Source organism: Telluria sp. LT2P34, from assembly GCF_059685915.1.
This window is the reverse complement of the sequence record NZ_JCASIN010000006.1, coordinates 169661-281300: the sequence shown is the minus strand read 5'-3', so window position 1 is coordinate 281300 and position 111640 is coordinate 169661. Positions and strand designations below refer to the sequence as shown.

The following is a 111640-nucleotide window of genomic DNA, read 5'->3' as shown; positions in this document are numbered from 1 at the left end:
GCGCAAGCTCAAGCGCTATTCGGGCAACTACTCGTCCTTCGAGCGCCAGCGCGCCGCCGCCCTGGTGCTGGCTGCCAGCGCCCAGGAAAAGCAGGCGCGCACCCGCGCCCACCTCGAATCCTTCATCAACCGCTTCAAGGCGCAGGCCACCAAGGCGCGCCAGGCCCAGAGCCGCATGAAGGCGCTGGCCAAGATGGAAGAGCTGGCGCCGCTGCGCGCGGCCGCCGAATTCTCCTTCGAATTCCGCGAGCCGCTGGCCGCGCCCAATCCCCTGCTGGTGATGGAAGACGTCGACGCCGGCTATCCGATCCTCGACCACCACGGCGACAAGGTCGGCGCCAAGACCATCGTCAACCGCATCAACTTCTCGCTCCAGATCGGCCAGCGCATCGGCCTCCTTGGCGTGAACGGCGCCGGCAAATCGACGCTGATCAAGACCATCGCCGGCGAACTGGCGCCGCTCACCGGCGACGCCACGCTCGGCAAGGGCCTGTCGATCGGTTATTTTGCCCAGCACCAGGTCGAAATGCTGCGCCACGACGAGTCGCCGCTGTGGCACCTGGCGAAGATCGCGCCGACCGTGCGCGAACAGGAACTGCGCAACTTCCTCGGCAGCTTCAACTTCCCCGGCACCATGGTCACCAGTTCGATCGCACCCTTCTCGGGCGGCGAAAAGGCGCGCCTGGCACTGGCCCTGATCGTCTGGCAGCGTCCGAATTTGCTGCTGCTGGACGAGCCGACCAACCACCTGGACCTCGAAACGCGCGAAGCCCTGACCATGGCGCTGGCCCAGTTCGAGGGTACCCTGGTGGTCGTGTCGCACGATCGCCACCTGCTGCGCGCCACGACCGACCAGTTCATCATCGTCGCCGACGGCCGCCTCCAGCCTTTCGACGGCGACCTCGACGACTACAAGGACTGGCTGTTCAAGACCAAGCTGGGCAAGGGGACCGAGGTGTTGCCGGGCGCGGCGGCGGCCGCCAAGGCCGCGGCGGCCGCGCCAATGCCGGTGCCGGTAGCGGTGACGGCGGCCCCGGTCTCCACGAGCGAACGCAAGGAACAGAAAAAGCTCGACGCCGGCGAACGCCAGCGCGTCGCGGCGCTCAGGAAGCCCCTGGAAAACCGCCTGAAACGGGTGGACGAGCAGATGGCCAAGCTGAACGCGAAAAAGGCCGACATCGACGCCCGCCTGCTCGACCCCGGCGTGTACGACGCCGGCCGCAAGGACGAGTTGAAGACCCTGGTCGCGGACCAGGCCTTCTGCGTGCGCGACCTGGCGACGCTGGAGAACGAGTGGCTGGAGTTGCAGGAGCAGCTGGAGGGCCTGGCGGCGTAAGGGTTACGCCAACCCTTACGCCACCTGCCGCGTGCCCGTCCCTCGGTCGATCGACATCAGCCTGTCGATATCGACCAGGATCAGGCGCCGGCCCTTGGCCACGCCCAGGCCCAGCAGGTAGTCGATGGCGCCGCCGTCGGCGCCGGGAATCGGGGTGATCTGATCGGGACGCAGGCTGACCACGTCGGTGATGCCGTCCACCACCATCCCCATCACGCAGGTCGACAGTTTCAGGATGATCACGTCGGTCATCGGCGTGACCACCACCGGGTGGCCGCAGAAGGCGGCGCGCATGTCGACGATCGGCATGATGACGCCGCGCGACACGGCCACGCCTTCGACCAGTTCGCCGTCGGAGGCGAAACGCTCCAGCGATTTCAACACGCGCAGCTCCTGCACCTTGCCGAAATCGAGTCCGTATTCGAGACCGCCCAGTTGGAAGCTCAGGAAGTCCTGGCTGGCCGGGCGCAGTGCCGCAGTGTCCTTGTGCATGATGCTCCTTTCGGTAACAGCCACCATGCTAGGCCAGCGCGCACCCGCCTTCGTTGCGAGCAGTCAATATTTCCTTAGAACATTACCCCGGTCCTGCAATCGCACCGCTTTCCCAGCCATAGCTGCCGTGGGCGCCGCCATACAGCGGCGTGCCTTCGTTGCTGCGCAGGCGCCCTTTCAGCTCGCGTGGCGAGACCTGGTGCAAGGGCGGGCCGTCGGGGTCGAAAGCGAGCATGCGCACCTGGGTGTCGCCGGCCAGCTGGCCGAGCGTCACGCTGCTGCCGGCGGCACGCGCGGCCCGCTGGGCGCCGTAGCGCAGCAGCAGCGCCTGTCCTTCGGCCAGATCCGCCTCGGCGGTCTTGCGGGCGGCCGACACTTCGCCGATGCGCTGCAGCTCGGGACCGATTGCCTGCGCCATCTGGCGGAACTGCTGCGTCTGGACCGCGTTCAGCACCGTATCGCCGCTGCGCACGCGCGCCGCGACCTCGAGGTAGTTGCGTACCTCGCTCCTGGCGCACAGCTGCCCCAGTTCGCCCTTGTGCTGGGCGATGCTTGCCGCGAGCTGGGCCAGGCGCTCGCCCACCTGCCCGATGACGTCGTCGATCCGGCCGCAATCGGCGCATAGGACATACACCAGCATTTCGCTGTCGTGCCAGGTCGTGGCATGGTCGATGCTGACGCGCCGGCCGGCAAGCGCGCAGCCTTCGGCCTGGCCGATCGACACCTCGTTGCCGATGATGTCGCAATTGATGGCGTGCTCGATACGGATCCGGGTGCCGGAAACGACGCAGTTTTCGGCCCGGGCCAGCACCACCGCGCCATCGCAGGCCTGGACCACGGCGTTCGATGTGGTGCCGTCGATCCGGATATCGCCGTGCTTGTTGTGGGAGCTGCCGCCGATCAGGTTGGCGCGCAGGTGAACCAGGCCGCCGCGCGAGAGGATGTCGCCATGGACGTCGCCGTGCACGGTGATGCCCATGCCTTCGATGACGCGCTTTTCCTGGACCTCGCCGAACTCCTCGTAGTCGCCGGTCAGCTGCAGGTTGCCGGTGGTCCGGGCGCTGACGCCGTCGCGGCTGACGATCTTGTCGCCCACCGCAATCCGCCCGCTCTTGTCGACGTCGAGATAGCCGGTGCGCGCGGCGACCAGGTATTCGCCGCCGCCGGTGCGCTCGATGCTGGTGCCCTCGCCCGCATACGGAGCGAAATCGAGCTCGTTCGGTGCGGCGGGCGCGATGCGCAAACCGGACATCTCGAATCCCGCCTGGCCGACGCGCGGCGGCAGCTTTTGCAGCAGGCGCGTGCCCGCCTCGACCTGCGGGAAACGGTTCTGGAAGCTCATCAGGTCGAACTTGCCGTTGGCGAGCTCGCGCGGCGCGTCGCTGCGGTGGATGTCCTCCGACACCTCGACCACGGCGGCGTCGATGCCCGGCGCCGGCTCGAGGCGGCGCGCCACCACCATCCGCCCGACACCCGGATTGGCGACGCCGGCCTGCACGGCATCCATGTCGATCCCGAAACGGATGCCCTTGCCCCACAGGTCGGCCACGAATTCGTCGGCGTCGAGCTGGGCAGGAAGCTCGTTGTCCTCCTCGTCGGCGAGCCAGACCGGCTCGAAACAGTATTCGGCTTCGCCGTCGTCGATCCGCACCGAGCGGTAGAGGGTGCGGCGCGCCTCGTCGAAGGGCAGGATCTCGCGCGCCACGCGCACCAGGGGCTGGCCGTCGGGGCCGACAGGCAGCGCAGGGCCGCTGCCGTAGATGGCCTTGATCAGGACCGGATAGTCGACGCCGGCCAGGAAATGACCGGCGCTCAGGATGCTGTCGACCGCCGCCAGCACGGTCGTGCCCAGTACGGCAGGGTCGACATACACGCCGTCGGCGCGCTGCTCCAGGCAATGCTCGGGGCCGCCGCCATCGAAGCGCGCATCCGGCGCGCTTGCAGGGGGAGGCATGGCAGGAATGGCGGCGGGCGCCGCGGTTTCGGACACGTTCTTGCTCCAGAGTGTAGGCAGCACCCAGCGTAACATGTTGACGAAGATAAATAAATAATAGTCAACGACAACGCGCGGGCATTCGCGTCGGCCAAAGAAAAAGCCGGGACGCGCCCGGCTTGTGTGGATGCTGCGCCAGCGCTCAGCGGCGCTCGCGGCCCGGATAGATATCCATTCCGGCCTCGTTGACCTGGCGCCGCAGTTCGCGCCGCTCGTCCGGGGTCAGGCGCCCGCCGCGGCGGCCGCCGTCGCGCGCACCTTCCTGCTGCATTTGCTGGACGGCATGGCGGCGCTCTTCGCGTTGCTGCTCCGCCATGCGCTGATCATATCCCCGCTCGCGCTGCCCCTCGAGCTGCGGCGGCAGCGCCAGGCGCTCGCCACGCGCCGCCGGCGGAGGCTGGAGCTGGGCGTCGTCGCGGCGACCATGGTATTGTGCCTGGGCGGCGCCGATACCGGCGCAAGCCAGCAGGACGACCGCGACAGCACGGCGCGCCAGGCGGGCACGCAGGCAGCCTGAGGCCCCGGATGCTGCAGTGGTTTCGATGTGCGCGTTTGTCATGGTGTTCCTCTTCCGTGATGCCGGATAAACAGATAAGCTGTACTTCATTGGTCCCCAGTGTATGTGGAACGGTCCAGGGGTATAAGGCTAAATGGGTAAAGTTTGTAACACGATGTAATGCCTTACCGGTATTCGGAATGTTCTGCGCGCAGAGAAGTTACCATACCGACATGATTCTAACAACACAGAGCACATGAATACATCTTCCTCCTCGAATTCAGGCACAAACTTGGGTAATAACACAACAGTTCCAGGCGCGGGTCACAGCGCCAGGATCATGGTCGTCGACGACGACGTGCGCCTGCGCGACCTGCTGCGGCGCTACCTCACCGAGCAGGGCTTCCAGGTCGTCACGGCCGAAAGCGCGCCGGCGATGAACAAGCTGTGGCTGCGCGAGCGCTACGACCTGCTGGTGCTCGACCTGATGCTGCCGGGCGAAGACGGCCTCTCGATCTGCCGCCGCCTGCGCGGCGCCGGCGACCAGACCCCGATCATCATGCTGACCGCGAAAGGCGAAGACGTCGACCGCATCGTCGGCCTCGAGATGGGCGCCGACGACTACCTGCCGAAGCCCTTCAACCCGCGCGAACTCGTCGCCCGCATCGGCGCCGTCCTGCGCCGCAAGGGCCCGGACGAAATCCCGGGCGCGCCGTCGGAAACCCCGCAGACCTTCGAATTCGGCCAGTTCGTGCTCGACCTGGGCACGCGCACGCTGAAAAAGAACGGCGACACCGTACCGCTGACCACCGGCGAATTCTCCGTGTTGAAAGTGTTCGCGCGCCATGCGCGCCAGCCGCTGTCGCGCGAAAAGCTGATGGAACTGGCCCGTGGCCGCGAATACGAAGTCTTCGACCGTTCGCTCGACGTGCAGATTTCGCGCCTGCGCAAACTGATCGAACCCGACCCATCGAGCCCGCTCTACATCCAGACGGTCTGGGGCCTGGGCTATGTGTTCATTCCTGAAGGACAGCCGCGCTAGTGCTAGGGTCAAGCTCAATGCGGGGCCCGGGGCGCATGAACTGGATGCGCAGCGGCCTGTTCTGGCGCACCTTCTTCCTGTTGTCGCTCCTCACCGCGCTCTCGACCGGTTCGTGGATCGGCATGCTCAACGTGTTCCAGCGCGACCGGCAAGTCCAGCAGACGGCCTCGCTGGTGGTGTCGGTCGTCACGATCACCAAGGCCGCCCTCACGCACGCGGCTCCGGACCTGCGCATCGAGCTGCTGCTCGACCTGGTTTCGAACGAAGGCATCCGTGTCTACGCGCTGGAAGACAGCGACGCGGTCGACCCGCCGCCGGACAATCCCCTGATGCCCGAAATCGCCGCCGCCGTGCGCGAAAAACTCGGTCCGCAGACCCGCTTTTCCAGCCGTGTAAATGGCATGTCCGGCTTTTATATCAGCTTCAACATCGAGGACGACCAGTACTGGCTGATGCTCGAACGCGAACGCCTGGCGGGCCTGACACGCGTGCAGTGGCTGGGCTGGGCCGGCGTGGTCGGCCTGCTGTCGCTGCTCGGCGCGGCCTTTATCTCGAGCCTGATCAACCTGCCGCTGGCGCGCCTGACGGCCGCCGCACGCGTGATCGCCAAGGGCGAGCGCCCCGCTCCCCTGCCCGAAAAAGGCTCGCAGGAGATCATCGAGGCGAACCGCAGTTTCAACCAGATGGTCGACGACCTGGCGCAGGTGGAAAAGGACCGCGCCGTGATCCTGGCCGGCATCTCGCACGATCTGCGCACGCCGCTGGCGCGCATGCAGCTCGAACTCGAGATGGCCAAACTGTCCGACGATGCGCGCGAGGGCATGCAGTCCGACATCGCCCAGATGGACGCGATCATCGGCCAGTTCCTGGACTACGCAAAACCGACCGAAGCGGCCACCTTCGTCCCGGTCGACGTGTCAAGCCTGCTGCAGGATTGCGCCATGCACGCGATGCGCCTGCCGAACGTGCGCGTGACCTACGACCTCGACGAGGACGTGCTGGTCTCGGGTAACGAGACCGACCTGCGCCGCGTGATCAACAACGTCGTCGAGAACGCGCGCCGCTATGCGCGCAAACCTGGTTCGGACATCGTCGAGATCGATTTCTCCTGCCACGTGCGCAGCATGCCGCAGGGCCGGCGCGCGGTGGTGGAGATCGCCGACCGCGGCCCGGGCGTGCCGGAAGACCAGATCAACCAGCTCCTGAAACCCTTCACGCGCCTGGACACGGCGCGCGGCCAGGCCAACGGCGCCGGCCTGGGCCTGGCGATCGTCGAGCGCGTGGTCAGCCGCCACAATGCCGAGCTGGTCGTGCGCAACCGCGAAGGCGGCGGCTTGCTGGTGCAGCTGGCGATACCGCTGGCGCCATAAACTTCTTTTTTCCTTCTTCCGATGAACGATACCGCCACCCTGCAGTACATTGACGTCGAACAAGCAGCTGCGCGCATCCTCGGCGCCGCCCACCGCACGCCGACCCTGACGTCCAGCACCGCCAACGCAGCCACCGGCGCCGAGCTGTTCTTCAAGTGCGAGAACTACCAGCGCATGGGCGCCTTCAAGTTCCGCGGCGCTTTCAACGCCATTGCCCGCTTCACCGAAGCCCAGCGCGCCGCAGGCGTGCTGACTTTCTCGTCCGGCAACCATGCCCAGGCCATCGCGCTGTCGGCGCGCCTGGCGGGCATCCGCGCCACCATCATCATGCCGCAGGACGCCCCCGCCCTGAAGGTAGCGGCAACCATCGAATACGGCGGCGAAGTGATCTTCTACGACCGCTACACCGAGAACCGCGAAGAGATCGCCGCGCGCCTGGCAACGGAGCGCGGCATGACCCTGATTCCCCCTTACGACCACCCGGACGTCATCTGCGGCCAGGGCACGGCGGCGATGGAATTGTTCCAGGACGTGGGCCCGCTCGACCTGCTGCTGGTGCCGCTCGGCGGCGGCGGCCTGCTGGCCGGGAGCGCCCTGGCCGCGAGCGGCGTGTCGCCCGCTTGCCAGGTGATCGGCGTCGAACCGGAAGCGGGCGACGACGGCCGCCAGTCGCTGCGCAAGGGCGAGATCGTCCACATCGGCGTGCCGAAAACGATTGCCGACGGCGCCATGGTCACCCATGTCGGCCAGCATAATTTCGAGGTCATCCGGCGCCGCGTCGACGACATCGTCACCGTCAGCGATGCCCAGCTGGTGGAGACGATGAAGTTCTTCGCCGAGCGCATGAAGATGGTGGTCGAGCCGACCGGCTGCCTGGGCGCCGCCGCGGCCCTGCACGGCGCCTGGCCGGTCGCCGGCAAGCGCGTCGGCATCGTGATCAGCGGTGGCAATGTCGACCTGTCGCGCTTCGCGGCGCTGGTGGCGTGATGGAGTTCATCCAGTCGAACGAACTGCCGGCCCCGGCCGGGCATTACTCGCAGGCAGTGGCAAGCGGTTCGCTGGTGTTCCTGTCCGGGATCCTGCCGGCGCAAGCGAGCCTGGAAGCTGGCGCCGGCGCGGACGCCAACTTCGAGGCGCAATGCGCGTCGGTCTTCGAGCAGTGCGAACAAGTCTTGCGCGCGGCAGGCTGCGGCTTTTCCGACGTGGTGCAGTGCACGGCCTATATCGCCGGCGTCGAGCACTGGCCGGCCTTCAACGGCGTGTATGCCGGCGTCTTCGGCAGCCACAAGCCGGCGCGCGCCGTCGTGCCGGTGCCGGGCTTGCACCACGGTTTCCTGGTCGAGGTGCAACTGGTGGCGGAACGGGCTGCAGAACGGCCCGGTTGAGCTAACTCGTCCGTGGTATTTTTAATAATACTTGTTGTTCGTGTGGCACCGAACAGAGTGAGGCGGCCTCGGGCGGGAGAATGGCTCCATTGAATTGATGGAGCTGACCATGAAGCGCCTCGCCTCCCGACTGAGCCTGATGTTGGCAGCCCTTGCCGTGATGCCCGCCGCACTGGCGGGTTCTGAAATCTTGAAATGCGTCGACAGCAGCGGCCACGTGACGCTGACCGACCGCCCCTGCGCCGACGGCGCCCAGGTGACGCGGCTGGCGGCCAGCACCACGCCTGAGGCCGATGCGCAAGAAGTGTCCAGCCCTGCATCAGGCACCGCGGTTCAGCCCCAGCCAGCAAGCGTGCAGCGCTACGCGCCGCCGCAGGCCATGCAGCGTTACCAGGAATGGCGTCCGCGCGTGGCGAACCGTGCCCGGCCACTGGCCGCCGACGTCGCCACGCTCAAGGCCGCGCGCGCCAACTTGCTGCTGAGCGATGGGTATCGCCAGCCACGGACGCGACTGGCATTCAAATAAAAGCCGTGGCGCCGGCCTAGTGCAGGCGCACCATCCCGCGCAAATCGAGCGCCGCGCCATTGCCGAGGTTCGGCAGCAGCTCGAGCAGCGTCGGGTCCTGGATGAAGCTGGCCGACGATGCCGCCGTCAGCATGCGCTCCGGCGGCAGCGAACGCGACACCGCCCAGCCCTGCACATAATCGACGCCGATCTCGGCCAAGGTCTGCACGGTGGCGGCATCTTCGGCCCATTCGGCGATCGTCTTCATGCCCAGGTTCACCGCCAGGCTGACGATGGCCTCGACGATCGCCACATTCGCCGGATGCGCATTGATGTTGACGATGAAGTTGCCGTCGATCTTGAGCACGTCAGCCGGCAATTCCTTCAAATACGAGAACGAGGTATAGCCGGCGCCGAAATCGTCGAGCGCCACTTTCACGCCGAAATTGCGGACCTGGTCGATGAAACGGCGCGTGTTGTCGAGGTCGTGCAGGGCGACGCTCTCCGTGATTTCCATGCACAGGCGGCTGGTCACGTGCACGTGGCGCCCCAAAATCTCGAGCGTGTCGGCGACAAAACGCTCGTCGTTGAGCGAGGCGCCCGACAGGTTCATGCACACGAAGCGGGTGTTCGGCAGGCGCGTGATGTTCTCCGCGATCCAGCCCAGGGTCGTGGAGAGCACCCAGCGGTCGATCACCCCTGCCCGCCCGCTCTTCTCGGCCGCGCCGATCAGTGGGCCGGCCGGCATGATGCGCCCGTCCGGGCCTCGCATGCGCAGCAGCACCTCGAAGTTGAGCGACTCGTGCGGGGTCTTCAGCGACATGATCGGCTGCATTTCGATGAACAGCCCGTCGGTGGCGTTCGGCCCCTGCAGCTTGGCCACCAGGTTCAGTTCGGCTTCGCGCTCGTGGAAGGCCGAGGCGTTGCGCTCGTAGATCACCAGGCCGTCGCTCGACTCCTTGGCTTCGCGGCAGGCGCGGTCCGCGGTCGAGATGACGTCGCGCATCGGCATGCCGGCCGAGACTTCGATCAGGCCGACCGAGCCGCGCACATGGAAGGCCTTGTCGCCGACACGGTAGGCGACGCCGCCGATGCGCTCGACGATGCCGCGGCAGATCAGCGAGGCCAGCGGCACCGAGGTGTCCGGCATCACGATGACGAATTCGTCGCCGCCGACGCGGCCCAGCTGCTGGCCGCTGGTGAGCGTCAGGGAAATGCGTTCGCAGACCTGCTTGAGCACCTCGTCGCCGGCGGCGTGGCCGAACAGGTCGTTGATCAGTTTGAACCGGTCGAGGTCGATATACGCCAGCGCCATCGGCTTGCCCATCGCCAGCGACACGGCTGCCTCCTCGAACCTCTTTTCGATGCCGCGCCGGTTGTAGACCTTGGTCAGCGGGTCGTTGTCTGCCATGAAGCGCAGCTGCTCGTTGGCTTTGCACTTCTCCGTGATGTCCTGCAGCACGCCTTCAATGCGTCCACGCGCCAGGGTTGCGCTGACCAGGAAGCGCCGGGTGCCGTCGCGATTCGCGATTTCAAGTTCGGCGTCGCAACGGCCGTGCACCTGCTCATGCAGTTCGGCCCAGACGGTTTCGCTGAAGAAGTCGCGCCAGGCAGTGCGGCCGGGGGTAAAGCTGGCTGCCCCGAGCATCTTGCGCAGTGAGGGATTGGCGCTCTCGAAGTAGCCGAACATGTCCAGCGTGAACAGGCCGACCGGCATCGCCTCATAGGCATGCTCGAGCTTGCGCTGGGCTTCCTCGCGCTTTTCGGTCTCGGCGCGCATCTGCTCGGCGACCGCGAGCGCGGCCAGCAGGCTCGACGCGAGCGCCGCCGTCACGCTGTTGATGAAACCGACCACTTCGCGCATGCCGAGTGCCGCCGAAACGATCTCGACCAGCGTCGCGACGACGGTCAGCGCGAAGGACGCGGCGAACCAGGCGGCGACGCGGTTGCGCGATTCGACCACCACCTTGAACAGGCCGACCGTCATGACGGGCAGGCAGAGCGCGCAGATGACCCACACGATGGGCAGGTAGATGTGATACGGCAGCAGCACCGCGGCGGCGGCCGGCACGCACAGCCATTGCATGACCCGCATCGGCGCGGCGTAACGCAAGCCCTCGAGGCTGTCGCGCAACAGATTCTGGTACAGGATCAGGGTGACGATGCCGAACAGGGTGAAGGTCACCGACCGCGAGAGCAGCAGCCAGTCGGCGGGAACCGTCTGTCCCAGCCACTGGGTGTCCCAGCCGGCCGACAGCGCAGCGACGCGCAGGTTCAGGATCAGCCAGCCTGCGAACAGCACGTACAGCGGCTGGCGATTGATCAGGGCGGTCAGCAGGACGAACAGCGCCAGGACGATCATGCCGCCGTCGAGCAGGCCGGATTTGCGATGATGGTGTTCGACCGACAAGGCATACTGCTGCGAAGGCCATTGCTGCACGCTCATGCGCGCCGGGCCGGCGAAGGTCCCGCTGCACAGCAGCTGCGCCGGCATGCGGTCCGGGCGCAACGCGAAGCCGGCCTTGGAGGCTTGCAGCGCACCGGTGGCATTGCTGCGGCTGGCCTCTCCCAGCGGACGCAGGCTGGCCGCGTCCCAGCAGCGCATCGCCAGTGCGTGGCGCGATGGGAATTCAATCACGTCCTGCGGGGATGAGGCGGCCTTCGGCGCGAAGCTGAACCAGATGAGATGGGTGTCGAGGCTGGTGTCATAGCTGGGGACGACCGGTTGCGTAGCCAGTCGCGCCAGCGCATCGGCCGGATCGGGCGATGCGCCCGGGCCGCTTTCCGTATCCACGAGGACGCGCAAGGACAGCGCCACCGGCTCGCTCACCTTGTAATGATTGTGCCAGAACAACAACGCGACAATCGAGAAAAGGCCGATGCCGATCGGCACCAGGTAATAAGCGAACACCCGCAGCACGCGTTCGAGGGCCAGGTTGGCCGTCGACGACAGAAAACGATGCTGGTGAACGGGAGTATTTGGCATAAGCGTTATCAAGCAAACCACAAAGGCCGCGATTCACAATCGCGGCCTGATCAGGCGCAAGGATACAGCTTTACCGTGATGCCGTCATGCAATATCTATTCAGGCAAGGGCAAGTTCGCGCACAGGGACCGCGGCGGCGCCCGCCGGTGCACGCCGGACGACGCGCGGCGCCTGGATATACGGCTCCGACTTTGGTCCGACCTGGATGTCCGGATGGTGGGTGTGGCGGAAGAACTTGAGCAGCGGATGGGCTGCTGCGGTCCAGCGCGCTTCGCCGGTAGCGATCTCGAAGGCCATGATGCGGTGCGGAATGTCGCCGATGTGGCGCATCGGCAGCATTTCCTTTTCGCCGAACACATCGACGAACATCAGCTGTTCATACTGGCGGTCGACCGGGGCGCGGCCCGAGAGAACGGCATAGTCGAAGCCATGGTTCTCGAAGTACTCGAAAAATGCCTTGACCAGCGCAACCTTGACCACGTGGCCGATCCGACCCTGGCTGACGCCGAGCCGCTCGACTTCGCCCAGCCGGCGTCCCTGCAGCCACTGCGGCAGGATGACCGATTCTTCGATGTGCAGCGGGTGGTTGATGTTCGTGCGGATGCGGGCCGTACCCAGTGGCGTGCCGTCGAGCTTCGATTCGGCCAGCAGGACGATGGTATCGCTCTCGTAGTCGGCGGCTTCCGGCAGGGCCAGCGAGCGGGCAAATTCAGGAATATGGCGTGCATACGCATCGTAACGGACTTGCACAGCCTTGCGCAGGTCGTCCTCGCTCTCGACGCGGCGGATGGTGAAGGGCAGGCGCTCGATTGCCTTTTGCGTGCCATGGACAGCGCCTGAGCTACTCATTGGCGCGGCAGTTCCCTGGGTGACGACGTTTGCTTGGCACAGCTCCATGACCGGTTACTCCTGAAATTGTTAATTACGGAAAGATGTTTCCTGATAATTATCAATCTTTGGAGAAATTCTTATTCGAAGATCAAGAGGGTTATTCCCCCTCTAATTACAATTTGACATGAACACTGTAAAGCAATACAAGTTTATTTTGCTCAATCCTCAGAGAGGCCTGGCGGTGCCGGAAACGCGGATCGATCCGCCCTTGTCAGGACCGATGGCGGCATGCAGGCGCGAGCGCATGCCCATGTCCTCACCCTGGATGACATCGATCGCACCGCCGTGCGGCCAGCCCAGGTCGCGCAGGTAGCCGGCCAGCGCCGCCGTCCCGGCGCCGGTGGCCGGATCTTCATAGACGCCGCCGGCAGCGAAGGGATTGCGCGTATGGAACAGGGTGTCGCTTTCGGCCCAGGCCAGCACCACCGTCACGATCCCGAGCGCACGCATGAAGGCGCGCCCGGCGCCCAGTTCGTAGTGCATCTCCTGCAGCAGCGCCCGGCTGCGCAGGGCCAGCACCAGGTGCGGCGCACCGCCGTGGGCCAGCGCCGGCGGGATGCGCGGGTCGAGATCCTTGTCGCGGTAGCCGAACAGCGCCAGGGCATCTTCCAGCGCAGGCGCCGGGACCACGCCGCTGTGCGTGGGGGGCGACTGCAGCGCGGCGGAAAACAGCGGCCTGCCATCCGCGCCCGCCGTGCGCTGTCCCTCGACCGTGATGCAGGCGTCGTTCAGCGCCAGCTGATAGGTGCCGTCGCCATGGATGGCCGCCAGCGCGGCGCCGAGCGCGATGGTGGCATGGCCGCAGAACGGCACCTCGGACTCCGGCGAAAAATAGCGTACCCGCCAGCCATCGCCGCGCGGCGCGGCAAAGGCGGTCTCGGAATAGCCGACCTCAAGCGCCACGCGCTGCATCGCGTCCTCTTGCGGCAGCGTCGCGCCGATCCAGACACCGGCCGGGTTACCCCCTTGCAGCCCATCCGAAAAGGCGGCGATGCGCTTGACCTCGTGCAAATTCACGGCTGCACCATGTCGGTCATGCAGCGGAAAAGTGTTTCCATGTGGAAATGAAAAGCTTGGTTTGACGACATCGGTCGGACTCGAATCATGTTGTTATCGAATAAAGCTCAGGGATAGTGCACCGGCCTGCCCTGTTGCTCGGGCAGGGGAATGAATTCGGTTTCGCCCGGCACCTGGGGAAAGGCGCCGGCCTGCCAGTCGCGGCGTGCCTGCTCGATCCGCTCTTCGGAACTGGCAACGAAATTCCACGACAGGTAGCGCGGGCCGTCCATCGGTTCCCCGCCCAGCAGCATGACCCGCGTTTCGCCGGGCCCCGGCGCGGCCAGCACCAGTTCGGCGCCGGGTTTCAGGACGACCAGCTGACCCGCTTCGAACACGCCATCGGGCCCGAGGTCGAGGCGGCCGGCGACGATGTACAGCGCCTGCTCCGGGTATTCCGGCGGCATGGCGATACGCGCGCCAGGGGCGAGGCGCAGATCGACGTAGAACATGCTTGACAGCGTGGCGACCGGCGAACGCTTGCCCCAGAAACTGCCGGCAACGATCCGCGCGCTCACACCCTCGCCTTCGATGAGCGGCAGCGCGCCGGCCTCGAGATGGGCGAATGCGGGATCGGTTTCCTCATGGCGGCTCGGCAGCGCCACCCAGCACTGCAGGCCGAACAGGTTCGACGCGCCCTGGCGCAAGACGCTGTCGGTGCGTTCGGAGTGGACGATGCCCTTGCCTGCCGTCATCCAGTTGACTTCGCCGGGCCGGATCGCCTGCACGCTGCCCAGGCTGTCGCGATGCAGGATCTCGCCGTCGAACAGGTAAGTGACGGTGGCCAGGCAGACGTGCGGATGGGGCCGCACGTCGAGCCCCTGCCCGGGCTGGAACAGGTGCGGGCCCATCTGGTCGAGAAAGACGAAGGGGCCCACCATGCGGCGCTGGCGGCTGGGCAGCGCGCGCCTGACCTTGAAGCCGTCGCCCAGGTCGTGCGTCGGCGGCACGATTACGATGTCGAGTGCACTGAAGCCTTCAGGTTCCACGCTGTTCTCCTCCGGTTGCCGCTTGCTGGCCAAGCGTTGCCCTGCAGTACAATATGGGATGCAAGTCAGGACTTGCCTCGCCTGATAAGAAACAATCCATGAATTTCGTCGCCACCGCTTCCCTGGCCCTTGCCATGTCCACCGACGCCTTCGCCGCCGCCGTCGGCAAGGGCGCCGCCCTGCAACGGCCGCACTGGCGCGAAGCCCTGCGCACCGGCGCGATTTTCGGCGCCATCGAAGGCATCACGCCGCTCCTCGGCTGGGCGCTCGGGAATGCCGCCGCCCCGTATGTCCAGGCCTGGGACCACTGGATCGCCTTCGTGCTGCTCGGCCTGCTCGGCCTGCGCATGATCCGCGAAGGCTGCACTGCCCCCGAGCCTGGCGAAGACCGGCCCAACAGCCATTCCTTCCTGCGCCTGGCGCTGACCGGCATGGCAACGAGCATCGATGCCCTGATTGTCGGCGCAGGCCTGGCCTTCATCGATGCCGACATCGTCGTCACCGCCGCCGCCATCGGCTTTGCCACCTTCGTCATGGTCACGCTCGGCGTCATGCTGGGACGCGGACTCGGCGCGCTGGTGGGCAAGCGCGCCGAGGTGATCGGGGGCATCGTGCTGATCACGATCGGCAGCCTGATCCTCTACGACCATCTGCAGTAACTGCCCCTCAGTTGAAAATCAGGCGCATCCGGCCGTCGCATCCTTCTTCATCGCTTCGTCCATCTCTTCCGGCGTGACGTCGCGGATGTGGGTCGCGAGCGACCAGCGGTGGCCGAAAGGATCGTCGAGCTGGCCATAACGGTCGCCCCAGAACTGGTCGGCCAGCGCCATGCGCACCGTGGCGCCGGCAGCGACCGCGCTGTCCCAGACCGCGTCCACGTTCGGCAGGGACAGATGGATCGTGACGGGCGAGCCCTTCAGCGCCAGCGGCCCGAAGGAACCGTAGTCCGGATATTCGTCGGCGAGGAACAGGGGCGAGTCGCCGATGCGCAGCATCGCATGGCCGACTTTACCGTCGGGCATCGGCATGCGCATGACTTCGACGGCGCCGAAGGCCTTCTTGTAGAACTCGATCGCTTCGTGGCAATTTGCGCACACCAGGTGCGGGGTAATCGTTTGCATGCCCTCTTCGACCGGCTTGACCTCTGAACTCATGACGCTCTCCTTGTTGGATGTGTTGGACGGCTTGTTATCTTTATGACCTGCTTTAGGAGCCTAGCGCCCGCCCGAAGTTCACGCAACCATTAACGATGCTGCGATGCGCCAATATGCTAACCCAGGCCCGCTCATGGTATCTTCCAGGAAACGAACGTAAACGTTCGACACTAAAACAGACAGCTTGAGGGAAGAACGATGCTGCCAGAGCGCACGCGGGAGAAGTCTCGGCCTGAAGAATATTGCCTTGAAGAATTTGTTTCTCTTGAGCAATCTCACCGCCCGAGGCCGTCAGGTAGGACACCATGAACTTGTCCGCAACCCGACGTCTCCAAAGGATGCCCCCATGATCCTCGCTCACCTCGCCCGCCACTGCCTGACCCATCGCAGCCGGCTGCGGTTTTCCAGCTGGGTGCTGTCGACCCTGCGCAGCGCGCGCGTCATGCTGTTTTACCGCGACCACGCCGCCCTCTGCCAGCTCGATGTGTACCGCAATTATGTGCTGGCCTCCCCGAACGACGATCCCTTCCACCACCTGAGCCACCGCGGCTACCTGGTCCAGGGCCTGAGCGCGCGCCAGCGGGTGCAGTGCGTGCTGTCGCACTACCGCTTCGAGGAAACCACCTTCAACGCCGCTTACAAGCAGGCCGTGTACGCCGCCGGCGGTCTGACGCTGTGGCGGCAGGAAGTGGGCAAGAACGAATTCCTGATCCGGCTCGAGATGGCCTCGCGCATGAATGCCGAAGGCGACCTGACCCTGGCCCTGGTTGTCGATGGCAAGGTATTGCATCGGCTCTCCTTCTCCTGGGTCGACGGCAGGATTGCCGGCGTGCCGGCGCCGGTGGTCCCCTTCGTCGCACGCAACCAGGGGCGCTGGGCCGAATCGAACGACGCCTTCGAAGCCTTCGAGCACTGCTTCCCGAACAATTCGCCGAGCTTTTTCTGTTTTGCCGCGATGCAGGGCGTGGCGCAGGCGGTCGGCATGGAACAGGTACTGGCCGTGAAGTGCACCTCGCACATCGCCTACGACCCGGCGGATGAAAAACACTTCAGCAACGCCTATGACGGCTTCTGGAAAATTTTGGGCGGCATCGACATGCCGGGCAATGCCTGGCTGATCGCCCTGCCCTTCTACCTCAAGCCGCTGGCCGACATGCCGTCCAAGCACCGCAAGCGCGCGGCCCAGCGGCGCGACTACTGGCGCGCGATCGGCGACGGCGCCCGTAGCACGCTGCAGCGCCACCTGCTGCATGCACGCTCGCACCACGAGCATGCAGCGCCGCTGCGCGAGACAGCGGAAGTCTGATCGGCCACGCCGGCAGTTGACACAAGCACCACGGCCCGCGCGGGCCGTGCTACACTTGCGCCTCGCTAGGGGTCCTGGGATTTATTTTCCGGGTGAGAGATACCCTTCGTACCTGATCTGGATAATGCCAGCGAAGGAAAGCGCAACGCAGTCCCCATCTTTGTTTGCCCTTCCCCCACGTTGGCTCCGGCTTTTTGTTTAAAAGCGCCGCACGCCCACGTGCGCGGCGCTCAAATCCTGAGCACACAATGAAACCAGTGTTAAAGCAGTCCCTACTCGCCTGCGCCCTTGCGCAGGCCTTCGCCCTCGTTGCGGCCACCAATGCCTGCGCCCAGGGCGCCGAGCCGATCGCCTCGGTCCATGTCACCGGCAGCAAGTGGACCGTCAGCGACCGCGCCAGCGTCGCCGGCTTCGCCGAGATGCCGGTGATGGATATCCCGGCCTCGGTCGTCGCCATCGACCTGGGCCAGATGCAGGCCCTGTCGATCCGCAGCGCCACCGATGCGGCCCGTTACGACGCTTCGGTCGGCGACGCCTACAACGCCGTCGGCTATGCCGAGCAGTTCTCGGTGCGCGGCTTCAAGTTGAACAACAACACCGATTACCGCAAGGACGGCTTCGCCATCAGCGGCGACGCCCAGATCCCGCTCGAGAACAAGCAACGCTTCGAGCTGCTCAAGGGCGTGGCCGGCATGCAGGCCGGGCTGACGGCGCCGGGCGGCATCCTGAATTTCGTGACCAAGCGCCCGACGGACCAGGCATTGCGCTCGGTGACGATCGAGGCGCGCGAGCGCGGCACGCTGCATGGCGCGGCCGACATCGGCGGGCGCTTCGACGACCGCCGCTTCGGCTACCGCATCAATGCCGCGGCCGAGCGCCTGCGCTCGTATGTGCGCGGCGCCGACGGCGAGCGCCAGTTTGCCTCCGCCGCCTTCGACTGGCAGGTAACGCCCGATGCGCTGCTGCAGCTCGACCTCGACTACCAGCACAAGGAACAGATTACGGCGCCCGGCTACCAGCTGGTGCGCGGTATCGAGCTGCCGCGCGGCGTTTCGCCAGGCACCCTGCTCAACGCGCAGCCATGGACCAAGCCGGTGGAGACCGATAGCGCCAACCTTGGCCTGCGTTTCGACTACCGCCTCAGCGAATCGTGGCGCGCCACGCTCAGCGCCAACAAGCACTGGTTCAAGCGTGACGATTTCACCGCATTCCCCTATGGCTGCAGCAACGAGGGCGAGGGCTTTTACCCGGGCTACTGTTCGAACGGCGACTACGACGTGTACGACTACCAGAGCACCGGCGAGCGCAAGACCCCGTTTGGCGTCCAGGCCCAGTTGCAAGGCCGCCTGCAGACCGGCGCAGTGCGCCACCTGCTGACCCTCGGCGGCAGCTTCGCCGAGCGCCGCAACAGCTACGGCGACTATGTCTACGACTACGCCGGCTCGAGCAATATCTACAACAACCAGGTCGTCGCACCGGCGCCGGGCAATCCGCGCACCGGCCCGGTCACCGAGCGTTACCGCGACCGCGAGCGCGCCCTGTTCGTCCAGGATATCGTGACCCTGAGCCCCGAGTTCGCCCTGCATGCCGGCCTGCGCTACGTAAAGGTGGACAGCGCGCAGCAGCCGGAGTCAAGTGCCGGCTGGGCCGCCAGCCGCGCCAGCTTCGCACTGCCGAACGTGGCGCTCGTGTACAGCCCCAAACGCAACCTGAACGTGTACGTCAGCATCGGCCACGGCCTGCAGGGCGGCGGCGTGGCGCCGATCGAAACGACCAATGCCAACGCGGACCTCGGCCCGAGCCGCTCGAAGCAGGTCGAGCTGGGGATCAAGGGCGTCCTCGCGGGGGACGTGTCGGTCAGCGCGGCCCTGTTCCAGATCAGGTCCGGCCTGGAGTACACGGACGAGGCGAATACGTTCGTGCGCAACGGCCGCCAGAACCACCGCGGCGTCGAGCTGTCTGCACAGCGGGCCAGCGGCGCCCTCGCCTACGGCGCGTCGCTGATGGCGCTGCGCGCGCGCCAGGAAGATACCGGCGTCGCCGCGCTCGACGGACGCCGCGTGACCAACGTGCCGGAACTGCGCAGCAGCGCCTGGGCCGAATACAGCGTCGGCGCCGTGCCGGGCCTGAAGCTCAACGGCCAGTGGCAGTATTCGGGCGACAAGGCCTTCGATCCGGACAACAGCGTCATCGTGCCGGGCTATCACGTGCTGGGCCTGGGCGCGGCTTACGGGATGAAGATGGGCGCCACGAATGTCACCCTGCGCGCGCGCATCGACAACCTGGCGGACAAGTTCTACTGGCGCGACGTCACGCAAGACCTGGGCGGCTACCTGCTGCCGGGTGCGCCGCGCACCGTGCGCCTGTCGGCCCAGTTCGATTTTTAGGTCAAGCCGTCAACCCACGCCGATAATCGTCAAGGCCCGCTCCACCTGCCGCATCCGCTGCGGCAGGTCTCCCTGCAGCAGGACGAAGGGGATGCCGCGCGCATCGAGTTCGTCCACCACCATCGCATAGACCCGCGCCCTCACGGCTTCCGACTCGCGCATCAGGCCATCGGCGATCCACGGCGTGTCGGGCGCCGTCACCAGCGTCAGCGCGTAGTCGTGGGTCGCGGCGAGCTCGCCCAGCGGCGCATCGACGCGGCCCCAGTAGACGCGGCTGTAGAGCGCCGTCATGAGGGGCGTGGTATCGCAGAACAGCACCCGGTTGGCGCGCGCGGCCGCCGCATCCTCGCGCGCGCGCTGGGTCAGCGCGATCCCGAACTGATCGGCCTCGGAGGGCACGCGGCCCTGCGTGTCGACGAATTCGCGCAGGTATTCGGGCACCCACACCGTGTCGTAACGCCGCGCAAGCGCCTCGCACAGCGTCGACTTGCCGGACGATTCGGCGCCGAGGACGGCAACGCGGCGCACGGGATTCATCGTGCCGCCACCGCGATATTGCTCCACGCCCGAAGCCCGCGCGCCGCCAGCACCACGAACACCGCGTACAGCACAGCCGTCACGTGCAGGTCCTTGAAGATGTACAGCCCGACGTAGAGCACGTCCACCACCAGCCACACCTGCCAGTTCTCGACTTTTTTACGCGCCAGCAGCAGCTGGCCCACCAGGCTGCCGGCGGTCAGAAAGCCGTCGGTGTGCGGCACGTCGGTATTCGTGTAGTTGGACAAAAACCAGGCCAGCGCCAGGTAGGCCGCGCCCCAGGCGGCAAGCGCCCACGCCCAGCCAGAACGATCGAGACGCGTGACGACCAGACGCGTCTCGGTCGTCCCGCGCAGCCACTGGCTCCAGCCCCAGATGGAAGCGGCGATGAAGACCAGTTGCAGGCCGCTGTCGCCGTACAGGCGGGCGTCGAAAAACACCACGGCATAGGTCGCGGACGAGGCGATCGAGAACAGCCAGGCCCAGTGGTTCTGGCGGATGTTGAGCAGCACCGTCGTCACCGCGAGGGCGAACGACACCAGTTCGAGCGGGGTGGTCGTGAGACCGAAAAAGGGGAGCGACTCGTTCACGTAAGCGCTTATTTTTTCGGGTACTTGATCGTCATTTCCTTGAGCAGGTTATCGGCCCCGTCGACTTCCTTCATCACCCACAGCATGTAGCGGATGTCGACGTGGATCGCGCGCGTGATCGCCGTGTCGAAGTACCAGTCCTTGGTGATCGATTCATAGGTCGAATCGAAGTTCAGGCCCACCAGTTCGCCACGTTTGTTGAGGACGGCCGAACCGGAATTGCCGCCGGTCGTGTCCGCGCTCGACAGGAAGTTCACCGGCACTGTGCCCAGCACCGGGTCCTTGAAGGCGCCATAGCGCTTTTCCAGCACGGCCTTCTTCAGCCCGGCCGGCACCAGGAAGGGGTCCTTGTTCGTTTCCTTTTCGAGGATGCCCTCCACCGTCGTGAACGGCCCCTTGACCAGGCCATCGCGCGGCGAATACGGCGCCACGGTGCCGTAGGTCACGCGCAGCGTCGAGTTGGCGTCCGGGTAGACCGGCTTGCCCTGCGACTTGCGGTAGGCGATCACGGCCGACATGTACTGCGGAATCGTACGGTCGAGGTTGCCGTCGACTTCCTTGCGCCGCTCCTCGAGTTTGCTCGCGACATCCTGCAGGCCTACGGCCAGAGCGATGAACGGGTCTTTCGAGGCGCGGAAGGCGTTCGCGTCCTGCCCGATCCAGGCCAGGCGCTTGGCGGTGTCGGCCAGCTCGGTGCTCGTGTAGAAACCATCGAGCTTGCCGGCGTTCGGCAATAGCGCATCGAGCCCCTGCGGACGCAGCTTCTGGTCGATTCTGGCGTAGCGGGTCAGCGCCGCGGCCCAGCGCGCGCGGTCGACATTCGGCACGAAGGACTGTTCGAGGCGGCTCAGGCGCGCCTTGATGAAGGAGAGGTCGCGTTCCTGGTAGCCCGACTCGCGCTGGGCGTCCGGCTTCTGGCGTTCCAGCGCCAGGCGGTACAGGGTGCGCGCGCTTTTCAGGAGGTCGCTATGCGTGGCTTCGCCGTAGGCGCCTTCTTCGCGCGAGAGCGCCATGTCGGCGGCGATCACGGCATCGAGCTCGCCCAGCAGGGTCTTGCCATTGCCATTTTTTGCATACCAGCCGCGGAATTCGGCGTCCTGCACGTCCTTGATCGAAGCGATGTCCTTGCGCGCGAAACCGTCGAGCAGGCCCTTGCTCTTCTTCATGACATTATTCAGGCTCTTGCCGACGCTGGCATAGCGCACGTCCCAGGCGGCATTGCCTTTGGTGGCGGCCGCAATCACGTCGAGGTCGGCCTGGATGGTGGCGACCTTGCCCGGCAGGTCGACGTCGCGCGCGAAGCGGATTTCCGAGGGCAGCTTGTAGCGGCTGGTGCGGCCGGGGTAGCCGGCCAGCAGGATCGGGTCGCCATTCTTCAGGCCTTCGGCGGAGACGACCAGGAAGTCCTTCGATTTGTACGGCACGTTGTTCGGCGACGGGTCGGCCGGGCGGCCGTCCGGGCCGACGTAGGCGCGCAGGAAAGTGTAGTCGCCGGTCTGGCGCGGCCACTCGTAGTTGTCGACGTCGCCGCCGAAATTGCCGATCTTGTCGGACGGCGCGTAGACCAGTCGCACGTCGCGGATCATCAGCTGTCGGATGCGGTAGTACTCGAGGCCACGGTGGAAGGCCGGCACCGAGCAGCGGTAGGCCTTGTCGCTCTCGCATTCGGCAATCAAGGCTTTTACACGCGAGGAAATCGCCTCGTTGCGCTCGCGGCCCGACATGGATGCGCCCAAGCCCTTGAGCACGCGGTCGGTGACGTTTTCCACTTTCTCGGTCACGTACACCAGCGCATTCGGGCCGCCCGGCAGTTCCTCGGCGCGTGTCCTGGCCAGGAAGCCGTCGACGATGTAGTTCTTTTCCGGGGTCGAGTTACGCTGGATCGAACCGTAGCCGCAGTGGTGATTCGTGACCACCAGGCCGTCGGGCGAGACAAAGGCGGCCGAGCAGCCGGTCAGCGCGACCATGGCGCTCATCGGGTGCTTCGACAGGTCGGCCAGCTTCTCGGCCGGCATGGTGATGCCGATGCGTTTGAGCTCGGCTTTGAGCTGCGGCAGCTGGTGCGGCTGCCACTGGCCTTCGTCGGCAAGAGCCGAAAACGAAACGCCCAGGAGAGCGACGGGAAGAACGATCGATTTGAACAAGGCTGACCCCGGATGAGTAAAAACAAACGGCGAGTATAGCCTTGATGGAAAGCGGCTGGAATCAGATTTTATTGGGTAAGGACGCGGGCGCCGGCGGCTTCTCGACGATCAGCAAGGTGCGCGAGACCGCACCCGTCGCCTTTTGCTGCACCACCAGCGTGGCGACCGCACGCGGGTCGACGACGGGTTTCGGATGACGGATGTAGAACATGCGTGCCCTGAAGATGATTAACTAATACTGCAAGCTGAAGACGAATCTTGAAATATCAAGGCGCGGCGCCCGCCTGCCATCCCCCACCGAGCGACTGGATCAAGGCCACCGCCACCGTCTGCCGGTCCGACTGCACCTGCACCAGCGCGCGGCGGGCGTTCTGCGCCGTGACCTGGGCCTGCACGACTTCGGTGAAGCCCACCTGCCCTGCCCGGTAACGGTTCATGACCTGCTGTTCGACCAGGTCCGCTGCTTCGGAGGCCTGGCGGCGCAGTTCCTGCTGCTGGGCCAGCACGCGGGTGGCGCTCAACTGGTCTTCGACGTCGGCGAAAGCCGTCAGCACGGTCTGCCGGTAGCGCGCCACCGCCGCCTGGTGGCGCGCTTCGGCCCCGGCGACGCTCGCGCGGGTGGCGCCGGCGTTGAAGATGGACTGCGCGGCCGACAGGCCGAAGGACCAGGCCGCGTTCGAGACCGAGAACAGGTCGCCGACCCGGCTGCCGCCGGTGCCGAGCGCGCCGGACAAGCCGATATTCGGGAAGTAGGCGGCGCGCGCGATGCCGATCTCGGCGTTGGCGGCGGCCACGTCGCGCTCGGCGGCGGCGATGTCGGGACGGCGCTGCAGCAGCGTCGACGGCACGCCGACCGGCACGTCCGGCACGGTGATGGTCCATTCGGGGCGCGCGGCCAGGGTGAATTCGCCGGGGGCCTTGCCGACCAGGACCGCGATCGCATGCTCGAACTGGGCGCGCTGGCGGGCAAGACCGAGTTCGTCGCCTCTAGCGCTGGCGAGCTGGGTCTCGGCCTGCAGCACGTCGGTGCGGGCGACAATGCCGACATTGAAGCGGTTCTGGGTAATTTGCAGTTCGCGCTCGTAGCCGACGATGGTGCGCAGCAGGAGCGCGCGCTGGGCGTCGAGCGCGCGCAGGGTGAAATAGTTCGCCGCCAGTTCCCCCTGGCTCGACAGGCGGGCGTTGGCCAGGTCGGCGGCACTCGCCTGCAGCCCCGCCTGCGCGCCCGTCACGCCGGCGCGCAGCCGGCCCCAGACATCGGGCTCCCAGCTGCCGCCGAGGTTCAGGCGGTAAGCGCTTTCCGCTCCCTGGGAGCGCACGCCCGAACGGTCGGCGGACACGCCCAGCGACAGGGTCGGGAACAGCGAGGCGCGCGCCGCCGCCACTTGCGCCCGCGCCGCCGCGTAATTGGCAACCGCCAGCGCCACGTTCTGGTTCGAGACTTCGACGCTGGCGGCCAGGTCGTTCAGCACCGGGTCCTGAAACAGCTGCCACCACGGTCCGCGCTCGAGCGCGTCGGCCGGGGCGGCCGGCGCCCAGCCTTCGAGTTCCTTGTACGCCACCGGCTCGGGCGTGGCCGGGCGCTGGTAGGCGGGGCCCACCGCGCAGCCGGCAAGGCCGAGGGCGAAGGCAAGCAAGGTCAATCTGGATCCGGTGGTTCTCTGCATAGGGCTCGTCATCGTTTATTTGGATAGCATGGGAGTGGCGTCCTCCAGGGGGTGACGCGCCAGTTCGCGCTCGCCCGGCGTCTTGCTGCGCAGGCGGTCGAGCAGCACGTAGACGACCGGCGTGGTGAGCAGGGTCAGCACCTGGCTGGCGAGCAGGCCGCCGATAATGGCAATGCCCAGCGGCTGGCGCAATTCCGATCCTTCGCCGAAACCGATCGCCAGCGGCAGCGCGCCCAGGGCGGCGGCGAGGGTCGTCATCAGGATCGGGCGGAAGCGCAGCAGGCAGGCTTCGCGCACCGCTTCCAGGGCCGGAACGCCTTTCGAGCGTTCCAGTTCGAGCGCGAAGTCGATGATCAGGATCGCGTTCTTCTTGACGATGCCGATCAGGAGGAAGACCCCGATCAGCGCGATGATCGAAAACTCCATGTTAAACAGCAGCAGCGCCAGCACCGCGCCGACGCCGGCCGACGGCAGGGTCGACAGCACCGTGATCGGGTGGATCAGGCTTTCGTACAGGATGCCGAGCACGATGTAGATGACGACGATCGCCGCCAGGATCAGCATCGGCTGCTCCTTGTTCGATTCCTCGGCCGCGCGCGCCGTGCCCTCGAAGCTGCCGCGCACGTTCGAGGGCATGGCGATGTCCGCTTCGGCCTGGCGCACCGCCGCCTGGCCGTCCTGCAGGTTGGCGCCCTCGGCCAGGTTGAACGAGACGGTGGTGGCAAGTTCGCCGTCCTGGTGGTTGACCGAGGTCGCGGTCGCGCTTTCGGCGAAACTGGCGAGCGTCGAAAGCGGCACCATGGTGCTGGCGCTGTTCGACAGCGCCGAGCCGCTCGAGGCGTCACGCGTGGCCGTCAGGTTCGAGGCCGGCGCCGGCGCGCCGTTGGTAGTAGAAGCAGTCTGCGCAGCAGCGCCGCCGCCGGCAGGCGCGCGTGAGGGCACGTAGACGTCGTTCAAGGCTTGCGGCGACTGCGCGTACTCGGGGGCCACGCCCATGATCACGTTGTACTGATTCAGTTCATCGTAGATCTTGGCGACCTGGCGCTGGCCGAAGTTGTTGTACAGCGCATTGTCGACGTCGCGCGCGCTGATGCCCAGGCGCCCCGCCGTGTCCTTGTCGATCGAGACGAACATCTCGACGCCGTTCTCGGCCTGGTCGGTGTCGACGTCGAGCAGGGTCGGCTGGCGCTTCATGGCCTCGGCCAGTTTGGCGGCCCATTCCTTCAGGTCTTCGCTGCTGTCGCTTTTCAGGGTGTACTGGTAAGTGGAATTGCTGGAGCGCCCGCCCATGCGCAAGTCCTGCACGGGATTGAGGAACATGCGCACGCCGGTCACGCGCTCGAGCTGAGGGCGCAGGCGCGCAATCACGGCCTGCCCCTTGTCGGTGCGCTCGGACACCGGTTTCAGGTTGATGAACATGAAGCCGCCGCCGGCGCGCCCGCCGCCCGTAAACCCGACCACGGTATCGACCGCTGGGTCGCGCTTGATGATGTTGACGATCTGGCGCATCTTTTCCTGCATCGCCTGGAAGGAGATGCTCTGGTCGGCGCGGATGCCGCCGCTGATCTGGCCGGTGTCCTGCTGCGGGAAGAAGCCTTTCGGGATGGCCGTGAACAGGTAGTAGTTCAGGCCGATCACGAACACCAGCATGACCATTACCAGCCCCATGCTGCCCAGCGCCCAGTCCAGCGCACGCTCGTAGCCGCGCAGCATGCGGTTGAAACCACCTTCGGCCCAACGCGCGAGGCGTCCCGGCGGGCGTTCGATCGTATGGCCCTTTTTCAGCAGCCAGGCGCACATCATCGGCGTGGTGGTCAGCGAGATCACCAGCGAAATCATGACCGCGGCGGACAAGGTCACGGCAAACTCGCGGAACAGCCGGCCCACCTGCCCGCCCATGAACAGCAGCGGGATGAACACCGCCACCAGCGACAGGCTGATCGACAGCACGGTAAAACCCACTTCGCGCGCGCCCAGCAAGGCGGCCTGCATCCGGTCCATGCCGGACTCGATGTGGCGCGCCGTGTTTTCCAGCACCACGATGGCGTCGTCGACGACGAAGCCGGTGGCCACCGTCAAGGCCATCAGCGACAGGTTGTTCAAACTAAAACCGAGCATCCACATCACCCCGAAGGTGCCGAGCAGCGACACCACGGTCGCCACCGCCGGGATGATCGTGGCGCGCACGCTGCGCAGGAATACGGAGACCACCAGCACCACCAGCAGGATCGACAGCAGCAGCGTGAATTCGACTTCGTGCAGTGAGGAGCGGATCGAGCTGGTGCGGTCCGAGGCCACCTGCAGCTTGATGTCGCCCGGCAGCTGCGCCTGCAGCGAGGGCAGCAGCGCGCGCACGCCGTCGACCGTCTCGATGACGTTCGCCGCCGGCTGGCGCGTGATCAGCACCACCACCGCCGGTTCGCCATTGAACAGGCCCAGGGTATTGATGTTTTCGGGGCCGTCGACCACCTGGGCCACGTCCTGCAGGCGGATCGCGGCGCCATCGCGCCAGGCCACGACCAGGCCGCGGTAATCGGCCGCGGTGCGGCCATTGGTGGGCGTGTCGGCCTGCGAATAAATCTGCAGGCGGTTGCCGTTGCCTTCGATCGCGCCTTTCGGGCGGTTCGGGTTACTCGACTGAATGGCGGCGCGCACGTCTTCGGCCGAAACGCCGTAGCCGTTCAGCGCATAGGGCAGCAGTTCGACGCGCACCGCCGGCAGCGAGCCGCCGCCGATTTCCACTTCGCCCACGCCCGGCACCTGGGCCAGGCGCTGCTGGATCACGTTCGAGACGGCGTTATAGATCTGGCTCGGGCTGCGCGTCGGCGAGGTCAGCGCGAGGATGATCACCGGCGCGTCCGAGGGGTTGGCCTTGCGGTAGGTCGGATTGCTGCGCAGGGTCGCCGGCAGGTCGGCGCGCGCGGCGTTGATCGCGGCCTGCACTTCGCGCGCGGCCGAATCGATCTTGCGGTTCAGCTCGAACTGCAGGCTGATGCGGGTCGAGCCGCTGCCGGAATTCGAGGTCATTTCGTTGACGCCGGCAATGGTGCCCAGGCGCCGTTCCAGTGGGGTTGCCACGCTGCTGGCCATGGTTTCCGGGCTCGCTCCCGGCACCGAGGCCGAGACCGAGATCGTCGGGAAATCCACTTGCGGCAGCGGCGACACCGGCAGCACGAAGAAGGCCGCGATGCCGGCCAGCGCCAGCCCGAGCGTCAGCAGGACGGTCGCGATCGGGCGCTGGACGAACGGTTTGCTGAGGTTCATGCGCCGGCCCCGTGCGCTTTGACTGGCCGGGCCGGCGCCTTGCCGCCCCAGCGCCGCGCCAGACGGTCGAAGGACAGATAGATCACCGGCGTCGTGAACAGGGTCAGCAGCTGGCTGACGATCAGGCCGCCGAAAATGGCCAGGCCCAGCGGACGCCGCAGTTCGGCGCCCTCGCCCCAGCCGAGCATCAGCGGCACGGCGGCGAACAGCGCGGCCAGGGTCGTCATCAGGATCGGGCGGAAGCGCAGCAGCGCGGCCTGGCGGATGGCCTCCAGGGGCGACTTGCCGCCGTCGCGTTCGGCCTCGATGGCGAAGTCGATCATCATGATCGCGTTCTTTTTCACGATGCCGATCAGGAGGATGATGCCGATGATGCCGATCACGCCCAGCCCCTGCCCTGTGATCCACAGCGCCAGCAGCGCGCCCACGCCCGCCGAAGGCAGCGTCGAGAGGATGGTCAGCGGGTGGATATAGCTCTCGTAGAGCACGCCGAGCACGATGTAGACGCAGACCACGGCGGCCAGGATCAGCCACAGCTGGCTCGAGAGCGAGTTTTCGTAGGCGCCGGAAGCGCCGAGGAAGCTCAGCGTGACCGACGGCGGCAGCTTGATGTCCACCGCCGCGGCGCGGATCGCATCGACGGCCTGGCCGAGCGAGGTGCCGACGCCGGTATCGAAACCGATGGTGGTGGCCGGATACTGCGCCACGTGGGTCACCTGCAGCGGCGCCTGTTCCTCGCGGATGGTGGCCACGGCGGACAGCGGTGTGTAGCCGCCCGAACTCGTGCGCAGCTGCAGGCGGCCGAGGGCGGCCAGCGACATGGCTCCGTCTTCTCCGTCACCCTTCTGCTGCGCTTCCAGGATCACGCGGTACTGGTTGGTTTCGGTGAAGATGGTCGAGACGATGCGCTGGCCGAAGGCACTGTACAGGGCGTCGTCGATGTTGGCGGCGCTGATGCCCAGGCGCGAGGCGGTGTCGCGGTCGATGTGGACCACGGCGGCGGCACCCACGGCGCCGGCATCGGTCGTCACGTTGCGCAACTGCTTCTGCTCGGCCATGCGCGCCACCAGCTTTTTCGCCCAGGCCACCACGGTGGCGTTGTCGGCGCCCTCGAGCGAGACGCGGTACTGGGTCGGGCCGCTTTCGGCGTCGATCGTCAGGTCTTGCGTCGGCTGCAGGTAGAGCGTGAGGCCGGCCACGCCGGCCACGCGCTGCTTCAGGCGCGTCATGATCTCATCCGGGTCGCCCTCGCGGTCGCCCTTCAGGTTGATCAGCATGGTGCCGGTATGGAGCATCGTGTTGTTGGCGGCGTCGACGCCGACATTCGAGGCCAGCGACTCGACCGCCGGATCCTGCAGGATGGCGCGCGCAGCCGCCTGCTGCATTTCGGCCATGGCCGCATACGAAATCGCCTGGCGCGCTTCGACGCGTGCCTGCAGCTGGCCCGTGTCCTGAGTCGGGAACAGGCCTTTCGGGATCACCATCCAGAGCAGCACGGTGAGCGCCATCGTGCCCAGCGCCACGATCAGGGTCAGACCCTGGCGCGCCAACACCCAGTCCAGGCCACGGTCGTATTTGCGGATCACGCGGTCGAAAAAGGCCTGGGTCTTCTGCGCCCACTTGCCCGGTTTTTCGTCTTCATGGCTGCGCAGCCAGCGCCCCGCCATCATCGGCACCAGGGTCAGCGACACCAGGCCGGAAATCAGGATCGTGATCGCCAGGGTCATCGCGAATTCGCGGAACAGGCGGCCGACCACGTCGCCCATGAACAGCAGCGGAATCAGCACCGCGATCAGGGAAACGGTCAGCGAAATGATGGTGAAACCGATCTGCGCCGCGCCCTTGATGGCGGCGGCCATCGGCTGCTCTCCCTCTTCGATATAGCGCGCGATGTTCTCGATCATGACGATGGCATCGTCGACCACAAAGCCGGTGGCGATCGTCAGCGCCATCAAGGACAGGTTGTTCAGGCTGTAGCCGAGCAGGTACATGATGCCGAAGCTGCCGATCAGCGAGATCGGCACCGCCATGCTGGCGATGACGGTCGCGCGCACGCTGTGCAGGAAGGCGAAGATCACCAGCACCACCAGCACCACGGCCAGCAGCAGTTCCAGCTGCACGTGGTGGACCGAGGCGCGGATGCCGGTGGTGCGGTCGCTCAGCACGTCCAGGCGCAGCGCGGCCGGCAGACCGGCCTGCAGCTCGGGCAGGCGTTCCTTGATGGCGTCGACGGTGGCGATCACGTTGGCGCCCGGCTGGCGCTGCACATTCAGGATGATGGCCGGTTTCAGGTTGGCCCAGGCGCCCAGGCGCACGTTCTCGGCGCTGTCGACCACGCGCGCCACGTTCTCCAGGCGCACCGGGGCCCCATTCCGATAGGCGACGATCAGGTTTTTATAGTCTTCGACCGTCACCAGCTGGTCGTTGGCGTTGATCGCATAGGCCCGGGTCGGGCCGTCGAAGCTGCCCTTGGCGCTGTTGGCGTTAGCGGCGGTAATCGCGCTACGCAGCGTGTCGAGCCCGAGGCCGTTCGAGGCCAGCGCCTCGGTATCGGCCTGGATCCGCACCGCGGGGCGCTGGCCGCCCGAGAGCGAGACCAGGCCCACGCCCGAGACCTGGCTGATTTTCAGCGCCAGGCGGGTGTTCACCAGATTCTGCACCTCGGTCAGCGGGATCGTGTCCGAAGTGATCGCCAGGGTCAGCACCGGCGCGTCGGCCGGGTTGACCTTGGCATAGACCGGCGGCGCCGGCAGGTCGGCCGGCAGCAGCGAGCCGCCGGCGTTGATCGCGGCCTGCACCTCCTGCTCGGCCACGTCCAGGGTCTGGCCCAGGCCGAACTGCAGGGTGATGACCGAGACCCCGGCGGCGCTGGTCGAACTCATGCGCGACAGGCCCGACATCTGGCCGAACTGGCGCTCCAGCGGCGCCGTGACCGTGCGCGACATGACTTCGGGACTCGCGCCCGGGTACAGGGTCTGGACCTGGATGGTCGGGAAGTCGACCTGCGGCAGCGCGGACAGCGGCAGGAATTTATAGCCGACCAGGCCGGCCAGCACGATGGCCAGCATCAGCAGGGCGGTGGCGACCGGGCGCGCGATGAAGGGGCCGGAGGGGCTCATGGGCGCACCCCGTTCCCGGCGATGCACATCATTGCCCCGCTCCCTCGCGCTGGCGGCGCGGACGCTCGCCCTGTGCCGCGGCGCCGCCACGGCCGCCCTGGCGTCCACCCGCCGCGCCCTGCGGACGCTCGCCCGGCAAGCTCACCTTGGCGCCATCCTTCAGGCGGTCGGCGCCTTCGGTGATCACGCGCTCGCCCGCCTTCAGGCCGGTCTTGACCTCGACCCGGTCGGCGGTCGCCTGGCCGCGCGTGACGGGACGCAGCGACACCGTGCGCGCCTCTTCGTTGAGCACATAGACAAAGGCGCCGTTCGCGCCATTGCGCAGCGCATTCACCGGGACCACGACGGCGTCCTCGATGGTGCGTACCTGCAGGCGCAGGTTGACGAACTGGCTCGGGAACAGCTTGTTGTCCAGGTTCTCGAAGCGCGCCTTGGCGCGCACGGTGCCGGTCTGCACGTCGACCTGGTTATCGAGCGCCTTGAAGCGGCCGCTGGCCAGGGTGGTGCTGCGGGTGCGGTCGAGGGCCGTGGCCGGCAGCGTCGCGTTCTCGGCGATGCGGCCCTGCAGTTCCGGCACCTGATCTTGCGGCACCGCGAATTCGACGTCGATCGGGGAGAACTGGGTGATCACGGCGATGCCGGTGGCGTCGTTGGCGCCGACCAGGTTGCCGATGTCGACCGTGCGCAGGCCGACGCGGCCGGAGATCGGCGCTTTCACCTGGTTGTAGCTCAGGTTCAGGCGCGCCAGGTTTTCGGCGGCGGTATCGGTCTTGACGGTGGCCGCCAGCTGTTTGACGAGCGCGGCCTGGGTGTCGACTTCCTGGCGCGCGATCGAGTCCTGCGACAAGAGCGTCTGGTAGCGCGACAGCAGCAGGCGCGCATTCTCGAGCTGGGCTTCGTCGCGCTGGCGCTGGCCGGTCGCTTGCAGCAGCGCGATTTCCGACTGGCGCGGATCGATCGTCGCCAGCACCTGTCCGGCGCGCACGACCTGGCCTTCGGTGAAGTTGATCTTTTGCAGCACGCCCGAGACCTGCGGCCGCACCGTCGCCACCGCAGCCGGCGTCACCGTGCCGAGCGCTTCGAGCGTGACCGGGATATCGACCTGTTCGGCGACGGCCACGCCAACCGTGGTGGCGGGCCCGCCACGGCCGCCACGACCACCGCCGCCGGGACCACCGCCACCGCCGCCGCCTCCCCCGCCGCCGCCCTGCCTGGCACCGGCGGCAGCGCCCGCGGCACCTGGCCCGCCCGCGCCTTCCGGCGTGCGGTGAGTCAGGTACCAGGCCAGCGCGGCAAGCGCCGCCATGGCCAGCACGGCGATGACGCTGCCGAGCCACTTGCGGCGGCGCGGCTTTTCATTGACTGGGGGTTTTTCGGGGGTGACGATCGAATCCATGCTCATCCTTGTTGTTCTGACTGCTGACCATTGAATGGTGCTACCCACACGGCATCAGCTCGGAAATGTAGCATGGACGTCAAGGCCGATATGTTTCGTAACGTACATAAGGCTGGGCTCGCATGACCCGGCCGCGGCAGGCAACTCGCCCTCTCCTGCACCGCCCTCGTCCTATGACAAGGAGCGTCAAACCAACGTAAAAAAGGGGCGCCGGAAGAATCCGACGCCCCACAATATTGTTTCAATTATTGTAACAACCGATACAAACTCGCTACATGCCCGTGTTTGTCCCGGTAATTTTTACGGCAGCTCGCACAGGCAGTGGGTCACCGCGGCAAACGGCTTCTTGCCATCGGCCAGCTCCGACAGCCAGCCGAGCTCCCTGGCTGCCGTGGCCACGGCGCCCGCAGGCAAGGCGCCCTGCAGCGCGTCCGGCAAGATGCCGAGCTTGACCTGGATGTTGACGGCTGCAAGGCTCGAGACGCCCAGCATCGACAGGAAGCGCTCGAAGGCGGTGCCCGGACGCTCGACATACGACACGCGGAAATCGTCGCCCAGTTTCGCGCGCTTGGCGGCCGAACGCAACGCGTCGCCATAGCTGCCGAGGCGGTCGACCAGGCCGCGTTCCTTGGCCTGGGTGCCGGTCCAGACCCGGCCCTGGCCGACTTCGTCGATCTTCGCCTGGGTGGTCTTGCGCGCGGCGGCCGCCTTGGTGGTGAACTCGCGGTAGACGTTGTTGATGCTCGACTGGATCAGCTGGGTGAAACGCGGATCCAGCGGGCGCAGCGGATTGTAGGCGTCGGCCAGCCAGGTGGTGGTGACGCCGGCCGTATTCACGCCCAGCTTGTCGGCCACGCGCTCGGCGGTCGGAATGATCGCGAACACGCCGATCGACCCGGTGATGGTGGATGGGTCGGCAATCACTTCGTCGGCCGCCATCGCGATCCAGTAGCCGCCCGAGGCCGCCACGCTGCCCATCGACACGACGACCGGCTTGCCGGCCGCGCGCGTGAGTTCCAGTTCGCGGCGGATGAGTTCGGAGCCGTAGGCGCTGCCGCCAGGCGAATCGACGCGCAGCACCAGCGCCTTGACCTTGTCGTCTTCGCGCGCGCGGCGGATCATGTTGGCGGTCGAGACGCCGCCGACGACGCCCGGGCCGCCCTGGCCGTCGGTGATTTCGCCGGCGGCGACGATCACGCCGACCGCGTCGCCGAAGGCTTTTTCGGGATTGCGCGCGAGGTAGTCGCCAAAGGGCACCTGGCGGAAGGTCTTGATCGACTCGTCGTACTCGCCGCGCTTGATCATCATGGCGCGCACTTCATCCTTGGTTTTGATGCCGTCGACCAGTTTCGCACCCAGCGCAACCTGGGCCGCGTTGCCGCCGGCCGCTTCCATCAGCTGCGGCAGCTGTTCGATGCTGCGCGCGACCGCACCGGCGGGCAGCTTGCGGTTCTTCTCGACCAGGGCCGTGTAGTCCTGCCACAGCGCGCCGTACAGGAAAGCGTCGGCTTCGGTGGCGGCCTGCGAGGGACCGTTGCTGATGTAGGGCTCGGCAAAGCTTTTATAGGTGCCGACCTTGACCAGGTTGACCGTCACGCCCAGTTTGTCGAGCGCGTCGCGGTAGTAATTGCGGCGACGGCCGAAGCCTTCGATCATCACCATGCCCATCGGGTGGACATAGACTTCGCTCGCATGCGAGGCGAGCAGGTAGCGCTTCTGGTCGAAGCTGCCGCCCCAGGCCACGACCGGCTTGCCGGCCGCTTTCACGCGGTCGATCGCGGCGCCGACTTCGTGCAGCATGGCCAGCCCGCCGCCGTCGAGTTCGTCGAGCAGGAGCACGACGCTGCTGATGTTCTTGTCTTTCGCCGCCGCGTCGAGCACGACCAGCAGGTCGCGCAGCTCCACGGCGCGGCGGGTTTCGCCACCAACATTGGCCAGCAGAGAATCGCGCAGCCCGCTGCTATGCTCTTCGACCAGGTCCCCGCGCAATTCCAGCACCAGCGACGTCTTCGAGGCAAGCGGCTTGGCGCCGCCAGAAAACATCGCGAACAGCAAGGCAATCACGATGACCAGGAACAGCATGTTGAGCACGAAACGCCGGGTGGCGTCCAGCCCGCGCCAGAACATGCCGAAACCGCGGCGCAGGGAAGTAAAGGGCTTGAAGGACATTGAAACTCCGCTAAGGAAGAAAAGCCAGGGATAAAGTCACGAATAAGCTCAAGGATAAGTTCAAGCCAGGACGGTCGATTTGTCGACGCTCTCTTTGTGGGAGATCGCAAACAGGCCGGCGAATACGAGTATGCCATTGACCATCAGCAGTTCAAGTCCCAATCGATAGCTCCCGAGCAAATATTGCTGATTGTACTCAAGGAGAGCGCAAAGAATCGGCGCCCCGATCGTCACGTAAGGCACCAGCTTGTCGGTCAAGCTGCGCCGCGTCAGCATGCCAAAGGCGAACAGGCCCAGCAGCGGCCCATAGGTGTAAGCGGCCAGCTTCAGGATCACGACGATCATGCTTGGCTCGTCGACCCATTTGAAGCCCAGCACCAGCAGCAGGAACAGGGCCGCGAACCCGAGGTGCACACGGCGCCGCAGGCGCTCTTTTTGCGCCTGGCTCAGGTCAGTGCGGCGCTGCATGCCGAGCAGGTCGATACAGAAGGTGGCGGTGAGCGCGGTGATCGCGCCATCGGCGCTTGGGAACAGCGCCGAGACTAGTGCGATCAGGAAGATGATCTGCACCGCAGCCGGCAAGTGACCCATCACCACGGCCGGGAAGATCTTGTCGCCGGTATCCAGCACGCCGGCCACCGGCGCGTACAGATACAGCAGGCCGCCGAGGAACAGGAAGGACGACAGCACCACCACCAGCACCGCCGTCAGCGTCAGCAGGTTTTTCTGCGAATCGCCCAGGGTTTTGACCGAGATCGTCTTCTGCATCATTTCCTGGTCCATGCCCGTCATCGTCAGCACGATGAAAATACCGGCGATAAATTGCTTCCAGAAGAAATTGGGGCTGTCGAAGTCCCAGGTGAAGATGCGCGCCAGGCCAGTCGATTGCATCCGGTTCAGGCTTTCCAGCAGCGACATATCGAGCGCGTTCAGCAGGAACCAGACGCAGGCGAACAGGCCGAACAGCATGCAGCTCGTCTGCAGGGTGTCGGTCCAGACGATGGTTTTCACGCCGCCCTGGTAGGTATAGGCCAGGATCATGGCCAGGATCACGAGCGTGGTGGCCCAGAAGGGAATCCCGAGGCTGTCGAGGATGATCGCCTGCAAGATATTAACCACCAGATACAGCCGCGCGGTCGAGCCAAGCAGGCGCGAAATGATGAAAAAGCCGGCGCCGCTCTGGTAGGCGCAGCGGCCCAGGCGCACGTCGAGGTAATGGTAAATCGAGGTCAGTTTCAGGCGGTAATACAGCGGCAGCAGGATATAGGCCACTGCGATGTAGCCGAAGACATAGCCGATCAGGATCTGGCCGTAGCCGAAGGCGTCCTTGCCGACCGCGCCCGGCACGCTGATGAAGGTCGCGCCCGACAGCGTGGTGCCGACCATGCCAAAGGCGACCAGCATCCAGTTGCTGCTCTTGTTACCGATGAAGAAGCTGTCGTTGGTGGCGTTGCGGGACGTGGCCCAGGCAACACCGAGCAGCAGTGCGAAATAGGCGATCAGGATGCAGAACAGGAGGACGGGAGACATGGTTTTTTTGGGGGATGATGAGTCGCCCAGCAATATACACGGAGAAACCATGGCAAGCCACCGGGGTGAGCGCTTGCCCTTCCTGGAGCGCCTGACCGCGCCCTCGGGACAAGGCGCATCGTCGAAGCCCGAGGGCGAGGACAGTACGCTAGTACGGCGAGACGGTGCAACGCAGTCATGAGGGCGTGCTTAGGCGCTCTACGCCTCTTCGCCTTCGACGCGCTCGAACGGTCCTATGCACGTTTGCATCGTTTCATCGCTGCACATCAGGAACAGGGTGCCGGACGGATGGAAGCGCAGGAAGTTGATGACCTTCGTGCCCACCTTCATGATCTCGCCCGCGCAATCCTTCTTGCCGTTGTCCTTGACGATACGGTCCTCTAACTTGTAGAAGCCCTTTGCGCTCGGCTTGTCGGGGATGCGGTATTCGCTCTCCGAGACTTCCTCGGCACTGGTGACGAGCGTGGTGCCGTCGCCGCGGAAGCGGTAGGTTTCGGAGCAGCCCAGGTCCGGCAGGCTGAGTTTCCAGATACCGAGGATGGGATGGTTGGCGGCCGGCGCCGGAGGCGCGGCCTGGACCGTCGATGAAGCGGCAAGCTGGAGCGCGAGGAGGATGGACAATCCGGCAGGCAGGCGCATGGCAGTTCCTTTCACTACGGTTGAGTTACCGTTCGTTTAGACCGCCAGGCACCGGCAGGGTTGCCCGCCGGGTGCCTGCTTTTCGATATTACTCCTTGCCCGTCGCTTTCGGCTTGGCCGGACGGCGTCCGCGTGCCGCAGGTTCCCGCGCGCCCGGCTGGCGTCCGGGAACCTGGCGTTCGGCCGGCTTGCGCGAGGCCGACTGGCGCTCTCCCGATTTGCGCGCCGGTCCGTTCGGCTTGCGCACGCCCGGCATCACATTGCCGTTGACGTCGTCTTCTTCCTCGTAGGCGTCATCCGGCTCGTCTGCAGGCACGGCCTGGGCCGGCGGCGACACCGTCAAGGCCACCGGTGGAGCGACCGCTGCGGGAGCGACCGGTGCTGGAGCGACCGGAACCGCATCGACCGGCATCGCGTCCGCAAGGGCAGCGTCGACGGCAGCCTTGCCTTTCTTTGCCGCAGGTTTGCGTGCCGCGCCGCGGCGTTCCTTCTTGGCCGGTGCCGGCTGCGCTTCTTCGGCATCTTGCGCCTGCGCGGCCGCCACTGCCAGCCCGGCATCCTCCGCCAGCGCCGGCCATGGCGCGCTGGCCGCGACCTCGTCGACGTCGAACGGCTCGGTCGGCGCTTCGGCCCGGGTGTCGGCCTGATCGTCGGCCTGCCCCGCTTCGTCCGGCGTCACCGGCACGAAGGGCGTCGCGGTGCGGTAGGAGCTCTTGCGCCGGGTGCCACGGCCACGGCCGCGGCCGTCATCCTGGTCTTCCTGCGGTTCCTGGACGTCCTGGATATCCTGGACATGCTCCAGCACTTCCGGCGCGTCCTGGGCGGCGGCATCGATTTCCTCGACGGCCACCGGCGCGGCCTGCTGCCCGCGTCCACCACGGCCACGGCCGCGGCCACGGCCTTCGCCGCGGCCCGCCTCACGTGGCTCCCGTGGCTCCCGTGGCTCGCGTGGCGCTGCCGGGGTGTCGTCGCCGGCCTCGCCCGCCAGCGGTGCGCTGCCAAGGTCGGCGCCTGGCTGCTCGGCAAGCGCCGACGCTGCGCCACTGCTGCGGTAGACATAGGTGCCGGATTTTTCGTCGCGGCCGAACTCGAACAGGCCGCGCGCCTGCGCTTCCTCGAGCAGGTTGCCGAAGGTACGGAAGCCGTAATACACCTCGGAGAACTCGGGACGGCGGCGCTTGAGGGTGTCCTTCAGCAGCGAGGCCCAGATCTTGCCGGTGTCGCCGCGTTCGGAAATGAGCGCATCGAAGGTCTCGGCGACCATTTCCAGTGCCTGGGTCTTGCGTGCTTCCAGGCCTTCGCGGCCACGGTCGTCGCCGGGACGCTTGCTGGCCTGCGGCGTGGACTTGCGCGCGTCCTGCACTTCCTTGCGTTTGGCCGCGGCGCGCGTGACTTCGCGTACCAGGTCGTCGTAGAAAATGAATTCGTCGCAGTTGGCCACCAGCAGGTCGGAGGTCGACTGCTTGACGCCAACGCCGATCACCTGCTTGGCGTTCTCGCGCAGCTTCGACACCAGCGGCGAAAAGTCGGAGTCGCCGCTGATGATGACGAAGGTGTTGACGTGCGATTTGGTGTAGCACAGGTCGAGTGCGTCGACCACGAGGCGAATGTCGGCAGAGTTCTTGCCCGACTGGCGCACGTGCGGGATTTCGATCAGTTCGAAGTTCGCTTCGTGCATCGTGGACTTGAACCCTTTGTAGCGGTCCCAGTCGCAATAGGCTTTCTTGACGACGATGCTGCCCTTGAGCAGGAGGCGCTCGAGCACGGGCTTGATATCGAATTTCTCGTAGTTCGCATCACGCACGCCGAGCGCGACGTTCTCGAAATCGCAGAACACGGCCATGCTGATGTTGTCGGAATTTGAAGCCATGGGTTGTTATTTTCTAGTGGTAGAGACAGATACTTGCGGATTATACGCACAAGTCGATTCCGGCCAGCGCAAGCGCAGGCTCATGCGGGCCTGGAGGCCCTCGCCCGCTACAGCCGCGCCATGGTGGCGGGATCGGCCTGGCCATCGAAAAACTGGTCGAGGCAGGTCTGGAACACGGCTTCGTCGGGCGCCACGTCGGCGAACAGCGTCATCGAGGAGTGGAATTTGCGGTCGTCCGGGCTGTCGAAGATCTCGCCGATATCGCGCTCGCGGTGCAGGGCGACCAGGCGCGCGCATTCGCGCAGGCGCGGCCCGAGCACCGGATGGGCAAGGTAGGCGGCGGCCTCGTCGCTGGAGCGGATCGCATAGCGGCGCGCCATCTCGCTCGATCCGAGTCCCTCGATTTGCGGGAACACGTACCACATCCAGTGACTGCGTTTGCGGCCGGTGCGCAATTCGCCCAGCACGGTGGAATACACGAGGTCCTGGGCGGCAACGAAGCGCTCGAGGTCGAATTCAGTGTCCATGGCAATCTCCCATTGCGACAATGCTACCCCTTTCACCCGGTTTGCTAAAGTGGCGCCACGATGAAACCAGAACACCTGCAACTGCTCCTGACCCGCGAGATGCCCTACGGTAAATACCAGGGGCGAAAAATCGCCGACCTGCCCGGCCACTACCTCGGCTGGTTCGCGCGCGAAGGTTTTCCACGCGGCGAACTGGGCGAGCTGCTGGCCCTGATGTACGAGCTCGACCACAACGACTTGCGCGGCCTGCTCGACCCGTTGCGGCGCGGCGCCAGACCGCCCGGGAGCTGAGCGGACCGCCACGGCCGCACGGCCGCGACCGATTTCTCTTATACTTGGCGGCTACAATCATCCGTCGCAAGACCACAGCATGTCCGATATCACCACGCCTGCCGCCCCTTTTGCCGCCGCTCCCCTGCTCGACTACGTCACCTCGTGCGCACTGCCCACGCCCTGGGCCCAGTTCACGCTGCACGCATTCGTCGAACATTCGACCGGCAAGGAGCACCTGGCAATGGCGCTGGGCGACATCGGCAGCGGCGAACCGGTGCTGGCGCGCGTGCATTCGGAATGCCTGACGGGCGACGTGCTGTTTTCGCAGCGCTGCGACTGCGGCGCCCAGCTCGAGGGCGCCCTGAAGCGCATTGCCGCCGAGGGCCGCGGCGTGCTGCTTTATCTGCGCCAGGAAGGCCGCGGGATCGGCCTGGTCAACAAGATCCGCGCCTACCGCCTGCAGGAAGCCGGCGCCGATACGGTCGAAGCGAATTTGCAGCTGGGCTTTCATGCCGACGCCCGCAACTACGAGCTGTGCCGTCCGATGCTCGAACAATTCGGCATCACCCAGGTCAAGCTGATGACCAACAACCCGCGCAAGATCGACGCCCTGGCGCGCCTGGGCATCGAAGTCGTCGAGCGCGTGCCGCTGCTGGTCAACCGCAACGTTTTCAACCAGGGCTACCTCGATACCAAGCAGGCCAAGCTCGGCCACATGATGACGCAGCCGGCCACCGTGGCTGAAGACGGCGCACTGTAAGGTACTGCAGACAAGTCAGTGTGCTGGCAAGATAGCGTCAATCCGACCGATCCCTGCCAACCCATGAAACGCATCGCCAGCCTGCTCCTGTTGTTCTGCCTGGGCGCCTCCGTGGGGGTTCCCCTGGCTGCGCCCCCGCCACTCAAGCCGCCCGTCCCCGCCGGCCCGCCGACGGTGGTGCCCCCCAACGCGCCTCCCGCCATCACGCCGCCCGCGCCCGGCCCCGGCGAAACCGATACCACCGCCGCCCTGCCCCCGCCTTCTTCGGCCGCTCAGGAACTGTATTCGGCCGCGCAGGCAGACCTGCTGCAGATCCGCATGCTGCTGCGGAACGGCCGCACCCAGTCGACCGTCGGCTCCGGCTTCCTGGTGGGCGAAAGCCGCCTGGTCGTCACCAACTACCACGTGGTGTCGCAGATGGCGCTCGACCCCGACGTGTATGTCGGCGAATACGTCGATACCGACGGCAGGCACGGTCCGGTCGAGCTGATGGCGGTCGACGTGCTGCACGACCTGGCGGTGCTGCGCGTAAACCGCAGCGGCACGGGCTTTTTCAAGGTGCCCGAGCAAGCGGTGCGGCTGACCCAGGGCCAGGACCTGTATTCGCTTGGCAACCCGCTGGATCTTGGCTTCGCCATTTCCGAAGGCGCCTACAACGGCATCGTCAGCCGCAGCTTCTACGACCAGCTGATGTTCAGCGGCCCGATCAACTCGGGCATGAGCGGCGGGCCGAGCGTGACCGCGGGCGGCACCGTGGCCGGCATCAACGTATCGAAACGGCGCGACGGCGAAGCGGTGAGCTTCCTGGTGCCGGTGAAATATGCCCAGGAACTGCTGCGCAAGGTGGCGGCGCAGGCGGCGCCGCCCAAGGATTTCAATCCGCTCATCGCCGAGCAATTGCTGGCGCATCAGCGGGCGATGGTCGGACGCCTGCTCGACACGCCGCTGTCGATCAAGAACATGGGGCCCTACCGGGTGCCGGTGCGCGAATCCGGCCAGCTTCGCTGCTGGGGCCGCTCGAACGTGAAGGCCGAGGCTTCCTTCAGCGCCGACTCGATGAGCTGCGCCACCGAGTCGGCGATCTACGTGTCGGACACCCAGCAGACCGGCAACGTGTCGATGACGCACCAGTACCTGCGCTCGGCGACCCTGCATCCGCTGCGCTTTGCGGCCCTGGCCAGCAGCCAGTTCGGGATCGACCGTCTCGGCAACACGCGCGATGCCCGCCTCACCGGACCGCTGTGCAGCGAACGCTTCGTGCACTCGAATACGCTGGCCCTGCGCGCCGTGACCTGCGTGCGCGCCTACCGCAAGTTCCCTGGCCTGTACAACTTCACCCTGCTCACGGCCAGCACCGACAACCCGCAGGCAAGCCTGCAGAGCCGGCTGGACGTGGCCGGGGTGTCCTACGAGAACGGCATGCGGGTCACGCGCGCCTTCCTCAACGCCCTCGGGCGCGGCGGGAAATTGTGACTGGCGGCCGATGAAAGGCCCGTGGTTCATCGAAACCCTGGCGCGCAACGGCGACGTCCTGCACCGTCACCGGGTCGACGCGCTGCCGATCCGCATCGGGCGCGGCTACGACAACGACTACATCCTCGACGACGCCTACGCCGCCCCGCGCCACGCCCAGGTCGAGGCCGGGCCGGACGGCGAACTGGTGCTGGCCGACCTCGGCACCCGCAACGGCATGGTCTACGCCGGGCGGCGCAAGGAGCGCCTGGTGCTGGACGGGAATACGGTCGTGCGGCTGGGCCACACGACGCTGCGCGTGCGCGCCGCCGATTTTCCGGTGCCGCAGGAATTGCCGGACCGCACCATGCACAGCTGGGAAGGCGAGTTTCCGGGGCTGGCGGGCGCCACGCTGACGGCCATCGTCGCGCTGTTTACGATGTGGCTGGCCGACACCCAGGCTTTTCGGCCGTTTCGCTACCTGCTGGCGCTGGCCTACGGCCTCGGCGCCGGGCTGGTCTGGAGTGGCCTGTGGGCGTTTGGCAACCGCCTGTTCGGGCGCCACGCGCGCCTCGGGCGGCACTTGTTCATTTTCGGCTGCGGTATCGCGGCCTTGATGCTGTTCCGGCTGGTGTCGAGCGCGGTGGGCTACGCCTGGTCGATCGAGGTATTCACGCGCTACGGCTCGCACGTGGCGATTCTGCTGGTGGCGGGGATGGTCTACTTCCACCTGACGACGGTGAAACCCGAGCCGCGCAGGCAGTTCGCCATCATGTGCGCGGCGCTGGCGGTGCTCGGGTCGGGATTGGTCCTCATCAGCAATGAGCAGCGCAATGGCCGCCTTGCCGACGAGTTGTACATGTCGGTACTGCTGCCCCCGGACATGCGCGCCACGCCGGACAGCAGCGTGGACGAATTCATGGAAGACGTCGCGGCGATGAAGGAAAAACTCGACCGCGAGCGGCTGGAGAAAGAGTAAAACCCGGCGCAGGAACAGGTGCCTGCGCCGGGCGCTTCAGGCAGGCATCAGGTGCACCTGATGCCTGCCTTGCTCCCTCAGGTTTGCGCGCCCTTGGAACTGCCGCTCTCGCTGCGTCCGGAGGTGCCGGTTTGCGCCTGCCCGCCGCTGCTGCCCTGGGCGGGGCTGGCGCTTTGCATGGTGGCGCTGCCTGCGCCATTGCCCTGCCTGGACTGCCCATTGCCGGCATGGCTGCCGCCGGCAAACGGGTCGGTGAAGCGCTGGATGGTTTCCTGCTGCTTGCGCATGCCGCGCTCGGTTTCTTCGGACGCGGTGCGTGCCACTTCATCGGCCAGCTGGCGCGCGGTGCGGGTGGTGTTCTGGACGTGCTGCTCGGTCACGCGGGTGAATTCGACCTGGGCGTCGGCGGCCAGGCGCGAGATGTGCTGCTGGTAGGCGCGCAGTTTTTCAGCGGCAGGCTGGGCCCGCGATGCGGCCGCGCTCAGCACTTCGGTCTGGCGGTCGGCGGTAATCATTTGCTGGCTCGCCAGCGCCGTTTCTTCGAGCATGGTCTGCATCAGCTTGATGTTCAGATCGCACATCTGCTGGAAAGACTGGAATAGCGACTTGGACATGTCGTTCATGAAGGCGGTCTGCGCATCCATATGGGTGCGCACTGCTGGGGTAACCGATTGGGAAAATGGATACATGCGTTGCCTCGCTCATGGGTAATGGTTATAAGGATGACATCTTTAGGATTGAGTCTGCTCGCCGCGGCACGGTCGTGTGCGCATTCGGGAGCCCGCGGGGAAAGCCTTGTTTCCCGTTCGATGGGAAGGCCGCTTTCCGCGCGAAGCCTCAAGGCTAAGGCAGCAGGTACTGGCAGGTTTGCGCTAGATCAAACGAATGCGGCCCAGCGGAGCGATGGCCAGTGGCCTTGCATACATGCATTCCAGATAGCAATTTGCAACGAAAAACGCGGGCGGCCCTAGCCGGCGCGGCGCTCCATCCAGACGGCGAAGCTGTCGACGAAGCTCTGCAGGAAGCCGCGCAGCGACTCGTCGGCCAGGGTCGCGCCCTCGAACTTCGCGGCGATACCGCCGAGATAGGCTTCCGGCCCCGGCATGGCCGGCATGTTCAGGAAAGGCAGCATCTGGCGCAGGTGGTGGTTGGCGCCGAAGCCGCCCAGCGCGCCCGGCGACTGGCTGACGATGGCGCAAGGCTTGCCGCTCCAGGCGGCCTTGCCATATGGCCGCGAGCCGACGTCGATCGCGTTCTTCAGCGCACCCGGCACCGAGCGGTTGTATTCCGGCGTGACGAACAGGATGCCGTCGGCCGCGCGGATGCGCTCGCGGAAGGCGGTGTAGGCCGGCGGCGGCGAAGCGGCATCGATGTCCTCGTTGTACATTTGCAACTCGCCGATCTCGACGATCTCCATCTCCAGCTTGCCGGGCGCCATGTCCTTCATGGCCAGCGCCAGCTTGCGGCTGAACGATTCCCGGCGCAGGCTGCCCACCACGATTGCGATTTTTTTGCTTGCCATTCGGTTTCCCTCTTTCAAAGAATAAACATCGATCTTACCCAGGCCTCAGATCCGGCCGCGCCGGAATGCCGCCAGGAATTTACGGGCCTGGGCGGCGCTCAGCAACTGCACCGGGTCGCCATGCCAGGCAAACAGGAAAGGCTGGCCGCCCAGGCGGTCGGTCAGCTTGGCGTTGAGCAGGAAACGGGTGCCGGGCGGGTACTGCTCCGGGTCGGACAGCGCGCGTGCGCACTGCACGCGCATCGAGGGCGCAAACGCCTGTCCCGGCATCGGATGGATCAGCAGCCTGCCCGTGCGCGGGTCGCGCACCGAATGCACGGCCACTTCGCGGTAAGCCCAGGTATCGCGCGCCATGCTCAAGCCTTGGCAGGCGTGGCCGGCCGCACCACCGGCGCTTCGCGAATCGGCAGATTGATGGCGGCGGCGGCCAGCGCCAGCGCGATGTCGGCGTACCACATCCAGCTGTAGTCGCCGAAGCGCACGAAGGACAAGCCGCCCAGCCAGGCGCCGAAGAAGCCGCCGATCTGGTGCGACAGCAGGGTCAGGCCGAACAGGGTCGCCAGGTAGCGCGTGCCGAACAGCTTGCCGACCAGGCCGGCCGTGGGTGGCACCGTGGCCAGCCAGGTAAAGCCGAGCGCGGCGGCGAACACATAGAAGGTGGCGGCCGTTTTCGGCGCCAGAAGGTAGAGGGCGATGATGACGGCGCGGCTGGCGTACATCAGCGCCAGCAGGTTCTTCATGCGGTAGCGCGTGGACAGGGCGCCGGCGGCCAGGCTGCCGCCGATGTTGAACAGGCCGATCAGGCCGAGCGCGGTGCCGGCCACGCCGACCGGCAGGCCGCACAGCGCCACCTCGCCGGGCAGATGGGTGACGAGAAAGGCGATGTGGAAGCCGCAGGTGAAAAAGCCCGCGTGCAGGAACAGGTAGCTGCGGTCGCGCAGCGCCACCCGCAGCTGGGCCGTCAGGCTGATGCCAAGGATGGGCGCCACGCCGGCGGCGGCAACGCTGGCGGCAGGCGCTTTTTTTCCCTTCATCAGCCAGGCCAGCGGAATGGTCAGCAAGGTGGTGGCCGCCATCGTGAACATGGCGATGATCCAGCCGGGACCGGCGATCAGAAACTGCATCAGCGGCGAAAACACGAACTGGCCGAAGGAGCCGCCGGCGTTGATGAAGCCGGAAGCAAACGGGCGCCGGGCCGCGGGCAGGCGCTGGGCGGTGGCGCCGATCAGGATCGAAAAGCTGCCGGCGCCCGCGCCCGCGGCCGAGAGCACGCCCATGGTCAGCAAGAGGCCCCATTCCGACTCGACGAAGGGCGTCGCCGCCAGGCCCCCGGCCAGCAGCAGCGCGCCGATCACGATCACCCGCGCCGGGCCGTATTTGTCGGCAATGGCGCCGAAAATCGGCTGCGAGGCGCCCCACATGAACTGGCCGACGGCCAGCGCGAAGCTGATCGAGGCGATGCCCAGGCCGGTGGCGGTGTTCAGCGGCGAGAGGAACAGGCCGGTCGTCAGGCGCGCACCCATCGTGATCATCAGGATCGCACTGGCGGCCAGGATCAGGATCCATTCGGCGCGCGGCGACATGTCGGGGTGGGTGCTCATCGTCGATCCGGTGATGCCGCGCACGGCGCGGCGGGGGTTACGCCGCCCTGATCAACATGGCCACGGCTTGCGCCTCCATGCCCTCTTCCCGACCCAGGTAGCCGAGCTTTTCATTGGTCTTGGCCTTGACGTTGACCTGCTGCGGCGACAGGCCCAGGTCTTCGGCGATGCGCGAGACCATGTGCGGGATATGCGGCGCCATTTTCGGCTGCTGGGCGATGATGGTGGCGTCGACGTTGCCGATGGTGTAGCCGGTGGCGAGCACGCGGCTGGCCACTTCGCGCAGCAGGGTGCGCGAATCGGCGCCGGCGAACATCGGGTCGGTGTCGGGGAAATGCTTGCCGATGTCGCCCAGGGCGGCGGCGCCCAGCAGCGCGTCGATGATCGCGTGCAGCAGGACGTCGGCGTCGGAGTGCCCGAACAGGCCCAGGCGGTGCGGAATGGTCACGCCGCCGACGATGAGCTTGCGGCCCTCGATCAGGCGGTGGCAGTCATAGCCGGTGCCGATGCGAAATGGCGGGGTCGGGTTATAGGATGCGAGTGCCATAGTTCTGCGGATTCGAGTTCTTATAAAAATTCGGGCTGGGCCGTGGCCAGGTACATTTCGGCCAGGCGCACGTCGCCCGGCAGCGTGACCTTCATGTTGCGCGGATGGCCTTCGACCAGTTTCGGCGACAGGCCAAGCGCTTCGACGGCGCTGGCGTCGTCAGTGATCTGGCGGGGGTCGCGCGCCGACTCGCTGGCCGCCGCGAGCGCGTCGCGCAGCAGGCGGTAGCGGAACATCTGCGGCGTCTGCGCCAGCCACAGGCCTTCGCGCGAGACGGTCCCGACTTTGCCGGCAATGCTGCGCTTGACGGTATCGACCACCGGCAGCGCCAGCAGGCCGCCGACCGGATGTTCGCCGGTGCTGGTGATGAGTTTTTCGATGAGCGTGTCGTCCAGGCCCGGGCGGGCCGCGTCATGGACCAGCACCCAGTCGTTCTCGCGCAGCGTGCCGGCCAGCGCGGCAAGACCATTGCGCACCGATTCCATCCGTGTTGCACCGCCACAGCGCAGCACCGTCACGCCATGGCTGGGCACGACGCCGTCGATGAAGGGATCGTCGGCGCTGACCACCACATAGGTGTGCGCAATCAGTTCGCTGAACAGGAAGGCGTCGATGGCATGGCGCAGCATCGGCTTGCCGCTGATTTTCAGGTATTGCTTCGGTCCGCTCGCAGCCATGCGCGCGCCGACGCCGGCCGCGGGAATAAGGGCGAAATAACGAGGTGCTTGCGAATTCATGTGTCTTTTTTACTTTTTTGCCGGTCTGATAAGAGACTGTACCTCACCTGCGCAAATTTTGCCAAGGCGCGCGTATTCTTGCGGCGTATCGATGGCCGCCTGCAAAGGCTCGACTTTCGCCATTTCGCGCTTGATGAAGGGCATCCAGCTGCTGTTGATTTCGCGCTGCAACATATCGCGCGCCTGGCCGCGTGGCGCGTACAGCGGCTTGCCCTCGAAGCGGCGCGCCAGCGCCTCGCTGACGATCTTCTCGGCGCGCGGCAGGAAGTCGAGGTAGATGTCGCGGTGGCGCAGCTCATGCGCGAGGATGGCGCGGTAGGAACAGGTTCCGGGGGCGAACTCGCGCCCGACATAGACGATGATCGGCAGGTAGTGGAGTTTGACTTCGAGGCGAGGCGCCACGCATTCGTAGCCGGTGCTTGCATCGGTCAGCATCCGGCCCTGGATGCCGATCGCCACGCGCGACTCGGTGCGGGTCAGGCCCAGGACATAGCTGCCGCGCGCGCGGTCGCCCTTCATGGCGGACAGGCCGTGGAAGGAATAGCGGTTATCGACGCGGTAGCCATCCTGCTGCGAGGTCATCACCGAGACGCTCTTGCCGATGGTGTCTTCGCAGCGCGCCTGGAACGCGGTGCGCGCGCTGGCCGGCGCCAGGGCGGACAACAACAGCAGCGCGAACAGGACCTTCATGCCTCAGGCGGGCGTCCAGGTCCCGCTGACGATCTTCTCCAGCCAGAAAGCGCCGATGATGGTTTTCACGTCGGTGATCTCGCCGCGCCTGACCATCTCCAGCAGTTCGGGGACGGTGGTGGTGAAGGTCTCGAGGAATTCGCCGACGTCGAGCTTGGGCGTGCCGGGGCTCAAGCCGCGCGCAACAAAAATCTCCAGGTGCTCGTCGGAATAGGCAATCGCATTATGGATGGTGCAGACGTATTGCCATTCACCGCCCGTGTACCCGGTTTCCTCTTCCAGCTCGCGCTTGGCGCAGGCCAGGTGCTCTTCGCCCGGATCGATCTTCCCGGCCGGGAACTCGATGAAGACGCGGTCGTTCGGATAACGGAACTGGCGCTCGAGCAGCACGCGGCCATCGTCCAGCAGCGGCAGGATCACGACCGCGCCGGGATGGCGGATGTATTCACGGTGGGTGATGCTGCCGTCGGGCAGTTGAATGCGGTCGCGCGAGACTTTGAGGAACTTGCCGTCGTAAGCGACCCCGCCGTCGAGGCGGGTTTCCTTCAGGTGCGAATCCATTGGACTCCTGTGTAGAGCGTTGATCGGAACAATCAGCGGCGCTTGCGCAGGGTGCTCCAAACAAATCCTGGGAAGGCCAGTACGAGGAACAGGCAGCCGCTGATCGCAAAGAACTCCCAGCGCTGGGCAAACACGTTGCCGATGCGCGATTCCAGCAGCCAGGCTAGTGCGCCGACGAGGAAGTATAAAACAATGAGCTCGAGCAGGCGCAGGGCGAGCGGTTTCGTGCGCCCTGCTCCGCTTTGCGGCGGCTTCAAGGAGATCAAGCCGAACACGCGCTCGCTGGCAAACGGCAGGTTGGCCGCCACCAGCGCGACGGCGATCACCAGCCAGGATGCCAGCGAAGCGTCCATCAGCCGCGCAGCGTCAGTTCGATCGCCTGCAGGCAGGTGGCCAGCAGCGCGCCCGGGATGAGGCCCAACACGACCACGGCCACGCCGTTGAGCGACAGGGCAACGCGCATGTCGGTCGGCGTGACGATCGGGCTGGTGTCGACGGCGTCGTCGAACCACATCGTCTTGACCACGCGCAGGTAGTAGAAGGCGCCGATCAGCGAGAACATGACGGCGACCACGGCCAGCCAGACGGCGCCGGTATTCGCAACGGCCTGCAGGACGGCCCACTTGGCCATGAAGCCCATCATCGGCGGCACGCCGGCCAGCGAGAACATCAGGGCGGTCATGACGAGCGCGAACCACGGGCTGCGGCGGCCCAGGCCCTTGAAGTCGGCGATCTGCTCGGCCTCGAAGCCCGAACGCGCCAGCATCATGATCATGCCGAAGCTGCCCAGCGTGGTCAGCACATAGGTGATCGACGAGTACATGGCGGCGCTGTATGCAGCAGGCATATTGCTCGTGTCCTCACCTACCACGCCGGCCATCATGCCCAGCAGTACGAAGCCCATTTGCGCGATGGTCGAATAGGCCAGCATGCGCTTGAGGTTGGTCTGGGCGATGGCGGTCAGGTTACCGATCGCCAGCGACAGCACGGCCAGCACCAGCAGCATCTGCTGCCAGTCGTAGGCCATGGTCGGCAGCGCTTCGACCAGCAGGCGCATCACCATGGCGAACGCGGCCAGCTTCGGCGCCCCGCCCAGCAGCAGCGTCACGGCCGTCGGCGACCCCTGGTAGACGTCCGGCGCCCACATGTGGAAGGGAACCGCGCCCAGCTTGAATGCCATGCCGGCCACCAGGAAGACCAGGCCGAAGACGAGGATCATCTGGTCGGAACCGGTGGCGCGGGCGGCGATGTCGGTGAAGTTCAGGGAGCCGGTGGCGCCGTAGATCATCGAGATACCGTAGAGCATGAAGCCCGAGGCCAGCGAACCGAGGATGAAGTATTTCATCGCCGCTTCGGTGGAGGTGGCGTGGTCGCGGCGCAGCGCCACCAGGGCGTACAGCGACAGCGACATCAATTCCAGGCCGAGGTACATCGACAGCGTGCTGTTCGAGGAAATCATGATCATCTGGCCGAGCGTGGCCAGCAAGGCGATCACGTAGAACTCGCCGCCGAGGTTACCGGACAGCATGCCGCGCTCGGTGACGTACTGGCGCGAATACACCAGCGTCAGGCCGACGGCGGCGTAGGTGAACAGCTTGAGCAGATTGCCCATCGGGTCGGACACGTACATGCCGTTGAAGGTGTAGACGGTCGCGCCCGAGTTGAAATCGCCCATGGTGAGCACTGCGCAGCCGACCAGGGTCAGCAGCGACAGGTAGTAGGTCACGTTACGGCGTGAGCCTTTCAGGTACAGGTCGATCAGCAGGATCGCGGAAGCGGCGATCAGCATGAAGATTTCGGCGTACACCGGCACCAGGTTGGTGTCGACAGCCGGTAGCAAAGTGTTGTTCATGGCGTCTATTTCAATTATTGGGGCAGCGGTGGCAGCTTGCTGACGGACACATGCTGCAGCAGGTCGGCCACCGAAGTCTGCAGGGTCTCGGCGAACGGCGCCGGGTACAGGCCCATGTACAGGGTGGCGATTGCCAGCACGGCCAGGATCGCGAATTCGCGGCGGTTCAGGTCGACCAGTTCGGCCACGTTCTTGTTTCCGACCGGTCCGAAGATCACGCGCTTGACCATCCACAGCGAATAGGCCGCGCCCAGGATCAGTGCGGTGGCGGCGAGCATGCCGGTCCAGAAGTTGAACTGCACGGCGCCCAGGATGACCATGAATTCGCCGATGAAGCCCGAGGTGGCAGGCAGGCCGGCATTCGCCATCGAGAACAGCACGACAAAAGCGGCGAACTTCGGCATCGTGTTGACGACCCCGCCGTAGTCGGCGATTTCACGCGAGTGGACGCGGTCGTAGAGCACGCCGATGCAGAGGAACATCGCGCCCGACACGAAGCCGTGCGAGATCGACTGCATGATACCGCCCTGCACGCCCATGTCGTTGAAGATGAAGAAGCCGAGCGTCACGAAGCCCATGTGGGCGATCGACGAGTAAGCCACCAGTTTCTTCATGTCCTTCTGTACCAGGGCGACGAGACCGATATAGATCACGGCGATCAGGGACAGCACGATGACGACCGGCGCCAGGTAGTGCGCGGCGTCCGGGGTGATCGGCAGCGAGAAACGCAGGAAGCCGTAGGCGCCGAGTTTCAGCATGATCGCGGCCAGCACGACCGAGCCGCCGGTCGGCGCTTCGACGTGGGCGTCGGGCAGCCAGGTGTGCACCGGCCACATCGGCACTTTCACGGCGAAGGCCATGAAGAAGGCGATGAAGATCAGGATCTGCTCGCGCAGGTCGAGCGGCTGGACGTGCCATTTCTGGATGTCGAAGGTGCCCGAGACGTTGTACAGGTAGATGATCGCGATCAGCGTCAGCAGCGAGCCGAAGAACGTGTACAGGAAGAACTTGAATGCCGCGTACACGCGGTTCGGGCCGCCGAACACGCCGATGATGATGAACATCGGGATCAGCGTCGCTTCGAAGAAGAAGTAGAACAGCACGCCGTCGAGCGCCGCGAACACGCCGATCATCAGGCCCGACAGGATCAGGAAGGACCCCATGTACTGCGCCACGCGGTCCTGGATGACTTCCCAGGCCGCCGCGACGACGATGATCGTAATGAAGGCGGTCAGCGGGATGAACCACAGCGACAGGCCATCGACACCGAGACGGTAGAAGATGTTGAAGCGGTCGATCCACGGCGCCACTTCATAGAACTGCATGCCGTGGGCGGCGTTGTCGAAGTTCATGATCAGCGGGATCGTCGGCAGGAAGCTGACGATGGCGCCGATCAGCGCGCCGAAGCGCACGACACCGGCGTTCTTGTCACGCCCCGCGGCGAGCACCAGTACGCCGAACAGGATCGGGAGCCAGATCGCCAGGCTCAGGTAGGGAGGAAATGTAGAGATCGTGGACTGCATCATTTGTCTTTTTCTTTGCCTGTGATTAGCGCCAGAACGGGAAGAAGTACAGCAGGGTCGCCATGACGCCCACGATCATCACGAACGCGTAGTGATAGATGTACCCGGTCTGGAAGGTACGGGTGATGGTCGAGAACCAGCCGATCATCTTCGCGCTGCCGTTGACCAAGAGGCCATCGATCAGCATGCGGTCGCCCGCCTTCCACAGCCCGTTGCCGACGCCGCGTGCGCCGCCGGCGAACACTGCCTGGTTGAACGCATCCATGTAGTACTTGTTGTCCAGCAGCGTGTGCAGGAACTTGAACTTGTTGTAGAACCAGGCCGGGACGCGCGGATTGACCATGTAGCAGTAGTAAGCCGCAACCACGCCGGCCAGCGCCAGCCAGAACGGCGCCGTCTCCAGGCCGTGGATCGCCATGGCGCCGGCGCCGTGGAATTCTTCGCTCAGGGTGCGCATCGCGGTGTGGTTCTCGCCGACGAAGATCACGTCCTTGAAGAAGTCGCCGTGCAGCATCGGGCCGATCGCCAGGTAACCGATGATGACCGACGGGATCGCCAACAGCACCAGCGGCAGGGTCACCACCCATGGCGACTCGTGCGGCTTCTGGCCCGGGGCCAGGCCGTGGTGGCCGTGGTCTTCCTCGTGGTGCGCGTCGGACTCGTGCAGGGCCAGCGGATCGCCATGGCCCGCATCGTGTCCATGAGCAGCTTTGTGGTCGTGCGCATGGTCGTCATGCGCATGCGCCTTGCCGAAGCGCTCTTCTCCATGGAAGACCATGAAGTACATGCGGAACGAGTAGAAGGCGGTCACGAACACACCGGCCAGCACGGCGAAGTTGGCAAAGCCGGCGCCCGGGATGTTCGAGGCGTGCACCGCTTCGATGATCGAGTCCTTCGAGTAGAAGCCCGAGAAGAACGGGGTGCCGATCAGGGCCAGCGAACCGAGCAGCGAGGTGATCCAGGTGATCGGCATGTACTTGCGCAGGCCGCCCATGTTGCGCATGTCCTGGTCGTGGTGCATGCCGATGATGACCGAACCGGCGCCGAGGAACAGCAGGGCCTTGAAGAAGGCGTGGGTCATCAGGTGGAACACGGCCACCGAATAGGCCGAGGCGCCCAGCGCGACCGTCATGTAGCCCAGCTGCGACAGGGTCGAGTAGGCGACGACGCGCTTGATGTCGTTCTGGATGATGCCCAGGAAACCCATGAACAGCGCGGTGATCGAACCGATCACGATGACGAACGACAGCGCGCCGTCCGACAGCTCGAACAGCGGCGACATGCGCGCCACCATGAAGATGCCGGCGGTGACCATCGTCGCGGCGTGGATCAGTGCCGAGATCGGGGTCGGGCCTTCCATCGAGTCAGGCAGCCAGACGTGCAGCGGGAACTGGGCCGACTTGCCCATCGCGCCGATGAACAGGCAGATGCAGGCCGCGGTCAGCAGCGGCCAGCCGATGCCGGCCACCGTCATGCCGGCCAGCTTGTCGGCCTGGGCGAAGGTTTCGCCGTAGTGCATCGTGCCGGAAGCGGCCAGCAGCAGGCCGATACCGAGGATGAAGCCGAAGTCGCCGACGCGGTTGACCAGGAAGGCCTTCATGTTGGCGAAGATCGCGGTCGGACGGGTGTACCAGAAACCGATCAGGAGGTAGGAAACCAGGCCCACCGCTTCCCAGCCGAAGAACAGCTGCAGGAAGTTGTTCGACATGACCAGCATCAGCATCGCGAACGTGAACAGCGAGATGTACGAGAAGAAGCGGTTATAGCCTTCGTCCTCGGCCATGTAGCCGATCGTGTAGATGTGGACCATCAGCGAGACCGAGGTGACGACGCACATCATCATCGCCGACAGAGTGTCGATCTGGAAGCCGACCGCGAGCTTCACGGTGCCGACCTGCATCCAGGTGTAGATGTCTTCGTTGAAGCGCGCGCCGTCGAGCACGGCCAGCAGGGTCATGACCGAGATGACCAGTGCGATCGCGACGCCGAGGATGGTTGCCGTGTGGGAGACCTTGCGGCCGACCACGTTACCCAGGAACTTGGTTCCGAGCAGGCCGGCGATTGCCGAACCTGCCAGCGGCGCCAGCGGCACCGCAAGTAAGAGTGAGGAAGAGAGTTGCCCCGCCATGTTGAACCTTAATCGTTATTGTTAATCAACCGAGACCGGTCAGCCCTTGAGGCTGTCGAGGTCTTCCACATTGATCGTGTCCAGGTTGCGGAACAGGACCACCAGGATCGCCAGGCCGATTGCCGATTCGGCAGCCGCGACGGTCAGGATGAAGAACACGAAGATCTGCCCTGCCGCGTCGCCCAGGTAATGCGAGAAGGCGATGAAGTTCAGGTTCACGGCCAGCAGCATCAGCTCGATGGCCATCAGCAGGATGATGATGTTCTTCCGGTTCAGGAAAATACCGATGACCGAGATCGCGAACAGGATCGCGCCCAGGATCAGGTAGTGTGCGAGCGATAAGGTCATGGGTTCTCCTTGTTGGGCACCGGGGTGGCTACCTCGGCCGCGGCTGCAGTGGCCGCTGCGGCAGCGGCAACCGACGCATCGTCGAGGGCGCGCTGGTTGACGCTGTCCATCTTGACGATGCGCAGGCGGTCGTTGCGCTTGACGCGCACGGCCGCTGCCGGGTCGATCGCCTTGCTGTCGGTGCGGCGGCGCAGGGTCAGCGCGACGGCGGCGATGATGGCGACCAGCAGGATCACGGCGGCGATTTCGAAGCCGTAGATGTACTGGGTGTAGATCAGGCGTCCGAGTTCGCGGGTGCCGCCGATGTTCAGCGCGGCCGCTTCCGCGGTCTGGGCGAAGCCGCTGTAGCTGTTGTAGAGCACCAGCGCCATTTCGATGACGATCACGACGCCAATCAGCAGGGCCATCGGCAGGTAGCCCCAGAAGCCTTCGCGCATGCGGTCGACATTAATGTCGAGCATCATGACGACGAACAGGAACAGCACCATCACGGCGCCGACATACACCAGCACCAGCACGATGGCGAGGAATTCGGCCTTCAGCAGCAGCCAGATACCGGCCGCGTTGAAGAAGGCGAGCACGAGGAACAGTGCGGCGTGCACCGGGTTCTTCGCAGTGATGACGCGCAACGCGGACAGCACCATGACGGCCGCGAAGACGTAGAACAAACCAGTTGTGAATTGCATGACTGACGGGACCTTTTCTTATGAGCGCTTATTGACGACGCATTAGCGATACTTCGCGTCAGCCGCACGGGCGGCGGCGATGTCGGCTTCGTAGCGGTCGCCCACGGCCAGCAGCATCTCTTTGGTGTAGTAGAGATCGCCGCGCTTTTCGCCGTGGTATTCCAGCACATGGGTCTCGACGATCGAGTCGACCGGGCAGGACTCTTCGCAGAAACCGCAGAAGATGCACTTGGTCAGATCGATGTCGTAGCGCGTGGTGCGGCGGGTGCCGTCCTCGCGCTGCGCCGATTCGATCGTGATCGCCATCGCCGGGCAGACTGCCTCGCACAGCTTGCAGGCGATGCAGCGCTCTTCCCCGTTCGGGTAGCGGCGCAGCGCGTGCAGGCCGCGGAAGCGGTTCGACATCGGGGTCTTCTCTTCCGGGTACTGCACGGTGATCTTGCGCGACAAGGCATAGCGGCCCGTCAGGGCCAGGCCCTTGAACAGTTCGGTCAGCATCAGGCTGCCGAGGATTTCTTTAATGCGGTTCATGAATGCAATTCCTTACTTCCAGATATTCCAGGACGTCTGCATGACGCCGGCGACCAGCACCAGCCAGACCAGCGTGATTGGAATGAAGACTTTCCAGCCGAGGCGCATGATCTGGTCATAGCGGTAACGCGGGAAGGTGCCGCGGACCCAGATCATCAGGGACACCAGCAGGAACATCTTCAGGAACAGCCAGAAGAAGCCGCCGAAGGCGCCGCCGAACTCCAGGATCGCGAACGGTGCGTGCCAGCCGCCGAGGAACATGATCGATGCCAGGGTCGCGATCAGGATCATGTTGGCGTATTCGGCCAGCATGAACATCGCGTAGGACATGCCCGAGTACTCGACCATGTGGCCGGCGACGATTTCCGACTCGCCTTCCACCACGTCGAATGGGTGGCGGTTGCACTCGGCAAGACCCGAGATGAAATAGATGGCGAACAGCGGCAGCAGCGGCAGCCAGTTCCACGAGAACATGTTCAGCCCGTTACTTGCAGCCATGCCGATGGCCTGGCCGGCGACGATGTCCGAGAAGTTCAGGCTGCCCGAGACCATCAGCACCACGACCATCACGAAACCCATCGGGATTTCATAGGAAATCATCTGGGCCGAAGCGCGCATGGCGCCCATGAACGCGTATTTCGAGTTCGACGACCAGCCGGCGATGATGATGCCGTAGACCTCGATCGAGGTGATCGCCAGCAGCAGCAGCAAACCTGCGTTGACATTGGCCAGCGCCGCGCCTGGGCCGAAAGGCACGACCGACCAGGCGGCCAGCGCCGGCATGATCGTCATGATCGGGCCCAGCACGAACAGCTTGGTGGTGGCCTTGGTCGGGATCACGATTTCCTTGAACAACAGCTTCAAGGCATCGGCGATCGGCTGCAGCAGGCCCAGGGGACCGACGCGGTTCGGGCCGACACGGATCTGGATCCAGCCGATGAGCTTGCGTTCCCACAGGGTAGCGTAGGCGACCAGGCCCATCAGCGGCAGCAGGACGCACAGGATCTTGATCACAGTCCAGACCAACGGCCAGACCGGTGCGATCGGGCTGGCGGCGCCGAACTCGTAGAAACTATCGATATAACCGGGCGTTGCCATTACTTGCCCTCCCCTGCTTTTTCAATATTGATCGAGCCGAACATCGCGCCCAGCGTTGCCGTTGCCGGGTGACCGGCGGCCACGCGCACGACGTTCGCCGGCAGGCGCGCGTCGATCTCGGCGACCAGCAGTGCGCTGCCCGTGCCTTGCGTGACGCGTACGACGTCGCCCGCGGCCACGCCCAGGCGCTCGGCCAGGGCTTTCGGCAGGCGCGCCAGCGGCTGCTGGCCGTCGGCCGTGCGCAGCAGCGGTTCGGAACGGCGCGCGATGGCGTCGGTGAAATAGATCGGCACGTCGGCAATGCGCTGCAGCGCGCCCTGCTCTTGAGCGCGGTTCGCCGCCTGAGGAGCCAGCTTCGCCACGTTGTTCAGCTTGCCCGAGTGATCGGTGACGCCTTTACCCAGCGCTTCGTCGCGAATCGCTTCGGCGGTATCGAATTCAAAACCTTGCAGGCCGAGCAGATTGCCCAGCACGCGCAGCACTTTCCAGGCCGGACGGGTCTCGCCCAGCGGCTTCACGGTGCCGTTGAAGCTTTGCGCGCGGCCTTCGCAATTGACAAAGGTACCGGCGGTTTCGGTGAACGGCGAGATCGGCAGCAGCACGTCGGCATACTCGAAGCCATGCTTGAACGGCGACATGGCAACCACCATTTCCGCGCCGTGCAATGCGGCCATGGCCTGCTGCGGGTTGGCGCAATCGAGCTCCGGCTCCGCGTTCAACAGCACGAAGGCTTTCTTCGGTGTGGCGAACAAGTCGGTGTTGCTGGTCGCACCGACCAGGTAACCGCCGACGGTGTTGGCCGCTTCCACGAAGGAGCCGAGTTTGGCGCCGATCGCATCGGCGATCCATTGCGCGGCCGCGTGGATCTGCGAGGCTTGCGGGTGGTGGGCGGCGGCGTTACCGAGCAGTACGGCGCCCGGCATGTCGGCGCCGGTGGCAACAAGTGAAGCGGCGATCGCCTTGGCGGCGTCGCCGGCCTGCACGTTCTCGAAGCCGCTCGGGGCCGCGATTTCTTTGGCGGCAGCCACGGCCGACACGATTTCCGACAAGGCGGCGAGCCAGTCGTTCGGCGCGGCGATCATCTTGCCGGCAAACGGCATCAGGTTGTCTTCATCAGAGGCGTGCAGGATCGACAGCTTGGCGCCGCTCTTGGTCGCCTGGCGCAGGCGGGTGGCCGCCAGCGGGTGGTCCTTGCGCAGGAAGGAGCCGATGATGAAGGCGCGCTTCAGGTTCGACAGTTCGGCGATCGGCATGCCCAGCCATGGCGTCACGCTGCCGTCCAGGGCGAAATCGCTCTGGCGCAGGCGGAAGTCGATGGCGTTCACGCCGAAGCCGCGCATCGCCTTGTTCAGCAGGTGCAGCTCTTCGACCGTGGAATGCGCGGTGGCAACGGCGGCGATGCTGTCGGCGCCATGCTCATGGCGGATGTTGCGCAGGCCATGGGCGACGTATTCCAGCGCCGTCTGCCAGTCGGTTTCCTGCCACTGCCCGCCCTGCTTGATCATCGGGTTGATCAGGCGGTCGGCGTTGTCCAGGGCTTCGTACGAGAAGCGGTCCTTGTCCGATAGCCAGCATTCGTTGATGGCTTCGTTCTCGAGCGGCAGCACGCGCATGACTTTGCCGCCCTTGACCTGGACGATCAGGTTGGTGCCGAGCGAATCGTGCGGCGAGATCGACTTGCGGCGCTGCAGTTCCCAGGTACGGGCGCTGTAGCGGAAAGGCTTCGACGTCAAGGCGCCCACCGGGCACAGGTCGATCATGTTGCCCGACACTTCCGAGTCGACGGTCTTGCCGACGAAAGTCGTGATTTCCGAGTGTTCGCCGCGGCCAACCATGCCGAATTCCATCACGCCGGCTACTTCCTGGCCGAAACGTACGCAGCGGGTGCACTGGATGCAGCGCGCCATCTCTTCCATCGAGATCAGCGGGCCGGCCTCTTTCGGGGCGACCACGCGCTTTTCTTCGTTGTAGCGCGAATTGCTCTTGCCGTAACCGACGGCCAGGTCTTGCAGCTGGCATTCGCCGCCCTGGTCGCAGATCGGGCAATCGAGCGGGTGGTTAATCAGCAGGAACTCCATCACCGACTTCTGCGCCTGCACGGCCTTGTCGCTGTGGGTGCGCACGATCATGCCCGGCGACACTGGCGTGGCGCAGGCAGGCATCGGCTTCGGCGCCTTTTCCACTTCGACCAGGCACATGCGGCAGTTCGCTGCGATCGACAATTTCTTGTGATAGCAGAAGTGCGGGATATAGGTCCCGAGTTTGTTTGCGGCGTCCATCACCATGGAACCTGGTGCGACTTCGACTTTTTTGCCGTCTAATTCAATTTCAACCATTTGATCGTTACCTGACCTGGCTTAAAGGTATGTGGGCACAGCGCATTGCTTGTGCTCGATGTGATGAATGAACTCGTCGCGGAAGTGCTTGATCATGGCTTCCACCGGCATCGCGGCGGCTTCGCCGAGTGCGCAGATGGTGCGGCCCTTGATGTTGAACGCAACGTTGTTCAGCAGCTCGATGTCTTCCGGACGGCCCTGGCCGTTTTCGATCCGGTGCACCATGCGGTACAGCCAGCCGGTGCCTTCGCGGCACGGCGTGCACTGGCCGCAGGATTCTTCGTAGTAGAAGTAGGACAGGCGCAGCAGCGACTTGACCATGCAGCGCGTCTCGTCCATGACGATCACGGCGCCGGAACCGAGCATCGATCCCGCTTTCGCGATCGAGTCGTAGTCCATGTCCGTTTGCATCATGATGTCGCCCGGGATCACCGGCGCCGACGAGCCGCCAGGAATCACGGCCTTGATCTTCTTGCCGCCGCGCATGCCACCGGCGAGTTCCAGCAGCTTCGCGAACGGCGTGCCCAGCGGGATCTCGTAGTTGCCCGGACGCTCGACGTCGCCCGAGATCGAAAAGATCTTGGTGCCGCCGTTGTTCGGCTTGCCGAGGGCCATGTAGTTCTCGGGACCGATGTTCAGCAGGAACGGCACTGCAGCGAAGGTCTCGGTGTTGTTGATCGTCGTTGGCTTGCCGTACAGGCCGAACGAGGCCGGGAACGGCGGCTTGAAGCGCGGCTGTCCCTTTTTACCTTCGAGCGACTCGAGCAAGGCGGTTTCTTCGCCGCAGATGTAGGCGCCATAACCGTGGGCCGCGTGCAGCTGGAAGGAAAACTCCGAGCCCATGATCTTGTCGCCCAGGAAGCCGGCGGCGCGCGCCTCTTCCAGCGCTTCTTCGAAACGCAGGTATTCCTGGAAGATCTCGCCGTGGATGTAGTTATAGCCGACGGTGATGCCCATCGCGAACGCGCCAATGGCCATGCCTTCGATCAGCGAATGCGGGTTGTAGCGAATGATGTCGCGGTCCTTGAAGGTACCCGGCTCGCCTTCGTCGGTGTTGCAGACGAGGTATTTCTGGCCAGGATACTGGCGCGGCATGAAGCTCCACTTCAGGCCGGTCGGGAAACCGGCGCCGCCGCGGCCGCGCAGGCCCGAGGCCTTCAGGTCGGCGATCACCTGTTCCTGGGTGATGCCGCCTTCCAGGATGCGCCGCAGGGCCGAATAGCCGCCGCGCTTGACGTAATCTTCAAGATGCCAGTTTTCGCCGTTCAGATCCTTCAGGATCAGCGGATTGATGTGACGGTCGTGCAGGCTGGTCATTGCTTGGCTTCCTTCAATTCTTCCACCAGGGCGTCGATCTTCTCGTTGCTCATGAACGAGCACATGCGGTGGTTATTCACCAGCATGACCGGCGCATCGCCGCAAGCGCCCATGCACTCGCCTTCCATGACGGTGAACTGGCCGTCTTCGGTGGTGCTGCGGAACTCGACGCCGAGTTTCTGCTTCAGGTGGTGCGCCGCGCGCTCGCCGCCGGACAATGCGCATGGCAGGTTGGTGCACACGGTGATCTTGTGCTTGCCGACCGGGCGGATGTTGTACATGTTGTAGAAAGTCGCCACTTCCTGCACGGCGATGGCCGGCATGCCGATGTAGTCGGCGACTTCCTGCATGGTTTCAGGCGACAGCCAGCCCAGTTCGACCTGGGCGTGCGCCAGCGCGGCCATCACGGCGCTCTGGCGCTGGTCAGCCGGGTACTTGGCCAGTTCGCGGTCGATTTTTTGATAGCACTGCTCGGATAACAACATATTCTTTTCTGCCTTTACGACTTATCGGACGGAAGCGTCACCTGTCAATGGAACCGAAAACGATGTCCTGGGTGCCGATGATGGTGACGGCGTCGGCGATCATGTGACCGCGCGACATCTCGTCCAGGCTCTGCAGGTGGGCATAGTCCGGGGTACGAATCTTCATGCGGTAGGGCTTGTTGGCGCCATCGGACACGATGTAAATGCCGAACTCGCCCTTCGGGTGTTCGATCGCGGCATAGGCCTCGCCCGGCGGCACGTGGAAGCCTTCGGTGAACAGCTTGAAGTGGTGAATCAGGGACTCCATGTTCGACTTCATCTCTTCGCGCGCAGGCGGGACGATCTTGTGGTTGTCGATCATCACCGGACCCTGGTTCGCGCGCAGCCAGGTGACGCACTGCTTGATGATGCGGTTCGACTGGCGCATCTCTTCCATGCGCACCAGGTAGCGGTCGTAGGAGTCGCCATTCGTGCCGACCGGGATGTCGAATTCGAGCTCGCTGTAGACGGCATACGGCTGCTTCTTGCGCAGGTCCCATTCGACGCCCGAACCGCGCAGCATGGCGCCGGTAAAGCCCATCGCCATCGCGTCTTCCGGGCTGACGACACCGATGCCCACCGTGCGCTGCTTCCAGATACGGTTATCGGTCAGCAGGGTCTCGTACTCGTCGACATAACCGTCGAAGCGCTTGGTGAAGGCGTCGATGAAGTCGAGCACCGAGCCCTGGCGGTCTTCGTTCAGGGCGGCGATCGCTTTTTTCGAGCGGATGATCGATTCCTTGTGCTGCGGCATGAAGTCCGGCAGGTCGCGGTACACGCCGCCCGGACGATAGTATGCCGCGTGCATACGTGCGCCGGACACAGCTTCGTAGACGTCGAACAGGTCTTCGCGGTCGCGGAAGGCGTACAGGAAGGGGCCCATGGCGCCGATGTCGAGCGCGTGCGCGCCCAGCCACATCAGGTGGTTCAGGAGGCGCGTGATTTCGTCGAACATGACGCGGATGTACTGGGCACGGACCGGCGCTTCGATGCCGAGCAGGCGCTCGATCGCCAGCACGTAGCCGTGCTCGTTGCACATCATCGACACGTAGTCGAGGCGGTCCATGTAGGGCACCGACTGCAGGTAGGTGCGCGTTTCGGCCAGCTTCTCGGTGCCGCGGTGCAGCAGGCCGATGTGCGGGTCGGCGCGCTGGATCACTTCGCCGTCGAGTTCGAGCACGAGGCGCAGCACGCCGTGCGCTGCCGGGTGCTGCGGACCAAAGTTCAGGGTGTAATTCTTAAGCTCAGCCATTATTTCATCCCGTAGGTTTCTTCGCGGATCACGCGCGGAATGTTTTCACGCGGCTCGATCGTCACGGGTTGGTAGATCACGCGCTTCTGCTCGGGGTCGTAGCGCATTTCGACATAGCCCGAAATCGGGAAGTCCTTGCGGAACGGGTGGCCGATGAAGCCGTAGTCGGTCAGGATGCGGCGCAGGTCGCCGTGACCGTCGAACAGGATGCCGTACAGGTCGAAGGCTTCGCGCTCGTACCAGTTGGCGGCGCGCCAGATCGGCGTGATCGATTCCACGATCGGCATCTCGTCGTCCGGGCAGAAGGTGCGCACGCGCACGCGCCAGTTGTTCGCCAGCGACAGCAGGTGCACAACGACCGCGAAGCGCGGGCCGTCGTAGGTCCCTTCGCCGTATTCGGAATAATCGACGCCGCAGAGGTCGATCATTTCTTCGAACGCGAGCGTCGGGTCGTCGCGCAGGGTCTGCATCGACGCGATGTAATCGGCGGCCTTGACCACCACGGTCACTTCGCCGAGCGCCGCGGTAATCAGTGCGCCCTCGCCCAGTGCTTTTTCCAGGGCGAGCTGGAGGACTTCGAGTTTTGTCGTCATGGTGAATCCGGCAATGGCGGTTATTTAGCTACGCGCGATGGTGTTGGTGCGCTTGATCTTGTTCTGCAGCTGCATGATTCCGTACAGCAGAGCTTCCGCCGTCGGCGGGCAGCCCGGCACATACACGTCGACCGGCACGATGCGGTCGCAGCCGCGCACTACCGAGTACGAGTAGTGGTAGTAGCCGCCGCCATTGGCGCAGGAACCCATCGAGATCACCCAGCGCGGCTCGGCCATCTGGTCGTAGACCTTGCGCAGCGCCGGCGCCATCTTGTTGCACAGGGTACCGGCGACAATCATCACGTCGGACTGGCGTGGCGACGGGCGGAACACAATGCCGAAACGGTCGAGATCATAGCGGGCTGCGCCCACATGCATCATCTCGACCGCGCAGCATGCCAGGCCAAACGTCATCGGGAACATCGACCCGGTGCGCGCCCAGTTGATCAGCTTATCGGCTGTGGTGGTAATGAAACCTTCGTTTAGAACGCCTTCATGAATAGCCATGGCTTATTCCCAATCAAGGGCACCCTTCTTCCAGATGTACCAGAACCCAACGACGAACTCGGCGATAAACACCATCATCGTCACAAAGCCGGTCCAGCCCAGTTCGCGCATGGAGACGCCCCATGGGAAGAAGAATGCCGTTTCCAGATCAAACAAAATAAAGAGGATCGCGACCAGGTAGTACCGGACGTCGAATTTCATGCGTGCGTCTTCGAAGGCTTCGAAGCCGCACTCGTAGGGGGAAAGTTTTGCCGCATCGGGACGCTGTGGTCCGAGCAGATACCCGAGCACCTGGGGTGCGACGCCGACACCGACGCCAATCAGGATAAAGAGAAGAACGGGGAAATAATTTTCGAGGTTCACGATGGAGCCTATTTGAACGATCGGTTAATGAATCCACTGCATGCCTGCAGCGCCGCATCGCGCAATCCTGGCCTCGTACTACCAGGACCGGACGACTGATCCTCGTGAAAAAGCCAGCTCAGGCATGAGAGCAATTGCTCGTTTGCCCTTGCTGGCTTTTTCTATATTTTGGTGCCGACGGCGAGACTCGAACTCGCACAGCTTGCGCCACTACCCCCTCAAGATAGCGTGTCTACCAATTTCACCACGTCGGCTGGAGACCAGTATTCTACCCTGCTTTAGCACCTTTTTTCAATGCACAAATTGAGGCATCGCAAGGAAAAGCGGGACAATTCTCAAACTTTCTCTCGTTGCGCCTTTGAAAACACAGCAAAAGAGGTCTGAACGTTCAACCGCACCCTGGCGGGCGGCGCTGCTGACGCTGTACTACAAGGGACTGCCACTACTGAAACGATACCACTGCCCTACCCTGGCGCCTGTCCGCACACGCGAAAACCGGCGGCGCCGGTCTTCGCGGGCGATGCAAACGACAGCTTACTGCTGCGTTGCCGGCACGGCTGGCGCTGGAGCGGCCGGAGCCGGGGTCGGCGCTGGCGTGGCTGGCGCGGTCTGCGCAGGGGTGACTGGAACTTCCGTCGCCGGCGCCAGGACTGGCACACCCGCGGCCGGCGCAGGCACGTCGGTCGTGATGTTGGTGGTCGTTGCAGGAACGGCCGGAGCGGCATTTCCAGGTACGCCGTTGGCAGGCGCGGCCATGCGCTCCATCACGCCGCCGGTCGGCGCGGTGCCGCTACGGCTATTGCCCATGTAGGCCAGGGACAGGGTCGAGGCGAAGAAGATGGCCGCGGCAACTGCGGTCGACTTCGACAGGAAGTTCGACGAACCGCTGGCGCCGAACAGGCTGCCCGACGCGCCGGAGCCGAAAGCGGCACCCATGTCGGCACCCTTGCCGTGCTGTAGCAGCACGAGGGCGATGATGGCCAGCGCGGAGATGACCTGCACGACAATCACAAAATTGGACAACACGTTCATTACGATTCCATTCCAAGTTTAACTACGTTGCAAATTCTTTTCAGCCAAGGACCTTCAGGCTGCGGCGATGATCGCCAGGAAATCCTGTGCCTTCAACGCGGCGCCGCCGATCAGGCCGCCGTCGATGTCGGCCTGCGCCATCAGTTCGACCGCGTTGTCCGGCTTCATGCTGCCGCCATACAGGATGGCGACCTTCTGCGATGCTTCTGCACTACGCTCGCGCAACTGGCTGCGCAGCTGGGCATGCACTTCCTGCGCCATGGCCGGGGTAGCCGTCTTGCCGGTACCGATCGCCCAGACCGGCTCGTAGGCCACCACGATACGCTCGATGGCGGCGTCGTCAAGCAGCTCCAGCACGGCGGACAATTGCCGGCTGACGACCGAGGTCGTCTGGCCTGCTTCGCGCTCGTCGAGCGTTTCGCCGACGCAGACGATCGGGGTCAGGCCGGCGCTCAATGCCGCCTGGGCCTTCTGCGCCACCAGCAGGTCGCTCTCGCCATGGTAGGCGCGGCGCTCCGAGTGGCCGACGATCACGTAGCGGCAAGCGAAATCGGCCAGCATCGATGCGGCGACTTCACCGGTGTAGGCGCCGCTCGCATGGCGCGACACGTCCTGGCCGCCCCAGGCAAGCACGGTTCCGGCCAGCGCATCGGCACATTGCTGCAGGTAGGGAGCCGGCACGCAGACGGCGCAAGCCAGCTTTGCGGGGTCAAGCCCGCCGAGCCCGGCGGCAATACCAGAGAGCAGCGACGCGTTATCCGCACGGCTGCCGTTCATCTTCCAGTTACCTACAACGAGTTTGGGACGCATATTACCCCACAGTCAAATAACCCGCTATTCTAGCTGCCGTTCCGGAGACGGTCAAACTAAGGCTGAGCGGAAGCAGGAGAAAGTAGCGAATGCTCGAACCGAGTCATACCACCTGCAACACAATCTTCCCGACGTGCGCGCTGCTCTCCATCAGCGCATGCGCCTCGGCTGCCTGCGCCAGCGGAAACACCTTGTAAATCACCGGCTTGATGCGCCCCGCCTCGATCAGCGGCCACACCCGTTCGCGCAGCTTGCCCGCGATCGCCGCCTTGAATGCGACCGGCCGCGGGCGCAGGGTCGAGCCACTGATGGTCAAACGGCGCCGCAGCACCTGCCCCAGGTCGACCGTCGCCTTCGCCCCACCGAGCAGTGCGATGAGGGCGATGCGGCCGTCGTCGGCCAGGCAGGCGATCTCGCGCGCCACATAGTCGCCGCCCACCATGTCGAGCACGACATCGACGCCGCGCCCGCCGGTCAGGGTTTTCACGGCGTCGACAAAATCTTCGTCCCGGTAATTGATTCCGCGCTCGGCGCCGAGTTCCTCGCAGGCGCGGCATTTTTCATCGCTGCCGGCGGTCGCGAACACCCGATGCCCCAGCGCGCTGGCCAGCTGGATCGCGGTGACGCCGATGCCCGAGCTGCCGCCCTGCACCAGCAGGGTCTCGCCTTCGCTCAAGCCCGCGCGGTCGAAAACGTTGGTCCAGACCGTGAAGAAGGTTTCCGGCAGCGAGGCCGCCTCGACCGGGGTAAGACCGGCCGGAATCGGCAGGCATTGCGCCAGCGGCGCCGCGCAGTACTCGGCATAGCCGCCGCCCTGCACCAGCGCGCAGACCATGTCGCCCCTGGCGAAGCCGCTGCCGGCAAGATCGCCGGGGTTGCCGTCCACGATCTCGCCCGCCACTTCCAGCCCCGGCAGGTCGGAGGCGCCGGGCGGCACCGGATAGTGGCCTAGGCGCTGCAGCACGTCCGGGCGATTGATGCCGGCGGCGTGGACCCGGATCAGCACTTCGCCCGCTTTCAGTGCAGGGAGCGGGCGCTCGCACAGTTGCAGTACTTCGGGTTTCCCGGGCTGGGTGATCTCGATGGCGCGCATGGTGGGCTCCTTCTTAGGAAAAGCGCAATTGTACGCCAGGGCTTTCGACCCTTTAATCGTTGCTGTACGGCGAATATATTTCCTAATTCTATGTCCTTGCGCAAACAAATTCTCTAACGTATGAGCTTTCTAGCGAACGCTAGAGCTGGCGCAATGAACTCATCCGGAACTATCTTGTTCGGCCTATTCCAGGCGCATAAATTGAAGGACCCGAGCTCAGCTGCTCGGAGCCGTCCCTCAACTACCGAAGGAGCACGATCATGCATGTGAAATCGCCTGCCCTGTTCGACCTTGCGCGCCGCAGCCTGGTCGGCGCCGCGCTCGCCGTCGTCCTCGCCCTTCCCGGCCAGCACGCCTTCGCCCAGAACTGGAGCAACGAGCGCTGGACCGGCACCTGGGGCACCGCGCCGGCCGGGCCGCCGCTGCCGGCCAATGTGCAGACCTTCACCGACCAGACCCTGCGCCTGATCGTCCATACCAGCATCGGCGGCAACCGCGTGCGCATCCGCGTTTCGAACGAGTTCGGCGCCACGCCCTTGCGCATCGGCGCCGCCCGCATCGGCGTGCGCAGCACGGGCTCGGAAGTCGCGCCCGGCACCGACCGCGCGCTCACCTTCAGCGGCAACGCATCGATCACGATTCCACCCGGCGCACCGGTGCTGTCCGATCCGGTCGAGCTGAACGTACCGGCCCTGAGCGACCTGGCCATCAGCCTCTACCTGCCCGGCACGGTGCAGGCCAGCACCCTCCACAACACGGCGCTGCAGACCAACTACGTGTCGCTGCCGGGCGACTTCACGGCGGCGGCCACGCTGCCGACCCAGCGCACGATCACCAACTGGCCCTTCCTCACGGAAGTCGACGTCGACAGCACGGGTCCGGCCATCGTGGCGATGGGCGACTCGATCACCGACGGCACCCGCAGCACGGTCGACACCAACAACCGCTGGCCCGACTGGCTGGCGCGGCGCCTGCAGACCGTGCGTGACCCGGTGCTCGGGCTGAACGCCCGGCTCGGCGTGGTCAACCGCGGCATCAGCGGCAACCGCCTGCTGTCCGATTCGCCGAACCCGCTCGCCGGCCGGTCGATCCTCGAGCGTTTTGATCGCGACGTGCTGGCCACCGCCGGCGTGCGCTACATGACCCTGATGATCGGCATTAACGACATCGGCAACAGCCCGAACGAGAACCCGATTGCGGCCAGTGAACTGATCGCCGGCTACCGCCAGGTCATCGCACGCGCCCATGCCAAGGGCATCGCCATCTTCGGCGCCACGCTGACGCCCTTCGAGGGCGCCGGCTACTATTCGCCGCAGAAGGAAGTCGTACGCGAGGCGGTGAACGCGTGGATCCGTTCGAGCGACGAGTTCGACGGCGTGATCGACTTCGACCTCGTCACCCGCGACCCGGCCCGCCCGAGTCGCTTCCTGCCCGCCTTCGACAGCGGCGACCACTTGCACCCGAGCGATCTGGGCTACCAGGCGATGGGGAATGCGGTGCCCTTGACGCTGTTCCGCTCGCTGGGAGCGGCGGCGGTCAAGCCGGCGGAATCGGTGAAATAATTCCGGACCCGCGTCGCGGGATTGCTGCAAACAAGTACAGGCACGTAGGGTGTGCGGCTCTACTTGACGGCCCGCATCAACGCTGCTGATGCGCCGCTCACGCGTTCAACAGACGTGTGAGCGGAGCGAGCTTGCTGGAGCCGGTTGAACGCGTGAGCGGCCCAGGCGCCGTGATTATTCCAGCTTTCGGGTGGAGCCGCCCACCCTACGTTCCGCGCCCACCGGGGGGGTTACTTTCGCGGTTCATGGAGTCCCCTCAAGCCGCTGCTGGGTGCACTGCCCGTGCACTCTTCCACCAAGCTACTGTCTGGTCGGAGAACGCATCGAACTGTGCCTGCGAAGCAAATGCGCGGCGCGGAATCGCATGGGCGGTCATGCCGTTGTAGAACACCAGGTAATTGCGCGTCATGATTACCTCGCGAATTCCCGCCCATGCATTCATGGAATCGTTGACAGCAGTAAGCTCTTTCAAACCTGCGGGCGAGATCGAAAAGTCATGCCTCCCAAGCACACCGGGCGTCTTGGCAGCCATCAGGAGCATGCACAAGAAGCTGATCAGTGCACCCACAAGCATAGCGATGAGGCCAACGAAAACGGCGACGAATGCTGCAATCACCACGTCGATGAACGATTCGAAACCAGGGTCGGCCCACGTGAAGCCAAAGTTCAAGCAAATAACGATCAGAAAGGAAATTACATTGAGAGGCATTCGCGATTGCAGCTTGCAATTAACAGCGATGAGGTCGCGCCAGGTGAGGTTCGTCGAAATGTCCATATGGCGATCGTGGGGGAATGAGCAGATGCTGTCATGTTGGCAAAGTAGCCAAGCTTAGCACTGTTACTCGCGATAAAAACACGCACATTCTCACCTACCATCCGCGTCAGCCTTCACGACATCGGATCGGCCTAGCCCCCACCCGTCTTCGACTGCGTCGGCAAACTCGTCCCCACCTTCCAGGTCCGCGACAAGGCCTGCGCCTCCTCGATCTGCGCCTGCGTCATCTGTTTTGAAATTGCCGCGCGCTGGTTCACCGCGTTGTGGTTTCCGGTGGCCGCGGCCAGGTTCCACAGCATGTAGGCGATCACCGGGTCGCCCGGTACGCCGGCGACCTTGTAGCGGTACATCAGCCCCAGCGCATGCTGGGCTTCGCCGTGGCCCTGCTCGGCCGCGCGGCGGAACCAGGTGACGGCGTGTTTCTGGTCCTGCGGCACGGCGTTGCCGGTGTAGTACATGGCGCCGACGACGTACTGGGCGTCGGCCTTGCCCTGCTGGGCCGCCTTCACGTGCCAGGCAAAGGCTTCCTTGTAATTGCGGACGACGCCGCGGCCCATGTAATACATCAGGCCCAGCAAGTGCTGGGAGTCGGCGTGGCCGGCGCGTGCCAGCGGCGTGACTTCTTTCAGGGCCTGCGCGTAATTGCGGGCGTTGTAGGCGCTTGCTCCCTCGGGAAAGCCAGCTTGCGCCATGCCTTGCAGGCCAAATACCAGCAGGATCGCTGCGATAGTTTTTTTCATTGTCTCGTGCGTGACCGGACTCTTTCGTACCTGGGTGCGATGATGGGCTCGATTACTTCCAGCTGACCTTGCCCAGCCCGTCGACGCTCACCTTGCGGCTCAGGGGCTTGCCGTAGATGGTGACCGAACCCATGCCCGACAGGTTCAGGTTGGCGCTGCCGTGGGCTGTGGCGCTGGCGTTGCCGAGGCCCGACAAGTCGAGCGTCACGCTGTCGGCCGTCAAACCCTGTGCGTCCAGGCCGCCCAGGCCGGCCAGTTCGGCTTTCACCCACTTGCTGCGCCCGGCCAGCGTCACGAAGCCGGCGCCCTGCAAGTCGAGGCTGATGCCTTCGCTGTTCATCCCGGTCAGCTTCATGCTGCCGACGCCCTCAAGGCTGGCGCTGATCAGGCGGTAAACCACGTTCACGTTCATCGTCCCCGCGCCGTCGAGCGACAGTTCGAGCTCGTCGCCGCGAAAACCCGTGATGTCGGTGCTGCCCAGGCTCTCGGAACTGACTTCGCGCAGGTTCGGCAGCACCATGTCGGCCCGTACCGGGCTCTGGCGGCCCAGGCGCACGCCGTTCATCTCGCTGCCGATGACGAGGCTGTCGCCGTTCTGGCGAGAGCTTAGCTTCGCGATCCAGCGCGGGTCCCCGGACAGCACCAGCGAGGCCGGGCTGCCCTGGCGCAGGCGCAGGTCGACCACGCCTTCCACCTTGACGCGCACCACGCGCGCATCGAGCGGCCGGGTTTCGGTAACGCCGTCCGGCGCCGCTGTGGCCGGACGCAGCGGCGCCAGCATGCACAGGGCGGCGAGGCCCAGACCCACATAATTGATCATGCGATGTTCTCCGTGTTTCTCGTGTTGCGTTGCGTTTGCCTGGAATGTTACCCGACAATTCCTGGCGGCTTGCGAAATGCAAGATTGCCGATATCGCCACTATAGCCAGCCGCCGGCAGCAAGCGGCGCGGATTGCGACAGACTGCAGATTCGAAGGCCCAGACGACGGATTGACCGTGCATATGCGTCCCGCATGGTCCACATGCATACGCAAAAAAATGACTTTCCAACATGCTGTTGCGCTAAGATTGGGCCGCTGTTTTTCCATTCGATTCAGTCCTATCCTTGAGGTCATCAATGCGCATGCGCCATCTTCCCGTCCTGCTGGCCGGGCTCAGCCTGTCGGTCTCCGCCTTAGCTGCCACGCCTTCGGCGTCAAGCGACAGGTGGGACCTGCCGGTCCACACCAAAAAACTCGACAACGGCCTGACCGTGATCGTTACCCCGGATTCGAGCTCGCCGACTGTCGGCGTCTCGGTCGTGTACCACGTCGGCATGCGGCTCGAGCCGAAGAACCGCACCGGCTTCGCCCACCTGTTCGAACACCTGATGTTCCAGGGCACGCCGAATGCCCCGAAAGGCGTGTTCGATAAAACCATCACCGGCGGCGGCGGACGCAACAACGGTTCGACCCGCGCCGACTTCACCAACTACATCGAAACCGCGCCGGCTTCCGCGCTCGAGCCGATCCTGTGGCTGGAAGCGGACCGCATGAAGACGCTCGATTTTTCGGCCGCGACCCTGAAGAACCAGCAGGACGTGGTCAAGGAAGAAATCCGCGTCAACGTGAAGAACCAGCCCTACGGCGGCTTCATGTGGATCGACATCGGCCAGCACGCCTTCCAGAAATGGGAAAACAACCATGACGGCTACGGCAGCTTCCAGGACCTCGAAGGCGCCAGCCTCGACGACGTGCGCGCCTTCCACCGCGACTACTACGGCCCGAACAACGCGGTGCTGGCCATTGCCGGCGACGTGACCCCGGCCCAGGGCTTCGCGCTGGCGCAGAAATACTTCGGCGGCATCGCCGCGCGCCCGGTGCCGAAGGGCGGCGACTTCACCGAGCCGCTCAACACGGCTGAAAAACGCATCGAGCAGAGCGACGCGCTGGCCCAGGTGCCGGCGCTGGCCGCGGCCTGGAAGATGCCTGACCGCGGCAGCCGCGACCAGGCGCCGATGGCCGTGCTGGGCGAACTGCTGGCCGGCGGCGACGCCTCGGTCCTGTACCAGGGCCTGGTCAAGGGCCGCGAACTGGCGCTGAACGTGGACGTCCTGTTCGGCCTGACCAGCCCATGGGAATTCGACGGCCCGACCCTGTTCACCGTGTACTCGATGTACAAGCCGACCACCAACGCCGACGCCATCCTCGCCGCCATGGACCAGGAAATCGCGAAGATCGTCAAGGACGGCGTCGACGCCGCCACCTTGAAGCGCGTAAAAACCCGGATGCTGGCCGACTGGAACAACGGGCTGGAAAGCTTCATCAGCCGCGCCGACACCCTGGCCCGCCTGCAGACCCTGTGGGGCGACGCGCATGTCGTCAACAAGATCCCTGGCTGGATCGAAGGCGTCACCTCAGCCGACATCCAGCGCGCGGCCTCGACCTACCTGGTCAAGACCAACCGCACCGTGATCGACCGCAAGCCCGTCGCCAAGCCGGCGACCCCAAAATAAGGAGCGCATCGATGAAAAAACTGATGCTGACACTGGCGATCTCGATGATGTTCGCCCCAAGCGCTTTCGCGCAGACTTCCGCCGTGGCGCCTGCGCCGCAAGCGGCCGCGATGCCTGCCTACGGCCAGGACAAGCCGATCCCGACGCCGAAAATCGTCAAGAAAACCCTCGCCAATGGCATGACCGTCTGGGTCGTGCCGCGCAAGGGCCTGCCACGCGTGGACTACGTGCTGGCCGTGCGCGGTGCAGGTTTTGCCGCCGACGGCCGCGACAACCCGGGCTTTGCCAGCCTGCTGGCCGGGATGATCAACGAAGGCAGCGCGAGGCGCGATTCGCGCGCGATCGCCGAAGCGGCCCAGGGCATGGGCGGCTCGGTCGCCGCCGGCCCGGCTTCGGACGGCATTCTCGTGCAGGCCAACGCGGTCACTTCGCGCGCGGCCGACATGATGTCGCTGCTGGCCGAAGTCACGCGCACGCCGAGCTTCCCGGCCAAGGAGGTCGAGCTGGCCAAGGCCAATGCGCTGCAGTCGCTGCGCGCGGCCGAAGCCACGCCGCGTTTCCGCGCCGAGCGCGCCATCAACCAGGCCGTGTATGGCGAACACCCTTACGGCCACACCCAGCCGACCGCGGAAGCGATCGGCGCGGTGACGCAGGAAATGCTGCGCAGCGAGCATGCCAAACGCTTCCGCCCGGACCGCGCCTTGCTGGTGATTACCGGCCCGGTCAAGGAGGCTGGCATGATGAAGCTGGCGCAGACCGCCTTCGGCAGCTGGAAAGCCACCGGCCAGGCGCTGGCGGAAACGGCGCCGCCGGCCCGTGCGTCCGCACCGGCGCGCATCGTCCTGCCGCGCGCAGGCAGCGTGCAGTCGACGATTCGCGTCGGCGGCCCCGGCATCCCCGCCAGCGCCGACGAACAGGTGCCGCTGCGCCTGGCCAGCACCATCCTCGGCGGCGGCTTTTCGAGCCGGGTCAACATCAACCTGCGCGAGCAAAAGGGTTATACCTATGGCGCCTCGGCCGGTGCGCGCATGAACCGCGTCGGCGGCGCCGTCATGGGCGGGGCCGATGTGCGCAATGAAGTGACGGGCGCGGCGCTGACCGAATACCTGAACGAGTACAAGCGCATCGGCAGCGAGCTGGTAACGCCTGAGGAAATGACGATGAACAAGCGTTACGTCGCCGGCGGCTACCTGATCAGCAACCAGCTGCAGGGCGCCGTCGCCTCGACGCTGGCCCAGAACTGGCTGATCGGCCTGCCGCCGGAATTCCTCGGCCAGTACGTGCCGCTGATCCAGAAGGTGACGCCGCAGCAGGTGCGCGACGTGTCGAAGAAGTATTTCGCACCCGAGGCGCAGTCGATCGTGGTGGTGGGCGATCCGGCCGCATTGGGCGCGCAGCTCAAGCCGTTCGGGGAGTTCAAGGTGCTTGAGAAGTAAATCGACATTCGTGTCGACCGAATGCCCGCCGCGTGCGGGCATTTTTTTTGGTCTCCTACCCCCGCAACGCCTTTTCCAGGTCTTCCAGCTCCGCCGGCTTGACCAGGTGGGCGTCGAACCCGGCTTCCAGCGCGCGGCGGCGGTCGTCGGGCGAGCCGTAGCCGGTATGCGCCACCAGGCGGATGTGAGTCAGCTGCGGGTTCGCCTTGAGCATGCGCGCCAGCTGGTAGCCGTCGACCCCGGGCAGGCCGATGTCGAGCACGGTCACTTGCGGCTTGTGCTCCAGCGCCATCGCTTCGATGCGGCCGGGGTCCGAGGTGGTCCAGGTTTCGTGACCCATCTCGGCCAGCAGGAAGCCCATCATCTCCATCGCATCGACGTTGTCGTCGACCAGCAGCACGCGCAGGCCGGCCGGGGCCGCGTCCTCTTTCGGCGCCACGCCGATCGCCCCTTCGGCGGCGGCGGTGCGCAGCACCGGCAGTTCGACCGTGAAGGTCGAGCCCATGCCGATGCCCGGGCTCTCCGCGCGCAGGCTGCCGCCGTGCATTTCGAGCAGGCGCGACACCAGCGACAGGCCGATGCCCAGGCCTTCGGGCGCGCGGTCGGGCGGCACCGCCGCCTGGGCGAACATGCCGAAGATGCGCGACAGGTTGTTCTCGGCGATGCCGATGCCGTTGTCGATCACCGCAATGTGCACGCTCTCTTTGTGGAGCGCTACCTCGAGGCGGATTTCGCCGCCGACCGGGGTGAACTTGGCCGCGTTGTGCAGCAGGTTGCCCATCGACTGCGCCAGGCGCACCGGGTCGCCGGCGATCCAGACCTGGCAATCGGCCTGGCGTACTTCCAGGCGGTGGCCGCGCGCCGCGATCAGCGGGCCGGCGGTCTCGATGGCCTGCTCGATGACGGCGCCGAGGTTGACTTCCTCGCGCCGCAGCACGATCTTGCCTTCCGAAATCCGGGCGACATCCAGCAGATCGTCGACCAGGTGCGCCAGGTGCTCGACCTGGCGCAGGATGACTTCGCGCGCCTGGGCATGGCGCCCGGCGGCCGCGTCGCCGCCCACGCCCAGCAGCGCGGCGGCGTTGCGGATCGGGGACAGGGGATTGCGCAGCTCGTGGGCGAGGGTCGCCAGGAACTGGTTCTTGTTGGCGTCGGCGGCGCGCAGCAACCCTTCCATTTCCTTGCGCGCCGAGATGTCGCTGGTCACGCGCGCCACCCGGTAGACGTCGCCACGGGCATTCCGCACCGGGAACAGGCGGTCGCGCACCCAGCGCGTGGCGCCGCCGGCCAGCACCACGCGGAATTCCTCGTCGTAGTGCGGCTGGATCGCCAGCGTGGCCCAGCGCCCGGCCAGGCGCGCGCGGTCGTCGGGATGCACGCCGTCGAGCCAGCTGGCGTGGTGGCGGCGCAGCGAATCGCAGCTGCGGCCCCAGATGGTGGCGTAGGCCGGGCTGACATAGGCGAGCACGCCGTCGGGCGCGGAAAACATCCAGAACACGTCCTCGACGTTGTCGGTCAACTGGCGGAAGCGCTCTTCGCTTTCGCGCAGCTCGTCCTGGGTCTGGCGCATGCGCAGCAGCGCATTCACGTTGGCGATCAGCTCATCGGCTTCGATCGGCGCGGCCAGGTAGTTGTCGGCGCCGCCTTCGAGTCCGCGTACGCGGTCGGCGCGGTTGGTCAGCGCGGCCGAGGTCTGGAGCACCAGCACGCCGCAGGTATCGGGGTCGGCCTTGATGCGGCGGCAGACTTCGATGCCGTTGATGTCGGGCAGCTTGACGTCCAGCAGCACCAGCGCCGGCTCCTCGTCGCGCACCATGGCCAGGGCGTCGGTGCCGTTGGCCGCCTCCAGTACGTTGAAGCCGGCGCTGCGCAGGATGCGCGTCTTCGCGTAGCGCGCGCCGTCGTTGTCGTCGACGTTCAGGATGGAAAATGGTTTGGCGGTCATGGTTCAGTTCTTCAGGGGCGCCGGGTTTGAAAATTGATGTGGAAACTGGCGCGGCAGCGTCAGCATGAAGGTCGAGCCGATTCCAGGCCGGCTCGCGACATCGACCGAGCCGCCCAGCAGGCCGGCCAGGCGGCGGCATAGCGGCAGGCCCAGGCCAGTTCCCTTGCTGCGCCGCTGCAGCGGATTCTCGACCTGGGCGAATTCCTCGAAGATCAGGTGCAGATGGGCGCCGTCGATGCCGATGCCGGTGTCGGTCACGGCGAAGGTCAGCGTGCCGGCCGCAACATCCTCGGCCGCGCTGACCCGTACCGAACCCTCCTCGGTAAATTTCAAGGCGTTCGAGATGAAGTTGCGCAGGATCTGCGCCAGCATGGTCTCGTCCGACTCGAAGGGAGCCAGGTCGCCGCCGTCGTCGAACACCAGTTCCACGCGCTCGGAATCGACCAGCGGGCGCATCATGCCTTTCAAGGCGCGGAACAGGTTCTCGACCACGACCGGCGCCAGTTGCGCCTCGACCCGCCCGGCCTCGATCTTGGCCAGGTCGAGCAGGTCGTTGACCAGCTCCGACATCTCGGTGGCGGTGCGCTCGATCAGGAAGACCTGGCGCTCCTGTTCTTCGGTCAGATCGCCGTCCATGCGGTCGAGCAGGAGCTTGGACAGCGCGCGGATCGACGACAGCGGCGTGCGCAATTCGTGGCTGGTGTTCGACAGGAAGCGCGACTTCATTTCGTCGGCGCTGCGCAGGCGCTCGGCCTTGTCCTCGATCTCGGCATACAGGGCGACGATGCCGCGGTTGGTGTCTTCCAGCTCGCGCGTGAGCGACAGCAAGTGTTCCTGGCGCTCGCGCAGTTCGGCCAGGGTTTCGACCAGCTCGCGGTTCTGCTGCTGCATTTCCTCGAAGGAGCTGCCGATCGGCGTGGACGCCAGCTCGGTGGCGACCTGCGCCAGCCGCGCCGGGCTGAGCGCGACCGGCAGGGATTTGCGCATGCGCACGCCCGGCGTGGAGCCGGTGGTGTCAAGGTCGCAGCTGCTCATCAGGCGCTGCGCCGTCACCAGCGCCGCGTCGAACACGGCCGCCGCCTCGCTGTGCGGCGCGGCGGCCCGGTACCTGTTCACCAGCACTTCGAGCTGCTGGCGCTCCTGGCGTCCATCGGGACCGACCAGCGAAAACACCGCGCGGGCGCCCGTGCCGCAGGCCGCCCGCGCCACTTCCGAGACGACGGTGGCGATCCGGACCTGGTCCTGCTTGTTAAAGCCGAGCAGCGCCGATACCTGGCGCGCCCGCTGGCGTACCAGCACCACGTCCTTGTCGCTGTCGAGTGCGACGGCAAGGATGCGCTGGTTCATACGCGGCCCGGGCCTCGGCGCACGACGAGCACCATCGCATCGTCGCGGCGGCGGATGAAGTCGCGCATCAGGATGGCCGCCACCAGCGCCGGACTTCTCGCCATCAGGCCCGGGTAGCGCTCCAGGTCCCACTGGGTCTGGATGCCGTCCGAGTGCAGGATGCAGAAGGCGCCCGGCGGGCAAGGCGCGCTGAACTCCTGCACCTTGCGCATGTTGTGGCCGACGATACCGGGATGAGAGATCAACGCACGGCGGACGTCGCCATCGATCACATAGGCGCCGATGTTGCCGATGCCGGCCAAGCGCACGACGTTGTTCTCGAAATCAATGCGCGCCGCCGCCAGCGCCGCGCCACGCGTGCCGCGCAGCGCCTCGTGCGCCGCGTTCACCAGCGCGGTCGGTTCCGACGACGGCAGGCGATGCAATTCCCGCAGCGCCGCTTGCGCCGCGGCGGCCGCCACGGGGCCATGGCCGAGGCCGTCGACCGCCAGCAGGGTAGCCCCGCGCGCATCGCAGGCCACGCCCCAGCCGTCGCCGCATTCGTCCTCGCCCGCCAGCGGCACCGTCAGGGCGCCGACCTCGACCCGGCACAGGCCCGGTCCCGCCTCGTCGCGCCACAGGCGCATGAAGAACACGGCCCCGCTGCCGGGGAGCGACCAGACATCGAATTCGTTGGACAGACGGCCCAGCGCGCCGAGCCCGGTACCAGCGGTGCCGACCGTGGACATGCCGTCGCGCAAGCAGGCGTCGAGATCGGCGATGCCGGGGCCATTATCCACGGCCAGCACATCGACCCCGGGCACGCCTTCTGACTGGGCCACGTTCAGGTAGAGCATCCCCTCGCCCGCATGCTTGAGCAGGTTGGTGCCGGCCTCGGTGATGATCAGGGCCAGTTGGCCGGCCCGTGTTTCGTTAAAACCCAGCTCGATTGCCAGCTTCTGGCCGGCGCGGCGCGCCGCCGAGATGTCGCTGGCGTGCACGATCGCATAGGCATGTTGGGTGCTCAGGGAGCTGATCAGCGTTTCCATTTCACGACCGCGATGGCGGTCCCCTCTTTGATCCGGGTGTCAATGTCGAATTCGTCGACAAGGCGCTTCGAACCGCCCAGGCCAAGGCCCAGGCCGCCGCCAGTGGTGTAGCCGTCGCGCAGCGCCAGCTCGAGGTCGGGAATGCCGGGGCCGTTGTCGACGAAGACCAGGGCGACGCCGTTGCGCAAGCCGTCGCTCAGCTTATCCAGGTAAACCGCACCGCCGCCGCCATACTTGATCGTGTTGCGCGCCAGTTCGCTCGCTGCAGTGATCAGCTTGGTCTGGTCGACCAGCGACAGGCCGATGGCGACCGCGCGCTCGCGCACGTGGCGGCGCAAGCCGACCACGTCCTCGTCGGTACGCAAGGGCAGAACGACGCGTTCGATGCGCTGCCTGGCATTACGTTCCAACAAGTCCGTCTCGAATTCGACTGCGGAAGCATTCGCAGTACTCATCTATTGAAATTCTTTCCGAGAAGGTTCATGCCCTTCTCGACGTTCAGCGCGGTTTTTACCCCGTGCAGGGTCAGGCCCAGCTCGACCAGGGTGATGGCGACGGCCGGCTGCATGCCAACCACCACGGTCTGGGCGTCGAGCACGCGCGCCATGGCTGCGGTATTGCTGATCATACGCCCGATAAAGGAATCGACCAGGTCGAGCGCGGAGATGTCGATCAGGACGCCCTTGGCGTTGTCGCGCACGATACGCTCGGTCAGATCGTCCTGCAAGGTCATGGCCAGGCGGTCGTGCATGTCGACCTGAATGGTGACCAGCAGCAGGTCACCCATCCGCAGGATAGGAATACGTTCCATCGTTGCTCCTGTCCTGATCAGTTCTTGCGGGCGACGGTGACCGAGGCGCCGGTGCGCTCGAGGGCGACCAGGAAGGCGTCGGCCAGAGTGGCCTTGGTGACGACGTCTTCCAGGTTCACGCCGAGGTGGACGATGGTCTGGGCGATCTGCGGGCGGATGCCGCTGATGATGCAGTCGGCGCCCATCAGGCGTGCGGCCGCGATCGTCTTCATCAGGTGCTGGGCCACCAGGGTATCGACCATCGGCACGCCGGTGATGTCGATGATGGCGATGACAGCGCCGGTGTCGACGATCTTTTGCAGGATGTTTTCCATCACCACTTGAGTACGCGCCGAATCGAGCGTGCCGATCAGCGGCAGCGCCAGGATGCCGTCCCACAGCTTGACGACCGGGGTCGACAGCTCGAGCAGTTCCTGCTGCTGGCGCACGATGATCTGGTCGCGTGTTCTCTGGAACACTTCGATGGTGTACAGGCCGAACTTGTCGAGCAGCGAACTGACCGCCCAGGAGCCGGCCGCCAGCGTCTGCGGCTCATCGGCAAAGGCGACCGTCAACTGGGCGAACAGCGGCTGCTTCAGCGAAAACACGAAGCTGGCCGTCTCGCTCGGGGTCGAACCGCTCTTCGCGCGGCTGGACGAAATGTCGGTCAGCAGATCCCGCACCTCGTCCCACGAACGGTGTTCGATGTTCTCGAGTTCGCCATCACGGGTAGCGACGGCAAACGCCGCCAGGAACTGCTGGCAATGGTTGCGCAGCTGTTCGCGCGAGCTGCTGGTGCTGCGCACGAGCATCGCTTCAAGCTGGGAAATCCACTGCGAGCCGATCTCGGCCTCGTGTTCCTGGATGATCTGGCTGATACGGGCGGCGTTTTCTTTCGTGGTCATCGATAGGTCCTGGTTTTGGTCGTTGCTGGATGGATGCGTCCGTATTGACAAACGAACTGCCCCACAATTAGAGAATCATTAACTATAACACTTCTGCTATTGAATTTACGTAACGTTTCTACGGTGCGCGGGACGTCCTCCCGCGCCCGGAATCCGGCTACCCCTGCCCGCATTCAAACCCTTGATTCCAAACAATGTTCAGTCACGAAGGAATGGGTAGCCTGATGTCTTGCGCCAGAACAACTGCAAGCACCATTGTTCGGTGCTGCAGATCCAGCTTCAGGGACAAGACCATGAAATTCATCTTCGGCCGGCGTGAAAAGTTCTTGTATCGGCGCAATCCGGTGTACGCCAGCTTCATTGCCGGCACCAAGTTCGGGCTGCTGCTGGCGGGCCTGGCTTACCTCGTCATTCGGCTGGTGTAAGTAAACAAAAAAACCGCCAGGCTCACGCACTGGCGGTTTCGTTTTCAGCGCTGATTGAAAGCGCTGTCGCTGTCGGCTTACTGCGCGGCAGCTTCCACCGGATCCGCCGCCTTCATCGACAGCTTCAAACGGCCGCGCTCGTCGGTCTCGAGGACCTTCACGCGCACTGCCTGGCCTTCTTTCAGGTAGTCGGCAACGGCGGCGACGCGCTCGTTGGCGATCTGCGAGATGTGCAGCAGGCCGTCCTTGCCCGGCATAACCTGCACGATGGCGCCGAAGTCGAGCAGTTTCAGCACGGTGCCGTCGTAGGTCTTGCCTACTTCGACCGAAACGGTCGGCTCTTCGATGCGGCGCTTGGCTTCCTGGCCGGCGGCGGCGTCGACGGACGCGATGGTGACGATGCCTTCGTCGGTGATGTCGATAACAGCATTCACTGTCGGAACAGTCTTTCCATCCAACTCAATAAACCTAAATATGCAACGCTCGTCTTATCAAGCAGAGATCCTTCAACTGTAAAATACAATCCCTCTCCCGGCTTCTGCTGCCAAGCCAGCCACGTCGCTACGTCAGCCTTCCGGCGTCGAACCGTAACAAATTTCGGTGATTCGATCGCAGTAACCGTTGCCTGTGCATGCGAAAAAAGCGCTAAATTTTCGTCATTAATGACGCTGCAAATCCAGTCCTCTAAGGTTCCCTCATCGCGATTATTCGGCATCACCCAAAGACCGAACTCAGCCAAACCATCTTGGTGCGAAAAAACTAGGCCGCCCTCTGGCAATACTATAGGGTGACCATCGAACCCAAAATCTCGAACAATTCTGGCAACCTGATCTACAGTCCGCTGAAATCCGCCACCGTCTCTAATTTGATCCGAATCCACGATTAGAGCAAGACGCTCCAACCGAGCATCCGCGAGCTGCTGCAGCAAAATTGGAAGATGGTTAATGGCGCCTTGTTTCGTGTTCCTTTCGCCACCAACGTCACGAGGCTTAGCAACCGTCACATTTGCCCTTAAAGCATGGACTCGACAGAATTCTTCGTAAAAACTCTTATCGTTACGTCCCTCTACTAACAAAAGAGAGCTGACTTTTCCCATCAACGTACCTCAACATCTGACTGAGTAATATTACAGAGTTGTTCTTCATCGAAAACGGTAGCTATAACTTTTCCGCGCTCGCTAGTTCGCACGCTGCGACCAACCCTAAACAAAACTCCATCAACATCTTCTCTCGCCGTCGCAACCGTCGCAAAACTTTCAATACAGTCCCAGCTATGCGTTGTAGCAAAAACTTGGATATCGAGTTTTACGGCAAGATCAAACACCAGATCCCAAACTTTTTCCTGTACGCTGTAATGAAGACCATTCTCAAACTCATCTATCAAGAGGAACCCCCCTCTCGCAGGAAACACCTTCAGCACGAGCTGCAGCACTCGAAGCATTCCGTCACCAAGACTATTCAACGGAACTGGACGATCATGATTAGATAAGCGGACCTTTGCAGAGCGAGCAAAAGGCCGACGCCCGTAGGCCGTTTCCTCATTCCGAACAAAAGTTATGTCTTCGAATTCAGGCGTTATGGAGCGAAGCGCTTGCTTCACTATATCTTGACTATCGGTGAGAGCAATTTTATCCCACTCGTCCGCCAATTCATCAATTGATATGAATTGCGTTGGTATTACGCTGCACGGAATACCTCCCGGAAAATCGTACACCGACGATCTGATACGGCTGTTTGAATTATCTAGACGCAATATGGTAGTTCGATCCCCCTTCTGTACCCACAGTGCTTGCTTCGGATCTTCGTCGAACGCCACTAACGAAAGCTCATCTTTAGGGATTCTCTTCCGACGAGTCCTCACCGTAATTGCTTCGCCAGCCTCATCACTCACGCTTTCGTTTATCTCGACATAATAGCCATGCTGAATTTGCAAAAGATTACCAACAGATGGATCGCCAAACTCGATAGCCGTGCTATCTTCCGAAGGAAACCGCCGACCACAAAAGAAATCTTCGAATGGGAGTTGGGGATCCGCCTCGTCGCGCTGCCCCTCCCTAAATCTGTACTTTTCGTCGTGTCCAGCTGCGATCGATTCCAGGAGGGCTAAATTTGCATTTCCAGCAAAAATCTGGAGCGCCTCAAGGACCGTGCTCTTTCCGGAATTATTTTTTCCCACAATTAGATTTACTCGTCCGAGCTTCGCAATATGTAAATCACTCAACGAGCGAAAATTTTTTATTTCAAATGAATTCAACATTGAGATATCTCCAGCCAGACGTGTACAAAAAAGTGAGCAATTCCAAAAACTAAGGCTCTTCTTTAATAAATTAATCGATCCAAATTTTGCTATGTTATCAAGGAAAAATTAATTAAAATTTTCCGAATGAATACTTGCCCAGAAAGTTGTTGTTGCATCAAGCAGACTCAAGAAAACGATGCATCTTGCACGTTACTCGAAATACTCACTATTGTAGCTTCGATCCCATCATGCGAGCGAGACTTATGGAAACGATTGTCGTAGCTGCGGTCATGTGGAAGTTGCTACTTGAATCCAACAATAAGGAATGCAGGCCAAAGCAAACTGTAAGCCGACGTATGCAAAAAAACCGCCAGGCTCACGCACTGGCGGTTTCGTTTTAGCGGTTCTCCGCCACTGCCTTACTGCGCCGCAGCTTCCACCGGATCAGCCGCCTTCATCGACAGCTTCAAACGGCCGCGCTCGTCGGTCTCGAGGACCTTCACGCGCACTGCCTGGCCTTCTTTCAGATAGTCGGCAACGGCGGCGACGCGCTCGTTGGCGATCTGCGAGATGTGCAGCAGGCCGTCCTTGCCAGGCATGACCTGGACGATGGCGCCGAAGTCGAGCAGTTTCAGCACGGTGCCGTCGTAGGTCTTGCCCACTTCGACCGAAGCGGTCAGCTCTTCGATGCGGCGCTTGGCTTCCTGGCCGGCAGCGGCGTCGACCGAGGCGATGGTGACGATGCCTTCGTCGGTGATGTCGATCTGGGTGCCGGTCTCTTCGGTCAGCGCGCGGATGACGGCGCCGCCCTTGCCGATGACGTCACGGATCTTCTCCGGGTTGATCTTGATCGTGATCAGGCGTGGTGCGAAGTCAGACAGTTCGGTCTTCACGTTCGGCACGGCGCGCTGCATCTCGGCCAGGATGTGCTGGCGGGCTTCCTTGGCTTGCGCCAGCGCCACCTGCATGATCTCCTTGGTGATGCCCATGATCTTGATGTCCATCTGCAGCGCCGTGATACCCGCTGGGGTACCGGCTACCTTGAAGTCCATGTCGCCCAGGTGGTCTTCGTCGCCGAGGATGTCGGTCAGGACAGCGAACTTGCCGCCTTCCTTGATCAGGCCCATGGCGATGCCGGCGACGTGCGCCTTCATCGGCACGCCGGCGTCCATCAGTGCCAGGCAGCCGCCGCAGACAGAAGCCATCGACGAGGAACCGTTCGATTCGGTGATTTCCGACACCAGGCGCACCGAGTAGCTGAAGTCTTCCGGGTTAGGCAGGGCGGCGACCAGCGCGCGCTTGGCGAGGCGGCCGTGGCCGATTTCGCGGCGCTTCGGGGTGCCGACGCGGCCGGTTTCGCCGGTGGCGAACGGAGGCATGTTGTAGTGCATCATGAAGTCGTCGGTGTACTCGCCCATCAGCGCGTCGATCTTCTGGCTGTCGCGGGCGGTGCCGAGGGTCGCGATGACCAGCGCCTGGGTTTCGCCGCGGGTGAACAGGGCCGAACCGTGGGTACGCGGCAGCACGCCGGTGCGGATCGCGATCGGACGCACGGTGCGGGTGTCGCGGCCGTCGATGCGTGGCTCGCCGTCCAGGATCTGGGTACGCACGACCTTGGCTTCCATGTCGAACAGGATGTTGCCGACGTCGCCGCTGTCGGCCTGGATGCCGTGCGACTGCAGGGCCGCCATGACTTCCGAGGACAAGGACTTCAGCTTTTGCTGGCGCGCCGATTTTTCGCGGGTCTGGTAAGCGTCACGGATTTTTTCCGCGGCCAGCTCGGTGACCTGGGCGATCAGGGTTTCGTTCTTGGCTGGAGCGGTCCACTCGACTTCCGGCTTGCCGCCTTCGGCCACCAGGTCGTGGATCGCGTCGATGACGACACGCATCTGGTCGTGGCCGAAGACGACCGCGCCCAGCATGATTTCTTCGGACAGCTGCTGCGCTTCGGATTCGACCATCAGCACGGCCGTTTCGGTACCGGCGACGACCAGGTCCATCTGCGAGGTCTTGAGCTGGGTGGTGCTCGGGTTCAGGATGTACTGGCCGTTGGCATAGCCGACGCGGGCGGCGCCGATCGGGCCGTTGAACGGGACGCCTGCGATGCACAGGGCAGCCGAGGCGCCGATCATCGCAGGGATGTCCGGATCGATCTCAGGGTTGACCGACAGCACGTGGATGATGACCTGGACTTCGTTCAGGTAGCCTTCCGGGAACAGCGGGCGGATCGGACGGTCGATCAGGCGCGAGGTGAGCGTTTCTTTTTCGGAAGGACGGCCTTCGCGCTTGAAGAAACCGCCCGGGATTTTACCGGCAGCATACGTTTTCTCGATGTAATCGACGGTCAGCGGGAAGAAATCCTGGCCAGGCTTGGCGTCCTTGCGAGCGACGACGGTAGCCAGCACGACGGTGTCTTCGACCGACACCAGGACGGCGCCGGAGGCTTGACGGGCGATTTCACCAGTTTCCAGGGTGACGGTGTGTTGGCCGTACTGGAAGGTCTTCGTAACTTTATTAAACATTGGTAATCCCTTTCTAATTGCCGACAGATTTTCAGGAGCTGTCGTTCACCTCACCGCTGTACTTCTAAAACAAAAAATGCCCGCGACAGCAAACTGACGCAGGCATTTCTTTGACTAAACCGTCTGGCGCAAAAATTACTTACGCAGGCCGAGTTTGGCGATCAGGTCGCGATAACGGCCCAGGTCTTTGCTCTTCAGGTAAGACAGCAGGCTCTTGCGGCGGTTGACCATCATGATCAGGCCGCGGCGCGAGTGGTGGTCTTTCTGGTGGGCTTTGAAGTGGCCGTTCAGTTCGTTGATGCGTGCAGTCAGCAGCGCGACCTGGACTTCCGGCGAACCGGTATCGTTCTGGCCACGTGCGTTGTCGGCGATAATCGCCGCTTTGTCGATGTGTTCTACGGACATGATGTTACCTTTCACATGCGGTGCAAGAGTCGTAACCCAGCGCACCGTGATTTGATTAAAAAATCCTGCCCTTGCGGACAGACCCGCCAGTATATGCGAAAACGCCTGGCGTCACCAGCATTTGCTGGCCGAAGCTGGGGCATGATGGGGTTTTCGGGAGCTTCGCGATGAACAAGATGATGAAACTGGCAAGGACCTGCTCAGCCGTATCGATGGTCGCCGTATTGCTGGCGGCCTGTTCCGGCCCGCTGTTTCGGCAAACTCCGCTCCTCGGCGACCCGCTCGCCGCCGTCACCGCCAAGATGGGGCAGCCGACAAGCGTGTATCCGGCGCCCGACGGCCAGGTGCTCGAGTACGCGACCGGCCCGATGGGCCAGTACACCTACATGGCGCGCATCGGGCCCGACGGCCGGCTGGCCTCCTACGAGCAGGTGCTGACCGGCGAAACCTTCGCCAAAATCAGGATCGACCAGGCCACCAAGGCCGACGTGCTGCGCACCATCGGCCGACCCGCCGAACGCTCGCGCGTGGCCCAGCGCAACTACGAAGTCTGGTCCTATCGCTACAAGGAAGCGGGCGTGTGGAATTCGCTGATGCACGTGCATTTCGACGAGAACGGCGTCGTGCGGCAAATGCTCAACGGGCCGGATCCGATGTTCGACGTCAAGGATCGCAGTCCCTTTTAAGGAGCCGCACCCCTGCTCCGCACAAAGGCCTCGACCGCATCGAGGGTCGGCGCCAGCTTGCGCAGCGAGTTCGACAAGGATGCCACCAGGGTGGTGTGGGTCACGCCGTCGTAGTAGACCTCGCGCACCGGCACCTGCACCGCACGCAACCTGGTCGCCATGCCGCCGGTGTTCCGTACCGGATTGACGAGCGTGTCCTTGTTGGCCGCGATCAGGAGCGCCGGTGGCGAGGACGCGCGCACGTGGTAGGCCGGTTGCGAGTCAGGCGGCGTGTTCGGCGCATTGAAGACGGGTTGCGTGGTCCGGTTCTGCACCGGCAGGAAATCGTAGGGGCCGGCCAGGCCGATCCAGCCGCGCACACTGTCCGGCTTCATGCCCTCTTTCCCCAGCCAGCGCGGGTCGAGCGCCAGCATGGCGGCGTTATACGCACCGGCGCTGTGGCCCATCAGGAAGATGTTTGCCGGGTCGCCACCATGCTTGCCGGCTTCGCGCGCTGCCCAGGCGACGGCGCCGGCGCCGTCGACCAGGAAGTCCGGGTAGCGCACCTGCGGATACAGGCGGTAGTCCGGTACCACGACGACGAAACCACGCGCGGCCAGCGCCCGCCCGACAAAGGCATAATCGGCGCGCTCGCCGCTGACCCAGTTGCCGCCATAGAAAAAGACGATGACGGGAGCCTTCTCGGCCTTGCTTGCCGGGCGATAGACGTCGAGCATGTTGCGCGCATCGGGGCCGTAGCGGATGCTGGTCGTGGCCTGCACGCTGCCGGCGGGCGAGACCGCGTTCAGCGCCCCTAGCGGCGAACAGGCGGACAGCAGCGCGGCGACAAGGACGGCTGCAGCGGAAAGGATGGGTTTGATCATGGCCCGAGTATAGGGGCCGGGCGGGGAACAGGCCGCACAGCAGGCGGGCGCATGCATACGCGATTAGTGACCTGAAGTGAACAACTGGCCATATACTGTTGCGCTATGGGTAACACACACGCTTCCTTGCAGCAGCCTCGCTACCTCGCCGGGGTCGGGATTTCGCTGGCGCTGCACCTGCTGCTGGTCCTGCTGTGGCAGGCCTCGCGCCCTGCCCTGGCGCCGAACGCCGAGATGCCGGAAATGCAGTTCGTGCGCGTGCTGCCGCTGCCTGACGTGGCCGAACCACGGCCGGCGCCAGCGCCAGCGCCAGCCCTGCCCCCGCCGGCGCGTGCCCGCTCGCAGGCCCGGGCGCAGGCGCCGGCGCTTGCCTCCCTGCCCGTAGCTCCCGCGGCAAGCACCACGCCCGAACCCGAAGCGGCCATCCCCTCTGCCTCCATTCCTTCCAGCGGCGAGCTGCTCGCGCGCGCAAAAGCCGCCGCCGGCGCCATCGACGGCGCACTGCGCCAGGAAAACCCGCGGCGCGGCATCCAGGCGCCGATCGTCACGGCCACGATGCGGCTCGAGCGCGGCATCGCCCGCGCCGCCGAGATGGCGCCGAACAAGTGGTATGAGGCGCCGAAGATCAGCGAAGTCCAGGACCCGGGCGGCTATGGACGCCGGCGCTACCGGGTCGTCACGGCAGGCGGCACCTATTGCATGACCTATGAATCGAACCACGCACCGGACGGCATCGACAGCATGCAGCACGGGATCAAGTCGAAGAAAACCACCTGCGACCCGGACGAGGAACCGGCCGCCGTCCAGGACTGGAAGCACAAAAACTTATAATTGGGGATGCGCCCGCTCCACCTTCGAGTGCAGCTTGTTCAGCCCGGACAGATAGGCCTTGGCCGAAGCCACCACGATGTCCGGATCGGCGCCGACGCCATTCACGATGCGGCCCTCGCGCGACAGCCGCATCGTCACCTCTCCCTGGGAATCGGTGCCGTAGCTGATGGCGTTGATCGAGAACAGGATCAGTTCCGCGCCCGTTTTCGCCTGGCTTTCGATGGCGTTCACGGTGGCGTCGACCGGGCCGTCGCCGCTGCCTTCGCAGGCATGCTCCTGGCCGTCGATCGCGAACACCACCCGCGCATGCGGCAACTGGCCGGTTTCCGAACGCTGCGCCAGCGACACGAAGCGGAAGTACTCGCCCTCCTGCGCATGGTCGGCGGCCGAGACCAGCGCCATGATGTCCTCGTCGAAAATCTCGCTCTTGCGGTCGGCCAGGTCCTTGAAGCGGGCAAAGGCGTCGTTCACCTCCGCTTCCGATTCCAGTTCGATGCCGAGCTCCTGCAGGCGCGCCTTGAAGGCGTTGCGCCCGGAGAGCTTGCCGAGCACGATCTTGCTCGCGTGCCAGCCGACGTCCTCGGCGCGCATGATCTCGTAGGTTTCGCGCGCTTTCAGCATGCCGTCCTGGTGGATGCCCGAGGCGTGGGCAAACGCGTTCGCGCCCACCACCGCCTTGTTCGGCTGCACCGCGAAGCCGGTGATCTGCGCCACCATTTTCGAGGCCGGCACGATCTGCGTGGTGTCGATGCCGACGGTCAGCTTGTAGTAGTCGGCGCGGGTGCGCAGCGCCATCACCACTTCTTCCAGGGCCGTGTTGCCGGCGCGCTCGCCCAGGCCGTTGATCGTGCATTCGATCTGGCGCGCCCCGCCGATGGCCACGCCGGCCAGCGAATTGGCCACCGCCAGCCCGAGGTCGTTATGGCAGTGCACCGACCACACCGCCTTGTCGGAATTCGGCACGCGCTCGCGCAGGCGGCGGATGGTCTCGCCGAAGACTTCGGGCGTGGCATAGCCGACCGTGTCGGGGAAGTTGATGGTGGTGGCGCCCTCCCGGATCACGGCTTCGAGCACGCGGCAGAGGAAATCTTCTTCCGAACGGCTGCCGTCTTCCGGAGAAAACTCGATGTCGTCGGTGTAGTTGCGCGCATAACGGATGGCCTGGATCGCCTGCTGCAGCACCTGCTCCGGCTCCATGCGCAGCTTGACCTTCATGTGCAGCGGCGAGGTGGCGATGAAGGTGTGGATGCGCTTGCGCTCGGCCGGGGCCAGCGCTTCCGCGGCGCGCGCGATGTCGGCCTGGTTGGCGCGCGAGAGCGAGCAGATGGTCGACTCGCGCACCGCCATCGAAATGGCGCGGATCGCCTCGAAGTCGCCGTTGGAGGAGGCGGCAAAGCCGGCCTCGATGACGTCAACCCTTAGCCGCTCGAGCTGGCGCGCGATGCGTACCTTTTCGTCCTTGGTCATCGAGGCGCCCGGCGATTGCTCGCCGTCGCGCAGGGTGGTGTCGAAAATAATCAGGCGGTTCGGGTCGATCATGACAGCTCCAGTCAGCGCTTGTTAATCAAGGAGCGCCGCCGGGCCGACCATGTCGGGACTAACGGCGCTCGGTTTCTTCGATCGGATCGTCGTCGCTCGGGATGATCGATACCCGCTTGCCCTTGGCACGCTGGATCGCAAACACCACATAGCCCGACAAGCCGTAAATCACAAAAATCGGCCACAACACTTTCGGTGGGTCGATCGCCACCAGCGCAAACGCGAGGGCAATCAGGAACACCACGATGAACGGTACCGACTTGCGGAAGTTCACGTCCTTGAAGCTATAAAACGGCACGTTCGACACCATCGTCAGGCCGGCGAACACCGCCAGGCACCACGACACCCAATCCACCTGGCGCGCGCTGATGTTGATGTCCGGATCGATCATGAACATGATGAAGCCGACCACCAGGCCCGCCGCCGCCGGGCTGGGCAAGCCCTGGAAGAAGCGCTTGTCCACCACCTCGATATTCGTGTTGAAGCGGGCCAGGCGCAGCGCCGCACCGGCGCAGTAGATGAAGGCCGCGATCCAGCCCCACTTGCCCAGGCCGCGCAGCGACCACTCGTAAATCACCAGCGCCGGCGCCGCACCAAAGGACACCATGTCCGACAAACTGTCGTACTGCGCGCCGAACTCCGACTGCGTATTGGTCATGCGCGCAACCCGTCCGTCCAGCCCATCCAGAATCATCGCGATGAACACGGCCCAGCAGGCGTGGTCGAAGCGCTGGTTCATCGCCATCACGATCGCGTAGAAACCGCAGAACAGGGCCGCCGTCGTGAACGCATTCGGCAGCAGGTAAATGCCGCGTCCGCGCGGCCCGCCCTTGTCCTCGGTCCGGCGGCCGAAGCGCTTCAGGCGGGAGAATCGTGGCGCCCGCGGTGCTCCGCCGTTTTTCTTGCGTCGTGGGAAGGTTGGCATAAAGTTCCGTATTCAAATAAATGTGCCTTAAGGCTGTCTCCGCATTATAGAGGCGGAAACAGCATGTTAGCGAACGGATACTCTTATCGAAACTTCACCTTGCCAACCACCCGCATCTGCAGCGTCGTTTCTCCTGGTTCAAAACTCGGTTCCGGCATCGCGCCGTCGTCACGCATCCTGCTCGCACTCATCGCCATTTTTGGCGCAGCCATTTCTTGCTGCACGTAGTTGCCCGATCCTTCGAAGTCCACCGTATCGATGCTGGCTTCCGACGGCTGGCGCCCCATGGCGCGTGCGATCGAGGCAATGCGCTCGTTCAGGTTGCGGTAGGTCTCGACGATGCGGCGGTCGTCCAGCAGCTTCTCCGTTGCCGGGCTCAGGCCAAAACTGACGCCGTTGACCGACAACACGCTCTGCGCCGCCGCCACCGTTTTCGGCAAGCCGGCCAGCTGCATCGTCTTCACCTCCAGGTACTGCCCGACGCGCCAGCCGATCGGCACCGGCCGCACCGGCGTCCTGCCGGCCGGCAGCGGCTGTACCGGCGGTTCCGGATAAATCGGATAGGTGAAATAGCCCTGCGTCTTCAGTTCCGCCTTCGGATCGAGACGGCGCACGATCTCGGTGCCCTCCTTCATCTTGCGGTTCACCCGGGCCGCGGCCGCATTCTTGTCCTTGTCATGTTCCTCGACGACGAAGCTGACCGTCGCCTGGTCGTTGGCATGGCGCACTTCGCCGTTGGCCGGAACGATGACCAGGGTGCCGCTTGTCGCCGGCGCTGCAGCCGTCTGGGCATGGGCTTGCGCCGCCAGCGCCAGGCTGGCAATCAGGAACATTTTTGGAAGGGACATTTTTTTCTCCAGGTTAAGTAATGTGTACTTATACGATACCGCTGCCGACACTTCCATCGTGCTTTTGTAATGGAAAGTTGCAATACGGTCGCGCTGGAGATGATTTGCCCCTTCCACGCTTCAGTTCTTCGACTGATCGACCAGCTTGTTCTTGGCGATCCACGGCATCATCGCGCGCAGCCTGGCGCCGACTTCCTCGATCGGGTGCTCGCTGGTCAGCCGGCGGCGCGAGATCAGGGTCGGGGCGCCGGCCTTGTTCTCGAGGATGAAGCTCTTCGCATACTCGCCGGTCTGGATGTCCTTCAAGCACTGGCGCATCGCTTCCTTGGTGGCCGCGGTGACGACTTTCGGGCCGGTGACGTACTCGCCGTATTCCGCATTGTTCGAAATCGAGTAATTCATGTTGGCGATGCCGCCTTCGTAGATCAGGTCGACGATCAGTTTCAGCTCGTGCAGGCACTCGAAATAGGCCATCTCGGGCGCATAACCGGCTTCGGTCAGGGTCTCGAAGCCGGCCTTGATGAGTTCGACGGCGCCGCCGCACAGCACCGCCTGCTCGCCGAACAGGTCGGTCTCGGTCTCTTCGCGGAAATTGGTTTCGATAATGCCGGCGCGCCCGCCGCCATTCGCCATCGCATACGAGAGCGCGATATCGCGCGCCGCGCCGGATTTGTCCTGGTAGACCGCCACCAGGTGCGGCACGCCGCCGCCCTGTTTATAGGTGTTCCGCACGGTGTGGCCGGGGGCTTTCGGCGCGATCATGATGACGTCGAGGTCGGCGCGCGGCACGACCTGGCCGTAGTGGACGTTGAAGCCGTGGGCAAAGGCGAGCACGGCGCCCGGCTTCGCGTTCGGCTCGACGTTTTCCTTGTAGACCTGGGCGATGTTTTCGTCCGGCAGCAGGATCATGATGATGTCGGCGTTCTTCACCGCCTCATCGACCTCGGCCACCTGCAGGCCGGCCTGCTCGACCTTGTTCCAGGAAGCGCCGCCGCGGCGCAGGCCGACCGTGACGTTCACGCCGGATTCGGAGAGATTCTGGGCGTGCGCATGGCCTTGCGAGCCGTAGCCGATGATGGCGACGTTTTTGCCCTTGATGAGGGAGAGATCGCAGTCTTTGTCGTAGAAGATTTTCATTTTTTGTCCTGTATTTTTAGATGGGTTTTTATACTTTGAGGATGCGCTCACCGCGCCCGATGCCGGAGCCGCCGGTCCGCACGGTTTCGAGAATGGAGGCGCGGTCGATGGCGTCGATGAAAGCATCTAATTTGCTCTTGGCGCCGGTCAGCTCGATCGTGTAGGTCTTCTCGGTCACGTCGATGATGCGGCCGCGGAAGATGTCGGCGGTGCGCTTGATCTCTTCGCGCTCCTTGCCGACGGCCCGCACCTTGATCAGCATCAGCTCGCGCTCGATGTGCGCGCCTTCGGTGAGATCAACCACTTTCACCACTTCGATCAGCCGGTTCAGGTGCTTGGTGATCTGCTCGATGATGTCGTCCGAGCCGCTGGTCACGATCGTCATGCGCGACAGCGTCGCGTCCTCGGTCGGCGCCACGGTCAGGGTTTCGATGTTGTAGCCGCGCGCCGAAAACAGGCCCACCACGCGCGACAGGGCGCCGGCTTCGTTCTCGATCAGGACTGAAATAATATGTCTCATTTACAGGTCCTCCGAGCCGAGCAGCATTTCGGAAAGGCCCTTGCCAGCCTTGACCATCGGCCAGACGTTCTCGCTCTGGTCGGTGATGAAGTTCATGAACACCAGCCGGTCCTTCATGGCGAAAGCCTCGACCAGCGCGCCCTCGACGTCGCCCGGCTTTTCGATGCGCATGCCGACGTGGCCATAGGCCTCGGCCAGCTTCTCGAAGTCCGGCAGGGAATCCATATACGACTCGGAATAGCGCGAGCCGTAGTCGATCTGCTGCCACTGGCGCACCATGCCGAGGAAGCGGTTGTTGAGCAGGATGATCTTCGGGGTCAGGTGATACTGCTTGCAGGTGGCGAGCTCCTGGATGCACATCTGGATCGAGCCCTCGCCGGTGACGCAGGCGACCGTGGCGCCGGGGTTCGCCATCTGCACGCCCATCGCATATGGCAGGCCGACGCCCATCGTGCCAAGGCCACCGGAATTGATCCAGCGGCGCGGCTTCTCGAAGGGGTAATACTGGGCGGCCCACATCTGGTGCTGGCCGACGTCGGAGGTGATGAAGGCGTCGCCCTTGGTGACTTTCCACAGCTTTTCGACGACCGCCTGCGGCTTGATCAGGATATCCGAATCTTCATAGCGCAGGCAGTCGCGGCCGCGCCACTCGTCGACCTGCTTCCACCAGTCGCGCAGCGCGTCCGGGTTGGCCCGGGCAGGGTTGCCGCCTGCTGCGGCTGCATCGAGCTGCGCCAAAAATTCGATCAGCACGTCTTTCACGTTGCCGACGATCGGGATGTCGACCTTGACCCGCTTGGAAATCGAGGACGGGTCGATGTCGATGTGGATGATCTTGCGCGGATGGCTGGCGAAATGCTTCGGGTTGCCGATCACGCGGTCGTCGAAGCGCGCGCCAATGGCGATCAGGACGTCGCAATGCTGCATCGCCATGTTCGCTTCATAGGTGCCGTGCATGCCGGGCATGCCCACGAAATGCTTGTCGCTGGCGCGCGAGCCGCCCAGGCCCATCAGCGTGTTGGTGACCGGGGCGCCGACGCGCTCGACCAGGCGGTTCAGTTCCGCCGAAGCGTTGGCCAGGATCACGCCGCCGCCGGCATAGATCATCGGGCGCTCGGCGCCCTGCAGCAATTGCACCGCCTTGCGGATCTGGCCGGTGTGGCCCTTGTCGACCGGCTTGTAGGAACGCATCTCGACTTCGCGCGGATACTCGAACAGGCACTTGTGCATGCTGATGTCCTTCGGGATATCGACCAGCACCGGGCCGGGGCGGCCGGTACGGGCGATAAAGAAGGCTTTCTTCATCGTCAGCGCCAGGTCCTTGACGTCCTTGACCAGGAAATTATGCTTGACCACCGGGCGCGTGATGCCGACCGTATCGCATTCCTGGAAGGCATCCTGGCCGATCGCATGGCTCGGCACCTGGCCGCTGATCACCACCATCGGGATCGAATCCATGTAGGCGGTGGACAGGCCGGTAACGGCATTGGTCACGCCCGGCCCGGAAGTGACGATGGCGACGCCGACGGTATTCGAGCTGCGCGAATAGGCATCGGCCGCATGCACGGCTGCCTGCTCGTGGCGCACTAACACGTGCTGGAATTTGTCTTGCTGGAAGATGGCGTCGTAGATGTACAGCACTGCGCCGCCAGGATAGCCAAAGACGTGTTTGACACCCTCTTCGGCCAGGCAACGTACGACGATCTCGGCGCCGGTGATGGCGCCTGTCGGACCCGGGGGCCCTGATGGATTAGCAACCGCGTTATTCATGAACCATTCCTTTCAAAACCCATTGGGCGATTGATCGGATGCTCGTTCCTGACGAAATACGGTTTACCCTACAGCGCTCAAGCTTCCCTTCTTTCTGCGGTCACGGCGAACCTCCAGTCATCCATAGATAACTTTGGGAACGGCGCTCAACGCAACTCGTTTGGCTGAGTGTCTGTAGCGGCTCGACGCATCTCTCGCGCTTGTGGCGCGGGTTGGAGCAAACTGCCTACAAATGAAAGCGTGTCATGCCGCACAGGCCTTGTGTGCCGGCGCGGCTGACGGTGAAGCTTCGGGGGTGCAAAGCGTAAGGACCACCTTACTGCGTTGCACCATTTTGGTCAAGATAAAACAAAGAAAAGCGAGATAGCCCCGCTTGGCCCAGCTAACTGGACGCCAGGACACGCCCCGATAGTGCACTGCAGCGCGCCTTCGGTGAGCAATAACGGTGCATGGTTGGTGGTTTTTTGCTAGGATTCGTGGGTTTCCATAAAGCACGGGCGACGTACCCGGGCGCACCCCCTCCCCTCCATCGCATGGCGACAGACAAAGAACTCAACGACTTCCTCGAGAATGTCGAACGCCGGGCGTTCAAGCAGGCCGTGTATGCGGTGCGCAAGGACGAGGCGGCGCTCGACATCGTGCAGGATGCGATGATCAAGCTCGCCGAAAAATATGGCGACAAGCCGGCGGCGGAATTGCCGATGCTGTTCCAGCGCATCCTGCAAACGACCATCCTCGATTATTTCCGCCGCGAGAAGGTGCGCAACACCTGGGTCAGCCTGTTTGGAAGCCTCGGCCGCCGCGAAGGCGAGGACGAGGACTTTGATATACTCGCTTCCTACGAATCCGAGGAGGGCTCGGCTGCCGCCGAGTCGAGCGAAGACCAGGTGGAGCGGGCGCAAACCTTGCGTTTGATCGACGCGGAGATACAAAAACTCCCGGCGCGTCAACGCGAAGCCTTCCTGATGCGTTACTGGCAGGATATGGACGTGGCCGAAACGGCCGCAGCGATGGGGTGCTCGGAGGGCAGTGTGAAAACACATTGTTCTCGCGCTACGCATACCCTTGCCGATGCCCTGCGGGCCAAGGGAATTAAATTATGAATAACGACGATATCACCCTCGCGTACAAGCTGCGCCATGCCCTGAACGAGAACCTCGAGTCGCTCCCGGCCTCGACGACCGAGCGCCTGGCCGCCGCGCGCAAGCTTGCCTTGTCGCGCAAGAAGCCCGACGCTGCCGCTGCCCGTGCCATCCCTCGGCGCGGGCTGTCGCGGCTGCTGGATCTCGATTTCCACTTTTCCGGCAGCGGCCTGGGCCGCCTGGGCGTCGCCCTGCCCCTGCTGGCGCTGGTTGTCGGCCTCGGCGGGCTGTACCAGTACGATCAGGAGCAGCGCATCGACGAACTGGCCGAACTCGATGCGGCCATGCTGTCTGATGAACTGCCGCTGACGGCTTACCTCGATCATGGCTTCCATGCCTATCTGGAGTCGCAACAGCGCCGCCAATGACGACACCGCGTTCGAAGCCCCGCCGTGCCGGCCTGGTCCTCGCCGCCGTCGGTGCATTGCTGCTGGCCGTCCTTGCCGCCTGGGCCTTCTGGCCGGGCGCGCAGCGTAGCGTGCCGGGTGGCGGCGCCGCCGTGAATGCCGGCGCGGCCCCTGGCATGCCTGGCACCGGTGGCCCGCAACTGTTCCATAAACCCCTGTGGAAAGACCTCACCAAGGCCCAGCAACTGGCGCTGCAGCCGCTGAAGAACGAGTGGGACGTCATGGAAGGCACTCGCAAGCGCAAATGGCTCGAAATGTCGCGCCGCTTCGCTTCGATGAGCCCGCTTGAACAGGAGCGCGTGCACGAGCGCATGCGCCAATGGCTGCGGCTCACGCCCGAACAGCGCACCCTGGCGCGCGAAAACTTTACCCGCACGCGCAAACTCGCGCCCGGCGAAAAGGCCGCCAACTGGGAAAGCTACAAGCAGCTCAGCCCCGACCAGAAACGCCGCCTCGCCCAGACCCGCAAGAACCCGGCCACGGCCGCCGCCCCAAGCACGCCGGCGATCGTCGCGCCGACCAGCTGCCCGGCCGGCACCACGCGCCGCGGCGCCACCTGCATGTCGCTGCAGGCACCGGCCAGCATTCCGTCCGTGCCGGCGATTACGCAACCGGCGCCGGCGCCCGCATCCCCTTCGACCGCACCGGCCGCCGGCCCTTCCTCGAACAACTCATCCACCGCCGCCCCCACAGCATCGAATGCAAACGGTTAATCCCCCCGCTCCTCCCCTGCCTGCCACGCCTCCCGCAATCGCTACCCCGACGCTCAAGCGCCGCGTGATTGCAATGGTCTACGAAGCTTTCCTGCTGATCGCGGTCGAGGCGCTGGCCGTGTTCCTGTTCATCTTCTTGACCGGCAACCGCCAGGACCCGCTATTCCGCGCGGCGCTGATGGTCTTCCTGTTCCTGGTGACGGCCGCCTATTTCGTGCACGCGTGGAGCGGCAGCGGCTTCACCCTGGCGATGAAGACCTGGCGCATCAAGCTGGTGAAAGTGGGCTACGCGAAGGTGCCGCTAAAAAGCGCGGTCCTGCGCTACCTGCTGGCCTGGGGCTGGTTTGCCCCGGCTTTGGTGATCGGCGCCCTGCTCGACCTGCACGGGGTCAAGGAATGGGCGCTGGTGCTGACGGCAGGCGCGGTCGCGTGGGGGCTGACCGCCTTGTTCGACAAGGACCGGCAGTTCCTGCATGACCGGATTGCGGGGACGCGCTTGATTTCCTTGCCGAAGCTGGGCAAGTAGGGTGGGCGGGTCCCCCGCTCACGCGTTCAAGCGGCCTGTGCAAACCACATCGCGAATTAGCATCTTGTCGTTGAACGCGTGAGCGGCAGAGCCGCCCACCCTACGTCCGCATCAAAACCGCTCGTACTCCGCCATATAACGCCACTGCCCGGCCGGCAGCGCGCCCATCGAAATCCGCCCCACGCGCAGGCGCTTGATGTCGGTAACCTCGAGCCCAACGGCGCCGCACATGTGCTCGATCTGGCCGGGACGCATGCCCTTGGCGGCGAAGCGCAAACGGCCTTCGCTCTGCCAGCTGACCTTCATCGGGTTGACCGGCTTGCCGCTGAAGACCAGACCGTGGTTCAGCAGCGCCAGCCCGCCCTCCTTGATACCGCCCGCGACTTCGACCACGAATTCGTGCTCGACCCGCTCGCCATCGTCGATGAGTTTACGGGCGACGCGGAAGTCCTGCGTATACACCAGCAGGCCGCTGGCGTCGGTTTCCAGCGGCGTGGCAAGCGTCAGGCGCGCCAGGTGGCGTTTCAGGAAGCGCGGCGCGCCGTGCACGCCAGGCAGCAAGGTCTCTTCCTTCAGTGACTCGAGCGCGCTGGCGCCGCGTGCGCCGACACCCGAATTCAGGCCGGCCGGCTTGTGGAACAGGATCGTCACCGGCGGCGCTTCTTCCATGCTCGCACCGGGCAGCACGGCCACCTTCTGGCCTGGGTTCACGCGCGTGGCCGGATCTTCGATCACGACACCATCGACACTGACGCCGCCGCCGGCGATATAGCGTTCCGCTTCGGCGCGCGAGCACGGCACCAGTTCGGCCACGCGCTTGGCGAGGCGGATTCCCTCGTTCGGAGTTGCCTTATTTATCACCTGCGTCATCAGGCGCGCCAGTCTTTGAAGAAGGTTTTGAAAGCGGCGACGACACGGACGACGTCCGCGCTGGAGACGTCCAAGTGGGTCACCAGGCGCATGCGCGGGCCGACCGTGGCGCGGATGCCTTGCGCCGCCAGCGCCGCGCGCAGCGGCTCGCAGGCGGCTGCCGGCACGTCCATCCAGAAGATGTTGGTCTGCGGCGGCGTCACGGTGAGCGCCTCGATCCCGGCCAGGCCACGCGCCAGTTCAGCGGCGTTGGCGTGGTCCTCGGCCAGGCGCTCCACATTGTGCTGCAGCGCGTGCTGCGCGGCGGCCGCCAGCACGCCGGCCTGGCGCATGCCGCCGCCCAGCATCTTGCGCCAGCGCTTGCCCTGCTCGATGAATGCCTTCGGCCCCAGCAGCACCGAGCCGACCGGCGCGCCCAGGCCTTTCGAGAGGCAGACCGACACCGTATCGAAGCCTTTTACGGCGTCGCGCAGGCTGACGCCGTTCGCGACGGCGGCGTTGCAGACGCGCGCGCCGTCGAGGTGGGTGGCCAGGCCCTTGCCATGCGCGAGCGCGGTCGCGGCCTGCAGGTAGTCCTGGCCCAGCACGCGCCCGCCGATCGTGTTTTCCAGCGCCAGCAGGCGGGTGCGCGCGAAGTGGACGTCGTCGGGCTTGATATAAGCCTCGATGTCGGAAAGCAGCAAGCTGCCGTCCGCCTGGTTGGCGATGGGCTGCGGCTGGATACTGCCCAGCACCGCGGCGCCGCCGCCTTCGTATTTATAGGTGTGCGCTTCCTGGCCGACCAGGTATTCGTCACCGCGGCCGCAATGGGCCATCAGCGCGATCAGGTTGGTTTGCGTGCCGCTGGGCGCGAACAGGCCCGCTTCGTGGCCGAACAGGTCGGCGGCGAAGTCCTGCAGCCGGTTCACGCCCGGGTCGTCGCCATACACGTCGTCGCCGACGTCGGCGCCGGCCATGGCCGCGCGCATTGCGGCGGACGGTTGGGTCACGGTGTCGCTGCGCAGGTCAATCCAGGTGGTGGTATCGCTCATGGTCTTCAGTGCTCGTTGGTGTCAGTTAGTGACGGCTTCGGCTTGCGAAGCATAAAAACGCTGGCCCATCTCTTCCAGTCCCAGCGTGGCCAGCACTTCCTGCAGGCGCTCGCTCGGACGGCGGCGCGGCAGGTTTTTATAAGTGGCGACGATCAGCTCGTTCTTCATCGAGTGTTCCCAGCCCACCAGTTCCGTCACCGTCACCTGGTAGCCGTGCGCTTCGAGCTGCAGGCAGCGCAGCACGTTGGTGACCTGGCTGCCGAATTCGCGGGTGTGGATCGGATGGCGCCAGAGCTCGGTCAGCGGGCTCTTGCCCAGTGCCGCGCCCTTGTTCTTGCGCAGGAAACTGGCCACCTCGGCCTGGCAGCAGGGCACCAGCACCATGTGCTTCGCTTTTTTCTTCAGCGCGAAGTCGATGGCGTCGTCGGTTGCAGTGTTACAGGCGTGCAGCGCGGTGACGATGTCGATCGTGTCCGGCAGCTTGCTCGAGGTCGTGGCCTCGGCGACCGACAGCGGCAGGAAGGACATGTTGGCAAAGCCCAGGCGTGCGGCCAGCTCGGTCGATTTGCTGACCAGTTCTTCGCGCGTTTCGATGCCGTAGATGTGCGAGTCATCGATCAGCCCCTTGAAGAACAGGTCGTACAGGATGAAGCCGAGGTAGGACTTGCCGGCGCCATGGTCGACCAGCGACACGCCCGCTTTCGCGCCGCGCACTTCGTTCAGGAGCGGCTCGATGAAGTTGTACAGGTGGTAGACCTGCTTGAGTTTGCGCCGGCTGTCCTGGTTCAGCTTGCCGTCGCGCGTGAGGATGTGCAGCTCCTTGAGCAGCTCGATCGACTGGCCGGGACGGATCTCGGGGATGTCCGCGCTTTTGCCCGTATTCTCAACGCGCTTCATCGGATCAATGGTTCTTTTCGGCGGCGTGGTTGATCGTGTACTTCGGGATCTCGACCACGAGATCTTCCTCGGCCACGATGGCCTGGCAGGACAGGCGCGAATTCGGCTCCAGGCCCCAGGCCTTGTCGAGCATGTCTTCTTCTTTTTCTTCCTGCTCGTTCAGGGAATCGAAGCCCTCGCGCACGATCACGTGGCAGGTGGTGCAGGCGCAGACGCGGTCGCAGGCGTGCTCGATGTCGATGTCGTTCTCGAGCATGACGTCGCAGACGGATTTACCGGCCGGCGCGTCGAGGACGGCGCCGTCGGGGCAGAAGACCGGGTGGGGCAGGATGACGATTTGTGGCACGTGATTACCTCTAAAATGATTTATATCGTTTGCGGCGATGGGCGGCGAAAACCAATCACACCTCGTCCAGCGACTTGCCCGCCAGCGCGCTGCGCACGCTCTTGTCCATGCGGCGGGCGGCAAATTCGCCGGTGCCGTCGGCAAGGGCCTGCACGGCGTCGTGCAGCGCATTCTGGCGCAGGCCGGCGTCCAGCGCCAGGTCGTTCGATTGCGCGATTGCCGCAACCACGCCCTGCACCAGCGTCGCCACGTCAGCTTGCTCGTCCGCGTCCAGCAAGTCCTGGTCGCTGTCCAGGGCCGATTGCGTGGCCAGCAAAATGCGCTCGGCCTCGACCTGCTCTTCGCGCAGCGCGCGCATTTGCATGTCGACCTCGGCCGAGCTGTACGAATCCTGCAGCATGCGCGCCACTTCGTCGTCGCCCAGGCCGTAGGACGGTTTCACCGTAATCGAGGCTTCCACCCCGGAGCGCGTCTCGCGCGCCGACACCGACAGCAGCCCGTCTGCATCGACCTGGTAGGTCACGCGGATGCGCGCGGCGCCGGCGGCCATCGGCGGGATGCCGCGCAATTCGAAGCGCGCCAGCGAGCGGCAGTCCGACACCAGTTCGCGCTCGCCCTGCACCACGTGCACGGCCAGCGCGGTTTGTCCGTCCTTGAAGGTGGTGAACTCCTGGGCACGGGCGCAGGGAATCGTCGAATTGCGCGGGATGATCTTCTCGACCAGGCCGCCCATCGTCTCGATCCCGAGCGACAGCGGGGTCACATCCAGCAGCAGCCAGTCGTCGCCCGAGGCGCGGTTACCGGCCAGCAGGTTGGCCTGGATCGCGGCGCCCAGCGCCACCACTTTGTCCGGGTCGATGTTCGCGTGCGGGATGGTGTGGAAGAACTCGGAGACCGCGCGGCGCACGTGCGGCATGCGCGTGGCGCCGCCGACCATCACCACGCCGTCCACGTCTTCGACCGTCACGTCGGCGTCGCGCATCGCTTTCCGGATCGCCGTCATGGTCTTGGCGACCAGGTGCTTGGTAATCTCGGCGAACGTGGCGGCGGTGATGTTCACCTGCACCAGTTCGCCCGATTTCAGGATGGCCTCGACCGTCGTCTCGTTGTCGTTCGACAGCAGTTCCTTGGCCTGGCGCGATTTCACCATCAGCGTGGCCGTGTCTTCGTCCGACAGCGGCGACAGCTTCGCCTGCTCCCTGATCCAGCAGAACAGGCGGTGGTCGAAGTCGTCGCCGCCGAGGGCCGAGTCGCCGCCGGTCGACAGCACCTCAAAAACGCCTTTCGACAATTTCAGGATCGAGATGTCGAAGGTGCCGCCGCCCAGGTCGTAGACGGCATAGACGCCTTCCGAGCCATGGTCGAGGCCATAGGCGATCGCCGCGGCGGTCGGCTCCGACAGCAGGCGCAGTACGTTCAGGCCGGCCAGCTGGGCCGCGTCCTTGGTGGCCTGGCGCTGGGCGTCGTCGAAGTAGGCGGGCACGGTGATCACCGCACCCACCAGCTCGTCGCCGAGCGAATCTTCGGCCAGCTGGCGCAGCGTGGCGAGGATCTGGGCCGAGGTCTCGACCGGGCTCTTGATGCCGGCCACGGTATTGATCTGCACCATGCCGGGGGAATCGACGAAATCGTAGGGCAGGTTTTCGGCGTGGGCGATGTCCTTCAGGCCGCGGCCCATGAAGCGCTTGACCGAGACGATGGTGTTCTTCGGGTCGACCGTGCGGTGGGCCTGCGCCTTGTGGCCGATGTGGGCGTTGCCGTTGGCCAGGTAACGCACGACCGATGGCATCAGCGCGCGGCCGTCGTCGTCGCTGAGCACTTCTGGAATGCCGCTGCGCACGGTAGCGACCAGCGAATTGGTCGTGCCCAGGTCGATACCCACCGCCAGCCGGTGCTGGTGCGGCGCGGTCGACATGCCGGGTTCGGAAATCTGCAAAAGTGCCATGTTCTTGTTACCTGGTTGTTATGTATTTGAAGCGATGAAGACCCGTAGGGTGGGCGGCTCTGCCGCTCACGCGTTCAAGCGGCCCATGTAGTTCCGCGCGGATTCGAATGATGGTTGAACGCGTGCGCGGCGAAGCCGCCCACCCTACCCCTCGATCGCCTCGAACGCGTACTGCACCTCGCCCCCGAACTTATCGAGGAACATCAGCGAGCGTACGCCCTGGGCGGCGGCGTCGAAGTCGCCGGCGTCGAGCTGCTTGCCGACCTGGGCCAGCAGCGTCTTGCGCTCGCCGCGCACCTGGGCGTCGAGCGCATCCAGGGCCTCGGCATCCTTTGCCGCGCGCGCGTCGCCGAGGGCTTCGCGCCATTCCATCTGCTGCATCAGGAAGGCCATCGGCATCGCCGTGTTCGATTCGGTCTGCAGGTCGACGCCGTTCAGTTCGCACAAATACTGCGCACGCTTCTGCGGGTTCTTCAGGGTTTGATAGGCCTCGTTCGCCCGCGTCGACCACTGCATCGCCACCCGTTTTTCAGCGTCGGTGGCGTTCACAAAACCGTCCGGGTGCACGCGGCCCTGGATCTCGCGGTAGGCCGCGTCGAGCGCGCCCATATCGACCTCGAACCGGGCCGGCAGCTGGAACAGCGCGAAGTGATTCTGCATCTGCTGTCAGATCCGGAAGCTCTCGCCGCAACCGCAATTGTCCTTGACGTTCGGGTTGTTGAAGCGGAAGCCTTCGTTCAGTCCCTCGCGCGCGAAATCGAGTTCCGTGCCGTCGATGTAGGGCAGGCTTTTCGGGTCGACGAAGACCTTCACGCCATGCGACTCGAAGACATTGTCTTCATTGGCAGCCTCGTCGACGTATTCCAGCTTGTAGGCCAAGCCGGAGCAGCCGGTGGTGCGCACACCGAAACGCAGCCCGAGGCCCTTGCCGCGACGCTCGATGTAGCGGTTGATGTGCTTCGCCGCTTTTTCGGTCAGTGTGATTGCCATGCATTCCTCTCCAGCTGGTTTCTGCTTGTTTAGACAGTGACGGTCGCGTGCTTGGTCTTGTAGTCGGCGACGGCGGCCTTGATCGCGTCTTCGGCCAGGATCGAGCAGTGGATCTTCACCGGCGGCAGCGCCAGTTCTTCGGCGATCTGCGTGTTCTTGATGGCCAGCGCCTGGTCCAGCGTCTTGCCCTTGACCCATTCGGTCACCAGCGAGCTCGATGCGATGGCCGAACCGCAGCCATAGGTCTTGAACTTCGCGTCCTCGATCAGGCCCTGGTCGTTGACCTTGATCTGCAGCTTCATCACGTCGCCGCAGGCCGGCGCGCCGACCATGCCGGTGCCGATCGATTCGTCGCCCTTGTCGAAGGCGCCGACGTTGCGTGGATTCTCGTAATGGTCGAGTACTTTGTCCGAATATGCCATGGTAGTGCTCCTAGTGTGCTTTGAATGCGTTCGTCGTAATTAGTGGGCTGCCCATTGAATCGTGCTGATGTCGATCCCGTCCTTGTACATGTCCCACAGCGGCGACAGTTCGCGCAGTTTGCCGACCTTCGCCTTCAACAGTTGAATGGTGAAGTCGATGTCTTCCTCGGTCGTGAAACGGCCAATGGTAAAGCGGATCGAGCTGTGCGCCAGTTCGTCGCTGCGGCCGAGAGCCCGCAGCACGTAGGACGGCTCCAGGCTGGCCGAGGTGCAGGCCGAACCGGACGACACGGCGATGTCCTTGATCGCCATGATCAGCGACTCGCCCTCGACATAGTTGAACGAGACGTTCAGGTTGTGCGGCACGCGGTGCTCCATGTCGCCATTGATATAGACCTCTTCGATCTCCATCAGGCCCTTGGCCAGGCGGTCGCGCAGCGCTTTCACCTTGACCAGCTCGGCGTCCATCTCTTCTTTCGCAAGGCGGAAGGCTTCGCCCATGCCGACGATCTGGTGGGTCGGCAGCGTGCCCGAACGCAGGCCGCGCTCGTGGCCGCCGCCGTGCATCTGCGCTTCCAAGCGAATACGCGGCTTGCGGCGCACGTAGAGGGCGCCGACGCCTTTCGGGCCATAGGCCTTGTGCGCGGTGAAGGTCATCAGATCAACCTTGCTGTTGGCCAGGTCGATGTGCACCTTGCCGACGGCTTGCGCCGCGTCGCAGTGGAAGATGATGCCCTTCGAGCGGCACAGCGCGGCCAGCTCTTCGATCGGCTGGATCACGCCGATCTCGTTGTTCACATACATGACCGAGACCAGGATCGTGTCCGGGCGGATCGCTTCTTCGAGCTGGGCCACCGTGATCAGGCCATTGTCCTGGGGCGCGAGGTAAGTCGCGTCGAAACCCTGGCGCTCGAGCTCGCGCACGGTGTCGAGCACGGCCTTGTGCTCGGTCTTGACCGTGATGAGGTGCTTGCCCTTGGTCTTGTAGAACTGCGCCGCGCCCTTGATGGCCAGGTTGTTCGACTCGGTGGCGCCGGAGGTCCAGACGATCTCGCGCGGATCGGCGCCGACCGCGGCCGCGACGTTGGCGCGCGCCTCTTCGATCGCCGCTTCCGCGGTCCAGCCGTACATGTGGCTGCGCGAGGCGGGATTGCCGAACTGCTCGCGCAGGTAGGGAATCATCTTGTCGGCCACGCGTGGATCGATCGGCGTGGTGGCCGAGTAATCCATGTAGATCGGGAAATGCGGCGCAGTCACGAAGCTCTGCTCGATTTGTTTGTCAAAAGGCGCGTTCATCAGTTCACTCCAGTAATGCTTCAATATTGCTCAGTTTTGCCCGACAGCGGCAACAGGGGTGCGGTGCACCACCACGACGTTTTGTTCCTTTTGTTCCTTCTGCTTCTGCTGGTCGACCAGGTCTTGCAGGGACACGGAATCGAGGTAGTCGACCATCTTCGAGTTCAGCGTGCTCCACAGGTCGTGCGTCATGCAGCGGATACCGCTGGCCATATCGGACCCGTGGCAATTTTCCTTGCCGCCGCACTGGGTCGCATCGATCGGCTCGTCGACCGCGATGATGATATCGGCCACCGTCACCTCCTTCGCCGGGCGCGCCAGGCTGTAGCCGCCGCCCGGGCCGCGGATCGATTCGACGACGCCGTGGCGGCGCAGCTTGCCGAACAGCTGCTCCAGGTAAGACAGCGAAATCGCCTGGCGCTGGCTGATGCCCGACAGCGTGACGGGACCATTCCCATGGCGCAGGGCAAGGTCGATCATCGCGGTAACAGCAAAACGGCCTTTCGTGGTCAGACGCATCACAAGCCCTGTCATGTTAAAATTTTGCTCTTGTTCACTTTTCCCATCTCTGCAGTGCTGATGCATGAAGACGGGATTAGTTGAATGATTTAGTCAAGTATAGCAAAAACGGCGGACCTTGTCTTGGAGGGCCCCAAAACCGCGGGGTCCTCAAGGGGCGTCCCCAAGGGGAAAGTTTTACTGTGCCTGCAAGAGGCGCATCGGCCCGAACAGCTTGATCATTCCCGGGTGGGCGATGAAGGACAGGTTGTAGGGATGCTCGGCCACTTCGCGCGGAAAACGCGCCGTTTCCGGCAGGCGGGCCAGCTGCTCGGCGATCTTGCCCCACAGGACCAACGTCGGCGCGGCATCGCGTTCGGCCAGCACCGCCAGCACCGTTTGCAGGAAAGGCAGCCAGGCGCGCGCATCAATGGCCGGCGCGACGTGCTTGCGAAACACCAGCGCCGCGTTCAGCAGCAGGAAACCCTCGGCTACCAGATTCTCCTGCAACTGGGCAAGCGTGCCGATCAAGCCGTGTTTGCCGGCGCTGGCCGCCACCGGCGCCAGCGCCGCGCCGCCGGTGGCGCCGGGCTGCAACCGGCCATCGGCCACCAGCAGCATCTTCATGAAGTTGCGCAGCGAGGTCGCCCGGTTCACCGGTTTCGACAGCCCGGCCTCGCTCCACAGCGCGCCCACGGCGCCATCCATGAAGCAGACCCCGGTCGCACTCTCGGCACGCGGGTAGGGCCCCTCCCCCACCAGCACGTAACGCACCCGCTCCAGTGGCTGGGCGAAGGCGGCGAACAGGCGGCCTTCGGTCGGCAGGTAATTGTCCAGGGCGAGCGCCGGCAGGTAGGCCGGGTCGGCGGCGGCGACCGCTTCCAGAGCGCGCACCAGGTGCGGGCGCCAGGAGGGATCGGCCAGGGCCAGCATTTCCAGGAAGGAATCCGGAACAGTCGAATTGGTCATGGCGGTCGTCGCGAAAAAAACCGGATTGTACCTTTGCGGCGCCCCATGTCGACAAAACAATGCCGTCCAGCAATCTCGCGGACCGAAACGCCGGTTCAGTGCATGATGGGGGTCTGTTCCATTAACCAATCGACAAGGAAGCCAGCAAATGCCAACAATCCAGGAAGTGATGACGAGCGATGTGCAAACCGTTTCGCCGCAAGACACCATCCAGCGCGCCGCCCAATTGATGGACGACCTGAACGTCGGCGCAATTCCCGTGCTCGATGGCGACAAGCTCATCGGCATGATCACCGACCGCGACATCACCGTGCGTTCGACCGCCGTCGGCCAGGACCCATGCTCGACCAAGGTGACCGACGTGATGAGCACCGATGTGCGTACCTGCACCGTTGACCAGAGCGTCCAGGACGTGCTCGACCAGATGGCCGACGTGCAGATCCGCCGCGTGCCGGTGGTCGACGATGCGGGCAAAGTCATCGGCATCGTGTCGCTCGGCGACGTTGCCACCCGCCACTCGGCCGACGTCGACCGCACGCTCGACCAGATCTCGTCGCCGTCCGAGCCGGACCGCTCCACCCAGCAGTAACCCCCGTACTATGGCGCCGCGCGGTTTACCGCGCCGGCGCAGCCTTGCCCTGCCCGGCGCTTGCCGGCCGCGGCACCCAGCGCTCCATGTCGCTGGCGATCTTCACGCTGGCGTCCACGAAGGGCACCAGCACCTTCATCTGGAAATCGAAACGCGACGGCAGGCTGCCGGCCTGCGGGTGCGGCCGGTAAGCGGTCAGCAGGCGCATGTCCATCATCATCGCGCCGTGCATCGTCGACTCCATCTGGTGCGCCACGCCCGTGGCCGGGTCTACCCACAAGCGCACCTTGACATCCATCGGTCCCTTCGACTGCTCCACCTCGAACAGCGTCCACGATTTGCCGTGCAAGGGCTGCCGATCCCGGCGCAGGACCTTCGCGTCGAGTCGCAACAGGCTCTCGGTGGCTTCGCCGATGCCCTTCATGTCGAACTCGCTTTTACCGGGTTTTTCGCCGGCAGCAAGCGGCGGTTCGATCTGGATCGTCTCGTACACCGGATTGCCGCCCTCCCAGCCGGTCAGGCGCTGGCGCACGCGCGTGCGCTCGAGTTTGCCATCGCCGGTGCCTTCGGCCAGCAGCTGCACCTCGGCCGGCGCCCATTTCTTCATCTGGCCGGCCTGGGCGACGGCTTTTTGCCACAGCGGATCGGGCTGCGCCTGGCCTTGGGCATGGGCCTGGACCGACAGCGCCATGCAGGCTGCGGCAACAGCGGCAGGGAAGCGGCTCATTCGGCGTCCGGCTGGGTCGACGGGTGCGCCGCCACAAACGCCGGCATGTCGATGCAGAGCGCACTGATGCGCGCGATGTTCGGATACTCCGAGATATCGATGTCGTAGCGCTGGGCGTTGAACACCTGCGGCACCAGGAAGCAGTCGGCCATGGTCGGGGCAACGCCGTGGCAGAAGGGGCCGGCGGCCGGATCGCGCGCCAGGTGCGCCTCGAGCGAGGCCAGGCCTTCGCGGATCCAGTGGCGGATCCAGTCGTTCTTCGCTTCCTCGTCCAGTTTCAGTTCGTGCACCAGGTGGCGCAGCACGCGCAGGTTATTCAGCGGGTGGATGTCGCAGGCGATGATCTGGGCCAGTTCGCGCACCCGGGCGCGGCCGGCGACGTCCTGCGGCAGCAGCGGCACGGCCGGGAAGCGCTCGTCGAGGTATTCGATGATCGCCATCGACTGGGTCAGCGTGATGCGGTCGTCCTGGAAGGCCGGCACCAGTCCGCTCGGATTGATCTGGAGATACTCTTCCTGGCGCTGTTCGCCGCCGCCCTTCAGCAGGTGCACGGGCAGCGCATCGTAGGCCAGGCCCTTCAGGTTCAGGGCGATCCTCACGCGGTAGGCAGCAGAGCTGCGGAAATATGTATAAAGCTTCATTCTTTCCTCCCGTGATAATGCGCTACTTCGTGGTCGATGGCGCCGAAGATGCTGGCGCCGTCAGGATCGAGCATCTCGATGCGCACGCTGTCGCCAAAGCGAAGGAATGGCGTTTTCGGGGCGCCGTGTTCGATGGTTTCATACATGCGCAGCTCGGCCAGGCAGCAATAGCCGACCCCGCCGTTGGCGATGCTCGAACCGTGCAGGCTCCCCTGCTTGTTGGACACTGTACCGGAGCCGATGATGGCGCCGGCGCCGAGCTCGCGGGTGGCGGCGGCGTGCGCCACCAGCTGCGCGAAATTGAAGGTCATGTCCTCGCCCGCGTTCGGTTTGCCGAAGGGCTCGTCGTTGATGGTCACCAGGATCGGCAGGCGCAGGCGCGAGTCGACCCAGGCGTCGCCGAGTTCGTCAGGCGTCACGGCCACCGGCGAAAACGCGCTGGCGGGCTTGGACTGGAAGAAGCCGAAGCCCTTGGCCAGTTCGTTCGGGATCAGGTTGCGCAAGGACACATCGTTGACCAGCATGACGAGGCGAATCGCCTGCGCCGCCTGTTCAGGAGCGGCGCCCATCGGCACGTCCCCGGTGACGACCGCCACCTCGGCCTCCAGGTCGACGCCCCAGTCCTCGCTCAGCACCGCGATCGGGTCGCAGGGACCGATGAAGCGGTCGGAGCCGCCCTGGTACATCAGCGGGTCGGCATAGAACGAGGCCGGCACCTCGGCGCCGCGCGCCTTGCGCACCAGTTCGACGTGGTTGATATAGGCCGAGCCATCGGCCCACTGATAAGCGCGCGGCAGCGGCGAATGGCATTCGAGCTCGATGAAGGACTCGGCCGCATCGGCGGTGCCGGCGTTCAGGCGGGCATAAACGGCTTCGAGCCTGGGCGCCAGCTCGTCCCAGTCATCGAGCGCGCACTGCAGCGTGCGCGCGATCTTCGGGACCGCCTGGCAGGTGACGAGGTCGCGGCTGACGACGACCAGCGTGCCGTCGCGGCCGCCGGTCTTGAGTGAAGCGAGTTTCATGGCGTTTCCTTGGTCTCTTCTGGTTGTCGCAAATGCGTCCTTGCCGCCATTAAAGAGCAAATCGTACTATCATACAAACAATATTTTCAGGCCGATTTATCGGATTGTCTTATGAATCCCACCTTGCGCCAGATGCGGGCCTTCGTCGCGCTCGCCAAAACCGGCAATTTCACGCTGGCGGCCCAGACCATGCACGTGACGCAGTCGGCGCTGTCCGGGCTGATCAAGGAACTCGAGCAGACACTTGGCGCCCGCGTTGTCGACCGCTCGACGCGCCGCATCACGCTCACCGACATCGGCCGCGAACTGTACCCGCTATTTAGCCAGATGATCGATGATCTCGACGGTGCGCTGGCGAACGTCGCGGACCATACGCAGCTCCGAAAAGGCATTGTGCGCATCGCCGCCCCGCAACTGATGTGCTGCACGCTGGTGCCCGAGGCGATGGCCGCCTACCGCGGGCAGCATCCGGAGATCGAGGTGCGCGTTGCCGACAGCCCGGTGGAAAACGTGATTGCGCGCGTGCTGTCGGGCGAATCGGACATCGGCATCGGCCCGGAACGCGACCCGATGCCGCAACTCCAGGCGCGCGAACTGTTCGAGCTGCCTTTCGCGCTGGTGATCCCCGAAGGGCATCCCCTCGAGGCGGCCGAACGCGTGACCTGGCAGGACATCGGGCCTTACCCCTTCATCGCCCTGCAGGGACAATTTACCGAGCGCCTGCTGGCCGACATGCATGCCCTGCTGCGCGACGTGCCCTTGAAGCCGGCGAACGAGGTGGCCTTCATGACCACCGCCCTGGCGATGGTCAGCGCCGGGCTCGGCATTACGGTCTGCCTGCCCTATGCCGAACCGCTGGCCCAGCTCTACCGCTTGCGAATGCGCACGCTCGAAGAGCCGGTGCTGACACGCCGCTTTTTCGTCTACACGCGCGCCGGACGTTCGCTGTCGCCGGCGGCCGAGAGTTTCATCGACTTCCTGTTTCCCTACGTGGAAGCGAAACGCAGCCTGGCGCAGCGCTAGAATCTCCCCATGTCCCACAACACCATCGCGCTGAACCGGCGCATGAACACCTTCGACGGCCACGCGCAGGTCTGGCTGTTCGGTTACGGCTCCCTCATCTTCAAGGCCGATTTCCCCTTCATCGAGCGGCGCCCGGCGGCGATCGCCGGCTGGAGCCGCCGCTTCTGGCAAGGTTCGCACGACCACCGCGGCACCGAAACGGCGCCGGGACGCGTGGTCACGCTGATTCCCGACGATAACGCACTCTGCCACGGCATGGCCTACCTGGTCACGCCCGAGGAATTCGCCCACCTCGACCACCGCGAAAAAAACGGCTACCTGCGCCTGGCGACGGACATCCTTTTCGACGACGGCAGCAGCGCGGAGGGCCTGGTCTACATCGCCACCAGCGAGAACGCGGCCTTCCTCGGCCCGGCGGACGCCGCGGCGATCGCGCGCCAGATCGCCGCCGCGCGCGGCCCGAGCGGGCCGAACAGCGAATACCTGCTGGCGCTGGCGCAAGCGCTGCGCGCACTCGGCAAACCCGATGCGCACGTGTTCGAGATCGAGCGGCAGCTCCGACAACTGCCGGGATAAGAGGTTCGCAAGGGGCGCATGGTCCTTGATCCGCGCCAGTAAGCGGCCGCATGCGTTCTCCTAAGCTGGATGGGAGCGCTCCTTGCTTAACAGCTTTTTCCAAACGCCATGTTGACGGAGCGCACAACTGGACTGGAGGAAAAAATGAAACCGAGAATCGAACGGCGCCGCGTCCGTTGCGGCCGCTGGCTGCTGTATCCGCTCATCGCCGTGTCGGCTTGTACCCTGGCGGGCCTCGTCAGCGCCGCGGCCACGTAAAATAGCGCCTGCATCCCACTTTCAGAGCGTTCAAATGGAAAACAACGACCAGCGTTACCTCGTGCAGCAGAACAAGATCGCCGACGGCGACAAGAAGCCACCCGTCTTTGCCAAGGTCATGCGCAGCAAGGAGGGCAAGTTCGAAGGCGTTTCCTTTATCAAGAACAAGGAAAAGGCGACGATCATGACGGTGACCCAGGCCCAGGAGGTGATCGACTGGGCAAGCAACAAGAAGAGCAATGCGCACGAATACGCGACCAAGGTGATTTGCCTGGGGCAGTAAGGCGTTTGCTAGATCAGGGCGACGAGCACGCCCGGGTCGACAGGTTTGACCAGATGGGCCTCGAAGCCCGCCGCCGCGCTGCGTTCCCTGTCGAGCGCCTGTCCGAAGCCGGTCAGGGCGATGCAACGTCGCGTGCGCAAGCCGGCCTCGCCGGCAGTGCCGCGCATGGCATCGGCCAGCTCGTAGCCATCCATTCCCGGCAGGCCGATATCGAGGATGGCAAGGTCGAAGGCCTGGCGCGCGGAGAGCTCCAGCGCCGTTTCCGGGCTGTAGGCGATCGCCACCGCGTGCCCGTGCGCGCGCAGCATCTCGGCGAGCATATCGGCGGCATCGATATTGTCGTCCACCACCAGGATGCTGTGGCGGCGTCCTTGCGCCGCCGGACTGGCCGCGATGGGGCCAGGCGCTGCCGCCGCTGCCAGGTCGAGCGGCAAACGCACCGTAAACGTACTGCCCTGTCCGGGGCCGGCGCTGTGCGCGGTGACTTGCCCGCCGTGCATCGCCACCAGGTTCTTGACCAGCGCCAGGCCCACCCCCAGGCCGCCGACAGCGCCGTGCAGCGTGCGCTCGCCCTGCACGAAGGGCTCGAAGATGCGCGGCAATAGTTCGGCGGCGATGCCCACACCCTCGTCGGCGACCTCGATCACGAGTTCGCCATCGACGGCGACGGCTTGCAGCGACATGGCGGCGTCCGGCGGGCTGTAGCGCATGGCATTGGTCAGCAGGTTCGACACGATCTGCGCCAGCCGGGCCGGGTCGCCGTACCACTGCACGGAATCGACC

General features: G+C 64.6%; 110 protein-coding genes, 1 tRNA gene, 1 pseudogene and 1 riboswitch (2 of these 113 cut by a window edge). Of the genes and pseudogenes, 27 read left to right on the top strand and 85 right to left on the bottom strand.

Annotation, left to right across the window (positions count from 1 at the left end):
• Positions 1 to 1336, top strand: the 3' portion of a protein-coding gene (locus tag AC56KZ_RS17175; RefSeq protein WP_497163397.1) for an ATP-binding cassette domain-containing protein. Its footprint begins 674 nt before the window's first position; only the last 1336 of its 2010 coding nucleotides appear in the window; its start codon lies beyond the left edge, outside the window; the stop codon is at positions 1334 to 1336.
• Positions 1337 to 1351: 15 nt separating this feature from the next.
• Here the strand turns inward: AC56KZ_RS17175 and AC56KZ_RS17170 are convergent, their stop codons facing one another.
• The 3 genes from AC56KZ_RS17170 to AC56KZ_RS17160 all read right to left on the bottom strand — a co-directional run bounded on the left by AC56KZ_RS17170 (position 1352) and on the right by AC56KZ_RS17160 (position 4380).
• Positions 1352 to 1828 (bottom strand): chemotaxis protein CheW, encoded by a 477-nt coding sequence (locus AC56KZ_RS17170; RefSeq protein WP_497163396.1) that lies wholly within the window; start codon positions 1826 to 1828, stop codon positions 1352 to 1354.
• An 82-nt stretch (positions 1829 to 1910) separates the two neighbouring features.
• Positions 1911 to 3818, bottom strand: coding sequence for a flagellar assembly protein A (locus tag AC56KZ_RS17165; RefSeq protein WP_497163395.1), 1908 nt, complete (start codon positions 3816 to 3818; stop codon positions 1911 to 1913).
• A gap of 145 nt (positions 3819 to 3963) precedes the next feature.
• Positions 3964 to 4380, bottom strand: coding sequence for a hypothetical protein (locus AC56KZ_RS17160; protein ID WP_497163394.1), 417 nt, complete (start codon positions 4378 to 4380; stop codon positions 3964 to 3966).
• A 277-nt stretch (positions 4381 to 4657) separates the two neighbouring features.
• Between AC56KZ_RS17160 and ompR the strand changes: the two genes are divergently transcribed.
• The 5 genes from ompR (at position 4658) to AC56KZ_RS17135 (ending at position 8640) form a co-directional block, all read left to right on the top strand.
• Positions 4658 to 5359 carry an osmolarity response regulator transcription factor OmpR gene (gene ompR / locus AC56KZ_RS17155; RefSeq protein ID WP_497163413.1) on the top strand — a complete coding sequence of 234 codons (702 nt, stop codon included), beginning with the start codon at positions 4658 to 4660 and terminating at the stop codon, positions 5357 to 5359.
• A gap of 35 nt (positions 5360 to 5394) precedes the next feature.
• Positions 5395 to 6729, top strand: coding sequence for a sensor histidine kinase family protein (locus AC56KZ_RS17150; RefSeq protein WP_497163393.1), 1335 nt, complete (start codon positions 5395 to 5397; stop codon positions 6727 to 6729).
• Positions 6730 to 6750: 21 nt separating this feature from the next.
• Positions 6751 to 7716: a threo-3-hydroxy-L-aspartate ammonia-lyase gene (locus AC56KZ_RS17145; RefSeq protein ID WP_497163392.1), complete on the top strand. Its 966-nt coding sequence runs from the start codon at positions 6751 to 6753 to the stop codon at positions 7714 to 7716.
• Positions 7716 to 8114 (top strand): RidA family protein, encoded by a 399-nt coding sequence (locus tag AC56KZ_RS17140; RefSeq protein ID WP_497163391.1) that lies wholly within the window; start codon positions 7716 to 7718, stop codon positions 8112 to 8114. Before AC56KZ_RS17145 ends, AC56KZ_RS17140 begins: the two co-directional genes overlap by 1 nt.
• 109 nt (positions 8115 to 8223) lie before the next feature.
• Positions 8224 to 8640: a DUF4124 domain-containing protein gene (locus tag AC56KZ_RS17135; RefSeq protein WP_497163390.1), complete on the top strand. Its 417-nt coding sequence runs from the start codon at positions 8224 to 8226 to the stop codon at positions 8638 to 8640.
• 16 nt (positions 8641 to 8656) lie between these two features.
• Here AC56KZ_RS17135 and AC56KZ_RS17130 read toward each other — a convergent pair whose 3' ends face one another.
• The 4 genes from AC56KZ_RS17130 to AC56KZ_RS17115 all read right to left on the bottom strand — a co-directional run bounded on the left by AC56KZ_RS17130 (position 8657) and on the right by AC56KZ_RS17115 (position 14541).
• The gene (locus AC56KZ_RS17130) at positions 8657 to 11605 is read right to left on the bottom strand and encodes a putative bifunctional diguanylate cyclase/phosphodiesterase (protein WP_497163389.1); all 2949 of its coding nucleotides are present in this window, start codon (positions 11603 to 11605) and stop codon (positions 8657 to 8659) included.
• Positions 11606 to 11704: 99 nt separating this feature from the next.
• The gene (locus AC56KZ_RS17125; protein WP_497163388.1) at positions 11705 to 12454 is read right to left on the bottom strand and encodes an N-acyl amino acid synthase FeeM domain-containing protein; all 750 of its coding nucleotides are present in this window, start codon (positions 12452 to 12454) and stop codon (positions 11705 to 11707) included.
• Between the two features lie 207 nt (positions 12455 to 12661).
• Complete coding sequence (locus tag AC56KZ_RS17120; RefSeq protein WP_497163387.1) at positions 12662 to 13513, bottom strand: PhzF family phenazine biosynthesis protein; 852 nt, start codon at positions 13511 to 13513, stop codon at positions 12662 to 12664.
• A gap of 107 nt (positions 13514 to 13620) precedes the next feature.
• Positions 13621 to 14541, bottom strand: coding sequence for a pirin family protein (locus AC56KZ_RS17115; protein ID WP_497163386.1), 921 nt, complete (start codon positions 14539 to 14541; stop codon positions 13621 to 13623).
• 98 nt (positions 14542 to 14639) lie between these two features.
• On the opposite strand from AC56KZ_RS17115, the gene AC56KZ_RS17110 reads away from it, so the two are divergent.
• Positions 14640 to 15200, top strand: coding sequence for a manganese efflux pump MntP (locus tag AC56KZ_RS17110; protein WP_497163385.1), 561 nt, complete (start codon positions 14640 to 14642; stop codon positions 15198 to 15200).
• Positions 15201 to 15218: 18 nt separating this feature from the next.
• Here the strand turns inward: AC56KZ_RS17110 and AC56KZ_RS17105 are convergent, their stop codons facing one another.
• Positions 15219 to 15695, bottom strand: coding sequence for a VOC family protein (locus AC56KZ_RS17105; protein WP_497163384.1), 477 nt, complete (start codon positions 15693 to 15695; stop codon positions 15219 to 15221).
• A gap of 52 nt (positions 15696 to 15747) precedes the next feature.
• Positions 15748 to 16002, bottom strand: a complete 255-nt coding sequence (locus tag AC56KZ_RS17100; RefSeq protein WP_497163383.1) for a hypothetical protein — start codon at positions 16000 to 16002, stop codon at positions 15748 to 15750.
• Between the two features lie 39 nt (positions 16003 to 16041).
• On the opposite strand from AC56KZ_RS17100, the gene AC56KZ_RS17095 reads away from it, so the two are divergent.
• Together AC56KZ_RS17095 and AC56KZ_RS17090 are read left to right on the top strand one after the other, a co-directional pair.
• The gene (locus AC56KZ_RS17095; protein ID WP_497163382.1) at positions 16042 to 17001 is read left to right on the top strand and encodes a DUF535 family protein; all 960 of its coding nucleotides are present in this window, start codon (positions 16042 to 16044) and stop codon (positions 16999 to 17001) included.
• Between the two features lie 57 nt (positions 17002 to 17058).
• Positions 17059 to 17157: riboswitch (TPP riboswitch) on the top strand.
• 92 nt (positions 17158 to 17249) lie between these two features.
• Positions 17250 to 19388, top strand: coding sequence for a TonB-dependent siderophore receptor (locus AC56KZ_RS17090; RefSeq protein ID WP_497163381.1), 2139 nt, complete (start codon positions 17250 to 17252; stop codon positions 19386 to 19388).
• 9 nt (positions 19389 to 19397) lie between these two features.
• Here the strand turns inward: AC56KZ_RS17090 and AC56KZ_RS17085 are convergent, their stop codons facing one another.
• The 13 genes from AC56KZ_RS17085 to AC56KZ_RS17025 all read right to left on the bottom strand — a co-directional run bounded on the left by AC56KZ_RS17085 (position 19398) and on the right by AC56KZ_RS17025 (position 38840).
• Positions 19398 to 19925 (bottom strand): AAA family ATPase, encoded by a 528-nt coding sequence (locus AC56KZ_RS17085; protein WP_497163380.1) that lies wholly within the window; start codon positions 19923 to 19925, stop codon positions 19398 to 19400.
• The gene (gene pnuC / locus AC56KZ_RS17080; protein WP_497163379.1) at positions 19922 to 20515 is read right to left on the bottom strand and encodes a nicotinamide riboside transporter PnuC; all 594 of its coding nucleotides are present in this window, start codon (positions 20513 to 20515) and stop codon (positions 19922 to 19924) included. The genes AC56KZ_RS17085 and pnuC overlap by 4 nt, the downstream gene beginning before the upstream one ends.
• 8 nt (positions 20516 to 20523) lie before the next feature.
• Entirely contained in the window at positions 20524 to 22659 is a 2136-nt protein-coding gene (locus tag AC56KZ_RS17075; protein ID WP_497163378.1) for a S46 family peptidase, read from the bottom strand.
• Between the two features lie 61 nt (positions 22660 to 22720).
• Positions 22721 to 22870, bottom strand: coding sequence for a hypothetical protein (locus AC56KZ_RS17070; RefSeq protein ID WP_497163377.1), 150 nt, complete (start codon positions 22868 to 22870; stop codon positions 22721 to 22723).
• A gap of 55 nt (positions 22871 to 22925) precedes the next feature.
• Positions 22926 to 24338, bottom strand: a complete 1413-nt coding sequence (locus AC56KZ_RS17065) for an efflux transporter outer membrane subunit (RefSeq protein ID WP_497163376.1) — start codon at positions 24336 to 24338, stop codon at positions 22926 to 22928.
• 3 nt (positions 24339 to 24341) lie between these two features.
• Positions 24342 to 27590: an efflux RND transporter permease subunit gene (locus tag AC56KZ_RS17060; RefSeq protein WP_497163375.1), complete on the bottom strand. Its 3249-nt coding sequence runs from the start codon at positions 27588 to 27590 to the stop codon at positions 24342 to 24344.
• Positions 27587 to 30709 (bottom strand): efflux RND transporter permease subunit, encoded by a 3123-nt coding sequence (locus tag AC56KZ_RS17055; protein ID WP_497163374.1) that lies wholly within the window; start codon positions 30707 to 30709, stop codon positions 27587 to 27589. The genes AC56KZ_RS17060 and AC56KZ_RS17055 overlap by 4 nt, the downstream gene beginning before the upstream one ends.
• Positions 30710 to 30737: 28 nt before the next feature.
• Positions 30738 to 32105 (bottom strand): efflux RND transporter periplasmic adaptor subunit, encoded by a 1368-nt coding sequence (locus tag AC56KZ_RS17050; RefSeq protein WP_497163373.1) that lies wholly within the window; start codon positions 32103 to 32105, stop codon positions 30738 to 30740.
• A 300-nt stretch (positions 32106 to 32405) separates the two neighbouring features.
• Complete coding sequence (gene sppA / locus AC56KZ_RS17045; protein WP_497163372.1) at positions 32406 to 34274, bottom strand: signal peptide peptidase SppA; 1869 nt, start codon at positions 34272 to 34274, stop codon at positions 32406 to 32408.
• Positions 34275 to 34334: 60 nt separating this feature from the next.
• A complete protein-coding gene (locus AC56KZ_RS17040; protein ID WP_497163371.1) occupies positions 34335 to 35804 on the bottom strand; it encodes a sodium:solute symporter in 1470 nt (489 codons plus the stop codon).
• A gap of 198 nt (positions 35805 to 36002) precedes the next feature.
• The gene (locus AC56KZ_RS17035; protein WP_497163370.1) at positions 36003 to 36443 is read right to left on the bottom strand and encodes a hypothetical protein; all 441 of its coding nucleotides are present in this window, start codon (positions 36441 to 36443) and stop codon (positions 36003 to 36005) included.
• 88 nt (positions 36444 to 36531) lie between these two features.
• Positions 36532 to 38313 carry an NYN domain-containing protein gene (locus AC56KZ_RS17030; RefSeq protein ID WP_497163369.1) on the bottom strand — a complete coding sequence of 594 codons (1782 nt, stop codon included), beginning with the start codon at positions 38311 to 38313 and terminating at the stop codon, positions 36532 to 36534.
• A 107-nt stretch (positions 38314 to 38420) separates the two neighbouring features.
• Positions 38421 to 38840 (bottom strand): DUF1810 domain-containing protein, encoded by a 420-nt coding sequence (locus tag AC56KZ_RS17025; RefSeq protein WP_497163368.1) that lies wholly within the window; start codon positions 38838 to 38840, stop codon positions 38421 to 38423.
• Positions 38841 to 38900: 60 nt separating this feature from the next.
• On the opposite strand from AC56KZ_RS17025, the gene AC56KZ_RS17020 reads away from it, so the two are divergent.
• The 4 genes from AC56KZ_RS17020 to AC56KZ_RS17005 all read left to right on the top strand — a co-directional run bounded on the left by AC56KZ_RS17020 (position 38901) and on the right by AC56KZ_RS17005 (position 42304).
• Entirely contained in the window at positions 38901 to 39131 is a 231-nt protein-coding gene (locus tag AC56KZ_RS17020) for a DUF3820 family protein (RefSeq protein ID WP_497163367.1), read from the top strand.
• Positions 39132 to 39210: 79 nt separating this feature from the next.
• The gene (gene ribA / locus AC56KZ_RS17015; protein WP_497163366.1) at positions 39211 to 39873 is read left to right on the top strand and encodes a GTP cyclohydrolase II; all 663 of its coding nucleotides are present in this window, start codon (positions 39211 to 39213) and stop codon (positions 39871 to 39873) included.
• 63 nt (positions 39874 to 39936) lie between these two features.
• Positions 39937 to 41346 carry a S1 family peptidase gene (locus tag AC56KZ_RS17010; protein WP_497163365.1) on the top strand — a complete coding sequence of 470 codons (1410 nt, stop codon included), beginning with the start codon at positions 39937 to 39939 and terminating at the stop codon, positions 41344 to 41346.
• 10 nt (positions 41347 to 41356) lie between these two features.
• Positions 41357 to 42304 (top strand): FHA domain-containing protein, encoded by a 948-nt coding sequence (locus AC56KZ_RS17005; protein ID WP_497163364.1) that lies wholly within the window; start codon positions 41357 to 41359, stop codon positions 42302 to 42304.
• Positions 42305 to 42381: 77 nt separating this feature from the next.
• On the opposite strand, the gene AC56KZ_RS17000 is transcribed toward AC56KZ_RS17005, so the two are convergent.
• The 27 genes from AC56KZ_RS17000 to AC56KZ_RS16870 all read right to left on the bottom strand — a co-directional run bounded on the left by AC56KZ_RS17000 (position 42382) and on the right by AC56KZ_RS16870 (position 65955).
• Positions 42382 to 42993: a phasin family protein gene (locus tag AC56KZ_RS17000; RefSeq protein WP_497163363.1), complete on the bottom strand. Its 612-nt coding sequence runs from the start codon at positions 42991 to 42993 to the stop codon at positions 42382 to 42384.
• A 278-nt stretch (positions 42994 to 43271) separates the two neighbouring features.
• Positions 43272 to 43826: an NADPH-dependent FMN reductase gene (locus AC56KZ_RS16995; protein ID WP_497163362.1), complete on the bottom strand. Its 555-nt coding sequence runs from the start codon at positions 43824 to 43826 to the stop codon at positions 43272 to 43274.
• A gap of 45 nt (positions 43827 to 43871) precedes the next feature.
• On the bottom strand, positions 43872 to 44180 hold the full coding sequence (locus AC56KZ_RS16990) for a hypothetical protein (RefSeq protein WP_497163361.1): 309 nt from the start codon (positions 44178 to 44180) through the stop codon (positions 43872 to 43874).
• Positions 44181 to 44182: 2 nt separating this feature from the next.
• The gene (locus AC56KZ_RS16985; RefSeq protein WP_497163360.1) at positions 44183 to 45427 is read right to left on the bottom strand and encodes an MFS transporter; all 1245 of its coding nucleotides are present in this window, start codon (positions 45425 to 45427) and stop codon (positions 44183 to 44185) included.
• Positions 45428 to 45464: 37 nt separating this feature from the next.
• Entirely contained in the window at positions 45465 to 45974 is a 510-nt protein-coding gene (gene ispF / locus AC56KZ_RS16980) for a 2-C-methyl-D-erythritol 2,4-cyclodiphosphate synthase (RefSeq protein ID WP_497163359.1), read from the bottom strand.
• 20 nt (positions 45975 to 45994) lie between these two features.
• Complete coding sequence (gene ispD / locus AC56KZ_RS16975) at positions 45995 to 46711, bottom strand: 2-C-methyl-D-erythritol 4-phosphate cytidylyltransferase (RefSeq protein ID WP_497163358.1); 717 nt, start codon at positions 46709 to 46711, stop codon at positions 45995 to 45997.
• A gap of 9 nt (positions 46712 to 46720) precedes the next feature.
• Entirely contained in the window at positions 46721 to 47401 is a 681-nt protein-coding gene (locus tag AC56KZ_RS16970; RefSeq protein WP_497163357.1) for a hypothetical protein, read from the bottom strand.
• A gap of 3 nt (positions 47402 to 47404) precedes the next feature.
• Positions 47405 to 47962 (bottom strand): NUDIX domain-containing protein, encoded by a 558-nt coding sequence (locus tag AC56KZ_RS16965; protein WP_497163356.1) that lies wholly within the window; start codon positions 47960 to 47962, stop codon positions 47405 to 47407.
• A gap of 32 nt (positions 47963 to 47994) precedes the next feature.
• The gene (locus AC56KZ_RS16960; protein ID WP_497163355.1) at positions 47995 to 48315 is read right to left on the bottom strand and encodes a DUF2818 family protein; all 321 of its coding nucleotides are present in this window, start codon (positions 48313 to 48315) and stop codon (positions 47995 to 47997) included.
• Entirely contained in the window at positions 48315 to 49814 is a 1500-nt protein-coding gene (gene nuoN / locus AC56KZ_RS16955) for an NADH-quinone oxidoreductase subunit NuoN (protein WP_497163354.1), read from the bottom strand. Before nuoN ends, AC56KZ_RS16960 begins: the two co-directional genes overlap by 1 nt.
• A gap of 14 nt (positions 49815 to 49828) precedes the next feature.
• Complete coding sequence (locus tag AC56KZ_RS16950) at positions 49829 to 51340, bottom strand: NADH-quinone oxidoreductase subunit M (RefSeq protein ID WP_497163353.1); 1512 nt, start codon at positions 51338 to 51340, stop codon at positions 49829 to 49831.
• A gap of 22 nt (positions 51341 to 51362) precedes the next feature.
• Positions 51363 to 53465: an NADH-quinone oxidoreductase subunit L gene (gene nuoL, locus AC56KZ_RS16945; RefSeq protein ID WP_497163352.1), complete on the bottom strand. Its 2103-nt coding sequence runs from the start codon at positions 53463 to 53465 to the stop codon at positions 51363 to 51365.
• A 39-nt stretch (positions 53466 to 53504) separates the two neighbouring features.
• Positions 53505 to 53813 carry an NADH-quinone oxidoreductase subunit NuoK gene (gene nuoK, locus AC56KZ_RS16940; RefSeq protein ID WP_497163351.1) on the bottom strand — a complete coding sequence of 103 codons (309 nt, stop codon included), beginning with the start codon at positions 53811 to 53813 and terminating at the stop codon, positions 53505 to 53507.
• Positions 53810 to 54499, bottom strand: coding sequence for an NADH-quinone oxidoreductase subunit J (locus tag AC56KZ_RS16935; protein WP_497163350.1), 690 nt, complete (start codon positions 54497 to 54499; stop codon positions 53810 to 53812). Before AC56KZ_RS16935 ends, nuoK begins: the two co-directional genes overlap by 4 nt.
• A 42-nt stretch (positions 54500 to 54541) precedes the next feature.
• Positions 54542 to 55030 carry an NADH-quinone oxidoreductase subunit NuoI gene (nuoI, locus tag AC56KZ_RS16930; RefSeq protein WP_290423001.1) on the bottom strand — a complete coding sequence of 163 codons (489 nt, stop codon included), beginning with the start codon at positions 55028 to 55030 and terminating at the stop codon, positions 54542 to 54544.
• Positions 55031 to 55042: 12 nt separating this feature from the next.
• Positions 55043 to 56128: an NADH-quinone oxidoreductase subunit NuoH gene (nuoH, locus tag AC56KZ_RS16925; protein ID WP_497163349.1), complete on the bottom strand. Its 1086-nt coding sequence runs from the start codon at positions 56126 to 56128 to the stop codon at positions 55043 to 55045.
• A complete protein-coding gene (gene nuoG, locus AC56KZ_RS16920; protein ID WP_497163348.1) occupies positions 56128 to 58464 on the bottom strand; it encodes an NADH-quinone oxidoreductase subunit NuoG in 2337 nt (778 codons plus the stop codon). Before nuoG ends, nuoH begins: the two co-directional genes overlap by 1 nt.
• A 21-nt stretch (positions 58465 to 58485) precedes the next feature.
• On the bottom strand, positions 58486 to 59781 hold the full coding sequence (gene nuoF, locus AC56KZ_RS16915; RefSeq protein WP_497163347.1) for an NADH-quinone oxidoreductase subunit NuoF: 1296 nt from the start codon (positions 59779 to 59781) through the stop codon (positions 58486 to 58488).
• Positions 59778 to 60266, bottom strand: coding sequence for an NADH-quinone oxidoreductase subunit NuoE (nuoE, locus tag AC56KZ_RS16910; protein WP_497163346.1), 489 nt, complete (start codon positions 60264 to 60266; stop codon positions 59778 to 59780). The genes nuoF and nuoE overlap by 4 nt, the downstream gene beginning before the upstream one ends.
• 37 nt (positions 60267 to 60303) lie before the next feature.
• Positions 60304 to 61557, bottom strand: a complete 1254-nt coding sequence (locus AC56KZ_RS16905; protein WP_497163345.1) for an NADH-quinone oxidoreductase subunit D — start codon at positions 61555 to 61557, stop codon at positions 60304 to 60306.
• The gene (locus tag AC56KZ_RS16900) at positions 61557 to 62150 is read right to left on the bottom strand and encodes an NADH-quinone oxidoreductase subunit C (protein ID WP_497163344.1); all 594 of its coding nucleotides are present in this window, start codon (positions 62148 to 62150) and stop codon (positions 61557 to 61559) included. The genes AC56KZ_RS16905 and AC56KZ_RS16900 overlap by 1 nt, the downstream gene beginning before the upstream one ends.
• 24 nt (positions 62151 to 62174) lie before the next feature.
• Positions 62175 to 62657 (bottom strand): NuoB/complex I 20 kDa subunit family protein, encoded by a 483-nt coding sequence (locus AC56KZ_RS16895; protein WP_497163343.1) that lies wholly within the window; start codon positions 62655 to 62657, stop codon positions 62175 to 62177.
• Between the two features lie 3 nt (positions 62658 to 62660).
• Entirely contained in the window at positions 62661 to 63020 is a 360-nt protein-coding gene (locus tag AC56KZ_RS16890) for an NADH-quinone oxidoreductase subunit A (RefSeq protein WP_136218549.1), read from the bottom strand.
• Between the two features lie 169 nt (positions 63021 to 63189).
• A tRNA-Leu gene (locus AC56KZ_RS16885) sits at positions 63190 to 63274 on the bottom strand.
• Positions 63275 to 63554: 280 nt separating this feature from the next.
• Positions 63555 to 64052: a preprotein translocase subunit SecG gene (gene secG, locus AC56KZ_RS16880; protein WP_497163342.1), complete on the bottom strand. Its 498-nt coding sequence runs from the start codon at positions 64050 to 64052 to the stop codon at positions 63555 to 63557.
• Between the two features lie 54 nt (positions 64053 to 64106).
• On the bottom strand, positions 64107 to 64862 hold the full coding sequence (tpiA, locus tag AC56KZ_RS16875) for a triose-phosphate isomerase (protein WP_497163341.1): 756 nt from the start codon (positions 64860 to 64862) through the stop codon (positions 64107 to 64109).
• A 103-nt stretch (positions 64863 to 64965) separates the two neighbouring features.
• Positions 64966 to 65955, bottom strand: a complete 990-nt coding sequence (locus AC56KZ_RS16870; protein WP_497163340.1) for an NAD(P)H-quinone oxidoreductase — start codon at positions 65953 to 65955, stop codon at positions 64966 to 64968.
• A gap of 260 nt (positions 65956 to 66215) precedes the next feature.
• Here AC56KZ_RS16870 and AC56KZ_RS16865 point away from each other — a divergent pair, with 260 nt between their 5' ends.
• Complete coding sequence (locus AC56KZ_RS16865; protein WP_497163339.1) at positions 66216 to 67517, top strand: SGNH/GDSL hydrolase family protein; 1302 nt, start codon at positions 66216 to 66218, stop codon at positions 67515 to 67517.
• Between the two features lie 256 nt (positions 67518 to 67773).
• Here the strand turns inward: AC56KZ_RS16865 and AC56KZ_RS16860 are convergent, their stop codons facing one another.
• The 3 genes from AC56KZ_RS16860 to AC56KZ_RS16850 form a co-directional block, all read right to left on the bottom strand.
• The gene (locus AC56KZ_RS16860; protein WP_497163338.1) at positions 67774 to 68292 is read right to left on the bottom strand and encodes a YcxB family protein; all 519 of its coding nucleotides are present in this window, start codon (positions 68290 to 68292) and stop codon (positions 67774 to 67776) included.
• Between the two features lie 131 nt (positions 68293 to 68423).
• On the bottom strand, positions 68424 to 69032 hold the full coding sequence (locus AC56KZ_RS16855) for a tetratricopeptide repeat protein (protein WP_497163337.1): 609 nt from the start codon (positions 69030 to 69032) through the stop codon (positions 68424 to 68426).
• A gap of 52 nt (positions 69033 to 69084) precedes the next feature.
• On the bottom strand, positions 69085 to 69852 hold the full coding sequence (locus AC56KZ_RS16850) for a GIN domain-containing protein (RefSeq protein ID WP_497163336.1): 768 nt from the start codon (positions 69850 to 69852) through the stop codon (positions 69085 to 69087).
• Between the two features lie 303 nt (positions 69853 to 70155).
• On the opposite strand from AC56KZ_RS16850, the gene AC56KZ_RS16845 reads away from it, so the two are divergent.
• A complete protein-coding gene (locus AC56KZ_RS16845) occupies positions 70156 to 71526 on the top strand; it encodes a M16 family metallopeptidase (RefSeq protein ID WP_497163335.1) in 1371 nt (456 codons plus the stop codon).
• An 11-nt stretch (positions 71527 to 71537) separates the two neighbouring features.
• The gene (locus tag AC56KZ_RS16840) at positions 71538 to 72962 is read left to right on the top strand and encodes a M16 family metallopeptidase (RefSeq protein ID WP_497163334.1); all 1425 of its coding nucleotides are present in this window, start codon (positions 71538 to 71540) and stop codon (positions 72960 to 72962) included.
• Positions 72963 to 73017: 55 nt separating this feature from the next.
• Here the strand turns inward: AC56KZ_RS16840 and AC56KZ_RS16835 are convergent, their stop codons facing one another.
• The 6 genes from AC56KZ_RS16835 to AC56KZ_RS16810 are packed head-to-tail and all read right to left on the bottom strand — an operon-like array spanning position 73018 to position 78977.
• A complete protein-coding gene (locus AC56KZ_RS16835; protein ID WP_497163333.1) occupies positions 73018 to 74907 on the bottom strand; it encodes a hybrid sensor histidine kinase/response regulator in 1890 nt (629 codons plus the stop codon).
• Positions 74908 to 74910: 3 nt separating this feature from the next.
• Positions 74911 to 76254, bottom strand: coding sequence for an ATP-binding protein (locus tag AC56KZ_RS16830; protein ID WP_497163332.1), 1344 nt, complete (start codon positions 76252 to 76254; stop codon positions 74911 to 74913).
• Positions 76251 to 77282, bottom strand: coding sequence for an ATP-binding SpoIIE family protein phosphatase (locus AC56KZ_RS16825; RefSeq protein WP_497163331.1), 1032 nt, complete (start codon positions 77280 to 77282; stop codon positions 76251 to 76253). Before AC56KZ_RS16825 ends, AC56KZ_RS16830 begins: the two co-directional genes overlap by 4 nt.
• The gene (locus tag AC56KZ_RS16820; protein ID WP_497163330.1) at positions 77270 to 77737 is read right to left on the bottom strand and encodes an anti-sigma regulatory factor; all 468 of its coding nucleotides are present in this window, start codon (positions 77735 to 77737) and stop codon (positions 77270 to 77272) included. The genes AC56KZ_RS16825 and AC56KZ_RS16820 overlap by 13 nt, the downstream gene beginning before the upstream one ends.
• A complete protein-coding gene (locus AC56KZ_RS16815) occupies positions 77734 to 78093 on the bottom strand; it encodes an STAS domain-containing protein (protein ID WP_497163329.1) in 360 nt (119 codons plus the stop codon). The genes AC56KZ_RS16820 and AC56KZ_RS16815 overlap by 4 nt, the downstream gene beginning before the upstream one ends.
• A 17-nt stretch (positions 78094 to 78110) precedes the next feature.
• Positions 78111 to 78977: an STAS domain-containing protein gene (locus tag AC56KZ_RS16810; protein WP_497163328.1), complete on the bottom strand. Its 867-nt coding sequence runs from the start codon at positions 78975 to 78977 to the stop codon at positions 78111 to 78113.
• Positions 78978 to 79270: 293 nt separating this feature from the next.
• Between AC56KZ_RS16810 and AC56KZ_RS16805 the strand changes: the two genes are divergently transcribed.
• The gene (locus tag AC56KZ_RS16805) at positions 79271 to 79402 is read left to right on the top strand and encodes a hypothetical protein (protein ID WP_497163327.1); all 132 of its coding nucleotides are present in this window, start codon (positions 79271 to 79273) and stop codon (positions 79400 to 79402) included.
• A 77-nt stretch (positions 79403 to 79479) separates the two neighbouring features.
• Here the strand turns inward: AC56KZ_RS16805 and AC56KZ_RS16800 are convergent.
• The 5 genes and pseudogenes from AC56KZ_RS16800 to rpsO all read right to left on the bottom strand — a co-directional run.
• Positions 79480 to 79824: pseudogene (locus AC56KZ_RS16800) on the bottom strand (S1 RNA-binding domain-containing protein); the annotation flags it as partial.
• 8 nt (positions 79825 to 79832) lie between these two features.
• Positions 79833 to 80498 (bottom strand): DUF3226 domain-containing protein, encoded by a 666-nt coding sequence (locus AC56KZ_RS16795; RefSeq protein WP_497163326.1) that lies wholly within the window; start codon positions 80496 to 80498, stop codon positions 79833 to 79835.
• Positions 80498 to 81658: an AAA family ATPase gene (locus tag AC56KZ_RS16790; RefSeq protein WP_497163325.1), complete on the bottom strand. Its 1161-nt coding sequence runs from the start codon at positions 81656 to 81658 to the stop codon at positions 80498 to 80500. Before AC56KZ_RS16790 ends, AC56KZ_RS16795 begins: the two co-directional genes overlap by 1 nt.
• Before the next feature lie 401 nt (positions 81659 to 82059).
• A complete protein-coding gene (gene pnp, locus AC56KZ_RS16785) occupies positions 82060 to 84162 on the bottom strand; it encodes a polyribonucleotide nucleotidyltransferase (protein WP_497163324.1) in 2103 nt (700 codons plus the stop codon).
• Between the two features lie 135 nt (positions 84163 to 84297).
• A complete protein-coding gene (gene rpsO / locus AC56KZ_RS16780; protein ID WP_497163323.1) occupies positions 84298 to 84567 on the bottom strand; it encodes a 30S ribosomal protein S15 in 270 nt (89 codons plus the stop codon).
• Between the two features lie 167 nt (positions 84568 to 84734).
• Between rpsO and AC56KZ_RS16775 the strand changes: the two genes are divergently transcribed.
• Positions 84735 to 85253: a hypothetical protein gene (locus AC56KZ_RS16775; protein WP_497163322.1), complete on the top strand. Its 519-nt coding sequence runs from the start codon at positions 84735 to 84737 to the stop codon at positions 85251 to 85253.
• Here the strand turns inward: AC56KZ_RS16775 and AC56KZ_RS16770 are convergent.
• Complete coding sequence (locus AC56KZ_RS16770; RefSeq protein ID WP_497163321.1) at positions 85250 to 86116, bottom strand: alpha/beta hydrolase; 867 nt, start codon at positions 86114 to 86116, stop codon at positions 85250 to 85252. The two genes, AC56KZ_RS16775 and AC56KZ_RS16770, sit on opposite strands and share 4 nt — an antisense overlap.
• 126 nt (positions 86117 to 86242) lie before the next feature.
• Here AC56KZ_RS16770 and AC56KZ_RS16765 point away from each other — a divergent pair, with 126 nt between their 5' ends.
• A complete protein-coding gene (locus tag AC56KZ_RS16765) occupies positions 86243 to 86947 on the top strand; it encodes a hypothetical protein (protein ID WP_497163320.1) in 705 nt (234 codons plus the stop codon).
• Here the strand turns inward: AC56KZ_RS16765 and AC56KZ_RS16760 are convergent.
• The 6 genes from AC56KZ_RS16760 to AC56KZ_RS16735 all read right to left on the bottom strand — a co-directional run bounded on the left by AC56KZ_RS16760 (position 86942) and on the right by AC56KZ_RS16735 (position 93686).
• Positions 86942 to 88486, bottom strand: a complete 1545-nt coding sequence (locus tag AC56KZ_RS16760; RefSeq protein ID WP_497163319.1) for a 2-isopropylmalate synthase — start codon at positions 88484 to 88486, stop codon at positions 86942 to 86944. The genes AC56KZ_RS16765 and AC56KZ_RS16760 overlap by 6 nt on opposite strands.
• 58 nt (positions 88487 to 88544) lie before the next feature.
• Positions 88545 to 89411 carry a CDP-diacylglycerol--serine O-phosphatidyltransferase gene (gene pssA / locus AC56KZ_RS16755; RefSeq protein ID WP_497163318.1) on the bottom strand — a complete coding sequence of 289 codons (867 nt, stop codon included), beginning with the start codon at positions 89409 to 89411 and terminating at the stop codon, positions 88545 to 88547.
• An 83-nt stretch (positions 89412 to 89494) separates the two neighbouring features.
• On the bottom strand, positions 89495 to 90259 hold the full coding sequence (locus AC56KZ_RS16750) for an SIMPL domain-containing protein (RefSeq protein ID WP_497163317.1): 765 nt from the start codon (positions 90257 to 90259) through the stop codon (positions 89495 to 89497).
• 120 nt (positions 90260 to 90379) lie between these two features.
• On the bottom strand, positions 90380 to 91396 hold the full coding sequence (gene ilvC, locus AC56KZ_RS16745; RefSeq protein WP_497163316.1) for a ketol-acid reductoisomerase: 1017 nt from the start codon (positions 91394 to 91396) through the stop codon (positions 90380 to 90382).
• 28 nt (positions 91397 to 91424) lie between these two features.
• Positions 91425 to 91916 carry an acetolactate synthase small subunit gene (gene ilvN / locus AC56KZ_RS16740; RefSeq protein ID WP_497163315.1) on the bottom strand — a complete coding sequence of 164 codons (492 nt, stop codon included), beginning with the start codon at positions 91914 to 91916 and terminating at the stop codon, positions 91425 to 91427.
• The gene (locus AC56KZ_RS16735) at positions 91917 to 93686 is read right to left on the bottom strand and encodes an acetolactate synthase 3 catalytic subunit (protein WP_497163314.1); all 1770 of its coding nucleotides are present in this window, start codon (positions 93684 to 93686) and stop codon (positions 91917 to 91919) included.
• Between the two features lie 533 nt (positions 93687 to 94219).
• On the opposite strand from AC56KZ_RS16735, the gene AC56KZ_RS16730 reads away from it, so the two are divergent.
• Genes AC56KZ_RS16730 through AC56KZ_RS16715 form a run of 4 tightly spaced genes read left to right on the top strand, consistent with a single transcriptional unit; the run spans position 94220 to position 96474 of the window.
• Entirely contained in the window at positions 94220 to 94789 is a 570-nt protein-coding gene (locus tag AC56KZ_RS16730; RefSeq protein ID WP_497163313.1) for an RNA polymerase sigma factor, read from the top strand.
• Positions 94786 to 95196, top strand: a complete 411-nt coding sequence (locus tag AC56KZ_RS16725; RefSeq protein WP_497163312.1) for a DUF3619 family protein — start codon at positions 94786 to 94788, stop codon at positions 95194 to 95196. Before AC56KZ_RS16730 ends, AC56KZ_RS16725 begins: the two co-directional genes overlap by 4 nt.
• Complete coding sequence (locus AC56KZ_RS16720; RefSeq protein WP_497163311.1) at positions 95193 to 95948, top strand: DUF3106 domain-containing protein; 756 nt, start codon at positions 95193 to 95195, stop codon at positions 95946 to 95948. Before AC56KZ_RS16725 ends, AC56KZ_RS16720 begins: the two co-directional genes overlap by 4 nt.
• Positions 95935 to 96474 (top strand): RDD family protein, encoded by a 540-nt coding sequence (locus tag AC56KZ_RS16715; RefSeq protein ID WP_497163310.1) that lies wholly within the window; start codon positions 95935 to 95937, stop codon positions 96472 to 96474. Before AC56KZ_RS16720 ends, AC56KZ_RS16715 begins: the two co-directional genes overlap by 14 nt.
• A gap of 111 nt (positions 96475 to 96585) precedes the next feature.
• On the opposite strand, the gene AC56KZ_RS16710 is transcribed toward AC56KZ_RS16715, so the two are convergent.
• The 11 genes from AC56KZ_RS16710 to AC56KZ_RS16660 all read right to left on the bottom strand — a co-directional run bounded on the left by AC56KZ_RS16710 (position 96586) and on the right by AC56KZ_RS16660 (position 105738).
• Positions 96586 to 97344, bottom strand: coding sequence for a S4 domain-containing protein (locus AC56KZ_RS16710; protein ID WP_497163309.1), 759 nt, complete (start codon positions 97342 to 97344; stop codon positions 96586 to 96588).
• A complete protein-coding gene (gene ltaE / locus AC56KZ_RS16705) occupies positions 97344 to 98375 on the bottom strand; it encodes a low-specificity L-threonine aldolase (RefSeq protein ID WP_497163308.1) in 1032 nt (343 codons plus the stop codon). The genes AC56KZ_RS16710 and ltaE overlap by 1 nt, the downstream gene beginning before the upstream one ends.
• A 21-nt stretch (positions 98376 to 98396) precedes the next feature.
• A complete protein-coding gene (locus tag AC56KZ_RS16700) occupies positions 98397 to 99272 on the bottom strand; it encodes a class I SAM-dependent methyltransferase (protein WP_497163307.1) in 876 nt (291 codons plus the stop codon).
• A 4-nt stretch (positions 99273 to 99276) separates the two neighbouring features.
• On the bottom strand, positions 99277 to 99618 hold the full coding sequence (fdx, locus tag AC56KZ_RS16695) for an ISC system 2Fe-2S type ferredoxin (RefSeq protein WP_192050585.1): 342 nt from the start codon (positions 99616 to 99618) through the stop codon (positions 99277 to 99279).
• A gap of 55 nt (positions 99619 to 99673) precedes the next feature.
• The gene (gene hscA / locus AC56KZ_RS16690; RefSeq protein WP_497163306.1) at positions 99674 to 101563 is read right to left on the bottom strand and encodes a Fe-S protein assembly chaperone HscA; all 1890 of its coding nucleotides are present in this window, start codon (positions 101561 to 101563) and stop codon (positions 99674 to 99676) included.
• 144 nt (positions 101564 to 101707) lie between these two features.
• Positions 101708 to 102223, bottom strand: coding sequence for a Fe-S protein assembly co-chaperone HscB (gene hscB, locus AC56KZ_RS16685; protein ID WP_497163305.1), 516 nt, complete (start codon positions 102221 to 102223; stop codon positions 101708 to 101710).
• A 6-nt stretch (positions 102224 to 102229) separates the two neighbouring features.
• Positions 102230 to 102553, bottom strand: a complete 324-nt coding sequence (iscA, locus tag AC56KZ_RS16680) for an iron-sulfur cluster assembly protein IscA (protein WP_497163304.1) — start codon at positions 102551 to 102553, stop codon at positions 102230 to 102232.
• Positions 102554 to 102582: 29 nt separating this feature from the next.
• On the bottom strand, positions 102583 to 102975 hold the full coding sequence (gene iscU / locus AC56KZ_RS16675; protein ID WP_497163303.1) for a Fe-S cluster assembly scaffold IscU: 393 nt from the start codon (positions 102973 to 102975) through the stop codon (positions 102583 to 102585).
• Positions 102976 to 103014: 39 nt separating this feature from the next.
• The gene (locus AC56KZ_RS16670; RefSeq protein WP_497163302.1) at positions 103015 to 104271 is read right to left on the bottom strand and encodes an IscS subfamily cysteine desulfurase; all 1257 of its coding nucleotides are present in this window, start codon (positions 104269 to 104271) and stop codon (positions 103015 to 103017) included.
• 30 nt (positions 104272 to 104301) lie between these two features.
• Entirely contained in the window at positions 104302 to 104790 is a 489-nt protein-coding gene (iscR, locus tag AC56KZ_RS16665; protein ID WP_497163301.1) for a Fe-S cluster assembly transcriptional regulator IscR, read from the bottom strand.
• Between the two features lie 177 nt (positions 104791 to 104967).
• Positions 104968 to 105738 carry a uracil-DNA glycosylase family protein gene (locus AC56KZ_RS16660; protein ID WP_497163300.1) on the bottom strand — a complete coding sequence of 257 codons (771 nt, stop codon included), beginning with the start codon at positions 105736 to 105738 and terminating at the stop codon, positions 104968 to 104970.
• Positions 105739 to 105886: 148 nt separating this feature from the next.
• Here AC56KZ_RS16660 and AC56KZ_RS16655 point away from each other — a divergent pair, with 148 nt between their 5' ends.
• Positions 105887 to 106327, top strand: a complete 441-nt coding sequence (locus tag AC56KZ_RS16655) for a CBS domain-containing protein (protein ID WP_497163299.1) — start codon at positions 105887 to 105889, stop codon at positions 106325 to 106327.
• A 25-nt stretch (positions 106328 to 106352) separates the two neighbouring features.
• Here AC56KZ_RS16655 and AC56KZ_RS16650 read toward each other — a convergent pair whose 3' ends face one another.
• From AC56KZ_RS16650 to AC56KZ_RS16640, 3 genes are read right to left on the bottom strand one after another with little or no spacing between them, the layout of a single operon-like run.
• Positions 106353 to 107054, bottom strand: a complete 702-nt coding sequence (locus tag AC56KZ_RS16650) for a hypothetical protein (protein ID WP_497163298.1) — start codon at positions 107052 to 107054, stop codon at positions 106353 to 106355.
• The gene (gene maiA / locus AC56KZ_RS16645) at positions 107051 to 107695 is read right to left on the bottom strand and encodes a maleylacetoacetate isomerase (protein WP_497163297.1); all 645 of its coding nucleotides are present in this window, start codon (positions 107693 to 107695) and stop codon (positions 107051 to 107053) included. Before maiA ends, AC56KZ_RS16650 begins: the two co-directional genes overlap by 4 nt.
• Positions 107692 to 108717, bottom strand: a complete 1026-nt coding sequence (locus AC56KZ_RS16640; RefSeq protein WP_497163296.1) for a fumarylacetoacetate hydrolase family protein — start codon at positions 108715 to 108717, stop codon at positions 107692 to 107694. The genes maiA and AC56KZ_RS16640 overlap by 4 nt, the downstream gene beginning before the upstream one ends.
• Positions 108718 to 108828: 111 nt before the next feature.
• Between AC56KZ_RS16640 and AC56KZ_RS16635 the strand changes: the two genes are divergently transcribed.
• The 3 genes from AC56KZ_RS16635 to AC56KZ_RS16625 all read left to right on the top strand — a co-directional run bounded on the left by AC56KZ_RS16635 (position 108829) and on the right by AC56KZ_RS16625 (position 110857).
• Positions 108829 to 109740, top strand: coding sequence for a LysR family transcriptional regulator (locus tag AC56KZ_RS16635; RefSeq protein WP_497163295.1), 912 nt, complete (start codon positions 108829 to 108831; stop codon positions 109738 to 109740).
• A 9-nt stretch (positions 109741 to 109749) separates the two neighbouring features.
• The gene (locus AC56KZ_RS16630) at positions 109750 to 110316 is read left to right on the top strand and encodes a gamma-glutamylcyclotransferase (RefSeq protein ID WP_497163294.1); all 567 of its coding nucleotides are present in this window, start codon (positions 109750 to 109752) and stop codon (positions 110314 to 110316) included.
• Between the two features lie 292 nt (positions 110317 to 110608).
• The gene (locus AC56KZ_RS16625) at positions 110609 to 110857 is read left to right on the top strand and encodes a hypothetical protein (RefSeq protein ID WP_497163293.1); all 249 of its coding nucleotides are present in this window, start codon (positions 110609 to 110611) and stop codon (positions 110855 to 110857) included.
• 8 nt (positions 110858 to 110865) lie between these two features.
• Here the strand turns inward: AC56KZ_RS16625 and AC56KZ_RS16620 are convergent, their stop codons facing one another.
• A protein-coding gene (locus tag AC56KZ_RS16620; protein ID WP_497163292.1) for a hybrid sensor histidine kinase/response regulator crosses the window boundary here: on the bottom strand, positions 110866 to 111640 show its end. 1517 nt of this gene lie beyond the right edge of the window; only the last 775 of its 2292 coding nucleotides appear in the window; its start codon lies off the right edge, out of view; its stop codon occupies positions 110866 to 110868.

Bases quoted from the DNA above. Each gene is read 5' to 3' on its own strand.
- AC56KZ_RS16630 (WP_497163294.1), top strand. From the start codon at position 109,750: ATGTCCCACAACACCATCGCGCTGAACCGGCGCATGAACACCTTCGAC.
- pssA (WP_497163318.1), bottom strand. From the start codon at position 89,411: ATGCCAACCTTCCCACGACGCAAGAAAAACGGCGGAGCACCGCGGGCG.
- AC56KZ_RS16715 (WP_497163310.1), top strand. From the start codon at position 95,935: ATGCAAACGGTTAATCCCCCCGCTCCTCCCCTGCCTGCCACGCCTCCC.
- AC56KZ_RS16625 (WP_497163293.1), top strand. From the start codon at position 110,609: ATGGAAAACAACGACCAGCGTTACCTCGTGCAGCAGAACAAGATCGCC.
- AC56KZ_RS16710 (WP_497163309.1), bottom strand. From the start codon at position 97,344: ATGACGCAGGTGATAAATAAGGCAACTCCGAACGAGGGAATCCGCCTC.
- AC56KZ_RS17145 (WP_497163392.1), top strand. From the start codon at position 6,751: ATGAACGATACCGCCACCCTGCAGTACATTGACGTCGAACAAGCAGCT.
- rpsO (WP_497163323.1), bottom strand. From the start codon at position 84,567: ATGTCCGTAGAACACATCGACAAAGCGGCGATTATCGCCGACAACGCA.
- AC56KZ_RS17130 (WP_497163389.1), bottom strand. From the start codon at position 11,605: ATGCCAAATACTCCCGTTCACCAGCATCGTTTTCTGTCGTCGACGGCC.
- hscA (WP_497163306.1), bottom strand. From the start codon at position 101,563: ATGGCACTTTTGCAGATTTCCGAACCCGGCATGTCGACCGCGCCGCAC.
- AC56KZ_RS17050 (WP_497163373.1), bottom strand. From the start codon at position 32,105: ATGGATTCGATCGTCACCCCCGAAAAACCCCCAGTCAATGAAAAGCCG.
- AC56KZ_RS16730 (WP_497163313.1), top strand. From the start codon at position 94,220: ATGGCGACAGACAAAGAACTCAACGACTTCCTCGAGAATGTCGAACGC.
- ilvN (WP_497163315.1), bottom strand. From the start codon at position 91,916: ATGAGACATATTATTTCAGTCCTGATCGAGAACGAAGCCGGCGCCCTG.
- AC56KZ_RS16670 (WP_497163302.1), bottom strand. From the start codon at position 104,271: ATGAACGCGCCTTTTGACAAACAAATCGAGCAGAGCTTCGTGACTGCG.
- AC56KZ_RS16770 (WP_497163321.1), bottom strand. From the start codon at position 86,116: ATGATCAAACCCATCCTTTCCGCTGCAGCCGTCCTTGTCGCCGCGCTG.
- AC56KZ_RS16700 (WP_497163307.1), bottom strand. From the start codon at position 99,272: ATGAAGCGCGTTGAGAATACGGGCAAAAGCGCGGACATCCCCGAGATC.
- secG (WP_497163342.1), bottom strand. From the start codon at position 64,052: ATGAACGTGTTGTCCAATTTTGTGATTGTCGTGCAGGTCATCTCCGCG.
- AC56KZ_RS17140 (WP_497163391.1), top strand. From the start codon at position 7,716: ATGGAGTTCATCCAGTCGAACGAACTGCCGGCCCCGGCCGGGCATTAC.
- ltaE (WP_497163308.1), bottom strand. From the start codon at position 98,375: ATGAGCGATACCACCACCTGGATTGACCTGCGCAGCGACACCGTGACC.
- AC56KZ_RS16735 (WP_497163314.1), bottom strand. From the start codon at position 93,686: ATGAATAACGCGGTTGCTAATCCATCAGGGCCCCCGGGTCCGACAGGC.
- AC56KZ_RS16635 (WP_497163295.1), top strand. From the start codon at position 108,829: ATGAATCCCACCTTGCGCCAGATGCGGGCCTTCGTCGCGCTCGCCAAA.
- AC56KZ_RS16650 (WP_497163298.1), bottom strand. From the start codon at position 107,054: ATGAGCCGCTTCCCTGCCGCTGTTGCCGCAGCCTGCATGGCGCTGTCG.
- AC56KZ_RS17055 (WP_497163374.1), bottom strand. From the start codon at position 30,709: ATGAGCCCCTCCGGCCCCTTCATCGCGCGCCCGGTCGCCACCGCCCTG.
- AC56KZ_RS17105 (WP_497163384.1), bottom strand. From the start codon at position 15,695: ATGAGTTCAGAGGTCAAGCCGGTCGAAGAGGGCATGCAAACGATTACC.
- AC56KZ_RS17170 (WP_497163396.1), bottom strand. From the start codon at position 1,828: ATGCACAAGGACACTGCGGCACTGCGCCCGGCCAGCCAGGACTTCCTG.
- tpiA (WP_497163341.1), bottom strand. From the start codon at position 64,862: ATGCGTCCCAAACTCGTTGTAGGTAACTGGAAGATGAACGGCAGCCGT.
- AC56KZ_RS16840 (WP_497163334.1), top strand. From the start codon at position 71,538: ATGAAAAAACTGATGCTGACACTGGCGATCTCGATGATGTTCGCCCCA.
- AC56KZ_RS17000 (WP_497163363.1), bottom strand. From the start codon at position 42,993: ATGTATCCATTTTCCCAATCGGTTACCCCAGCAGTGCGCACCCATATG.
- AC56KZ_RS16795 (WP_497163326.1), bottom strand. From the start codon at position 80,498: ATGGGAAAAGTCAGCTCTCTTTTGTTAGTAGAGGGACGTAACGATAAG.
- AC56KZ_RS17025 (WP_497163368.1), bottom strand. From the start codon at position 38,840: ATGGACACTGAATTCGACCTCGAGCGCTTCGTTGCCGCCCAGGACCTC.
- AC56KZ_RS17065 (WP_497163376.1), bottom strand. From the start codon at position 24,338: ATGACGAGCCCTATGCAGAGAACCACCGGATCCAGATTGACCTTGCTT.
- ribA (WP_497163366.1), top strand. From the start codon at position 39,211: ATGTCCGATATCACCACGCCTGCCGCCCCTTTTGCCGCCGCTCCCCTG.
- AC56KZ_RS17030 (WP_497163369.1), bottom strand. From the start codon at position 38,313: ATGGCTTCAAATTCCGACAACATCAGCATGGCCGTGTTCTGCGATTTC.
- AC56KZ_RS16810 (WP_497163328.1), bottom strand. From the start codon at position 78,977: ATGACCACGAAAGAAAACGCCGCCCGTATCAGCCAGATCATCCAGGAA.
- AC56KZ_RS17100 (WP_497163383.1), bottom strand. From the start codon at position 16,002: ATGGTGTCCTACCTGACGGCCTCGGGCGGTGAGATTGCTCAAGAGAAA.
- AC56KZ_RS16720 (WP_497163311.1), top strand. From the start codon at position 95,193: ATGACGACACCGCGTTCGAAGCCCCGCCGTGCCGGCCTGGTCCTCGCC.
- AC56KZ_RS16845 (WP_497163335.1), top strand. From the start codon at position 70,156: ATGCGCCATCTTCCCGTCCTGCTGGCCGGGCTCAGCCTGTCGGTCTCC.
- AC56KZ_RS17095 (WP_497163382.1), top strand. From the start codon at position 16,042: ATGATCCTCGCTCACCTCGCCCGCCACTGCCTGACCCATCGCAGCCGG.
- AC56KZ_RS17090 (WP_497163381.1), top strand. From the start codon at position 17,250: ATGAAACCAGTGTTAAAGCAGTCCCTACTCGCCTGCGCCCTTGCGCAG.
- AC56KZ_RS16820 (WP_497163330.1), bottom strand. From the start codon at position 77,737: ATGAGTACTGCGAATGCTTCCGCAGTCGAATTCGAGACGGACTTGTTG.
- AC56KZ_RS16970 (WP_497163357.1), bottom strand. From the start codon at position 47,401: ATGAAGGTCCTGTTCGCGCTGCTGTTGTTGTCCGCCCTGGCGCCGGCC.
- AC56KZ_RS17005 (WP_497163364.1), top strand. From the start codon at position 41,357: ATGAAAGGCCCGTGGTTCATCGAAACCCTGGCGCGCAACGGCGACGTC.
- AC56KZ_RS16750 (WP_497163317.1), bottom strand. From the start codon at position 90,259: ATGTCCCTTCCAAAAATGTTCCTGATTGCCAGCCTGGCGCTGGCGGCG.
- AC56KZ_RS16835 (WP_497163333.1), bottom strand. From the start codon at position 74,907: ATGACCGCCAAACCATTTTCCATCCTGAACGTCGACGACAACGACGGC.
- AC56KZ_RS16790 (WP_497163325.1), bottom strand. From the start codon at position 81,658: ATGTTGAATTCATTTGAAATAAAAAATTTTCGCTCGTTGAGTGATTTA.
- AC56KZ_RS16985 (WP_497163360.1), bottom strand. From the start codon at position 45,427: ATGAGCACCCACCCCGACATGTCGCCGCGCGCCGAATGGATCCTGATC.
- iscR (WP_497163301.1), bottom strand. From the start codon at position 104,790: ATGCGTCTGACCACGAAAGGCCGTTTTGCTGTTACCGCGATGATCGAC.
- AC56KZ_RS16965 (WP_497163356.1), bottom strand. From the start codon at position 47,962: ATGGATTCGCACCTGAAGGAAACCCGCCTCGACGGCGGGGTCGCTTAC.
- AC56KZ_RS16830 (WP_497163332.1), bottom strand. From the start codon at position 76,254: ATGAACCAGCGCATCCTTGCCGTCGCACTCGACAGCGACAAGGACGTG.
- maiA (WP_497163297.1), bottom strand. From the start codon at position 107,695: ATGAAGCTTTATACATATTTCCGCAGCTCTGCTGCCTACCGCGTGAGG.
- AC56KZ_RS17125 (WP_497163388.1), bottom strand. From the start codon at position 12,454: ATGAGTAGCTCAGGCGCTGTCCATGGCACGCAAAAGGCAATCGAGCGC.
- AC56KZ_RS17110 (WP_497163385.1), top strand. From the start codon at position 14,640: ATGAATTTCGTCGCCACCGCTTCCCTGGCCCTTGCCATGTCCACCGAC.
- iscA (WP_497163304.1), bottom strand. From the start codon at position 102,553: ATGGCAATCACACTGACCGAAAAAGCGGCGAAGCACATCAACCGCTAC.
- ispF (WP_497163359.1), bottom strand. From the start codon at position 45,974: ATGGCACTCGCATCCTATAACCCGACCCCGCCATTTCGCATCGGCACC.
- AC56KZ_RS17040 (WP_497163371.1), bottom strand. From the start codon at position 35,804: ATGTCTCCCGTCCTCCTGTTCTGCATCCTGATCGCCTATTTCGCACTG.
- AC56KZ_RS16960 (WP_497163355.1), bottom strand. From the start codon at position 48,315: ATGGACGCTTCGCTGGCATCCTGGCTGGTGATCGCCGTCGCGCTGGTG.
- sppA (WP_497163372.1), bottom strand. From the start codon at position 34,274: ATGTCCTTCAAGCCCTTTACTTCCCTGCGCCGCGGTTTCGGCATGTTC.
- AC56KZ_RS16895 (WP_497163343.1), bottom strand. From the start codon at position 62,657: ATGGCTATTCATGAAGGCGTTCTAAACGAAGGTTTCATTACCACCACA.
- AC56KZ_RS17070 (WP_497163377.1), bottom strand. From the start codon at position 22,870: ATGTTCTACATCCGTCATCCGAAACCCGTCGTCGACCCGCGTGCGGTC.
- AC56KZ_RS16725 (WP_497163312.1), top strand. From the start codon at position 94,786: ATGAATAACGACGATATCACCCTCGCGTACAAGCTGCGCCATGCCCTG.
- AC56KZ_RS17150 (WP_497163393.1), top strand. From the start codon at position 5,395: ATGAACTGGATGCGCAGCGGCCTGTTCTGGCGCACCTTCTTCCTGTTG.
- AC56KZ_RS16775 (WP_497163322.1), top strand. From the start codon at position 84,735: ATGAACAAGATGATGAAACTGGCAAGGACCTGCTCAGCCGTATCGATG.
- AC56KZ_RS16825 (WP_497163331.1), bottom strand. From the start codon at position 77,282: ATGGAAACGCTGATCAGCTCCCTGAGCACCCAACATGCCTATGCGATC.
- AC56KZ_RS17010 (WP_497163365.1), top strand. From the start codon at position 39,937: ATGAAACGCATCGCCAGCCTGCTCCTGTTGTTCTGCCTGGGCGCCTCC.
- AC56KZ_RS17020 (WP_497163367.1), top strand. From the start codon at position 38,901: ATGAAACCAGAACACCTGCAACTGCTCCTGACCCGCGAGATGCCCTAC.
- nuoL (WP_497163352.1), bottom strand. From the start codon at position 53,465: ATGGCGGGGCAACTCTCTTCCTCACTCTTACTTGCGGTGCCGCTGGCG.
- nuoI (WP_290423001.1), bottom strand. From the start codon at position 55,030: ATGAACCGCATTAAAGAAATCCTCGGCAGCCTGATGCTGACCGAACTG.
- AC56KZ_RS16905 (WP_497163345.1), bottom strand. From the start codon at position 61,557: ATGGCTGAGCTTAAGAATTACACCCTGAACTTTGGTCCGCAGCACCCG.
- nuoF (WP_497163347.1), bottom strand. From the start codon at position 59,781: ATGACCAGCCTGCACGACCGTCACATCAATCCGCTGATCCTGAAGGAT.
- AC56KZ_RS16865 (WP_497163339.1), top strand. From the start codon at position 66,216: ATGCATGTGAAATCGCCTGCCCTGTTCGACCTTGCGCGCCGCAGCCTG.
- nuoK (WP_497163351.1), bottom strand. From the start codon at position 53,813: ATGACCTTATCGCTCGCACACTACCTGATCCTGGGCGCGATCCTGTTC.
- ompR (WP_497163413.1), top strand. From the start codon at position 4,658: ATGGTCGTCGACGACGACGTGCGCCTGCGCGACCTGCTGCGGCGCTAC.
- AC56KZ_RS16950 (WP_497163353.1), bottom strand. From the start codon at position 51,340: ATGATGCAGTCCACGATCTCTACATTTCCTCCCTACCTGAGCCTGGCG.
- ispD (WP_497163358.1), bottom strand. From the start codon at position 46,711: ATGAATTCGCAAGCACCTCGTTATTTCGCCCTTATTCCCGCGGCCGGC.
- AC56KZ_RS16805 (WP_497163327.1), top strand. From the start codon at position 79,271: ATGAAATTCATCTTCGGCCGGCGTGAAAAGTTCTTGTATCGGCGCAAT.
- hscB (WP_497163305.1), bottom strand. From the start codon at position 102,223: ATGCAGAATCACTTCGCGCTGTTCCAGCTGCCGGCCCGGTTCGAGGTC.
- AC56KZ_RS16995 (WP_497163362.1), bottom strand. From the start codon at position 43,826: ATGGCAAGCAAAAAAATCGCAATCGTGGTGGGCAGCCTGCGCCGGGAA.
- AC56KZ_RS16660 (WP_497163300.1), bottom strand. From the start codon at position 105,738: ATGACCAATTCGACTGTTCCGGATTCCTTCCTGGAAATGCTGGCCCTG.
- AC56KZ_RS16870 (WP_497163340.1), bottom strand. From the start codon at position 65,955: ATGCGCGCCATCGAGATCACCCAGCCCGGGAAACCCGAAGTACTGCAA.
- AC56KZ_RS16655 (WP_497163299.1), top strand. From the start codon at position 105,887: ATGCCAACAATCCAGGAAGTGATGACGAGCGATGTGCAAACCGTTTCG.
- AC56KZ_RS16935 (WP_497163350.1), bottom strand. From the start codon at position 54,499: ATGCAATTCACAACTGGTTTGTTCTACGTCTTCGCGGCCGTCATGGTG.
- ilvC (WP_497163316.1), bottom strand. From the start codon at position 91,396: ATGAAAATCTTCTACGACAAAGACTGCGATCTCTCCCTCATCAAGGGC.
- nuoN (WP_497163354.1), bottom strand. From the start codon at position 49,814: ATGAACAACACTTTGCTACCGGCTGTCGACACCAACCTGGTGCCGGTG.
- AC56KZ_RS16760 (WP_497163319.1), bottom strand. From the start codon at position 88,486: ATGATCGACCCGAACCGCCTGATTATTTTCGACACCACCCTGCGCGAC.
- nuoH (WP_497163349.1), bottom strand. From the start codon at position 56,128: ATGGCAACGCCCGGTTATATCGATAGTTTCTACGAGTTCGGCGCCGCC.
- AC56KZ_RS16815 (WP_497163329.1), bottom strand. From the start codon at position 78,093: ATGGAACGTATTCCTATCCTGCGGATGGGTGACCTGCTGCTGGTCACC.
- nuoG (WP_497163348.1), bottom strand. From the start codon at position 58,464: ATGGTTGAAATTGAATTAGACGGCAAAAAAGTCGAAGTCGCACCAGGT.
- AC56KZ_RS17160 (WP_497163394.1), bottom strand. From the start codon at position 4,380: ATGACAAACGCGCACATCGAAACCACTGCAGCATCCGGGGCCTCAGGC.
- AC56KZ_RS16855 (WP_497163337.1), bottom strand. From the start codon at position 69,032: ATGAAAAAAACTATCGCAGCGATCCTGCTGGTATTTGGCCTGCAAGGC.
- AC56KZ_RS16850 (WP_497163336.1), bottom strand. From the start codon at position 69,852: ATGATCAATTATGTGGGTCTGGGCCTCGCCGCCCTGTGCATGCTGGCG.
- AC56KZ_RS16640 (WP_497163296.1), bottom strand. From the start codon at position 108,717: ATGAAACTCGCTTCACTCAAGACCGGCGGCCGCGACGGCACGCTGGTC.
- iscU (WP_497163303.1), bottom strand. From the start codon at position 102,975: ATGGCATATTCGGACAAAGTACTCGACCATTACGAGAATCCACGCAAC.
- AC56KZ_RS17060 (WP_497163375.1), bottom strand. From the start codon at position 27,590: ATGAACCTCAGCAAACCGTTCGTCCAGCGCCCGATCGCGACCGTCCTG.
- pnp (WP_497163324.1), bottom strand. From the start codon at position 84,162: ATGTTTAATAAAGTTACGAAGACCTTCCAGTACGGCCAACACACCGTC.
- AC56KZ_RS16860 (WP_497163338.1), bottom strand. From the start codon at position 68,292: ATGGACATTTCGACGAACCTCACCTGGCGCGACCTCATCGCTGTTAAT.
- AC56KZ_RS16990 (WP_497163361.1), bottom strand. From the start codon at position 44,180: ATGGCGCGCGATACCTGGGCTTACCGCGAAGTGGCCGTGCATTCGGTG.
- AC56KZ_RS17035 (WP_497163370.1), bottom strand. From the start codon at position 36,443: ATGCGCCTGCCTGCCGGATTGTCCATCCTCCTCGCGCTCCAGCTTGCC.
- AC56KZ_RS16900 (WP_497163344.1), bottom strand. From the start codon at position 62,150: ATGACGACAAAACTCGAAGTCCTCCAGCTCGCCCTGGAAAAAGCACTG.
- AC56KZ_RS17085 (WP_497163380.1), bottom strand. From the start codon at position 19,925: ATGAATCCCGTGCGCCGCGTTGCCGTCCTCGGCGCCGAATCGTCCGGC.
- AC56KZ_RS17135 (WP_497163390.1), top strand. From the start codon at position 8,224: ATGAAGCGCCTCGCCTCCCGACTGAGCCTGATGTTGGCAGCCCTTGCC.
- nuoE (WP_497163346.1), bottom strand. From the start codon at position 60,266: ATGTTGTTATCCGAGCAGTGCTATCAAAAAATCGACCGCGAACTGGCC.